A 115,343-nucleotide genomic window follows, 5' to 3' on the forward strand; every position below is an offset into this window, starting at 1 on the left:
TATTTATCGAATCTTAATTTTCTATGTTGGGGCATTAATTATTCTTTTTTCTTTATCTCCTTGGGAAAATATCACAGACAAAAGTAGTCCATTCGTTATGGTTTTTGAGAACTTAAATAGTTTGAACGTTGATCTTTTTGGACAACATATTGCTTTCTCTAAACTAATCGCCAATGCACTTAACCTTATTGTCTTAACAGCTGCCCTATCTGTTTACAACAGTTCTGTCTACAGTAATAGCCGTATGCTATACGGATTAGCGGAACAAGGTAATGCTCCAAAATTCTTGAAAAAGCTCAACAAAAACCATGTTCCTGTAATGGCGATTTTAGTTTCATCTTTTTTTGCTGCAATTTGTATCATTATCAATAAACTTGTGCCGGAATCAGCTTTTGAAATTTTAATGTCTTTGGTTGTTTCAGCATTAATTATAAATTGGATGATGATTTCGATTACACATCTGAAATACCGTAAACAAAAAGCCATCGATCATCAAAAGACTTTATTTCCTTCATTTTTATATCCGGTAAGTAATTATGTCTGTATTGTTTTCTTATTGGGAATTTTAGTGATTATGTGGTTCACAGGACTTAAAATATCGGTAGAATTAATTCCGATTTGGATGTTATTTTTATACATTTCTTATTTATTTGTCAAAGCAAATAAAAAGAACAAAACCTTATAAAATCAAAAAAAATCCGCTCAATGAGCGGATTTTTTAATCGACCTTGGTTGCAATTGCCAACCTATTTTAAATATATTTTTTAACGATCTCAACCAATTGTTCTTTTGGTCTTGCTCCACTTTCTTTCCAAAGTAATTCACCGTTTTTAAAAACAGCAAATGTTGGAACTCCTTGTACCTGATAACGCGCAGCTAAATCCTGGTATTTATCAACATCTACTTTTAAGATTTTGACATCATCTCCTAATTCTTCTTTTACCTGCTGCAATATAGGTCCCATCATCTGACAAGGTCCACACCATGTGGCAAAAAAATCTAAAAGAACTGGTTTATCGGAACTAATTATTTCTTCGAAAGTCATTGTTTTTGATTCTTGAGTTTGAGTTGAGTTTTTTTTATTTCTATTGAATAAATATTTGAACATCTTTATTTTTTCTTCTATAAATATACTTAAAAAAGCACTTCCGAAGAAGTGCTTCATAATTAGTTTTACTAATTATTAACCTAACCTATGAAAAATTTATTCTACTGTTAGTGCTACTAACATTTAGATTTAATCAAAACAAATACCAAGCTTAAAATACTGACAGTCTGATTCTTACATTTAACATAATTTAAGAAATATGTCCACGTAAAATCTTATTTTTTTTAAAAATCGCTATAATTCACAGACAAATTTTGGATTAACTGACTTTATTTCAGCTATCACTGCCATTATTTCTTCTTTTGTCGAATTATCTTCTAATCTTTTCAATTGTTCTGAATTTAACCCAATCATTTGCATAAAAATCACCTTTCCATGTGGTGTATCAATTTCATCTAAATCACCATCTTTGATAAAAGCTAGACCTACAATATCCGTTTTTGCATCTGTACGTATTGGACCTCCTAATGGTAAGAATTGGTATTCATCAAACCATACTTTTGTTTCATTTACAAAACGACCCAGATTATTCATCAATTGTACAACCCAAAACGGATCTTCTCCATTATCATCCTGAACAGGTTTAACTCGAAAAGAAAACTCGAATCCCCATTTACTAAAATCTGCGCCTACACTTTCTTCTGAATAATACAAATGTGACATTCCATAACTTACCAAATGATAATAACCGTTTACATCAAAAACCGCAACACCATCGATTGGATCATCTCCTCCTTGAAAAGACATCACTTGAGGCGAATAAAAACGTGGCTCTAAAGTTCCATAAACCTCTTTTAAACGATTTTCAATCGCAATAGCTCCTACTGCCTGATCCGATTTATATTGCTTTTTATACTCTTCTAAATTCATGACACAAAAATAGTTTATCCAATTCAATTCCTAAAGTTAAGGCATAAAAAAAGAGAGTTTCTAATAAGAAACTCTCTTTGTAGTAGCGAGGACCGGACTCGAACCGATGACCTTCGGGTTATGAGCCCGACGAGCTACCTACTGCTCCACCTCGCGATTTAGTAGCGAGAACAGGACTCGAACCTGTGACCTTCGGGTTATGAGCCCGACGAGCTACCTACTGCTCCATCTCGCGTTATTGGACTGCAAATATACAAACTATTTTTAAAATACAAAATATTTTATACTTTTTTTTCATTCCGGTCTTACATAACCTTTATCGGAGGATGTTTTTCAATAAAATCAATTGCCAAATCAGCACTATCCGTTAAGAACAATAACTCCTTGTACGGACGGCCTGTGGCTAATTGATGCAATACCGAATAAATACCTGTATCCTCTACATATCTCTTTTTACTCAAAAAAATCATTGGGCTATAATATCCTGACGTCCCATAATGATTTTGAGCTGCCTCCTGAAAAATTTCTTGTGTAGTTCCTGCACTTCCCGGCGCATAAACCAACCCAAACAAACTAATAGTCAACAACATATCTTCTCTGATACTATTTGAAAAATACTTTGCTATATTCGTTGCAAATAAATTACTGGGTTCATGCCCATAAAACCAAGTAGGAATTGCCAAACTTTCTGCTCCATTCGGATAAAGTTCTAAAACTTCTTGAGCATTTGTCATGTAATTTCTAGCCAAATATTCAGTTTTATTGTCATCAATAAAATCTAAATCAGCCAAAATATTAATTGCATTGATTAAATCTTGATCAGAATAATTTGCCATATAGGCACCTAAGTTTGCAGCCTCCATAATTCCAGGTCCTCCACCGGAAACGACATAATATCCTTTTTCTGTTGCTAATTTTGCAGCCTTGGCTGTTTCATTATAAAATTCTGAATTTCGGGGAGTAGAATGCCCTCCCATAAAACCAACAACTTTTTTCTTCGTCATTCCATTTTCATCGTATTCCAAAATTCTGCGCAACCCATCATCTATTGACAAATCATGTAATCGTTGTGCCAACGCCTCTGAAACAGAAGGATTATATTTATGTTTTTTGAAATGCTTGTAAATATTCAAATCGATACTTTGATCATTATTCGGGTGATAACCTTGCATCAGTTCTTGCCAAGTATATAGCCTTCCTCGATACGGATTATATGGGATTGCTTCAAATTTTGGATAGATAAAAGCTCCTCGCTCAATTAAATGAATCGCTTCATTTTGTTTAAACTTACATCCCAGAAAGGATGTATTACATAAATTATACTCTTCCCAGTTTGTGTGCTGACGAAGAAAATTAACATCTTGAATAACTTTATTGGTTAAATCATTTGTCTGGTCAACTAATTCATTCCATTCAGTTAGATTATGAATTAAATCTTTGATTGGTTTTATTTTCATTTCTTCAATTTCTTGCTTCATTTAAATTTTGGAAATTGAATTTACACGAATTATTCCAAACCAACGAATTCAGCACAATAAATCTCAAAATTTCATTTTTCTAATCTATATTTGCAGCATGTTCGTACTCAAATTATTGGGGAATCATGTGTAAATCATGAGCTGTCGCGCAACTGTAAGTCATCTTATTTGATAAGTCAGAATGCCAATCTTTGAGTTTTTAATTGTAAATAAGCTTTCGCGAAAAAAGTAAAAAATTATGTTCTATGAAATCATCAAACCACCACAAAAAACATTATCACAAAAAATTAATTGAATAAAAAAGTAACGTGTAAATATATGATAATGGAAGTGGAAAAAACACCAAGAGAAGAATTAATTGAACAACGTATTGTTAATTCTGAAACTCGTATTTTCAAAGCTGTTTTTCCTGGAGATACAAACCACCACAATACCATGTTTGGGGGCTCAGTAATGTATTTAATGGATGAAATTGCTTTTATGACAGCAACTCGTTTTTGTCGCAAACCTATTGTTACAGTAAGTAGTGATAAAATTGATTTTAAACATTCGATTCCTGCAGGAACTATTGTAGAAATGGTAGGAAGGGTTGTACGCGTAGGGCGCACAAGTTTGGATGTTCAAATTGACGTTTACATCGAAAGCATGTACAGAGATGGACGTGATAAGGCTATCTCCGGAACTTTTACGTTAGTTGCTATTAACGAAAATAAAAGACCTGTTCCTGTTATTGATTAACAACGAGCTATAAAAAATAAAAATCCTCTATCAAAAAGACAGGGGATTTTTTTATGAATTTAATTTATGAATTGATAATATCCTAAAGGTTTCTTAGTTTTACATTAAACACAAAAAAAATGGAATTACCTTTTGCCGAACCATTTCGTATAAAGATGGTCGAAGAAATTTACCAATCCACAAAACAAGATCGTGAAAAATGGATTGAAGAAAAAGATTACAACCTATTTAACTTAGAAAGCCATAAAGTATTTATTGATTTATTAACCGATTCCGGAACCGGTGCAATGTCTGACAAGCAGTGGTCAGAAATGATGACCGGAGACGAAAGTTATGCCGGCTCTCAATCGTTCTTAAAACTGAAAGAAACAATTAATACCATTACAGGTTTTAAATTTCTTTTACCTACTCACCAAGGGCGTGCAGCGGAAAATGTGCTATTTTCTGCACTTGTAAAAGAGGGACATGTTGTTCCCGGAAATTCACACTTTGACACAACAAAAGGTCATATCGAATTTAGAAAAGCACATGCGATTGATTGTACAATTGATGAAGCTTTTGACAGTGAGTTGATTCATCCCTTTAAAGGAAATATTGATTTACAAAAATTAGAAAATGTTTATCAACAATATGGAAAAGAAAAAATTCCATTTACTTTAATCACAGTCACTTGTAATTCTTCCGGTGGGCAACCTGTTTCAATTGAAAACATACGTCAAGTCCGTGATTTATCAAATCAATACGAAATTCCTGTATTCTTTGATGGTGCCCGTTTTGCTGAAAATGCATATTTCATCAAAGAAAGAGAAACAGCGTTTAAAGACAAAACTATCAAAGAAATTGTTTTAGAAATGTTTTCATACGGAGACGGAATGACAATGTCTGCGAAGAAAGATGGTTTGGTAAATATTGGTGGCTTCATCGCATTGAATAATGAGGAGCTATATAAAATATGCGGAAATTTCGGAATTATTTATGAAGGTTATTTAAGTTACGGAGGTTTAGCCGGTCGTGATTTAGCTGCTTTAGCACAAGGGCTACAAGAGTCTACAGAATATACGTATTTACAATCCCGCATCAAACAAATTGAATATTTAGGAAATAAATTGATTGAATTCGGAATCCCTATTCAACAACCAATTGGAGGGCATGCTATTTTTGTGGATGCAGTAAAATTTTTACCTCATGTTCCAAGAGAAGAATTTCCGGCACAAACCTTAGGAATAGAATTATATAAAGAAGCCGGAATTCGTGGCGTTGAAATCGGAACTATTTTGGCGGATCGTGATCCGGAAACACGTGAAAATCGTTATCCAAAATTAGAATTATTACGTTTGGCCATTCCAAGGCGAACTTATTTCCAAAGCCATATGGACTATATTGCTGTTGCATTAAAAAATATCTTTGATCGCCGCGATGAAATCAAATCAGGTTATGAGATTTCATGGGAATCCGAAATTTTAAGGCATTTTACCGTAAAATTAAAAAAGAAATAAACAAAAAACCTTCAGAAATTCTGAAGGTTTTTTGTTTTATAATTTACCATCTCCAATCTCCGGAAATTCGAAGCGGAGTTTCTAAATTTCCTTTCATTAAAGCTTCTTTTATTTCTTGTTCCTTCCATCGTTTTGAAGGAATTTCTTTTAAATTACTCAATTGGTACAATAAATATGTTTCTAAAATAACATTGTTTTTTAGTCCCATTTCCTCCACATAATCAAACGTATCACAGTTTGCATGATAACAATTCAACGCTCCTTTTGCGAATTGGCTGTCAGATAAACCAATAATCGGCACACCTTGTAGCATAAATGGCTGATGATCCGAATGTAAATCTACACTTGCAAAAGTTTTCAATTTAAAATCCGGAATTACTTTTTGTACATCTTGTGCATAATCAGTTAAGATTGGCAAATTACTTTCCATTGTTGAATAATAGGATTTTGGATTAGTTGTCATGTCCATATTCGACATTGCTTTTATTTGATCGATTGAACCATCGTTCAACGCCTGGTTCACATAATGTTTAGAACCAACTAATCCCACTTCTTCTCCCATAAACAAAACAAATTCTATTGTTCTTTCATTTGAAAGATTTAGTTTTTTAAACGTACGAGCTATATCAATCACAGAAAAACTTCCTACACCATTGTCAATTGCTCCTGTAGCTAAATCCCAACTGTCTAGGTGTCCTCCCAAAACTATTTTTTCATTTGGAAATTTCGAACCAATTTTTTTCGCAATAATGTTACGACCTTTCATTTGTCCAACATCATTTTTCATGTCAATCTTCGCGACTTCTTTGCCTTTTTTTAATAACTCTTTAATCTTCAATCCATCTTCCAGACTAATATTAAGAGCAGGAATTTTGATGATTTCTCCCGTAACTGATGCTGTTCCTGTTAATAAAATTTCTCCTGCCGGACGATTAAATAAAATAATTCCTTTAGCACCATATTTTTCTGCTAAAGCCGTTTTTTCGGAACGATGTAGATTTTCGGTATCTTTCGGCGTTTCTTCTAACAAACCAAGTGCTGCAAAAACGATTTTACCTTTTACATTAGTTCCAATTCTTTTGTAATCTTCTTCCAAACCATTTCCCAAATCAATCAATTCTCCCGAAAGTTTAACATTTGCAGGTGAATGTGCTAAAGCTACGGCCTTGATAGGCTGATTGTTAATTTTTAAATCTAAACTTTTGCGATTCCATCCGCTAAAAGAGAACGTTTGAAATGAAACATCATAACCATAAGAACGCAATAAACTTGCCGCATATTCTTCTGCTTTCCTTCCATTTTCAGTTCCTGTAGCACGATGACCAATTGTTTCGGTTGCTTTTTTTAATTGCTGGTAAGCCTCAGAATTTTGTTGTACTTCCTGATGAATCAACTCTAAGACTTGTTGATTAGTTTGCGCAGATAAATTCATGGTAGTAGAGATTAAACCAAGTGTTAATAAAAATTTCGATTTCATGTGTGAGTATTTCTTTAAACTTAGGAAGGATTTTGGAAATATGAAATAAAAATAACAGGAAATTTTACTCTAATTAAGAATATTACCAAAAAAGCATAAATAAATAATTACCATAACATTATAATCAGCCTTTTAAATCTTTCCTAGAAAATAACAACTCTTCTGAGTTACAATTAAACGGCAAAATCTATACGGTAATTTTCAGATTTTCCGAATTATTTTATTTCCAGAGCAATTTCAATTCAACCTTATATTTTCCGGCATAAGGTTTTGGATTAGTAGGTTTCTCCGAAATCGAAAATTGATACATTCCCCGAGCTGGCAAATCAAAAATAGTTTCTTTCCCAAAAGGACCTCCTTTTATCGAATCAGCAGGACCTTTGATATGATTAATACGAATATTAGCTGTCGAATCCTCCGCAGAGATTTTAAGCCACACTTTTTTTGCAGAATCGGCATTAAATGTAAACGTATTAGTCTGTCCGGCTACTTTTACAGGCTCTGACTTTGCTTTTGCGTAACTAACTTCTAAATTTTCAGTAGTATTATTGGCACTTAATGGAACAATCTTATCTGAATTTGAAACGACTTTTTGAGGAACTTTTTTGATATCTTTTTTTGTCGAATTTATTGTTTTTCTCTCCTCTTTCATCACATCTTCCGTGATGGGTTGATCTTTTTTAACCAAACTTTTATAAGCTGAGTCCACTCCTATTTTACTTGGGTAGATTGTCGGGGTAGATTTATCCTCGCAACTGTAAAAAGTTAAAAATGTAATAAAAGCAATAAAAGTCCATTTCATAACAGAAAAATTCTGTTGTAAAAGTAGTTATTTTAACTGCAATTTCAATGTATATTTTCCTTCAAATGGATCACCTTGCATCAAACTTTCACCAATTCGGATTTGATACAAACCTTTTTCAGTCAATTCATAATTCAATTCTTTCCCAAATGGACCATCAGTTTCATTATTTGGCGAAATAATTTGGTTAATTCTAACGTTGGTAAGCCTATTCTGAGGAATAATTTGAATCGAAACAGATGTTGAAGAGTCGTTTCGGAAACTGAATGTTTGCTGTTCTTTCGCAAGCTTAACTATTTCAAATTCGCCTTTACCATTGATAAGATTTAGCTCTGAATGAGTACTAATCTTAGGTGAAGAGTCCGCAATTTCACGCATAGGAGAATGATTTACAACAGATTTCTGTCTAACTTCTCCTTCTCCTATTGTAATGGTTTGACTTTTTGTGATACAATAGATGAAGATAGCGCCAATAGCTATTGATAAAATAATAATGGGTCTATATTTTTTCATTATTGTAAATTTGTGTCTTAATGAAATACAAATTCTGAACCAAACTAATATGTTATTTTACAAAAATATTGGAGAAGGAAAGCCTTTGGTCTTTTTACATGGCTTTTTAGAGAATCATAAAATATGGAATCGTATCAAAAATGATTTGAAAGACCGTTTTCAAATTATTACAATCGATTTACCGGGTCACGGAAATTCAACCAATCATCGTGATGTAAATACCATGGAAGAAATGGCGGAAGATGTTATGGTTGTCCTTGACGAATTGAAGGTTGATAAAGCGACTTTTATAGGTCATTCGATGGGAGGCTATGTAACCTGCGCATTAACAGAACTTTTCCCGGATCGGGTAGAAAAAATCGTTTTAATAAACTCATCAACCTTACCCGATGATGAAGCAAAGAAAAATCAACGATTGAAAGCTTGTGAAACTGCCCGTCGAAATTTTAATGCATTGGTAAGTTTCAGTATGCCGACATTATTTGCAGCTCATCACCGTGGTGATTTTAAAGAAGAATTACAATATGTAAAAGAAATCGCCTTAACCACTCCAATTGAAGGTGTTTGTGCAGCATTAAAAGGAATGCGTGAACGCCCGAACCGCTCTTCAATTTTGTATGATTTTAAAGGAGATATTCATATTATTGTTGGACTGAATGATGAAACTGTTAATCCGGAATTATTTTTAACTCTGATTCCGGATTCCCCAAATATTCACCTTCATAAATTCAATAGTGGACATATGGCTTTTATGGAAAACTATGATGAAGTATTGACTATTCTGCAATCGCTTTAACGTTTGCGAAGAAAGAATTCTTTCATCAATTGGCTACATTCATTTTCCATTATTCCTGAAATAATCTCGGTTTTTGGGTGCAGCTCTCCGATTTTAGCTTTGAAACCTCGTTTTTCATCAGAAGCACCGTAAACAACTTTTGATATTTGGCTCCAATACAAAGCACCGCCGCACATTACGCAAGGCTCTAAGGTTACATACAACGTACAATCTTGCAGGTATTTTCCGCCCAAATAGTTTGCGGCAGATGTAATGGCCTGCATTTCAGCATGAGCGGTAACATCAGTTAATGTTTCGGTTAAATTATGTGCTTTCGCAATAATTTTGTTATTACAAACGATGACAGCTCCTACAGGAATTTCATCTCGTTCAAAAGCAGTCACAGCTTCATTGAAAGCTATCCGCATAAAATACTCGTCTGTAAAAAGGTTTTCCATTTCAAAAATTTAAAGCAAAAATAATCATTTCCAAATTGGATATTCGATACATTTGCACAAATTGATGCCTAAAATATGAATCAATCAAGATATATCATCGCGGCTGTTATCACCTACTTCATATGGGGATTCTTTAGTTTCGGACTCAAACCGATTGCAGGTTATCCTCCATTGGATATTTTATTTTTCAGGCTGTATGTTTCTGTTTTCTTTTTGATTGTAATCAATGTTGGCTTTCGACGAAAAAAAATGAAAGCTGATTGGGATTTATTCAACTCTTTTGACAAAAATATACAGAAGAAACTGGGAAGTTTAATTGTTGGTGGCTCATTGATTTTAATGACCAACTGGTTGATGTTTATCATTGTCATGAATCATATTAGCGTACAGGCTGCATCGCTTTCATATTTGGTTTGTCCGATTATAACAACCGTTTTGGCTTTCTTAATTCTAAAAGAACATTTAACCAAAATAAAATGGTTTGCTGTAGGAATTAGTCTTTTAGCATGTTTGGTTCTTTCTATAGGTCATCTCATCGATTTGGTTTACAGCTTGATTGTAGCTTGTTCCTTTGCCTTATATATTATCATTCAAAGAAGTTTAAATGTTTTTGACAGCTTTAATCTTCTGATGACGCAATTATTAATTGTTGCCGTCTTAATGTTGCCTTTGGTTTTTATATTTTCAGGCCCAATTCCAACCGAAACTATTTTTTACCAATGTGTATTGATGATTGTTGTTTTGTTTACAATTATTCCAATGTTCTTAAATAATTTTGCATTAAAGGGAATCGATTCGTCAACTGTTGGAATTTTAATTTATTTGAATCCGATTATGAATTTCATTCTTGCGATTTTTTATTACAAGGAAGCTGTTTCTCCAATGCAAATGATTGGTTATAGTTTGATTCTTTTAGCCATTCTCGTCTTTAATTCAAAAACGATATTTAACTTAAAAAAGTTAAAAAAATCCGAAGTTTAAACTTCGGATTTTTTTTAATAAATAGATATTTTAGATTATTTTTTGACTAAAACTGCATTTGGCCCAATACCTGTTGTGATTGCAGGATATTGAAGAGCTCCTTGTATGTTGTAAATATATAAATTCCCATTTGAAGTAAAATCTACTGCATCCAACACATAGAATTTGTTATCTTCTACATCAAACCCGTATACATTTTTAGCACTTGTGATAAAATCTGCTTTCGTAGGTAATGTCGTTGCATTTAATGCCATTGAATAAACAGAATTATTCAGAACATAAAAAAGTTTGTTATTTTCTTCAACCATAAAGCCAGGATGCTCACCATCCTTAAAGTTTAATTCTAATTTATCCTCTGTTGATAAATTGTAACGAACCAACTTTCCTTTTGTTTCAGCCCCCCAAGAAACTCCTTGTGACAACACATATAAGTTTCCATTTTCTACTGTTAAATCTGTTGGAACATCTCCTACATTGACCGTTTTTTTATCTTTGGTTTTTGTATCAAGAACCGTAACGGTTTTTCCAACACCGTAACCACCTTTTTGAGCTATATACAGTTTTCCATTCTCCAATACCATCTTTTCCGGTCCTTCATCTACTTTATATTTTTCAACGAAAGATAAATCGCTGATTTTATATTTTGCAATAAAATCATCAGTTGTCACATTCGGATTCCCCCAGTTAGAGATATACAAAAAATCGTTATCAGAAACAATATAACGAGGATTATTCATATTTTCACCTGCAGAAATAGTGGCAATTTTTTTGAATGTCGTATTGTCAACAACTTCTACTTTATTCGATGCATTTACCACAACATACAGCTTATTCCCTTTTTCATAAAAACTTTGTGCTACAGAACCCAATTGAGCACCAGCATTCGCCGTCTTGTAAATGTTTTGAATAGGATTTGTTTGACTGATATCTTTCGTCGGATCAAAATAGGTAATATCAGCATTTGCAGAATTAAAATTTCCTTCATTTAAAATAAAAACCCCTTTTGAATAAGTTCCGTTTTCCGGATCATTATTTGGTCCGTCATCATCATTTGAACAAGATTGTAAAAATAATCCTGCCAAAACTACTAAAGCAATTGATTTAAATTTCGTCATCGTTTTAAAATTTTATTTGTATTTGTATCATATAATTTGTTCCGGGTTGCCAACGGTTTTCTTGTGTTTGATATTTCTGATTAAATAAATTATTCACTTTCATAGAAACGCTATAAAGTGGTGAAATCTTATAATTCAATCCTAAATTTGTAAGCCAGAAATCATCTAATTTAGCCGATTCATCTGCTAAGGTAAACACTTTACTTGTATAAATATTTTGTACAAAAGCAGATAAGCGTTTGTAAGTATATTGTATACTCGCCGTCCATTTATGATTTGGAGAATATATCAATTCCTTATTTTTCAATTTATCTTTCGTTTTCGTAAAGCCATAGGTAGTGTTAAAGTTGAACGCATTCCATTTGTAATTTCCAATCACCTCAACACCATACGTTTCCACTTTGTTTACATTTCGCGGAACCCAATAAGAAGAATTCATTGGAATCCATTGAATCATATTTTTGATATTATTGTAAAAAACATTCGTCTGAATTGTTAAATTTTTACAGATAAAATCATTTCCAATTTCGAATTGATCAGCTGACTCCGATTTTAAATCCGGATTTCCTCCTGTTTTCCAAAACAAATCATTGTATGTTGGATTTCGGAAGTTTTTCGAAACATTTCCTCTCAATTGATATGCGTGAGTTGGACGATAATTAAACCCAAAAGAATAAATAAAAGGATTATTGTAAGTATTCGAAAAATCTTGGCGAATACTCGCTTCGTAGTTCAAAACATCCGATAATTTATGCTTCGCAAGCAATGCAAGATTGAATGAGTTTTGATCACTTTTACTCAAATTATTTCCACTTCCTTCATTATAAAAGGCTTCAGATAGAACAGCTAATTCGAAATTTTCTGTGAATTGATGATTCAAATAATATTTCAACACATAATTGTCTACTTTTAAATCATCCGTATAATCAGAATGAATATTGGGATAAAAGCTACTTTCCTCTCTGATATACGCTAACTTTAGTTGTGATTTCCATTTATCATTCGGATTAAAATTCCATTCCGTCAAAACACGGTAATCTTGATTAGCATAACCCGAAGGAGTTGAACCAATATCAGCCAAAGGAAATTCACGATGTCCAAAATTGAACATTGAATAGACTTTCAATTCATTTTTCGGATTAATCTTGTACCCCAAATTGGCATTAAGTGTATTGAAGTAATATTTTCCGTTCAGGTTCCTCTTCATGTAATTCGGTATCTTATAATCGTTATCAGATTGATTTCGCTCATAATCTATCGAAGTACTAAAATTAGCTGCACTATACTTCAATTGGTATTTGCCTATCCATGTATCAAAACTTCCGTAACCTAAATTTATTTTTTGCTGCCACCCTTTGTTATAATCAAATTTGTTCAGTAAATGGATTGTTCCGCCAATTGCTCCTGTTCCGTATGCAATACTTCCTCCTCCGGGTTTTACAAGAATTCCGTCAAAAGAATTGCTTCCAAACAAATTAAAATCAGTTTGTCCCGTTGTTTGAGAATTCACATTGATTCCGTTCCAAACAACTGCCGTATGCGAAGCCAATGTTCCTCGAAACGAAGGAGAAGAAACCATACCACGCCCATTTTCTTTAAAATAAATTGGTGTTTGCGCTTGCAAAACTTGCGTCAGTTGAGCGGGATTTTGTTCCAGAACACTATCATTTAATTTGATAATACTTTGAGATTTGTAATGATTTTGGAGAAATGCATCGTTTAAAACCAAAGGTTCCAAACCTATAGTATCTGTCTGCGCAAAAGCTATTTCTGATATAAAAATAAAGTAAAGAAAACGTTTTTTCATATTAAAATTTGTTCTTCCTCCGAAAACATTTCCTATTTAAATAGTTAATCATGGCAGGTTTTCTGACTTATTCTACTCTTTCTTTCCATTTTTACACAGAAAAGATTATTTGGAATTAACAGTTGCGGGGACAGTTTTGGACTTTAACCAAATTCTCTTTTAACTCACTCTTTGAGCACCATTTTGTGCAAATGTAAAGAAAAGCGTTTTAAATTATAACACATAGACTGTTAAATCGTTAACATTTAATTAATAACAAATTTGTTTTATTTGTACAGTCCTCAAAATCATTATATCTAGTGATTTTTTGCAGAGGAGAGAGAATTAAATTTGTACCAATAAAAAACGATTATCAATAAACTTTAAAAACTATGGAAAATAATCAACCATACAGATCAGAAAAGAAATTAGTTGCCGGAATTTTAGGAATATTAGTTGGATATTTAGGCATTCATAAATTTTATTTAGGCTATACAAAAGAAGGTATTATTCAAATTGTTGCAACATTTATCACATTCGGTTTAGCAGGAATCATAGGTTTCGTAGAAGGAATTATTTACTTAATAAAACCTGATCAAGAATTTGATAAAACATACGTAGAAGGACGCAAAGGTTGGTTCTAAATCAGTTCTTATCTTTTAAAATAGGATGTCTCCCAAAACAGTTTAGTGCCGTTTTGGGATTTTTTTGTACTTAATTCGTATTTAATAATTACCAAGTTTTTTACTACATTTGCTTTTAGGAAAAAATATAATAAAGAACGAAATCGCATAAAATGGCTATAAAAACATTTAGAGAAGTAATCGCGGAGGCAATGAGTGAAGAAATGCGTCGCGATGAATCTATATTTTTAATTGGAGAAGAAGTAGCAGAATACAATGGAGCATACAAAGCTTCGAAAGGAATGTTAGATGAATTTGGTCCGGAACGTGTAATTGATGCACCTATTGCTGAAGCTGGTTTTTCTGGTATTGCTATTGGTTCTACAATGACTGGTTGTCGTCCAATTGTAGAATACATGACATTCAACTTCTCATTAGTGTCTATTGACCAAATTATCAATAACGCTGCAAAAATTTATCAAATGTCAGGAGGACAATTCAATTGTCCAATTGTATTTAGAGGACCAACTGCTTCTGCAGGACAGTTAGGAGCAACTCACTCACAAGCTTTTGAAAACTGGTATGCAAATGTACCTGGCCTTAAAGTAATTGTTCCATCGAATCCTTATGATGCAAAAGGGTTATTAAAATCCGCAATTCGTGATAACGATCCTGTTATTTTCATGGAGTCTGAACAGATGTATGGAGATAAAATGGAAATGCCGGACGAAGAATATACAATCGAAATCGGTAAAGCTGAAATTAAACGTGAAGGAACTGATGTTACATTAGTTTCATTCGGTAAAATTATCAAACAAGCTTACATTGCTGCAGATGAATTAGCAAAAGAAGGAATCAGTGTAGAAGTAATCGATTTACGTACAGTTCGCCCATTAGATTATGATACAATCTTCAAATCTGTGAAGAAAACAAATCGTTTGGTTGTTTTAGAAGAAGCTTGGCCTTTTGCTTCTGTTGCTTCAGAAATTACTTATATGGTTCAACAAAAAGCTTTCGACTATTTAGATGCGCCAATCAAACGTATTACAACGAAAGATACATCAGCACCTTACGCTCCAAACTTATATGAAACTTGGATTCCAAATGCAAAAGATGTAATTGAAGCTGTAAAATCAGTTATGTATAAATAATATAAGATTTATCAACTATATTTGTAAAGTCTAGCACATATTTTGCTAGGCTTTATTTTTTTAACCAAATCTTATTGATGAAAAGTTATATAACAGCTGTTTTTTTAGTTGTTTTGACGTCTTTGCACGCTCAAGTAAAAATTCAGGGAAAAGTGATCGATTCTGAAACATTGAAACCGATTCCTTATGCAGATATACGTTTACCGGAGTTAAAAGTTAGTGCTACATCCAACTCAGATGGAACTTTTTATATCGAATCTGCTTCAAATACAAATAAAATTGTTGTTTCTAAAAGTGGTTATGAGACTGCTGATTATATCATTGAAAATAAAATCGATTATAATTTTATTGCTCAACTATTTCTAGCTGAAAATGATACAGAAACAGACGATGATCAATCTGTAGAATTGAAAGAAGCCGTCGTTTCTGCAAAGAAAAAACGTGTCAAGAAAAAAGAAAATCCTGCTTATGCAATTTTACGTGAAGTTTGGAAACGAAAAAAGAAAAACGGATTGAAACTGACTCCTCATTATCAGTACGACGAATATGAAAAATTGCAATTTGATATCAGTAATATCGATTCCACTTTCATGAAACGTAAGATTTTCAAAGGGATGGAGTTTGTTTTTGAGAAAGTAGATACTTCTTCAATCAACGGGAAAACGTATTTACCCGCTTTCTTAAACGAATCGATCTATAAAATAGCAGGAATCAATAAACCTTCTACAAAAGAGCGCCGTGAATTAATTGCAAACAAAACCTCAGGTTTCGAGAAAAATGAAGTCGTTGCTGCGACAGTAAAAAACTTATTCCGGGATATTGACATTTACGATAATCGTGTTAATATTTTAGACATTAAATTTGTAAGTCCTATCGCTACCGATGGTTTTGCGGTTTATGATTACGAACTAAAAGATACGATTGATGTCGATGGAGTAGAATCTTATCGAATCAAATATTATCCTCGCCGTGAAGGTGAATTAACTTTCAAAGGAGAATTATTTATTTCGAAAGATGCTTATGCTGTGAAAGAAGTTGTAATGGAGACAACGAAAGAAATCAATGTAAATTTTATCCGTAATATTTTTATGAATTTACAATATGATATTCCTAACGATTCTATTTTCTATCCGAAAAAAGAATATGCAATGTTAGATATGTCATTATTGAGTAAAAAAGAAAATTCGAAAGGTATTTTTGCTCATAAAACGGTAAATTATTACAATTACGATTTTGACACAACCCATCCGGAAACTTATTATTATGAAAAATTAGATCCTGCCAAAGCTGCTTTAAATGAAAAAGATAATCAGTTTTGGGCGGAAAACCGTCCCGAAGTTTTAACAAAAGATCAAGAAGGTATTTACGAAACTTTAGAACAATTAAATAAAATCCCAAAGTTCAATAACATTGTAAAAGCAATTGAAATTTTTGGATCAGGTTACTACAATGTAGGAAAGGCAATCGATATCGGTAATTTGTATTCGTCATTTGGATACAACCAAATTGAAGGTATCCGTTTGAGAGCCGGAGCCCGTACTTATTTTTCGCAGAATGACATGTGGCGTGCACAAGGTTTCTTAGCTTATGGTTTTAAAGACAATAAATTCAAATACGGTGCAGATTTCCGTTATATGTTTAATCGCTACAACCGCTTTCAGGTCGGAATTGGAACAAAGCGTGATGTAGAACAATTGGCAGCAACTTTAACGGCTTCAGATGGAATTATGACACGTAGTTTTGCTTCCTCATCCATTATTAATCAAGGCGATAATACTTTTTTAAGTAACAATCATTTGACGAATGTTTACACTTCGATAGAACCTTGGAAAAATGTAACGTTTCGAGTAGATGGAAATTACCAATTAATCAAACCTGCCGATGCAGAACATTTTTCAATTGCCTATGAAAAGGACGGAAAAATAAAAGAAACCTTAACAAATTCTAGTGTAAGTGTATCAATTATAGCTCGTCCCGGAGCCAAATACTCACAATATGGGATTGACCGTTATGAAATGACAACACTTGCTCCAACATTAATGTTACGTTATACAAAAGGATTGAAAGGAGTCATCAATTCAGATTTTGAATACGATAAACTTCAATTCTTATACACTCAGCCAATTTTGATCGGCTCATTCGGAAAAACACTTTTAACTGTAGAAGCAGGAAAAACTTTTCAAGGAGTTCCTTTGTCTTTAATGAGTGCAATACCGGGTAACGAAAGTTATGGACAAGTATACGGGACATTTTCTCAGTTAGATTATTACGAATTTGTAACAGACCAATACGCCACATTAAATTGGGAACACCATTTTAATGGATGGATTTTAAACAAAGTCCCATTCATCAAAAAATTAAAACTAAGAGAAGTTGGTTTCTTAAGAGCCGCTTATGGTGATATTTCTGAAAAAAGTAAAGCGATTAATCATTCGACAATCCAGTATTTCGCTCCTAATCAACAAATCTATTATGAATACGGTTTTGGAATAGAAAACATTGGTTTTGGAAACATTAGACCGATTCGAGTTGATTTTAATTGGCGCGGAAATTATAATAATTTGCCAGATGTTCGTAAATTTGGCGTGACAATCGGATTAGATTGGAATTTTTAAATAAAAAATAAATTAAATACATAGTTAACAATGACTTTTGATGCTATTATCGAAATCCCAAGAGGATCTCGCAACAAATATGAAATGGATCACGAAACAGGAAGAATCCGTTTTGACCGTGTTTTATATTCACCGATGTTCTACCCTGCTGATTACGGTTTTGTAGAAAATACTTTAGCTTTAGACGGAGATCCAATCGACGTTTTAGTGTTCTTAACTGAACCAACAGTTCCTGGATGTGTAATTGAAGTAAAAACAATTGGGGTTTTGAACATGTCTGACGACAAAGGTCGTGATGAAAAATTAATTTGTGTACCTGTTGCTGATCCAACATGGAATCAATTGGAAAGCTTAGAGGACATGAACCCTCATACTTTAAAAGCAGTTGAACATTTCTTCAAAACATACAAAGATTTGGAAAACAAAACGTGTGAAATTGAAGGTTTCGGAGATAAAGCACAAGCTGAAAAATTGTTGCAAGAAGCGAGAGATCGTTTTGTTCCAGCACACTAAACAATAACATATTATCGTTTTATATAAATAGTCTTCATTTCTTTGAAGACTATTTTTTTATGGTCTTTTTAATTGAAATCCTTTTGTTTATTGAATTGAAGTTATTAATTTCAAATCTAATTAATACTTAGTTTCAATTATGAAGAAAACACTTACACTTTCCTTAGCATTGCTAGGGCAGCTTATTTTTGCACAATACACAACGCCAAATGAAGGCAAAACCTATCGTATTGCAGACCTTGATGCTTTAACGGATATCCTTACATTTGATGAAGCATCTAATACTTATTTATTAACGGATGATTTAACCATTTCGGCAAATGATACATTTTTAGCCGATTCTGATTATACCTTAGTTATTTCTGAAGCTAAGCTTATAACAATTGCAGGTAAAATAGACATTAATGCTCCTAAAGAGATTTTATTTACGTCCGATTCTCCAGGTTCAAGTTATTTTAAAGGAATACGATTAGAAGAAGGTGCTATTGCAAGTTTCAATCATTTCAAAATGATTTATGGAGGAGGAATCCGTTCTTTAAATGAAGCTTTTACAATGAATAATTCTGAAATTTCTTATCAATATGGGGGAACTTCTACTGGAGGAGCAATTAATTTTTCACGAGGAAATCCTATTATTAAAAATTCTATTTTCAAATTTAATAAAACTCCAGCTGTTGGTTCAGGAGCCAATCAAGCAGTTGCTTTAACTTTTGAAAATAATCATTTAGAAGGAAATAATCAAGAAAACTCAAATCGCCCTCAAATTAATATGGGGCCAAGTGGAAACAACCCTACTACTATTCGTGGAAATACAATTATCGGAGATCGTACATTGACAAGAGTCGGTGGAATTTCAGTTTCGAGTCTACTGGGTGTTCCCAACGAAGCGATAATAGAAAATAATACGATTCGTGATAACCGTTATGGTATTACAATTTCCGGAAGTAATTCAAAAGGAAAAATAATCGGAAATATTCTTGAAAATAATAACACAGAAACAAATCCTTCGAATGGAGGAAGCGGTATTTCTATTTATCTAGCTTCAAATCCGGCTACAAATTTTATTGATATTTTTGACAATCAAATCCGTGGAAGTCTTTGGGGAATCACCAATATTGAGAAAGGCGCATTTATCAATTTGGGTACTGCAAGTCGTCCCGGAAATAATATTTTCTCAAATAACGGAAACGGAGGGATAGTATATGCCTTATACAATAACTCTGTCAACCCTGTTTCTGCAATAGGAAATTGTTGGATTGAAGATCAAAAATCTTCGGAAGAGCAAGTAGAGAACGTCATCGTTCATCAAAAAGATAATGCAGCTTTAGGTGTAGTCGATTATTCTAACTTCTTGTGCAATAATTTAGAAACATCAGAGGTCAACTCAAAAAGATTTGCTTTGTATCCCAATCCAAATCATGGGACATTTACGGTGGATACAAAAGAAAAATCTTCTTTTCAGATTTTTGATGTTAATGGTCGTTTAGTACACCAAGGAGAATTAAAAGTTGGTCAAAACGCTGTTCAAACCAATCTACCGAAAGGAGTATATATTTTAAAAACTTCTCAATCTTCTTCAAAAATTGTTGTGAAATAAGTTCAGACAATTATATCAAACAATTAAAAAAGGTTATCATTCATTCATGATAACCTTTAGCTTCTCCAAGCTATTTGTAATACAATTTATAATTGATTGAATAATTTTTTAGTATGTTTTGCTTTCGCATTTCCGAATGTATTTCATAATACAAATCAACAGATTGTTTTGTTCGAATCAAATCAAAATAACCATTCTCTTCAGGACAAAAAGGATTTTCATAAGACGTTTCTAAACCAATAAAATAGTTTTTAGCTTCGGCGACTTTTAATTTTAGATGAACCGGAAAAATGTATTTCCCCTGATAATTTTTGTCCACTTCAAACCATTTATCATCGATTAAATTGGTTTTATTAGTTATTGATTTTAGAATAATTGGTTTAAAGTAATAATATTCGTTACAATAATTTTTCTTCTTCACTTTTGATTCAAACAAAATTTCAATCGCAACAATCTCGATTTCTTTTTCATTAGGGAGCAGTAAAGTCGAGAATATTTTCAACCCAAAACTTGTGTTATCGGTCAATCTTTCTACTTGTTTATACTTTGGCCGAAATTGTTTGTAATTGGAATAATTCATTACCTCAACTTGATTGAGATTAATGGTATCCAACTTTTGAGCAAAACTAATCACAGAAAACAGGAAGGGAATCAGAAGTTTCATTGTATAAATATAAAAAGTCTGAACAATAAGTTCAGACTTTTTATATTTATTTTATCTTATCAAGATTAAATCAAGTTCAAAACTTGTTCTAAATCTTCTAATAAATCATCAATATCCTCGATACCAACAGATAGACGAATCAAATCATCTGTAATCCCAATTTCAGCACGTTTTTCAGCTGGAATAGATGCATGTGTCATTGTCGCCGGGTGATTTGCTAACGATTCAACTCCACCTAAAGATTCAGCCAAAGTGAACACTTTTAAATTTTCTAAAATTTTGAACGCATCTTCTTTTTTACCAGAAGTTAATGTAAATGTTACCATTCCTCCGAAATCTTTCATTTGCTTTTTCGCAATTTCGTGTTGTGGATGATTTTCCAAACCTGGATAATAGGTATGAGCAACTTTTGGATGAGCTTCTAAAAATTGTGCGATTTTCATTCCATTTGAACAGTGACGATCCATACGAACAGCCAACGTTTTGATTCCGCGTAAAACTAAATAAGAATCTTGTGGTCCTAAAATTCCTCCTGTTGCAAATAAATTGAAGTGAACATCTGTTGCCAATTGATCAGAGTTAACTATGATAGCTCCTGCAACCAAATCCGAGTGACCTCCTAAATATTTCGTTGCCGAATGCATCACGATATCTGCTCCCAATTCGATTGGACGTTGTAAATATGGCGACGCAAATGTGTTGTCAACCGCGACTAAAATATCAGCTTTTTTTGCTTTTGCCGCATCATTTACTGCTTTGATGTCAACCACTTTCATCAATGGATTTGTAGGTGTTTCAACCCAAACCATTTTTGTATTTTCGTTGATTAAAGCTACAACAGCCTCAACATTTGTCATATCTACGAAATGGAATTTCAATCCAAATTTTTCATAAACACGAGTAAATAAACGGTATGATCCTCCGTACAAATCATCCATCGCAATGATTTCATCACCGGGTTTGAATAATTTTAACACACCATCGATTGCTGCTAATCCAGAACCAAATGCAAAACCTGCAACTCCTCCTTCGATAGATGCTAAAGCATTTTCTAATGCCGAACGCGTTGGATTTGCTCCACGAGAATATTCGTATCCTTTGTAATCTCCTGGCGATTTTTGAGCAAATGTAGATGTTTGGTAAATGGGAGTCATTACTGCTCCTGTAGAAGGGTCGTGATGTTGCCCTCCGTGTATAGCTTTTGTATTGAATTTCATTTTGAATGCTTTAAACTATAGCAAATATATGGAGTTTTATTTATTCTTGGATTTAAAGATTTGTTAGAATTTATTTCGGAATATTTTTGGATTCAATAAGAACATTTTCTACAATGTAAATATTAAAAATAGAAGGTTTAACTTTTATAATTGCATGATTTTTTGTCAAGCTGATTGTTTCAAGTTGCTGATATAAATCCTTATTCAAATCTAACTTTTCGACTTCATCTCTAAAATTAATTTTTAAGTTATAATAATCTCCTCCTCTTCTATATCTACCTTTCTTTATTTCTAAAATTTCACAATTTTCTCTGATTGCTGATTCTGTAGCAAAATCATTAACCAAGTATTTTAGTCCAAAATTACATAGAATTGAAATAAAAAAGGATAAAACAAACGAGACTAGAATATTGACAGTCCAATGATCAAAACTTGCTATTTTTCGTTTAATTATTGGAATGTTTAAAATCAAATAAATCAGAAAACTGATGAATAAATAGATAATTAAGTAATACCACCACTTCACATTCAATAGAATTATCTCATCATTTCTATATAACAGATATAGAACAACAAAATAAATAAGGTAAATTATAGTTGTATATCTATTTATTTTCTTATCCTCTTTTTCATTTCTAGTTCTTTCTTTTTTACCTATAGAATTATTCACCTTTCCTCCCATTAGCTAAACAATTCATGTAAAACTTGTAACGATTTTGGCTTTTTGAAATTATTGGTGTGAATTTGGTAGTATTTCACCAAGATTTCAAGTAATAAAGAACGTTGCGGTTGATTAAATGTATTTTTTGAATTTTCTGTAAAATTGATTTCTAACAATTTTTTGAATAAGGCTGTTTCATCTGCTTTCAGCATATTAATAGATGAATTGGAATTCGTAAAAAAACCATTCTCTAAATCGAACAAGCTCCCATCCATTTCTAAGTTGGGATAAAATCCAAGGAAATGGGATAGTTGAATCAAAAAAATCAAATGAAAATCGGCAAAATCTTCTTTCTTCTGATCAAATTCTTTCAACGAATGTTCAATATAAAAATACAAATCGGAATTATCCGTTTCTTCTTTTAGAACTAAGTTTAAAATCTCTGCCAGGAAAAAAACGATGGCAGATTTAATTGGATGGAAATGCAAGGTTTCGTAATAATAAGAAGTTTGGGCCGATCTAAGAAACACCAACTGCTGTTCATTTGATTTAGGCTGAAAACTTAACTCTAGCTCAGTAAGCGGAAAATACAACGATGTATTTCGTTTCTTTTTAGAGAAAACACCTTTTGCGATAAATGACTTTAATCCAAAATCTTGTGTATAGCAACGAATAATTAAACTCGTTTCACCATATTTTAAACTTGAAAGCACAACTGCTTTGGTTTCTAAAATCTTCATTAACGAACAACTGCAATTTTCAGCGTTTTGGTTTCAGTTCCATCTGCATTTGTCATCAAAACTAAATAAATTCCTGAAGCTACAGGCTTTCCTTTTGCATTATTTGTATTCCATTCTACAACTCCTCCATCAGCTTTTTTCTCAAAAATTAAATTACCAACAACATCTGTAATCTTAACCAACGCTCTATTTGGAAGGTTTTTTATCGTAATGTTTCCTTTATATTCTGGTCTATATGGATTAGGGTATACAATTGCATTATTAAAATTAGTTGACTCTATCGAAACATCTCCATTGTAAGAAACAACTCCTTTTTCAGTAGCAAAATATACTTTCCCTGTCGATTCATCAATCGAAACATCATACACAATATCTGATGGCAAAGGAGAATTCTTTGTTGTAAAATGTAGTTTTGTCTCTTCTCCGTTATCCGAAACATAATACACTCCTGCTCCATTGGTTGTCATCCATTTTCTATTCGCATTATCAACTTTTATCGCATAAATACCTACATCAGTTAACAATGCCTCCGGAATTCCATCTTGAATGATGACAATTGGCTCAGCAGAAAAATTACTATTATCAACAGCAGATTCAATTCCATATGTAACAGCTAAACCTTGGTCCGTTCCTATCCATAAATTTCCATTTTTATCTAAAGCCGTTGACCAAATGTTATTAGTTGGTAATGATTGTTCTCCTGTTCTCACTATATTTCCTAAAACTTCGTATGTGTCTTTTCTCAAAACCGCTACACCTCCAGAACGAGCTTGTGGAATATAAATATATTTATTGTCTATAATTGGAGATAAGGCGTTCGAAGAATTTTGATTTATTCGTTGTTTTGAAACCCAACCTCCATTTTTAGTTTTAACTGCTAATGAGTTTACATTATCTTTTAAAGCCGAATAATTCGGTGTTCCACTTGCCATACATGCTGCATCACAATACCAACTTTGAGAAAGATAAAAATTCCCTAAACCATCAAAACTTCCTCCTCCAAAACGATATATCTGAGGTAAAGGTGATTTGATATGATTGGGTTTATTTACACTATTATTAAATTCGAAAATTCCTATAAAAGATCCTCCCCAATTTGTTACTTCTGCATATGGAATCACCATAAAATGGTTTTCATCTGTTGGATCTACTGCAACTTTAATAATATCTTTTGCGCCTTCTAAATCTTTCTCTGAACTAAAATGATTCCAATTTTTACTGTCAAAATAAGAGAACCCGTCCGCATTAAACATTAGATTATTAAAACTTTCCATTGCTCCCGGAGCAATCCAAACTTTATTCTTTTGAGCTGTAACTGAATACGATTTATTGCTATATGGCCCCTGTGGTTTATAAAAAAGGTTATCCGAGCTTAAATTAATTAATCCATTTTTTGTTGAACCTCCGTAATAAATATTATTAATAAGGATTCCTGTATTAAAATTTATTGCTTGATTTTCTTCGTCTGTTTTAGAGAAATCTTTACCACTTAATGTTGAAATTTTATCATTCTGAGCTATGATCAATTCGTTATTCGTCGCTTTTAAATCTTCTATCAAATTATAGGAACGTAAACTTCCAGAAATAGTGTTCAGATTATTTCCCTCTGAATAATAAATTTCATTGTTAAAAAGCTCAATATTCGAAATGTTTTGACCAGAAGTAATTGCCGTCCATGAGTTAATATTCGGATTATTTAATTTATTTTGGAGTGTGCTTGAATAAATTCCATTTGTGGTCGCAATATATAGGACATTTTCGCTAATTGTTGCATCATTAACAACCATCGAATTTGTACGAGTCGTTTCTTTGAATTCTTCATCTTTCAAATCGTACGAAACAATTCCAAAAGTGCCAGAAATAAATGCGATGCCTTCGTTAATATAAATATGATTTATTTTTTTATCTCCATTGAAACCATTCCATTTAATATCCAACACCATCGTCGATTCTCCAGAGCGCAACAAATCTAATCCTCCATTCTCATAACCTACTAAAAAAGAATCTGAAGCTAAGTCATAAGCCATTGCGGAAATACCAACATGATTCAAAAAATTGGTCTTGTTTAACTTAATCCAATCACTTGTTGGATTTTGAAAATTAAATAAGAAAATTCCGTTTTCAGTTCCACAATAAATCACTCCGTTCACTTCCTCCAACAATTTTACATTATTATAAGAGAAAAGGTCATTCCAACGCGCTTTATCATTTTGAGCGTTTAAACCTGTGAAAATCATGGCTATGATAATGAAAAGTGTTGTCTTCATAATGCACAAAAATACTGTAAATTATAACAAGAAATCTTACTAAAAATTGTATCTATCATTACAATAAATCATAAAACTTACCAGGAAGTGTTGAAATAATCTGTTTCAACTCTAAATCTAGTAACAAAGGCATTAATTCATACGATTTTAAATCTAGGTCAAATGATATTTTATCAATATGCTGTTTTCCATTGATAGTTAGATAATCTACAAGTACTTTTTCTTCTTCCGAAAAGTCTACAAATAAATTCATTTGTTTCGCTTTCTTTTTTGAATTAAAATTGAAATAATCAATAATATCTTTCGAATTTTCGACCAAGTAAGCCTGATGAGATTTAATCAAATAATTACATCCAATACTTAAAATGTCTGTCGATTTTCCTGGCAAAGCAAATACTTCACGATTATATTCATTCGCAAATTTTGCAGTGACTAAACTCCCTCCTTTAAACGCAGACTCCACAACAATTGTAATATCAGACAAACCGGCTATCAGTCTATTGCGTTGTAAGAAAGCTTCTGGTAAAACGCTTTTAAAGCTAGGTTGTTCTGTGATCCAGCCACCTTTATGTAATATTTCCATTGCTATTTTTTTATGGGATGCCGGATAAATTCGTTCTAAATTTGTTCCCATAACTGCCCAAGTTTCAAGTTCTTTTTTCACTGCATGATTGTGCGCTTCGACATCACAACCATAAGCCAAACCACTTACAATTGTCACATCAAAATCAGACAAACCTTCTATCAATTCTGTTATAAAAATTCGTCCGTAATTGGTCATTTTTCTTGTACCGACAATAGCAATCTTTTTATTATTGAATTGATTAAAATTCAAGTTGCCTTTACAAAAAATGACCAAAGGTGCATCTATACATTCTCTTAACAGTAGAGGATAATCTTGGTCATAAAATGTTAGGACATTGATTTGATTATTTTTACAAAATTCAATTTCAGTTAAAGCTAAATCCAACCATTTTTTATTTCCAAAATCTTTGCTCATTTGCCAACCAATTCCCGAAATTTGCATCAAATCTTTTGGTTTACAATTCCAGGCAGTTTCTGCCGAACCAAAAAACTGGATAATTTTTCGAGCTGTAACATCGCCAATTCCTTTCTGAAAAGAAAGTGCTAAGATATAAGGTAAATCGGTTTGCATAATGTTAAATTATTAATATTAAACCAACTAAGCAGAATTTTAAGTATTTATTTTTTGCTAAATCTAAAAAAAATGTTAATTTCGTAATATGAGGTTAGAAGAGCATATTAGTCAATTATTATTTGAGCACGATTGTGTAATCGTTCCCAACTTTGGTGCATTCATTTCAAATACTGCAAATGTGGTGTTTGATGAGCAAACAAACACATTTATTCCACCACGAAAAGAACTTTCTTTCAATTCTACTTTAACAAAAAGTGATGGTGTTTTGGTGAATAAAATTGTGCATGATGAACCCATGTCTTTCGAAAATGCCCAAACATTTTTGAATGAACACGTTTATTTTTGGCAAGAACATTTGAAAAATGGAAAAATTTTAACCTTACACAATATTGGCTCATTACAATTTAATGAAGCCGGAAAAATTGACTTCAAACCAGAAAATGCTCAAAATTATTTCATTGCCGCTTACGGTCTTTCAAATTTACAAGCCAATTACATTTTAGATTCATCTAAAACTAAAACCTCTAGTAAACACATGTCTAAATTTTTAGCCGCAGCCTCATTAATTCCCATTATTGTTGGTGGCTTCTTATATTTTAATACACCGCAACCCGTACAAAAATTTGTAACAGAACAATGGAGCGGTTTAGTTTTGCCAATTATTGGTAACGATAAGACAAAGGAAGCTGAAAAAGCGATACAATATGATGTATATAATATGCCGCAAACGATTGCTGAACCTTCTTTGGTTGAATATCAAATTGCAGAAACAGTAACTAAAACAGATACAATTGAAACACCTAAAAAAGTTGAAATTACAGTTGTAAAAGAAACTAAACTGAATGAAACTGACAAGGAAATAACTGCAATTGTAAAAGAAAAACCTTCAACAAAAGAGATTGTAAAAACAGAAACGAAAAAATTAACAAAAGTAGAAGCTCCTAAAAAGAAAGAGGATACTAAAGTTGTTGATAAAAAAGAAGCAGCTCTTACAAAATCTACGAATAAAAAATACCAAGTAATTGCCGCTTCATTAAAACGTCAAGAAGATGCTGATCGTTTAGTTGGTGAATTGAAAAAACAAGGTTACAAAGATGCCGGAATTTCTTATGTTAAAGGTCGCTATTACTATGTCACATATAGCACTTTCAATAATATGGATGATGCACAAAAATATATGAATGATGTAAATAAAAAATCACCCGGAACTTGGGTTAGAACCGATAATTAATACATCTTTTTAATAGTATAAATCGAAATAAGCTGCCTTTTGGGCAGCTTATTTCTTTGTTAGAATGAATATGAAAACTACTTCCAGCCTCCGCCTAAACTTTTGTAAATAGCGACAACTGTACTTAATTGTTTTTCTTTTGTTTCAATTAATTCCATTTTGGCATCCAATAAATCACGCTGAGTTGTTAAAACCTCCAAATAATCAGCACGATTATTTTTAAACAATTGATTTGCAATATCAATCGATTCTACAAGTGCTTTCGCTTGTTTATCTTTGTAAGAATAACTTTGTTCTAAATTATTAATCTTCGACATTTGATTTGACACTTCTAAATAAGCATTCAAAATCGTTTTATCATATTCGTACAAAGCTTGTATTTGACGAGCATTCGCCGTATTAAATTCTGCTTTAATTGCACTTTTATTAATGATAGGTGCTGCTAATTCACCGGCCAACGAATACAAAATAGACTCAGGCATTTTGATTAAATATGAAGGTTTGAACGCATTTAATCCTAAAGCAGCAGAAATATTAAGTGACGGATAAAATTCTGCACGAGCCACTTTTACATCTAAAGCAGAAGCTTTCAATTCTAATTCTGCTTGTTTGATATCAGGACGATTTGACAACAATTCTGATGGAATTCCAGCATGCATTGTTTGTGGAATCAAATCCATAAAAGATGAACCTTCACGTTTTATCGTTTGTGGGTATCTTCCTAATAACGCATTGATTCTATTTTCTGTCTCCGTAATATCTTGTTTAATATTAAATTCTTCACTCTCTGATTTTAATAATTCAGCATCAAATTTCTTCACTGCTAATTCTGTTTCTCGTGCAGCTTCTTTTTGAATTTTTACAACGCGAAGTGACTCTTTCTGCAACTCAATATTTCGATGAATTAAATCTAATTGACTATCCAATGATAACAATTCGTAATAAGATGAAGCTATTTCAGAAATCAAATTTGTCAAGACAAAATTCTTTCCTTCAACCGTTGATAAATATCGTGCAATCGAAGCATCTTTCGAATTACGCAGTTTCTTCCAAATATCAACTTCCCAATCAGCACTCAACCCAATTGCATAATCCATCAAAGGATCAGGCATTTCTTTCCCAGGTTTTATTTCTGTCGAAGCATCTCCGGCACCCTGACTTGTGTAACGACCAACTTTCTCCACTCCAATTCCAGCAGTTGCTGCAACAGTCGGAGATAATTTTCCATTCTTGTACATCACTTCATTTTTAGAAATCTCAATTTCTTGAAGTGTAATCATCAATTCTTGGTTATTTTTCAACGCTTCTTCAATCAAAACTTCCAAATTAGGATCGGTAAAAAATTGTTTCCAAGGCGTTAATCCAGAACTTGGTAAATCTTCATTTTGAATATTTTGATAAGTCTCCGGAATTTTTGGTGTTTGATGATTTTCTATCTCTTTACTAACTGCAGGAGCTTTACAGCTCCAAACCATTGTTCCAAAAAGACCAATTGTTATTATATTTTTAAAACTATTTTTATTCATCTTCAGTGATTTCTTCAGTTAAAGGGTTCTCGTCTTCGTATTTCACCAATTGCATTTTATCCGCCAAAGCGCCAAAAGCAACATATAAACCGGGTACAATAAACAATCCGAAAATAGTTCCGAACAACATTCCGCCAGCAGCTGCAGTACCAATTGTTCTATTTCCTACAGCTCCAGGTCCCGAAGCAATAACCAAGGGAATAAGTCCTGCAATGAACGCAAAAGACGTCATCAAAATTGGACGAAAACGAACTCCGGCACCTTCAATTGCAGCTTTTACAATAGAATAGCCTTCGTTGTGTTTCTGTACCGCAAATTCAATAATTAACACCGCATTTTTGCCGAGAAGTCCAATCAACATCACCATTGCTACTTGTGCATAGATGTTATTTTCTAATCCTAATAATTTCAAGAAGAAAAATGCTCCAAAAATTCCTGTTGGTAACGAAATGATAACAGGTAAAGGCAAAATAAAACTTTCGTATTGTGCAGCTAAAATCATGTAAACGAATATTAAGCAGATAGCGAAAATAATGACTGCTTCATTTCCTCGAGAAACCTCATCTTTCGATATTCCTGCCCAATCAATTCCAAACCCGCGAGGTAATGTATTTTTAGCCACTTCATTAATCGCCGCAATTGCTTGTCCACTACTGTAACCTTGCGCTGGCGTTCCGCTAATTTCTGCTGCATTGTACATGTTGTGACGAGTAATTTCGGATAACCCATATACTTTTTCAATTTTCATAAAAGCTGCATACGGAACCATTTCACCTTGATCATTTTTGACATACAACTTCAACAAATCCTCTGGTAAAGCACGATATTCTGGCGAAGCCTGAACCATTACTTTATAAGGTCGATCAAATTTGATAAAACTTGTTTCGTAATTAGAACCAACCAAAGTTGATAAATTATCCATCGCATTTTCAATAGAAACCCCTTTTTGTTCGGCAATATCATTGTCAATTTTTAAAACATATTGAGGAAACGAAGCGCTATAAAATGTAAATACAGAACTCAATTCCGGACGACGACTCAATTCTTTTACAAAATCCCGGCTCACTTCTTCCATTTTATGATAATCGCCACTACCTGCTTTATCCAACAATCTCAACTCAAAACCTCCGGCAGCTCCATAGCCTGGAACAGAAGGAGGCTGAAAATATTCAATATTAGCTCCGTTAATATTTCCTGCTTTTTCTTCTAATTCTTTGATAATTTCTTCGGCAGATTTTGATCGGTCTTCCCAACTTTTCAGGTTAATTAAACAAGTTCCTGAATTGGCCCCGGTTCCTTCCGTTAAAATTTCGTAACCAGCCAAAGATGAAACCGATGAAACACCATCTATTCCTTCAGCAATTTTTTGTAATTTTTGAGAGACTTCATTTGTTCTTTCTAATGTTGAACCCGGAGGAGTTTGAATAATCGCATAAAACATTCCTTGGTCTTCATTTGGAATAAATCCTGAAGGCAAATTATTATTCAGAAAGAAAACTCCGGCACAAAACGCTAATAATATCCCGAAAGTAACTGTTCGTTTATTTACTGTTTTAGTTAAAACTTTTTCATATTTAAAAGATCCCTTGTTGAACAAATTATTAAACTTCAATAAAAACCGATTTAATATTGTTTTCTTTCTCGATTGATGATGATTATTCTTCAAAATCATCGCGCATAAAGCAGGAGTTAACGTTAAGGCAACAACACCCGAAAGAATAATAGACGTTGCCATTGTAATCGAGAATTGTCTATAGAAAATTCCTACCGGACCAGACATAAAAGCAACAGGAATAAACACAGCTGCCATTACAAATGTAATCGCAATAATTGCCCCGCTAATTTCGCGCATAGCTTCTTCCGTCGCTCGCAAAGGAGACAGATTTTTCTCTTCCATCTTAGCATGTACTGCTTCAATCACCACAATTGCATCATCAACAACAACTCCAATGGCCATTACAAGCGCGAACAAGGAAATTAGATTCAATGTAATTCCAAAGAAATTCATCAATGCAAATGTTCCTACCAATGAAACAGGAACTGCTAAAGCAGGAATCAACGTAGAACGCCAATCGCCCAAAAATAAAAATACCACAATACCAACTAAAATAAAGGCTTCAAAAAGCGTATGAACAACTTTTTCCATTGAAGCATCTAAGAATTTAGAAACATCATATGAGATCTCATAATCCATTCCTTTAGGTAAATTATTTTCTTTCAAATCTGCCATCAATGATTTGATGTTTTTGATGACTTCACTCGCATTGCTTCCATAGGATTGTTTAATCACAATTGCTGCAGAAGGTTTGCCATTTAACGTAGAGTAAATATCATACATCGAACTTCCAAATTCAATGCCCGCAACATCTTTCAACCGCAAGATTTCACCGTTAGTATTCGCTCTTAAAATGATATTTCCATATTGCTCTTTTGTATTGTACCGACCTGAATATTTCAATACATATTCAAATGCTTCAGAACGTTTTCCTGAGCTTTCACCAGTTTTTCCCGGTGAAGCTTCAATACTTTGTTCGTCTAATGCTTTCATCACATCATCCGCAGAAATATTATACGCTTGCATACGATCAGGTTTCAACCATACACGCATCGCATATTCTCTGTTACCTAAAATATCAGCATCTCCAACTCCATTAATACGTTTTAACTCAGATAAAATATTGATATCTGCATAATTGTATAAAAATTGTTGATCTGCTTTTGGGTCGTTACTGTACAAGTTAATGTACATCAACATATTCGATTCTTCACGCGTAATCTTCACTCCTTCTCGGACAACCAACGGCGGAAGTTTATTCACAACCGAAGAAACACGGTTTTGCACATTTACCGCTGCAATATTGGGATCTGTCCCCAAATCAAAAATAACCTGAATAGAAGCTTCTCCATCGTTCCCTGCATCAGATGTAATATATTTCATCCCGGGAACACCATTTAATGCACGTTCCAATGGAATGACAACTGATTTTATCAATAACTCGTTATTCGCACCAGGATATTCCGCTGTAATATTCACCTTTGGTGGAGAAATCGAAGGAAATTGCGTGACAGGTAATTTGACTAATGACAGAATTCCTAAGAAAACTATAATCAACGAAATGACAATCGAAAGAACGGGTCTTCGAATAAATTTATCAAACATAACTTTGAATTTTTAGATTAGTTTGATTTTAATTTTAACGATGAAAGAACTTTTTTAGGTGCAATAAATTTCGTTTTGATTTTATCATCCTCTTTCACTTTCTGAACACCTTCCAACAAAATATTATCTTTCTCCGAAAGTCCACTTTCTACCACATAAAGATCTGGCATTTCTAGACCAATCGTGATATTTCTCGATTTCACAACACCATTTTTATCTACTATAAAAACATAGGTTTTATCTTGAATTTCGTAGGTTGCTTTTTGTGGAATTAATAGAGCATCATGTAACGGAACTGTCATTTTAACTTTCCCTGTTTCGCCATTTCTTAACAAATGATTCGGGTTGGCAAAACGCGCACGAAACGCAATATTTCCTGTTTCGTTGTTAAATTCTCCTTCTATCGTTTCCACCATCCCTTTCTCAGGCAAAGGTTTATTATTCGCCATAATCAACGAAACTTGTTTGCTTGCTCTATCTTGAATATTGGTTTGATAATCTAAATACTCAGGCTCAGAAACGTTGAAATAAGCAAACATTGATGAATTGTCAGACAAATTTGTCAATAACATTCCTTCATCAATTAAGCTTCCTAATTTCATTGGAATTCTATCAATCACTCCGGAAAATGGCGCACGAATATCTGTAAACGATAAATGTAATTGAGCCAATTGCATTTCTGCTCTCGATTTTTCTAGTCGAGCTTGTGCAATCGCTTTTTCGTTCTTAGAAACGACATTGTTATCTGCCAAAGTTGTTGAGTTTTGTAATTCAATTTGCGCTTCTTTTACCTCAGCTTTCGATTTTAAATATTCAGCTTGATACATCGAAGGCATAATGCGAAACAGCAATTGTCCAGCATGCACATATTGACCTTCATCCACAAAAATCTTTTGCAAATAACCTTTTTCTTGCGCACGAATTTCGATATTTCGTACCGATTGAATTTGGGCTACATAATCCTTATCCACAATTGTATCCATTTTGATTGGCATCGTGATTGGATAATCTTTCACTTCTTCTTTTTCCTGTTTTTTTGACGAACAACTTGTTGTCAACCATACAGTACTCAGAGCAACAAATAATGCGACTCTTTTCATAATTCTTCTAACTATTAAATGTAAAATTTGATTAAATGGATTTCTTGGTAGAAGTAGTTTTACCAAAAAATATTACATACAAAAATTTGCTAATCCTCAGCTATTCATGGACTGAACATTAATTTTTGGTGTCATTTTAAAAATTTAAGAAATCAATCAAATTCTGATTGTACGTAACAGAATGTACTTACAACTGGAAAATTTGATGGTTTTATTGTAGAAGATGCGCTTTTTTCTTAAACCTTGAATAATAAAATTTAAGACCAAAACAACGCTTAATAGTTTGATACAAGTTTCTAAATCGATTTTATTTGACGTCTGAAAATCATCATCAATCGTTTCGATACCTGGATTAAATTCTTGAAATTGGATAGAATTTGAAGTTTGAGAAAATTTAGTTTCAATCACTTTACTTGCGTGATAAACATGTGTATTATCGTTGACAACGGTTTGTGAACTTAAATTTCCTTGAGAATGTTGCGTACCTGCAAATACTTTGGTTTCCGCAAAAAACAGCAGAAACAAAGCCGATAGCAAGTATGTAATAAACATTTTCATAATTCTGTTCAAATGTAAGACTAGAAATAATACAATAATCTATATTAACATTTTTTAACGTCCATTTTTTTCAATACAGATATTGGACTACAAGTCAACTCATTAAAATTTTATTCATCTCTTCCCTTTACTCATTTTAAAAACTCATTTTTTTTATTGAAATTTGCCCTTCAACAAACAAAAGTATATGGCGAAAGCAAAAAAAGCAATCGATTCGTTAGCAATAATGACGAATTTGGTTTTACCAAATGAAACAAATAATTTGGGCAATATGTTTGGAGGTGAACTTCTTGCAGCAATGGATCGAATTTCTTCTATTTCAGCTAAAATGCATGGAGGAAGTTTCTTGGTTGTGACCGCAAGTGTAAATCATGTGGCTTTCAATATCCCAATTCCAATGGGTAGCACAATCAAATTAGAATCTAAAGTAACCCGTGCATTTAATTCTTCGATGGAAGTCTATGTAGATGTGTTTGTTTATGATTACGAAAACTGCGTATACAACCAAACAAATAGTGGTATTTATACGTTTGTTGCAGTAGATAACGACAATAAACCTGTCGCTGTCCCTGAATTGATTCCTGAATCACCTCAAGAAATAGAGCGATTCAATGCAGCCTTAAGACGTAAACAATTAAGTTTGATTTTGGCGGGACGCATGCAACCTTCAGAAGCTCATGAATTGAAATCATTATTTATAGAATAATTTTAAGAACTAAAAAAGTCGAAACAATGTTTCGACTTTTTTAGTTTATCCTTTGTTAATCTTTATTTGCTAAACGATCCACAACATACTCTATTTGAGTTTTCCCGTGTGGCTTTGGTTTTCCATTTTCATCCAGATTAACCATTGTGATTCTATCTACCGTAATAATGGTTTCATGTGTCATTTTATTACGAACTTCACATTGCAGTATCAACGAGGTTGTTCCAAACTTCACCACTTCAATTCCAATCTCAACGATATCTCCTTCACGAGCCGAGGCCATAAAGTTAATCTCAGACATGTGTTTAGTTACAACATGTGAATTTTCAAGTTGTACAATACTATACAAAGCTGCTTCTTCATCAATCCAAGCCAAAAGTTTTCCTCCAAAAAGTGTCTTATTTGGATTTAGATCTTCTGGTTTTACCCATTTACGAGTGTGAAATTTCATAGTTTTCTATTTTAAGTTCTTGTTTATTTTCATTTGCTAAGCGATTCGCTTCTGAAATAAACTTCACTAAATTTACAGCATATTTTCCTTCCAGCAAAGATTCATTATCCCGAATTAATGCCTCCGAAATCTCAGTAATTGCATTTGGATGAAAATTCTTTTGTTCAGTAGACATTTTGTTCGAACAACACACATTTTTCAGATCTGAATAAAGCATCTGGTTAAGGTACTGATCCCCAATTTTTATTGTTCCTTTTTCTGCAATAATGGTGATATTACTTTCAAAATTTTTATTAAAAACAGACGTAGTATAAATCATATGTCCGATTGCTCCATCAACTGTAAAATCAACACAACCCGAATCATCAAATTCCGTGATATCATGATGTGTAAAGTTGAAACTTTTTGAATTTGTACAAACGACTTCATCAAACCAAAAGTTCATAATATCAACAAAATGAGAAAATTGTGTAAATAACACGCCTCCGTCCATCTCCTGATTTCCGTGCCATTCGCGCAATTTATAGTAATTCTTATTACGGTTCCAATAACAATTGATATTCACCATAAAAATTTTACCCAACGAATGATTGTCAATCAAATTTTTTACATACTGTACAACAGGAGAGAAACGAAGTTGCATAGATGTAAAAACTCTTCGTTTTTTCTCTTCCGCTACCTTCAGAATCTCATTTGCATCTTCTACAGTTAATGCAATTGGTTTTTCGATCAAGACATTTTTTCCTGCTTTTAGGCAACGAATGGCGTGTTCACGGTGTAAACCATTAGGAGTTGCAATCACTACAACATCCGTTTCTTGATCTTCGTTCAAAAAACTTTCGAGTGTAGAATATCCTTTAATCGTTAAATCTTCAGGCAAATTGAAATCAATCACCGAAATTAATTGTGCATTTTCAGCTTCTTCTATCGCTTGTTGATGTACACGTCCAATATGTCCATAGCCTAAAATGGAAAAATTCTTCATTGAATTTATTTAATAATTTTCTCTAATATCTTTTGCGTAATCAGATAAGTTGGTTTTACACCTGTTAATCCTAAACCACCAGAAGCCAATGTACTTCCTGTTTCTAAAGGATTATCTGATGCGTAGTATGCATACATTACTTTAACATCTTTGTCGATGTGATGTCTGATTTTTGAAGCAACCTGAATTGCTTTTTGATAATGTGCTCCTTCCATTTCTAATCCAATTGCTTGGAAAGACGAATTTTTGAAATACTCCAAAACGTCTTTGTTTTGTAATGATGTTCCTAAAACCGAAATCATAGGTCCTTCATATACTCCTAATCCTTGGCCTTCGAAATCTGCTGCAGATAATTCGTTATCAAAAACATAGTTATCTGTTGTTCCTTCGAATACATGTGCTGTTGCAATCATAATATCACCTTTCACCCCTTCTAAGATTCCGGCTTTCCCCATAATCGCTACAGATTTTACATTCATTTTAAAACGAACATCCCCCACTTTATATGGTTTTAATAATTCGTCCATTGCTTCAAATGCCTGTTCTCCAAACGCATAGTCCATTACAATAATTACTTCATTGTTCTTATCCTTTGCATAAGAAAATGCCGAATTTGTAATATTTAATTTCTCTAAATCAATAATTTGAACATCGATATTTGTTCCTGACTGATCTTTGATGTAAACTAAACCATTTTGCTGCGTATATTCATTTAACGACTCACGTAGCATTTTGTTATTTGCAGCACTTAAATCTTCATAAATTTCTACACCGTCATTTTTAAATTTTCTTTTCAAACCGTCATATGCATACAACATATTCGATACGCTGTGCATGTTTGCTGAGATGATATGAATATTTTTATCTTGAAGATTCTTTTCGAATAATACGCGTTTGATTTCATTCGCCCACTTTTCTCCAATCATATGATGACCAATCGATTCGCGTAGCGTTGATGTAAATGTAATTTCACGCTTCTTTGTTCCGATACGGTCTTGTTGGCTTGTATATCCCATCCAATAAACAATTCGGAAAAAACGATCTTTATCCTCAGATGAGCCAAAATAATCATGAATTTCTTGTGTTTCCTCGAATGTTCTTCCTAAAACAGTTGATAAATGCATTAAGGCTACTTCACGTTCTTTACGCGAAATCTCAACCTCATTGAACACTACATTTTCGATAAATTCCCACGCTCTACTTTTAGAAAGTGTTTCGTTACTAAATGCTCTATTTCTAATTTTATCTGCTTCGTTGTACAAAAATGTTAAGTGCGTCAAAACATCATAAATATCAGAACGCCCGCGGGAAATCTCAATATTCATTTGATCTTCATCAATCCTATAACAGAAACGACGACGCTTTGCCGGAATAATTGGTGTAAAAATAGAACGATCATATCCTTCGTCAGAAGTGAAAGACACATAAGGTGTTTCTACAATTCCTTCCGGTAAACGATCTAAAACATACATCAATCCACTTAATTCTACTTTATTCGGATCAGTCATTGATCCATAAATTTCCGGATTGATTTCAAATAATAAGTTTCTTAACATTTTTCCAGGTGCACCAGATGGACGGTATACACCTCTATGAAATAAATGACGCATTGAGATGTATAATCTTTCAATAGCGTCAGTAGATCTTCTTGCTCTTGTTATTGACATAATAATTTTTTACTTTTTTTGGTTGTTTAATTCTTGTTGAATGGCCATTAATTCATCGTACCATTCTTGTCCAAATTTGCGGACCAATGAATCCTTTGCGAATGTTGCTACATTTACTTTCAATTCTTTTCCTAAGGTACAAGCATCTGCACAAATATCCCATACGTGATAATTAACAGATGTAAAATTTGAATATTCCTTAACACGAACGGGGTATAAATGACATGAAATAGGTTTCTTATAATCCACTTTTCCTTCTTCGAATGCCTTTTCTATTCCACATTTCGAAAAGCCGTTTTCTTCAAAAACCAAATAGGCACATTCACGATTATTGACTAATGGTGTTACCCAATCGCCGTCAGAATCCATTGTGTATTTACCTTCCTGCTCAATCACCGCAATTCCTTCGGGACGCAAATAAGGCTTTACATCTTCATAAATATCATCTAATACAGTTAATTCGTCTTCATCCAAAGGCGCTCCAGCGTCGCCTTCTACACAACAAATCCCTTTACATTTGTTCAGATTACAAACAAAATCTTCATTTAGCAGTTCTTCAGATACAAGGGTCTTTCCTATTTGGAACATATGTTACATTAAATTTTGTAACATGCAAAGGTACGGATAATTCCTCAGAAAAATGTAATTTTGTAAAAGAATAATGGATAATCTACTTTCAAAAATCAATCATCCTAAGGAACTTAGGTCTATTGAAGTGTCTCAATTAAACCAATTGGCTTATGAGATGCGAGAATTTATTTTGGATACATTGAGTATAAAACCTGGTCATCTAGGTGCGAGTTTAGGTGTTATCGAGTTGACAATTGCCTTGCATTATCATTACAATACACCACAGGATTTATTGATTTGGGATGTTGGTCATCAATGTTATCCACATAAGATTTTGACCGGTCGTCAGAAAATTTTCGATTCTTTGCGTCAAAAGAATGGAATTTCCGGATTCCCTACTCGTATAGAGACCGAGTTTGACACCTTTGGAACCGGACACTCTTCTACATCCATTTCTGCAATTATCGGAATGGCCACTGCGGATAAAATCAATCAAATCAAGCGCAAACATATTGCAATTATTGGTGATGCTTCAATCACATCCGGAATGAGTTTGGAAGCATTGAATCATCTTGGCTCAACAGATTTGGATGTTTTGGTAATTTTGAATGACAATGATATCGGTATTGATCCTTCGGTCGGCGGATTAAAGAAACATTTTAAATCATTAGAAAATCAAGCTGAAAATATCTTTACCAATTTCGGTTTAAATTTTATCGGAACCATTGACGGACACAATTTTGATGAATTACTGAATGCTTTCAATAAAGCTGATTCTATCAAAGGTCCAAAAGTTTTACACATCAAAACAATAAAAGGAAAAGGTTACGAACAAGCCGAAATCGATCAAGTAAAATGGCATGCTCCAGGCTTGTTCGATAGAGAAACTGGCGAAATAAAATCCAAAAGAAAAGAAACTTCGTACCAAGATGTTTTTGGTGAAACCATGCATCAGTTGTTCGAAAATAATTCGCAAATCGTTGCGATAACACCAGCGATGATAACAGGAAGTAATTTAGTGAAATGTTACCAAGATTTCCCCGAACGTGTCTTTGATGTTGGCATTTCGGAACAACATGCGGTAACGTTTGCAGCTGGTTTGGCGACGCAAAATACCATTCCGTATTGTGTGATTTATTCGACATTTTTACAACGTTCCTACGACCAAGTGATACACGATGTCGCACTACAGAATTTGCCTGTTGTGTTTTGTATCGATCGCGCAGGATTTGTAGGAACAGACGGCGCGACGCATCATGGCTATTTTGACATTGCTTATTTACGCGAAATTCCAAATATGATTGTGACTTCGCCACGAAATGAGAAAGATTTCAAAAATCTATTGTACACAGCTCAGTTTACAACTCAACCTTTTGCGATTCGCTATCCAAAAAATAATATCCAAACTAATAATTCTAAAGTCGAAAAAATAGAAATCGGTAAATCTGAAATTATTTTTGAAGGAAATCAATTGGCAATTCTTTCAACTGGATTAATTGGTTCGAGAATTGAAGAGATTATTATTCAACATCATTTACAAGACAAAGTTGCATTAATCGATTTTCCGTTTATCAAACCTATTGATGAATCCCGATTAAAAGCTATATCGTTAAAATATTCTACCATATTAACCTTCGAAGATGGAATCAAAAAAGGAGGTTTTGGAAGCGGAATTTTAGAGTTTTTCAATACTCTTCATTACAAAGGAAATATCACCATCAATGGTTATCCGGATGAATTTATTGAACATGCTTCAATTTCTGAATTAGAACAAATGGTTGGTTTAGATGATTCTTCCATATTGGAAATGATAAAAAGTTATTTGTAATGGAACACGAATATTTTAAGAATGCTTTAGATCTTTTTTTATTTGGTTTAGGAACTTTTATTTTTTCAATCTTATTCCACAATCCATTTAAAAAGAAAAAAATAAACCCGGATTTTCGTTTTGGTTTAGAACAAAAAGAAAAATTAGAATATAGTAATGAACAATTAAGAAGAATAAATGAGACAAGAATTAAAGGATTATATATTATTGGATTTCTCCTTATAATTTCTTCTATTGTCTATTTGATTTTAGGAATTATTGAATATTTTTAAACTCAATAATTTTCGGTACGAGAGTTGTTATAGCTTTCTCTAATTTATAAACACAACAACAATGAAAAAAATAATCGGTTTATCTTTTATAGCAGTATTGTTAACATTGCAATCTTGCGGCACAACAAGCAACATGCAAGAATTCTATACAAAATATGACAATCAATCTACTGTAATTCCTTTACCTTCTTTTGCGTTGAAATTAGCTGGAAAAGCCGGTGGAACAGATTTATTTAATTATTTAAAATCGGCTAAAGTTTTTGTTGTTTTAGATGCTGGACAAGGGAAGCAAAAAAGAATCATGAATGATTTACAATCGTCAATGCGTGGTGAAAAGTACGAAAACTTAGTGAAATTCAAAGCCAAAGACAGCCGTTTGAATATTTCATTACAAGAAGATAGTGGACGTGTTAAGAAAATGATTTTTGGAATTAACGGTTTACGAAATGTATTGGTAATCGATTCGAAATTAGACATTCCACGAGCTGACTTAGACAAAGTTTTAGATAATGTTTCAGCGGAAGACATTGCAGATTTAGCAGATATTTTGAAATAATAATAAAGCCAGCTATTTAGTTGGCTTTATTTCATAAACTACTTTATATCTCTTATCATTCACTAAATATTCTCTATAATAAACTGTTGATGGATTTTGCCACAACCATGTTTTATTCTTTGTGAAATTCTTGTAGTTAAAATCATCATCTCTTATTATATAACATTCATCTTTTATATAGATTGATGATGTAATTTCTTCTCTTTTTACATGAATTTTCTTCGCCAAAAATAAGCTTCGTCATTTTTCATCATAAATAAGATTAGCGTTATACATTAAAGATAGATAAATTTTATCTCAAAACAATTCTTCTTAACTTTGCCACATGAGTGGAAAATTATATTTGGTTCCGACACCAATCGGAAATTTGGGAGATATGACATTTAGAGCAGTTGAAGTGCTAAAAGAATCGGATGTGATTTTGGCAGAAGACACGCGAAATAGTGGTATTTTACTGAAACATTTCGAAATTTCTACTCCAATGCGTAGCTATCATATGCACAATGAGCATCAAGCAACTGAGGATATTATTCGTCAGTTAAAAGATGGTCAAATCATTTCGATTATTACAGATGCCGGAACTCCGGGTATTTCCGATCCGGGTTATTTATTGGCAAAAGAATGTGTCGCAAATGATATTATCATCGAGTGCTTGCCAGGAGCAACAGCTTTTGTTCCTGCTTTAGTGGTTTCTGGATTACCCAATAATGAATTCACTTTTGTCGGATTTTTACCTGTAAAAAAAGGTCGAAAAAGCAAATTAGATTCTTTGGTAGAGGAAAAAAAGACTATGATTTTCTATGAATCACCGCACAAGATTGGGCGTACTTTAAAAGATTTTGCTGAATCTTTCGGAGCTGAAAGAAAGGCTAGTCTATCGCGTGAAATCTCGAAGAAATTCGAAGAAACACTGCGTGGAACTTTAACAGAATTAGCCGAAATTGCTGAAAAACGAAATTTAAAAGGAGAAATGGTTTTAATTGTTGAAGGAGCTCCTCACTAGTCGTTGAAACGAATATCTTTGATATTCAATTGCCAGGTTCCTTTTCCTTGCCAATAGTTCATCCCAATAGTATATACCATATCAAACGATTGTCCTTTCTCTAACTTTGGACCAAACTTTCCAAGTTTGAAACCAATCGAAGGAAATGTAATACGGGTATCACGCTGATGAACATATAAACGTGCATGTTCTTTTCCTACCAAACGAAAATCAGTGGCCAATAAATCCTTCGAAAGAAATACAGGATTCATATTCTCTGGTCCAAACGGTGCCATTCGCATAATAGACTCTAAAAAAGATCGTGTCATATCGTTAAACGAAATCTCTTTATCAATCAGAATAGAAGGTGTAAAATGAGTTCCATTTGACATCTCTTTTACTGTTTGATCAAACCTGATTTTGAACTCCTCAAAATTTTCTTCTTTCATTGCCAAACCAGCGGCGGCCATATGCCCTCCAAACTGTGTTAACAAATCTTTGTTTTTCTCAATAGCTGTATAGATATCAAATTCTTGAATAGAGCGCGCAGAGCCTACAATTTCACCCTCATTATTTTTCGTAAAAACAATGGTTGGTTTATAGTACAGATCAACTAAACGAGAGGCAACGATACCAATTACACCTTTGTTCCAAGATGAATTGTAAACAATTGTTGAATATTTCTCATTCGTATTAATTTGATTTAACTGCTCAAGCGCATCTTGTGTCATATCAATGTCTAATGTCTTGCGCTCATTGTTCAAAGAATTGATGTCATTTAAATATTTACGACATTCTTCTTCATCTGTACTCAACATAAAACGAACAGCTTCCGAACCAAGTTTTATTCGTCCTGCAGCATTAATTTTTGGCGCAATTGAGAAAACAACATTCGAGATATTGACATTATTTTTAATGTTCGTTGGGATCAATTGTTGAAAAGCCAAACGAGGTTCAGAGTTAAGACGTTGCAAACCTTCATAAGCCAACACACGGTTTTCACCTGTAATGGGTACAATATCGGCTGCAATACTCACCGCAACTAAATCTAAAAACGGAAAAAGAGTTTTTTTGGGAAGGTTAAACTTTTCGGTATAAGCCTGTACTAATTTGAATCCCACTCCACAACCGCTTAATTCTTTGTACGGGTAACGACAACCTTTTTGTTTGGGATCTAAAACGGCATAAGCTTTTGGCACAGAATGATCAGGTAAATGGTGGTCACAAATAATATAATCTATCCCCTTTGATTGCGCATAGTTGATTTGTTCGTGTGCTTTTATTCCACAATCTAAAGCTACAACAAGTGTGATATTATTTTGAATGGCAAACTCTATGCTTTGCATAGAAATTCCATAACCTTCATTATTTCGATCGGGGATATAAAAAAAGACTTTCGAGTAGATGGAAGTCAGAAATTCGTAAAATAATGTTACGGCTGTTGTTCCATCTACATCGTAGTCTCCAAATATTAAGATCTTTTCATCATCATCAATTGCATTCTTGATACGGGAAACCGCATCGGACATTCCTTTCATCAAAAAAGGATCATGCAATTCATCCAAAGATGGATTAAAATACGATTTAGCTTGACTAAAATTCGTGATTCCACGTTGGGCTAATAAAATAGCAAGAACCTCAGAAATATTAAGTGACTCTCTTAAATCCTTAACTATTTCAGTACTGGGTTGTTCTTTTATTTCCCATGTTTTTTCCATCTCCTTAATTTACATTTTTTTAATTAGAGAGAAGGGTAAGAGCGAATATTATTTTGATTTATTTGCTTCTTTAACGTATTTGTCTAATGCCATTGTCATTGACGGCGTCTGTGGTGTTGGCACCTCAATATCTACACGTAATCCCATCTCTTTTGCTTGATCAACTGTTGATTTTCCGAAAACCGCAATCCTTGTATTTTCTTGTACAAAATCCGGGAAATTTTCAAATAATGATTTAATTCCGGAAGGTGTAAAGAAAACGAGAATATCATATTTTACATCAGATAAATCTGATAAATCACTTGATACAGTTCTAAACAAAGTTGCTTTTTGCCAAGTTAATCCTAAACTATCTAACAACGTAGGAACATTTGGTTTTAAAACATCAGATGCCGGTAATAAAAAGTTTTCATCTTTGTGCTTCTTGAATAAAGGCACCATGTCGGCAAAAACTTTTTCTCCAATGTAGATTTTACGTTTTCTGTACACAATATACTTTTGCAAATAGAAAGCAATCGCTTCAGATTCACAAAAATATTTCATTGAATCAGGAACAGTAAATCGCATTTCTTCAGCTAAACGAAAAAAATGATCAATCGCGTTTCTGCTTGTAAAAATAACAGCAGTCACTTTACTAAAATCAATCTTTTGTTGTCTAACTTCTTTAGCGTCTATCCCAACAACTTGGATAAATGGTCTAAAATCAATTTTGATTTTATTTCTTTTTTCAATCTCGTAGTATGGCGAGTTTTCTGCCTGAGGCTTAGGTTGTGATACTAATATTGATTTAACTTTCATAGTAATTTTAGATTACTTTACCTACAATTAATAGCTTTGCTAAAACCATTATAGGTAAAATTTCTAGGGTGCAAAGGTACAAAATATTATAATACCAAATCGATTTATGGTCACTTATTTGTTTGGCATAAATATTATAAATTTCAAATATTCTATTCAAAAACAACAAAATAAAACCAACAATCATCAAATAATCTTTGTTAATTTGTGTATAAAAAAATAAAAAACAAATAACTAATAAGAGTAAAACATTCTTCGCATTTACAAAACTCGAACTTTTCATAAAATATGAGACGGAGCTCGATTCGTAAAAAACACGGTAAAATGTCACTTCTATCAACAGCCTGAAAAGCATAATAATACTTATCACTCCGAACGTAATTCCCACACGCGACAGATAATAAAACTTAAAATTAGGAACATGATTATAATTGATGTCAAAGTAAGAAACCAACAATAGACTAATCAACAAAACTGTCACAGCATTGACAATAAAACTAAACAGCGTCGTATTATCATCTGTAAAACTCATGTATTCGGTTTTATTATCGAGTGTCTTAAAATTTTTTGCAAACAGGTACTTGGCTGCACAAACCAATAATAAACACACTGTGAGAGCAATAAGCACCGTATCATTGCCAAGTGTATTTTTTCCTATCGAGATTAAATCGTTTGTTTTCATAATTTTTCCAAAAATACAAAACACTAACAATCTTATAACTATCTTTATGCCCACAAAATTATATTTATGTCGGACAAATTAGTGATCATCCCGACCTACAACGAAAAAGAAAACATAGAAGCCATTATTCGTGCAGCTTTAGCTGTTGACGGAGATTTTAATGTGTTGATTGTTGATGACAGTTCTCCTGACGGAACCAATGCTATTGTACAGCAATTGATTCCTCAATTTCAAGGACGTTTGCATTTGGAAATTCGAACAGTGAAGGATGGCTTGGGACGTGCATATGTACATGGTTTTAAATGGGCTTTGGCGAATCATTACGATTATATTTTTGAAATGGATGCTGACTTCTCCCATAATCCTAATGATTTACCCCGTTTGTACGATGCTTTAGCTGATGGTGCCGATGTAGCTATTGGTTCGCGCTATTCTAACGGTGTAAATGTCGTGAACTGGCCCATGAACAGAGTTTTGTTATCTTATTTTGCTTCAAAATATGTACGCATTATTACACGTCTGCCTGTACACGATGCAACTGCCGGATTTGTTGGTTACCGTTCCGCTGTTTTAAAGACTTTAGATTTAGATAAAATTAAGTTCAAAGGGTATGGATTTCAGATCGAAATGAAATACAAATCATGGATCAAGAAATTCAAACTGAAAGAAGTTCCTATTATTTTTACAGATAGAACTTTAGGCGAATCAAAAATTAGCTCTGATATTATTGGGGAAGCTGTTTTTGGTGTAATTTCGTTACGATTAAGAAATATATTCGGTCAATTATGAAATATGTGTATGTAACAATCGTTTTGTTTTCCGCCATTTTTAGTTGTACACCTAAAAATTATGAAAAACCCGAGGATCTTATCAGTAAATCGGATATGATCGAAATTATAACTGATTTAACGATCAGTCAGCAAGGTTTACAAATGTTTCCTGTTCAAAATGAAGATCAGAGTTTACTTTTGGCCAAAGATGCTGTAGACATTATGAAATCTTATGATGTAACGTTTCACACTTTTGAAGAGAGTTATAAATACTACATGATGCAGCCCGAAAGCTTCAAGAAGATGTTAGATAAAGTGAAAAAAAATCTTGAAGATAAATTATCAGAGGAAGAAAAAGAGCGTCAAAAGAATCAGAAAAATTCCCTCGAAATGAATAAAAATTAAAAAAACGCAAGTCTCAATCGACTTGCGTTTTTTTTATAAATAAATATTTTAACGTACAACTTGAATTTTACACTTTCAAAAGCTTCTCAATACTGATTGTGAGACTTTTTGTTTATATTAAACCAATATTTAATCCTTATCAAAAGTACTATCTGACACAGAATTGAAATCAAATTAATTCGTTTATTTACATACACTTACCATTAATTTAAATAATAAGAGCAAGGCGATTTCTCTAAAGGAATAAAAAAATAACCTTTACAAGAGTATTCTGGTTTTATTGAAAAATTACTATATAAAAAAAGCTCTAATCAAATTGATTAGAGCTTTGAGGTTCCTAGCGGATTCGAACCGCTGTGGACGGTTTTGCAGACCGCTACCTAGCCTCTCGGTCAAGGAACCATTCCCGTTCTTTTGGATTGCAAATATAGCAATAATTTCAGAAAAAAAAACTTTAATAGCTTTTTTCTAAAATTATACTCACTTTTTCTACATGCCCGCCAATAGGAGGATTCAGCTTAGATAATTTCACTTTTGCATACGTAACATTTGTAAGTTCCTGTCCTATACGATCTAAGACTCTTTTACATACATGTTCTAATAATTTTGAACGAATACCAACCTCCTCTTTTACAATTTTATTCAACGAAACATAATCCAAGGCATCAACTAATTCGTCCGAATGGCACGCTTCTGAAAAATCAGCATGCGCTTCCAAATCAACCAGATAATCAGATCCTATACGTGCTTCTTCATCTAAACAACCATGATTTGAATAGATTTTTATATTTTCTAAGATAATTATTCCCATGCATCAAAGATAAAAAAAGACTTGTGTATTTCTACACAAGTCTTCTATAGTTTAATTTTTTAACCTTCTTATTTTGCAGATGCAAATCTTTCTGCTACTTTATCCCAGTTAATTACACTAAAGAAAGCTTCAATGTAATCAGGACGACGGTTTTGGTAATTTAAGTAATAAGCATGTTCCCAAACATCTAATCCTAAAATTGGGAATCCTTGTACATCAGCAACCGGCATTAATGTAGAATCTTGGTTTGGTGTTGATGTCACAACTAATTTACCATCTTTTACAATTAACCAAGCCCATCCAGAACCAAAACGTGTTGCCGCAGCTTTAGAAAACTCATCTTTAAACGCTTCAAAAGATCCAAAAGCAGCATCAATCGCCTCTGCAACTTCTGCAGTTGGCTGGTTGCTTCCTCCCGGAGTTAAAATTTCCCAAAATAAATTGTGGTTATAGAAACCACCTCCATTGTTACGAACAGCCGGTTTATCTGTTCCTTTTGCTAAAATTTCTTCGATTGTTGCATTTGCTAAATCAGTTCCTTCAATTGCAGCATTCAGGTTATTTGTATACGCAGCATGGTGTTTATCATGGTGGATTTCCATTGTTTTTGCGTCAATATGAGGTTCTAATGCATCAAATGCATAAGGTAATTTTGCTAATTCGAAAGCCATAATATTAATTTTTTAGATTTAATTTTATTTGTATAAAGATATACAATAACTCAACAAATATAATTCCGAAACGATAGAATTTTAACATTATTTAATAGTAAAAGCTTATTTTAGTAAAAGATTTTAAATTTTTAAAATGAAAATACTTTGGAAAATAATAAAATGGTTCATTATTATTATTTGCATTTTAATTCTAACCCTTTATGCAACAGGCAATGATTACATTTTTCGTGGTGTAAAATTAACCTATATGAAAGGTGAAAAAACAGCAAACATTGATGATTATAAAGATTTTGATAATAATATAATTTTAGCAAGTTCTCCACGTGTTTGGCTTCAACATTTAGATTACAATCAATTTCCATTGTCAGCTAATTTCGAAAAAGAGATGAAAGATTTCGGAACAGCCGGATTTGTCATCATCAAAGATAATCAACTATTGAGTGAGTATTATTTTAACGGTTACGCTCAGAATGATCTCACAAATTCTTTTTCAATGGCAAAAACATTTACAACCATGCTGCTAGGAAAAGCTATTGAACAAGGATACATCAAAAGTTTAGATCAAAAGATTACCGATTTTATTCCTGAATTTAATGATGATAAATTCGGCACTCAATGTACTGTAGGCGATTTATCTGCCATGACTTCCGGTTATGACTGGGACGAAGATTACTATTTCCCTCTTAATCCTACTGCTAAAGCATATTACGGTGATGATATTGTAAAACAAATGCTGAACAGAAAATTTGTTGCTCAACCCGGAGGACATTTCAAATACCAATCAAGTGATACACAATTATTAGGAATTGTGATTGAACGCGCTTTAAAAAACAAATCATTATCACAATACTTTCAAGAAGAATTCTGGCAGCCAATGGGCATGGAATTGGACGCACAATGGTCGAAAGATAACCCAAAAGGAATGGAAAAAACCTATTGCTGCTTCAATGCAACAGCAAGAGATTTTGCAAAGCTGGGACAATTATTACTGAATAATGGAAATTGGTACGGAAAACAAATCTTAGCGTCGACTTTTGTTCAAAAAATGGTTCTTCCAAATACAAAAGCATTCAATCCGAATGAGCCAAAGATTTATGGCTATTCTGTTTGGATGGATTATGATTATAAAACACCCTTTTATACAATGCTTGGACATTTAGGTCAGCGTGTCATTGTGGTTCCTTCAGAGAAATTGGTTATAGTAAGAACAGGTAAAACACATCATGACCAACCAAACAATCGTCCGATTGCTGACGGAGATGTTTACAGATTGGTTGACGAAGCAATGCGTATTAATGAAAAAGTAAAAGAAAATGATACAACGAATTCCTTACACTAAAATATTGTTTTTAGACATCGAAACGGTTCCACAAACCGATGATTGGAATCTTCTATCAGAGAGAACAAAAGCTTTATGGGAAAAGAAAACTGTTTTTCAACGTAACCATGATGAGGTTTCTCCTGAAGAATTTTATCACGAACGCGCCGGAATAATGGCTGAATTCGGAAAAATCGTTTGTATCTCAGTCGGAATTGTCGTGAAAGATTCTTTTATACACATCAAAAGTTTTTATGGACATGATGAAAAAAAACTGCTCGAGGATTTTAACGCCATGCTTATTGAGAATTTTTTCAAACCTGATCATCTTTTATGCGCACACAACGGTAAAGAATTCGATTTCCCCTACATTGCCCGACGAATGATGATTCATCAGATCGAAATTCCCGCAATTCTACAATTGTTCGGAAAAAAACCATGGGAAGTACAGCATTTAGATACCATGGAATTATGGAAGTTCGGCGATTACAAAAATTTCACTTCACTGGATTTATTAGCGAATGTATTCGAAATACCTACACCAAAGGATGATATCGATGGTTCACAAGTTGCGCGCGTATATTATGACGAAAATAATATTGAACGCATCAAAGATTACTGCGAAAAAGATGTTGTTACCTTAATCAACGTTTTCAGAAAAATGAGGTACGATGAGCCTTTGCATAGAAAAGAAGACTTATAATATTTTATACAGCTTGCCCGAAAGTAAGTAGATTATGATCCGGGTCAAGAATAGAAAATTCTATTTGTCCCCACGGTTTTACTTGCAACTTTCCATTGGGATGAATTTGGATTTTATTTTTTACAAATGTTTCGTAAAGCAATTCAATGTCAGCAACACGGATATAAACTTGTCCATAATTTTCTTCCGGAACCAACTCTTCAAACTTGAAAAAATGAATTTCTATTCCATCTTTTCTCACCATAAAATAATCTTCCAAATCATTTAAAAATGGGACAAACCCTAAGTGGTCAACATAATATTTAAATGTAATTTCTTTACTTCTCATAGGAAGTTTGGGATGAATTTCTAAGAACATACTACACGAATTTGCATTAAAAATAAAAAAATCCGCCTAATAAGCGGATCTTTTTATCTCTCTATTTTAAAGATTAATTTTCATCGTCTTCTGCCGAATCTGGTTCATCGCGAAAGTTTTCAATCAATTCTTCTTTTACTTTCAATTGAACTTGCTCTACCGAATTTCGGTACATTTTTATAATTGTACCTGTGTATTCTTCTAAGTCAACCAAATCTCCTTCTGCCAATTCTTTATCGGGATAACATTCCGAAATCAATCCGGCCAAAGTATCATAATGTTCGCTTTCCTCAAATCGAAACGGAACCAAACGATTAATATCACTTATCGCATTATGTGCATTGACATTATAAACTCCTTCCGATACACGAGAAACAATAGGATCTTCATTATCATATTCATCCTGAATTTCTCCTACCAATTCTTCCAGAATATCTTCCATCGATACAATTCCGGCAACTTCTCCAACTTCATTCGTTACGATAGCAATCTGCATATGCTTTTTCTGAAATTGTTTCATTACATTTTTAATCAATGCATTCTCTGAAATAAAGATTGGTTCGCGCAATAAACCTTCAATCTCAGTCTGATTAGGATTTTCTAACAATTGTTTGATTAAATCTTTTGCGTAAATAATCCCTTTAATATTATCAAATTCTTCTTCGTAAACCGGGTAACGCGAATATCCTTCATTGATCGCATAATCCAACGCATCTTTAACAGATGTATTAATATTAATGGCAGAAACATTTTTACGTAATGTTTGAATATTCATCACTCGACGGTCATCAAATTCAAAAACATTCTGAATCAAATTTCTCTCTGATTCTTCAATTGCTCCTCCTTCAGTACTTTCAGAAATAATCATTTTCAACTCTTCTTCAGTATGAATTTCACCTCCATGAATAGGGTGAATTCCAACCGCTCGAAGTATCACATTTGCCAATCCATTCATTAATACAATAAGTGGTTTGAACACAAAATAAAATGCGCGAAGTGGCCAAGCAACCGTAAAAGTTGTTTTTGTCGGATACTGAATTGCAATAGATTTCGGTGCTAATTCACCAAAAACAATGTGTAAAATTGTAATGATCACAAAAGCTGCCGGAAATGCAACATTATGTGCAATTGTCGTCCAAGATGGTGATGTTAAACCTAAAACTTCAAATAATTTCACAATAACCGGCGTCAGAGAACTCTCTCCTACCCAACCCAAACCAAGTGAAGCTAAAGTAATCCCTAATTGTGTCGCTGCAAGATAAGAATCTAAATGTGTAACAATTCGCTTTGCAGCGTTAGAAGTTCTTTCATTAATATCCTGATTAACTTCAATTTGAGACGAACGTACTTTTACAATTGCAAACTCAGCCGCAACGAAAAAACCATTTAATAAAACAAGGAAAATTGTAAGCAAAAGTTTTGCTATAGAAATTTCATCGGTGACATTGTGATTAGCAACTAAAAACAATGTCGAAATCTGGGAGTATGTATCCATTCTTCGAATTTAAAAAACTGACTTGTGATAAGTTTTTATAAGTCAGTAAATCAATACATCTAAATTAATAAAAAAAATTAAAAATCGCAACGCTTTGATTCGTAGCAAAACTACAAAATTTATAAATACAAAATCTTAGAATTTGTAGATATGAAAAAATGACAAAAAAATCACTAAATTTCCACTTCATTTACTAAGCAACTGATTGCAATGCAAAAGCAAGATTTACATTATATCATTGAGGTCAAAAATTTATCGATTTCCTTTGGAAACAAACAAGTTTTGAATAATATTAATTTCAAAGTGGAACAAGGTGATACCTTGGGAATCGTTGGAGAATCAGGCTCTGGAAAATCTTTAACTTCATTGGCAATTATGGGATTGTTATCTCCGGCAGCAACTATTCATCCTGAAAGCGAAATTCTTTTTGCTCAAAATGGTGAAATGATCGACTTGCTACAATTTTCACCTAAAGAATTAGAAAAAATAAGAGGAAATGAGATAGGGATGATTTTTCAAGAACCTATGACCTCACTTAATCCGAGCTTACGTTGTGGAGAACAAGTGGAAGAAGCTATTCGTTTGCATCAAAATGTATCAAAAGAAGAAGCGAAGAACAAAGTTCTTCACCTGTTTCAACAAGTGAAGTTACCTAATCCAGAACGCATCTATAAAGCTTATCCACACGAATTATCTGGAGGACAAAAACAACGTGTAATGATTGCAATGGCAATTTCATGCGAGCCTAAATTATTGATTGCTGATGAACCGACAACAGCTTTGGATGTAACAGTACAAAAAGCAACATTAGATTTATTAAAGGAATTACAAGAGATAAATAACATGAGTATGTTATTTATTTCGCATGATTTGGGAGTGATTTCAAATGTATGCGAAGAAGTTTTAGTCATGTTTCGTGGTAATGTTGTAGAACAAGGTAATGTCGAAACCATTTTTCATCATCCAAAAGAAAATTATACAAAAGGATTAATCGCTTGTCGTCCTCGATTGGAGGAACGCGCAAAGCGCTTGCCTACAGTAAAAGATTTTTTAGAAAATCCTGAATTTAAAACAGAAACGTATACGGAAAGTGAACGTGAAAATTTTCACGAAAAGATTTATGCCAATCCTCCTATTTTAGAAGTTAAAAACCTGAAGAAATATTTTTATCCTTCTACTCTATTTGGGAATGCTAAAATTCCGAATGTAAAAGCGGTTGATGATATTTCTTTTAAAGTATATCCTGGAGAAACCATGGGATTGGTTGGAGAATCCGGCTCCGGAAAAACGACATTAAGTAGAACAGTCTTATTATTAGAAAAACCAACAGAAGGTGAAATCTATTTCAATGGAGTTGACATTACAAAACTTAAAAAGGAAGAAATTAGAAAATTAAGGCGAGAAATTCAGATTATTTTTCAAGATCCTTACTCAAGTTTAAACCCTCGTCAAACAGTTGCGCAAATTATTACCGAGCCTATGCAAGTTCATAAAATCGGTCTTCATAGAACAGAGCGACTGCAAACAGCTTCTTCTCTTTTACAAAAAGTTGGTCTATCCGAACAAGACTTGAATAAGTATCCACATGAATTTTCAGGTGGTCAACGCCAACGCATCGGAATTGCACGAGCATTAGCGCTTAATCCGAAATTTATCATTTGTGATGAATCCGTTTCTGCTTTAGATGTCTCGGTACAAGCACAGGTGTTGAATTTATTAAATGATTTAAAAACAGAATTTGGTTTTACGTATATTTTTATTTCTCACGATTTGGCAGTTGTAAAGTACATGAGCGATCAATTGCTGGTTATGCAACATGGAGAGATGAAAGAATTGGATGATGCTGATAAAGTATATACACATCCTACAACAAACTATACGAAAGAATTGATCGCAGCTATCCCGAAGTTATAAAATGATTGCATAAAAAGTTATAAAAGCGTTTGAGGTTTATTTCCTCAAACGCTTTTTTTTGATCATAGTATCATTTGAAATATTCAAAATAAAGTATTTTATATACTCAGCAAACAACGCAATAATTCGTATGCCATATAACATTTTCTACTTGGCACCATTCTTGTAAAATTAAACAGATTAATAATAAAAATCAATTCTTTTTACTAAAAACTACCATCTTCCACTAAATAAAACTACCATTTTATCACCTAAATCAAAAATTAAACTAATGAAAACAAAAAATAACTTTTGTAATGCATTTTTATTGAAGTTTAAAGAAATTAATCTTTTAACATTTATACTAGCTTTATCCTCTTCAACATACGCACAAGTAGGCATAAACACTCAATCTCCACAAGCTATGTTCCATCTCAAAAATACAGAAACCAATGTTCAGAGTTCTGCATTAAAAGTTGAAGGAGAAATTAAAAAAAATATATCTGATGTCACTTCTAGTGACAGGGAGATATATTTAGACAACCAAGGAAACTTATTTTCTACACCCCCAAAGCAGCTTGCTTTGAACCTAGTCGTAAGTTTAAGCCCTTCTACAGATGCAGGTACAACTTGTCTAAGCGGAGACTTAGGAGCAAACATTCGTAGAGTCATATATAACCGCATCGTATATAGCTCTGTTAACCCATCTGCAACTATTTTTAATACAACAACAGGAGTATTCACGGCTCCAAAAACAGGGTATTATCAAATAGACTTAAATTTAGGATTAGTAAACAATAGAACAACCTCTAATAATAATGGTGTAAATGCTGAACCCGGGCAGGTAATGTTAAGACTTGGCGCTTCTGTTGGAAACCAAGAAAACTTTACTTCCGGCAATGCCAGTTTTAGTTTTTTAAATCAAAAATTAAATGCCAGCGGAACCTTTAATGGCGTTAGACACCCAGAAATTTTAACAGCGAAAGGTGTTATCTATCTTACAGAAGGACAAAAAATGTCAGCCGGAACGCGTTTTATTACTCCAGAAAACTCTTCAAACGGTTTTACTTGTAATGTTGAAACATTGAATTACAGACGAGAGAACGTAAGTACGATGATTATTACATATTTATCAGAGTAAAAATAAAATTTACCTATAACTTATATACTTTAAAAATAGGAATGATGGTATCATAAAGTATAATAAGATTAAAAGCTTGGATAAATAATCCGAGCTTTTTTATTTGACGAGAAATATTATTTAATCTTCAAATAAACATTTACTCGTGATTAATTACGATAACTAATAGCTTTTAAACCCTTCAAAATTCTTGACACAAAAAAATAATTGCGTATTAATATGAAGTTTATTACTTATTCAATTAATAGAATTCCGAAGCAAATGAAATAATCACTCTTTTAATTTTTTTGATCATCATTCGCATTAATAAATAAAAGTGAAATTAGTCAAACACTTCTTATGCCTGACTTATACTTTATCGAATACTTACCGATATCTAATCAAGGAAAAGCGAATGAAGTAAATTAAAATTTAATCGTAAAGGTAACCCAACCTTTAAACCAACTATTTTATCAGAAAAATAATGGAACCATCTAAAATAAAAAAAGCATCCAAAATTGGATGCTTTTTTGTAGTCCCTAGGGGAATCGAACCCCTCTTTCTAGAATGAAAATCTAGTGTCCTAACCGATAGACGAAGGGACCTCCTTTCGTATTATTGTGGTGCAAAAATAAACGTTTATTTTTTATTACCAAACAATTTTCGAAAAAATTTATTTTTTAAAAAAGTTAAGTCAAATTTGTAGTCCCTAGGGGAATCGAACCCCTCTTTCTAGAATGAAAATCTAGTGTCCTAACCGATAGACGAAGGGACCACTTTAATATGAATTAACTAATTCGAATATTCTTTTTTAATGAACGTCAATTTGTGTTGGGATGTGTAGAAAAGTCGATGTATAATTCTAATAATTTGAACCAAGTTGAATTATACAGCGACATTTTCATTCCCGATTAATCATCTAAACAATATGATTAACCTTTACAAACAAAACACAAAAAACAATTTCCTTTACACAGTATTCTACTGGTTGTTTAATAAAACATCAACAACTATGAACAAGGAAAAAAAAGATTGCAATAATGCAATCCATCTATTAATTTGTAGTCCCTAGGGGAATCGAACCCCTCTTTCTAGAATGAAAATCTAGTGTCCTAACCGATAGACGAAGGGACCACTTTATTTTTTTAAGCTAATCCCGCGATATGTTTCGCTAACTTTGATTTTAAGTTTGAAGCTTTATTCTTGTGAATAATGTTTCTTTTTGCTAACTTATCAATCATTGAAGAAACTTTTGGAAAAACAGTTTCTGCTTCATTTTTATCCGTTTCAGTTCTTAAAGCTTTAATCGCTGTACGAGCTGATTTGTGATAGTATTTATTGCGATCGCGTCTTACCGCTGATTGTCTAATTCTTTTTAATGCTGACTTATGATTTGCCATAACTTAAATCTCTTTCTATTTTAGTTCGGCAAAGATATAAACAAAAATTCTATCTCGCCAAATTAATTTAATAATTTTCTAAAACACTTTTATGTAGCCCATAGGAGAATCGAACTCCTGTTTCCAGGATGAAAACCTGATGTCCTAACCACTAGACGAATGGGCCGCATGACGGCTTAAACACTTCTTGTGAAAAGCGAGTGCAAATGTAGAACTATTTTTTTTACTTCCAAATTTATTTAAAAGTTTTTTTGAAAATATTTATGTTAAAAAATGTTAAGGAAGTTAATTTTTTGTCAAAACAACTCTTATATATAATGAGTTATATTTTTAACAATTACTTTAGCGGTGCTATTAAAAAATTATACAACGAAAACTCAACATATGAAGGCATCAATATTAGGTGTAGCTGCAGTGGTTTGTACGATGTTTATCACATCGTGTTCATCTTTGACCCCTGTGAATGAAGCTACAGAATATTCTTCGAGAAGTTTCATTCTGAAACCAAGAGCTGTAGAAGCTCAAGCTAAAATAATCAACAAGCATGCCAATTTGGATGTTACACCAATAGAAATTAACGACGAAGCGAAATCTATGGTTGTATTAAACAGTGTTTTAGAAGAGACGAACGAATTGTTTTCTGGATTTTTATTAAAAGAAGCTGAAACATATATTGGTACTCCATACCGATACGGAGGCACAACAAGAAATGGAATTGATTGTTCTGCCTTTGTTAGAAATGTTTTCGAAACTTTCAATAAAAATTTACCTCGCGTATCAGCAGATCAGGCAAGAGAAGGATTTACGGTTAGTACCGCTGAAGCAAAAGAAGGGGATTTAGTTTTCTTTGCAACAAGAGGTCGTGGTAGAGTTTCACATGTCGGAATTGTACACGGAAGAAATAAAGATGGTGTATTAGAGTTTATCCATTCATCTACTTCCCAAGGTGTAATTGTTTCTTCCTTAAACGACAGATACTGGGGACCAAAATTCTTATACGTTAAAAGAGTATTATAATTCGATATAATCATTTCATTATCATAAAAAAAGCTTCAAATTAAATTTGAAGCTTTTTTTATACAATTTATTCCTAGTTATTTTCGATGTTCTTTCAAAATCATTACAAATAAAACCACTAACGGAAGTATCATTCCTAAAATATAATAGGTGTTAATTTGTAAAATGGTTGGATAAAATATTACCGCAGATAACATCCCGACAATTGCTCCTCCTAAATGGGCTGAATGTCCTATATTACCCAGATTCGTTTTCATTCCATAAACCGAATATCCTAAATATAGAATGGCAAAAATCCATGCCGGAATAGGAATGGCAAAAAACAATCTCAACTCCATCTCCGGAAATGCTGCAATTGCTGCAAATAAAATTCCTGTCACCCCTCCTGAAGCTCCTACAGCAGAATACCAATTTTCTTTTTTGTGAATCAACAACGACAAAAGATTTCCACCGACAACAGCCGCTAAAAATATCAACAAGAACATGCCGTAGCCAATATTTAATTTAGCATTGGAAAAATCACCAAATAAAAATCCTTCAGGACTGGCAAAGAATCCAATAACAGGGTTCGCAAAAAAGTACAAGGTTAACATATTAAATAACAAGTGTGTGAAATCTACATGTAAAAAACCCGAACTTAAAATTCTGTAGTATTCTTTATGATGTGTGATTGATCCAACCTGAAATTTATACTTATCAAAAAAAGTATAATCATTAAATCCTTTCCAACTTACCAAAACATTTAGTCCAATTACGGCCAATGCTACAAGTGAGATTCCTCCCATTATTCCTCTATATTTTTTTCTTGATTATTACTCTCTTCAATTGTATCAAACAACGTTGGTTGTTGCTCTTCTTCCATCATCTCTTCCTCTTCTTCAGGTTCTTCAAATGGAAGTGGCGTTAAAACATTAATTTGCTTCAGTTTATATGCTGTCAACTGATTTCCTTGCGCTTTAATTCCTTTAACTGCAATAAATTCTTCTAAATTAATGACTTCTGATTCTTTTTCTATTCCTTTCACTTTTGGAAAAACCAATTCGATAACAGGTAAATAATCCGTCGAAACCACTTTGATTGAAGACTTATTATCTTCCAAAGAATAAAAAATTTGAGGTGAAAAAGTATCTTCTAAGGTAAATCGTTTGACAAAATAACGGTCTTTTTCTGCATCAAAATACACACAAGAAATCGGTTTGTTCGGTTTCCATTTCTCAATAATTTCTAAATCTTCATCAAAACGATTACTTAAATCGAACGAAACTAATTTAGCTTCTCCTTTTTTATTAATTGTTAAAATCTTATCATCTCCTTTGAAAGAACCAAGTAAAATACCCAATCCATCAGCGTTTAAACGTTTTGTATCCGTATCAAACCAAATTTGACGAGGTGCCAAAGTCGAAACACCTTCTTCTTTCAATTCTACTTTTTTAATCGGATACTTTGTAACTAAATTCCCTTTCGATGCGCGTCCTTTAATCGCTAAATCTGCAAAATTAATATCAAATTTCAGTTTTTTAATGCGCTGGTGTGTTTTCAAGATGATTGAAACGACTTCTGCTTCACCGTTAGGATTCGCAGAAAAATACAACACTTCCGAGCCTTTATTTCCTGCCGTCAAATCGTACGCTTTATCACGTGTAATCCCTGTAACTGCAAATCTTTTTTGATAAGCCGGTCCATTTTTCCCATCACGGTAAATTAAATTATAAATGGTGCGTTTATCGTTTTTATGCCAAATTCCGACATGAATAATTCCTTTTCCCACAAAAGTTTTTGCATCAACTTTCGTTACAATCATCGAACCATCCTGTTTGAATACAACAATATCATCAATATCTGAACACTCAAATAAATATTCGTCTTTTTTCAATGAGGTTCCAATAAAACCTTCGGTTCTATCTACATAAAAACGAGTATTTGCAACGGCAACTTTTGTCGCATCAATTGTATCAAATGTTCTGATTTCAGTTTTACGCTCCTTGTCTTTTCCGTATTTCGTTTTTAAATTTTTAAAATAATCAATTGCATAATCAATCAAATTAGCTAAATGATATTTTACATTTTCGATTTTTTCTTCTAAAGATTCAATAAATTGCTGTGCTTTATCCAAATCGAATTTTGAAATACGTTTGATTCGTATTTCAGTCAAGCGCGTTATATCTTCTTCTGTAACTGAACGAATCAAATGCGAAATATATGGTTTCAATCCTTTATCAATAGCCCCAATAACTCCTTCCCATGTTTCTTCTTCTTCAATGTCATGGTAAATTCTATTTTCGATAAAAATTCGCTCCAACGAAGAAAAATGCCATTGTTCTTGTAATTCATCCAACTCAATTTCCAACTCTTTTTTCAACAACTCAACGGTATTGTTTGTGTTATGAATAAGAATTTCAGAGACCGTTAGAAACTCAGGTGTTTGCTCATTAATCACACATGCATTTGGCGAAATGGAAATTTCACAATCTGTAAATGCATACAGCGCATCTATTGTTTTATCCGGGCTACTTCCAGGAACAAGATGAATCAGGATTTCGACTTCGGCAGCTGTATTGTCTTCAATTTTCTTGATTTTGATTTTACCTTTATCGTTGGCTTTCAAAACCGAATCAATCAAAGAACCTGTTGTTGTTCCGTAAGGAATTTCTGTAATTTTAAGTGTTGTTTTATCCTCTTGTATAATTTTTGCACGAATACGGACTTTACCTCCACGTAATCCATCATTATAATCAGAAACATCAATCAAGCCTGATGTTAAAAAATCAGGAAAAACTTGGAATTTCTTTCCCTTAAGATGTAAAATTGAAGCATCGATTAATTCATTAAAATTATGTGGTAAGATCTTGGTAGACAATCCCACTGCAATACCTTCCACTCCTTGTGCCAAAAGCAACGGAAACTTAATTGGAAGATCGATTGGTTCTTTATTTCGACCATCGTAAGAAGGCTGCCATTTTGTAGTTTTTGGATTATAAACAACTTCTAAAGCAAATTTCGTCAATCTCGCTTCAATATAACGAGAAGCTGCAGCTCGGTCACCAGTATAGACATTCCCCCAGTTTCCCTGCATATCGATCAATAATTCTTTTTGACCAATCTGCACCATTGCATCGGAAATCGCCATATCACCATGTGGGTGATATTTCATTGTATTTCCTACAATATTTGCGACTTTATTATATCGTCCATCTTCCAATTCACGCATGGAATGTAAAATTCTACGCTGAACCGGCTTCAATCCATCGTAGATAGACGGAATTGCTCGTTCTAAAATTACATAAGAAGCATAATCAAGAAACCATTCCTGGTACATACCAGAAACCTTCTTGATGCTCTCTTGATTGTCTTGCATCATGTTATATAGCTACTTCTACATTGTTCCTGACCTCATCATTAGACTTTACTATTTTGTCTAATTCGGTCAAAATACTATTAATATTTCGATTAGAAATAAATGCTAAACGAAATTTTACTTTTGTTAAATTGTTTGGATTCTTCTTACTATTAATATAAAGAACAAGATTTTTAGATAGAATGCCATTGTGGAACTCATACTTGATCAATTTATATTTTGGTAAATCTATTTTGTTAATTTTTGAATCTATAAAGGATAAAAATCCAACATTTTTAGTCTCAAAAGTTATCGTTTCACCTTTTGTATCCATTACAAAAAATTGATTTCCACTTTTATAACTAATATAAATTAACAAACAAATAAAAATGGTTACAACATAAGGTGACACAATATGATACTTGTGTGGTAAAACACCTGTATACATTATAAGGTTTAGAATGATTAAAATAACGATTGCGATATTCAGTACTTTGAATAACTGAATCACATTTTTATTATTTTTTTTCATAATTAAAATAGGTATTTGGTTAGGTAGGAAGTAAGTTTTGTGGTATATAAATTAGTTTTTTATGGCTTCTATCGCCAAATTGTTAATAATAAATTCTTGTCTTGTCGGAGTATTTTTTCCCATATAAAATTCTAAAAGACTATCAATTGTTTGATCTTTTCCAATCATAACCGGTTCCAATCGAATATCTTTCCCTATAAAGTGCTTAAACTCGTCCGGAGAAATTTCTCCTAATCCTTTGAATCGTGTAATTTCAGGATTTTTGATTTCTTCCAATGCTTTTATTCTTTCAGCTTCAGAATAACAATAACGTGTCTCCTTTTTGTTTCTTACACGGAAAAGTGGTGTTTGCAAAATATACAAATGCCCTTCTTTTATCAATTCCGGAAAAAATTGTAAGAAAAACGTAATAATCAATAAACGAATGTGCATCCCGTCTACATCGGCATCAGTTGCAATCACCACATTATTGTAACGCAAATCCTCCAATCCTTCTTCAATATTTAGAGCCGCCTGCAAAAGGTTAAATTCTTCATTTTCGTACACGATTTTCTTTGTTAAACCATACGAATTCAAAGGCTTTCCTCTCAAACTAAATACCGCTTGCGTTTCGACACTTCTACTTTTTGTGATCGATCCACTGGCAGAATCTCCCTCGGTAATAAAAATTGTAGTATCCAAGCGCAATTCAGCTTTTGGATCATTGTAATGTTGACGACAATCACGCAGCTTCTTATTGTGTAAACTCACTTTTTTCGCACGATCACGTGCTAATTTTCGTATCCCGGAAAGCTCTTTCCTTTCTGTTTCAGATTGCTTTATCTTACGTTCCAGAGCTTGTGCAACCTCTGTATTTTTATGTAAAAAGTTATCGAGGTTGGTTTTGATAAAATCGTTTACAAACGTACGAACCGTTGTCATCCCCGGTCCAATTTCGTTGGAACCAAGTTTTGTTTTTGTTTGAGATTCGAAAACAGGTTCAATCACTTTAATTGAAATTGCACCAATGATTGATTTTCTAATATCCGCAGGATCATAATTTTTATTATAAAATTCGCGAACAGTTTTCACTACTGCCTCTTTAAAAGCTGTTAAATGTGTCCCTCCCTGCGTTGTATTTTGTCCATTCACAAAAGAATAATAGGTTTCCGAATAGGATTTAGAACTATGTGTCATCGCAATTTCGATGTCCTCTCCTTTCAAATGGATAATGTCGTAAATCGTTTCTTCCTCTATATTATCTTTCAATAAATCTTTTAATCCGTCTTTTGAAAAGAATTCTTCTCCATTGAAAATGATTTTTAATCCCGGATTTAAGTAAACATAGTTTTTCAACATTTTGTCTACATATTCTTTTCTGAATTTAAAATTTAAGAAAATTGATTTATCCGGAACAAATGTAATTTTAGTTCCTTTTCTCAAAGAAGTTTCTTTTTCATCTTCTTGGGCTTTTAAAATTCCTTGCTCAAATTCAGCTATACGCGTTTTTCCATCTCGGATTGATTGCACCCGAAAAGAAGTTGACAATGCGTTCACTGCTTTGGTACCAACCCCATTCAGTCCAACTGATTTTTTGAACGCCTGTGAATCGTATTTACCCCCCGTATTCATCTTAGAAACAGCGTCTACCATTTTCCCTAGTGGAATACCACGACCATAATCGCGAACCGTCACTTCATCTTCGCGCAGATTTATTTCGATTGTTTTCCCTGCACCCATTACAAATTCATCGATACAGTTATCCACAATCTCTTTCAACAAAATATAAATCCCATCATCCTGAGACGAACCATCTCCCAGCTTCCCAATATACATCCCTGGTCGCATGCGAATATGTTCGCGCCAATCAAGTGTTTTGATATTGTCTTCTGTATAATTTACCTGTTGATCTATTTCTGACATTTGAGTTGTTGAGTGTTAAACGAGTTTTACAAAAATAAGAAAAAAATTCATAAAAATATGAAGGTTCATTGTTTTGATTTTGAGTAAAATCAACCTAATTTACGGCTATGATTAAATCAAAATTACCACATGTTTCGACGACCATTTTTTCGGTAATGAGTCAACTGGCAACTGAACATCAAGCAATAAATTTAGCGCAAGGTTTTCCTGATTTTGATGCAGATCCTGAATTGATTAACCGTTTAAATTTTTATTCTTCTCAAAATTACAATCAATACGCGCCAATGTCCGGCGTCGAAAAATTACGTGTACTACTTTCAGAAAAATATTCTCATTTGTATCAGTCTGAGTACGATTTTCAGCATGAAATTAATATAACCAGCGGTGCAAGCCAAGCCATTTTTAATGTCATTTCTACATTAATTCATCCAAATGATGAAGTCATCATTTTTGAACCTGCTTACGATTTGTATCAACCAACAGTTGAGTTATTTGGCGGAAAAATAGTTCCGATTCAATTAACATACCCTGATTATTCAATTGATTTTACAATATTAAAACAAAAAATAACGGATAAAACAAAACTAATCATCGTCAACAATCCGAATAATCCAACAGGACGAATTTTAGCTGAAGATGATTTAAAACAATTTGAACAAATTTTAAAAGACACCAATTGTTATTTACTGGCGGATGAAGTGTACGAACACATTACATTTGACGGAAAACCCCACCATAGTTTTGCTCTACTGAATGCAGTGAAAGATAAAATTTTTATCGTCGGTTCTTTTGGAAAATTGTTTCATATTACCGGCTGGAAAATTGGTTACATTTTAGCTGAAAAGGAATTGATGAAAGAATTTAGAAAATGTCATCAATTCAATACGTTTTCTACACACACTCCTTCCCAATATGCCATTGCCGATTATTTAGAATACCCTGAACATTACTTACAGCTAAATGATTTTTTCCAGCAAAAAAGAGATTTTTTTATACATGGTTTAAAGTCGACAAGTTTTGATGTTTTACCTTGTGAAGGAACGTATTTTATCAGTGCAAATTATGCTAAAATAAGTGATCTGCCAGACAATGAATTTGCGAAACAATTGACTGAACAACATAAAGTAGCGACCATCCCGATTTCGGCATTTTATCACAATAAAAAAGATGACCATGTGATTCGGTTTTGTTTCGCTAAAAAAGATGAAACCTTATTAAACGCATTGGATAATTTGAATAAAGTTTAAAAAGAGTTGCATTTCTACAACTCTTTTTTCTTGCGCTTATTTTTTTACAATTTTTCTTGAAACAACATGATCGCCTGTATAAAAATTAACGATATAAATTCCTTTTGGCAAAGAAGAAATATTGGCTTCTGATTGGTGAACTTCCATTACAAATTTTCCCGTTACATCGAAAATCTTCATTCTTTTTACATCTGTTAAACCTGAAACTTTTACCAATCCGTTTTTTTCATCTTGGTAAACTACAACTTTTAATTTGTTAACATCTGAAATAGATAATTTCGTTTCTTCTAAAACCTGAACATTGTCCATAATTAAAACCATGACATTCGAAGAATTATAATGTCTAAAAATGAATTGCACATCTTGTCCTGCATATTCACTAACATCAATATCGATATGTTTAGCTTCTGTTGCATAACCTTTATCCAAAGTTTCTTCGAAAACAGCCTCTTCCGAACCTATAAATTCAACATTAGCAGGAATAACATAGACAGCATAATGTTCTTCAAATAATTCTTCATCATCCATCGTACCTACATCAAATTTCAAGCTTAGTTTTTTATCTGAATTCTTTGGTAGAGAGATTACAGGACTTATTAATAAATTATCAGGAGTCAAAGCTTCCAGAAACCAAGACCAAGATGTTACCGTATAACCAGTAAAAGCATCTAATGGAGAATTGTCATACTCCCAACTTGTACCATCACCATCTCTGTCAATCAATGTCCAAAGATCTCTACGTTCCTTAGATTCGAAATCTTCATTAAAAATAACGGTTTGAGAAAAACCTTCTAGGCTTACAAAAAATAAAGCTATAAAAAATAAATTTTTAATCATATGTGTTAATTTTACAATGAATTTAATAAAAAAAAGATATTAATACTAATTTTCAACCACTTCCTTGATGCATTTACATTTTAATAGTATAATAAATTCTCTAAGTATATAATCTAAATACTTTAAAACAAAAAAAGAGTTCAATCAAAATGATTGAACTCTTTTTTATATGGAATAGCTATTTATCTAAACATTAAATAAGAAATGCATAATATCACCATCTTGTACGATATATGCTTTTCCTTCTACATTTAATTTTCCTGCCTCACGACATTTAGATTCAGAACCATACGTAATGAAATCTTCAAATTTAATTACCTCAGCACGGATAAATCCTTTCTCAAAATCGGTATGAATTACTCCTGCTGCTTGTGGCCCTGTTGATCCTTTTTTGATTGTCCAAGCACGGACCTCTTTAACACCTGCAGTAAAGTATGTTTCTAAATCCAATAATGAATAGGCAGAACGAATCAAACGATTAACACCCGGCTCCTCTAATCCTAATTCCTCCAAGAAAATCTGGCGCTCGTCATAAGTCTCTAACTCGTTAATATCTGCTTCAATTTGCGCAGCTAAAATCAAGACTTCAGCATGCTCATCTTTTACAGCCTCTTTTACTTGTGCGACAAATTCGTTTCCATCTTTTGCAGCAGACTCATCAACATTACATAAATATAGAACCGGTTTTGCCGTAATCAATTGCAAAGAATCTACAATTTCTTGCTCTTTTTCATCCAATTCCATTTCACGAACATTTTTCAACTCTTCTAAATGAGCTGTAACGGCAGTTAAAACTTCTACTACCTTTTGTTCATCTTTATTTCCTGCTTTTGCTGCTTTCTTCGATTTATCAATACGTTTTGAAACCGTATCCAAATCTTTTAATTGCAACTCTATATCAATTGTTTCTTTATCACGGATAGGATTAATTGTTCCATCAACGTGTGTAATATTTTCATTTTCGAAACAACGTAAAACGTGAATAATTGCATTACATTCACGAATATTACCCAAAAATTGATTTCCTAACCCCTCTCCTTTACTTGCTCCTTTTACTAAACCTGCAATATCTACAATCTCTACCACTGCAGGCACAACACGCTCAGGATTTACAATTTCTTCCAATTGATTTAATCGAGTATCCGGAACAGAAACAGTTCCTACATTCGGTTCAATTGTACAGAAAGGATAATTCGCCGATTGCGCTTTGGCATTCGACAAACAGTTAAATAAAGTAGATTTACCAACATTAGGCAATCCAACAATTCCACATTTCATATATGTTGTCTCTTTTTTTAATGATTGAAGATTAGAACGATATTCTAATAAATTTGTGCAAAGATAATGATTTCCATTAAATTTATTTAACCGAAGAAAGCCTGTTGAATTTTATTGTTAAGACATTACCGGAATACGATTTTATTTCTCCTAAAAAACAATCACAGGCTGATGCATAATTCAAATCATAATAGTTGGATGTTTTATCCAGGTTGATCTTTCTAAATTTGAGTTGAGGAAAATTAAACATCACCGAATCTGTTAAATCTTTATCATCTCCATCTTGAAAATCAAATTCGATGTTCAGTTTTGATTGATTCGTCGAAATATCCATGATCACTTCACTTTGTGAAAGAGGAACATCTAGTTTCTTCACTTTATAATCCACGAACTCTTGTTGCCATTTTCCTGTTATCGTTTTCAACTTATTGGAGGCACAACTTGTAAGAAAAATCAAAAATCCAATTCCTAAAAAGTATTTCATCTGTGTTAATTTTGATTGAAAATACAATTATTTTTTTACATTTACTTAAATACTTATTGTAATGAAATTAAAAGTCTTAATCGTTAGTTTTATGATTACCTTAACGGGAATTGTAAACGCGCAAACTGCGACAGAAATATTAACAAAAGCTCAAAACCAAGCAAAAGTCGAAAACAAAAATGTCTTTTTGATTTTCCACGCGTCATGGTGCGGTTGGTGTAAAAAAATGGAAAAAAACATGGACGATCCTGCTGTAAAATCATATTTTGATGCCAATTATGTCAAAACTTTTATCACTGTACAGGAACGTGCGGAAAAGAAAAATTTAGAAACTCCCGGCGGTGATATTGTTAACGAAAAATTAGGTGGAAAGGACCAAGGATTGCCTTTTTGGGTAATTTTAGATGCGAATGGAAAAGTACTGGAAGATTCCCGTGTAAATGGGCAAAACATTGGTGGTCCGGCTTCGGAAGAGGAAGTCAATAACCTAATTGCTAAATTGGAAACGACTTCTCAAAACGAAAAAGTAAATGCTGAAAAAATAAAAGAAGTTTTTATTTTAAAAAAGAAATAGAGTCATAAAAAGTCCGCTCAGTGAGCGGACTTTTTATTTTGTCAAAACATGAAAAGCTTCCTCCAGGCTTTTATATTGTCCTTTAAATTCTTCTATTGATTGATCAGCAACAATCTTTCCTTTATTCAAAAGAATGACACGCGAACAAAGTGCTTCGACCTCCTGCATAATATGCGTCGAAAGAATCACCGTTTTTTGTTTTCCAATTTCACGAATAACCTCTCTTATTTCAATAATTTGATTCGGATCCAGACCGTTTGTAGGTTCATCCAAAATCAATATTTCCGGACTAGATATGATGGCTTGTGCCAAGCCAACACGTTGTTTATAACCTTTTGATAATTGATGAATTTTCTTGTGTTTTTCGGGTGTTAATCCTACTTTTTCAATTACTTCTTCAATTTTAGAGGGAGGTACATTTCGAATATTTGTCACAAATTCTAAATATTCTTTCACATACATGTCCATATACAATGGATTATTCTCTTGCAAAAAACCAATCATTTTTTTTGACGCAATAGGTTGTGTCGAAACATTCAACTCATTCACCAAAATTTCACCGGAATCGGTATGTATAGCATTGGTAATACTTTTCATCAAAGTTGATTTTCCTGCTCCGTTTGGACCTAATAACCCAACAACTTCCCCATTATTTATAGAAAATGAAACGTTGTTTAAAGCCAACTGTTCACCGTATTTTTTTACTAAATCTTTAATAATTATTCCCATTTGATGAAAAAATTTCGATAAAATTAGCAAAAAAGATTTGCATAACTGGAAATTTATTTTTTAGATTTGTACCATAATTCGAGAACAAGAATGACAACATTCAATTATTTTAACGCATTTTTCTTTTACTTTTTTGGGTATTATCCAGAAGAGCAGGGACTGCGTTGTCATAATTGATTGTAACATCATAATTAAGATAATATAAAGTCCCGCATTTTGTGGGACTTTTTTTGTGGAAAAAAATGAAAGAGAGAGTTGCAATACAAGGTTATATTGGTTCATATCATCACGAAGCAGCCAATAATTATTTAGGAAATGAGATCGAAATTGTGGAATGTGATACATTCAAAACTTTAGCAAAGTCTCTTGCAAAGGGGAAAGTTGACAAAGCAATTATGGCAATAGAAAATACAATTGCAGGAGCTATTTTACCAAATTATGCTTTGTTAACAAAATATAATTTAAAAGTTGTCGGTGAAATCTATTTATCCATTCAACATCAATTGATGGTCAAAAAAGGACAAATTTTAGAGGACATAAAAGAAGTTCGTTCGCATCAAATGGCCTTATTGCAATGTGATAAGTTCCTTGAAAAACATCCGGCTTGGCGAGTGGTAAATGATATAGATACAGCATTAACCGCAAAAGATATTGTTGAACAAGAGTTGAATGGCGTCGCTGCAATTGCTTCGAGAAAAGCAGCAGAAGTTTATGGATTGGACATTTTAGCGGCAAGCATTCAAACATTTCAGGATAATTTTACTCGCTTTTTTGTATTGCAACGCGAACACAATGATTACGAAAATTTCAACAAAGTTTCGATGCGATTTTCAGTTCCACATAAATCAGGCGCTTTGGTTGATGTATTGAATCAAATTGCGGAGTGCAGAATTAATATGGATAAAATTCAATCTGTTCCGATTATTGAAAAACCTTGGGAATACTCTTTTCACATAGATATTACCTTCGAGCAAAAAGAACAATATTATGAATTGCTTGGGAAAATTGCACGAAAATTAACTGATTTAGAAATATTAGGCGAATATAAACTGGGAAAAAAATGATAGCAGAGGCCCAACGATTACAAAGTGTTCAGGAATACTATTTCTCTAAAAAATTACAAGAAATAGCGAACATGAAAACAGATATTCCAATTATTTCACTCGGAATTGGAAGTCCGGATTTACAACCTCATCCGGAAGTGATACAGGAATTAATCAAAAATTCACAAAGTGGAATAAATGGTTATCAAAGTTATCGTGGAATTCCGGAAATGCGAGAAGCAATGGCTATTTTTTACAAAAATAAATTTGGAGTAGAAGTCAATGCAGCGACAGAAGTTTTGCCGTTAATGGGTTCTAAAGAAGGAATTATGCACATCTCGATGGCTTTTTTGAATGAAGGAGATAAAGTTTTGATTCCGGACCCTGGTTATCCTACCTATACATCTGTAACAGAACTGGTTCAGGCAGAACCTTTGTTCTATGATTTAAAAGATGAAAACGATTGGCTTCCTGATTTTGAACAATTAGAAAAGCTCGCTGAACAAAAACCAAAAATAATGTGGATAAACTATCCGCATATGCCAACCGGAGCAAAAGCTCCGAAAGATGTTCTTAGAAAATTAGTCGCATTTGCAACTCGTCATAATATTTTAATTGTAAATGATAATCCATACAGTTTCATCTTAAATGATGACCCTACAAGTATATTAGCAATTGAAGGCGCCAAAGAAGTTTGTATCGAACTGAATTCTTTGAGCAAAACATTTAATATTGCAGGTTGGCGAATAGGAATGGTAATAGGAAAAGAACAATTCATTAATTCCATTCTGAAAATAAAATCGAACATGGATTCGGGAATGAATTTTGCGATACAAAAAGCTGCTACGAAAGCACTTTTGGCAGAGGATTCCTGGTACAACGAATTAACAAAAATCTATCTTGAACGAAGAAAAATAATTTGGGAAATAGCAGATATCCTAAAAGTGAACTATAATCCGAATGCAGCAGGAATGTTTATTTGGGCAAAACTTCCGGAAGGAAAAGATGATAAAGAGTTTATAGATGATATTTTATACAACAAAAAAATATTTATCACTCCCGGAAGTATATTCGGGAGCAATGGTGAAGGATTTATTCGGTTCTCACTTTGCGCACCCGTTGAGAAGTTAATTGAAGTCAAAAAAAGATTAGAAGCATGAAAACAATTTCTGTCATTGGATTAGGACTAATCGGAGGTTCGTTTGCTTTAGCTTTAAAAAAAGTTGGTATTGCTGAAAAAATCATCGGTGTTGATAAAAATGTTCAACATCAAATAGAAGCAATCGAATTGGGAATTGTGGATGAAGTTGCCGAATTAGATAAAGCGCTTTCTCAATCGGATTTAGTTGTACTTGCTGTTCCTATTAACTCTATTCAGAACGTTTTGCCTGAGATTTTAGATCAAATTAATGATAAAACAATCGTGATGGATATGGGGTCGACAAAAGCGGGTATTTGTAAGAAAGTTTTGAATCATCCCAAAAGAACGCAATTTGTAGCAACGCACCCCATTGCAGGAACTGAAAACTCTGGTCCGAAAGCCGCTTTTCCTGAGTTGTTCTTAAACAAAGTGGCCATTTTATGTGATGTTGAGGAAAGCGAAAAAGAAGCCGTAAAAAAAGTGAGAAAGATGTATCAGTCACTTTGGATGAATGTCAAAACAATGACTTCAGAGGCTCATGATGCTCATATTGCTTATGTTTCTCACCTTTCTCATATTACATCTTTTGCTTTAGGACAAACGGTTTTGGAGGAAGAAAAAAACGAAGAAGCAATTTTTGATATGGCAGGTTCCGGTTTCGAATCGACAGTGCGTTTAGCAAAAAGTTCACCGGATATGTGGACGCCTATCCTGATTCAAAACCGGGAAAATTTACTCGATGCAATTGATGCTTATCAAACACAAATTTCAAAAATCAGGAAAATGATTGAAGAAAAAAATACGGAAGATATTCGTCAATATCTAAAAAACACAAACGACATACGTCGAATATTAAATAAATAAGTAATAAATAATTTACTCTCAAATAAAATAAATATTAAACCTTAAATTTGTAAGCGTTATGGAAAATAATAACTGGATTAAAGAATACGATAAACCAATGATCATCGCTGGACCTTGTAGTGCAGAAAGTGAAAAACAAATGATGACAATTGCCGAAGATCTGGACAAAGATTATGTGCAGGTATTTCGTGCAGGAATTTGGAAACCTCGTACAAAACCAAACTGTTTTGAAGGAGTTGGAGCAATCGGATTAAACTGGTTAAAAAAAGTAAAAGATGAGTTCGGAATGAAAATTGCGACTGAAATTGCCAATGCAAATCATGCAAAATTAGCATTGGAATATGATGTTGACGTTCTATGGATTGGAGCTCGTTCTACAGTAAACCCTTTTACAGTACAGGAAATTGCAGAAGCTCTACGCGGTACAGACAAAACTGTTTTGGTTAAAAACCCTGTAAATCCAGATTTAGATTTATGGATTGGTGCTTTGGAACGTTTAGAAGGTCAAGGAATCAAAAATTTAGGTGCTATTCACCGTGGATTTTCAACTTACAAAAAAACAAAATACCGTAATAATCCACAATGGCAAATCGCTTTAGATTTCAAAAATAAATTGCCTAATGTTCCTATTATTTGTGACCCTTCACATATTTGTGGTAACAGAACCGGTTTATTTGATGTCGCGCAGCAAGCCTTCAACTTCGAATACAATGGATTAATGATTGAAACTCATAACAATCCTGACGAAGCATGGTCCGATGCAGCTCAACAAATTACACCGGCACGTTTATTGGAGATTTTGAAAGATTTAGAAATTCGTCAATCGGATGATCCGGATGCAATTTACAAAACCGGAATCGAAAATTTACGTCATCAAATTGATGAACTGGACAATTCTATTTTAGATACAATTGCACAACGCATGAAAGTTGCAAATTCTATTGGAGAATTAAAAAAAGAACACAATGTTGCTGTTTTTCAACCGGATCGTTGGAAACAAATCAAAGATAATTCTGTAAAAGCAGGAATTTCTTTAGGTTTATCTGAGGATTTTATTGATAAATTATTGCAAGCAATTCACCAGGAATCTGTTGCTCAACAAAACCAAATTATGGTTAAAAAAGAAGAAAAAATTTAAACAATATTGAAAGGAATTGTCATAAAATCTACTGGTAGTTGGTACCATCTTCTTACGGAAGATGGTACTACTTATCAGGCTAGAATCAGAGGGAAATTTAGAATAGCGAACATCAAGCACACCAATCCAATTGCGGTTGGAGATGAGGTTGATTTTGAGATTGATAAAGATGGTACCGCGGTCATTACAACTATTCATGATCGGAAAAATTATATCATCAGAAAATCTGTTAATCTCTCTAAAAAAACACATATTATTGCCTCAAACATTGATGTTGCTTTTTTGGTTGTTACACTTTCTAATCCTAAGACTTCTTTTGGTTTTATTGACCGTTTTTTAATTACTGCCGAAGCTTATCATATTCCTGTGGTTATTCTATTCAACAAAATGGATTCGTACACTGAAGAGGAAAAAGCTGAGTTGGAAATCTACAAATCGATTTACAACTCTATTGGATATGAAAGTTTAGATATTTCTGCTGAAACAGGCTTGAATCTGAATTTGGTAAAAGAACAGATGAAGGACAAAGTAAGTTTGGTTTCGGGGCATTCGGGAGTTGGTAAGTCTACATTATTAAATGCTTTAAACCCTGATTTAAACTTAAAAACACACGAAATTTCAGATTTCAATAGTAAAGGACAGCATACCACAACTTTTGCCCAGATGTACGAATGGCCTTTTGGAGGTTTCATTATCGATACTCCGGGAATCAAAGAATTTGGTTTAGTACACATTGATAAATCTGAATTGCAAGGTTACTTTCCTGAAATTTTAGAATTGAAACACAATTGCAAATTCGATAATTGTATTCATGTCAACGAACCAAAATGTGCCGTTCGAGATGCTGTTGAAAACGGAGATATTGCAATTTCTCGTTATGAAAATTATCTCACGTTCTTAGAAGAAGATATTTATACTGATAAATAAATTGGCTTGTTTCCAACTTATTTTATATAAAATAACATAATTATTAAAAAGCCATTTCAATTGAAATGGCTTTTTATTTTTTAAAATTACGGTTTCACGTAAAAAAAAATCATCAGCTCATTTTATTTTTGTTAAAACTAATCGGATGAACAACTTATCTATACAAATTGCATTTGATTTTGTAGAATGTACAAAAGAACAAAAAGAAAAATTCCTAACACATTTAGAGGATTTAAATTGGAAACCCTTGAACCCGAATAAATTGTGGATTGCAGAGTTTGTAGATGTTGAAAACAAAGAAGATAAATTAATCAATATTGAACAAGAGTTAATTTTCGCAAAAGAAATCTCTAATTTATATGAATTAGATTACGCTATCATTGCTGATGACGAAATCTATTTTAATCAATTAACTTAAACACAAAGCGATTGCTTGCTTAACCTAAACTACAACAAGGCGTTACAACACATACATTATGAGCTGTAACGCTTTTTCTTTCAATAAAATCCCTTTCAAAATAATTCATAATTTTTTCTTAAATTTCTAGTGATTTTTAAATCATATTAAACAATACATATGCGAGTGATTTTACAGCGTGTTAAACATGCTTCTGTAATGATTGATGGGGAAATATCCGGTAAAATTGAAAACGGAATTTTAGCTTTAGTTGGTTTTGAGCCCGAAGACACAAAAGAAGACTTTGAATGGATGGCAAAAAAAATCATTCAATTGCGAATCTTTAATGATGAAAATGGTGTGATGAATTTAGATGTACAACAAATTGATGGTGATATTTTAGTTGTCTCACAATTCACTTTACATGCTTCTACCAAAAAAGGAAACCGCCCTTCTTACATCAAAGCTTCAAAACCTAATTTAGCTACCGAACAATATCACTCGTTTTTGAATGTTATAGAACGTAATTTCAAGCCTGTAGAAAAAGGTATCTTTGGAGCAGACATGAAAGTTGAATTATTAAACGATGGTCCAGTCACTATCTTTATTGATTCAAAAAATAAAGAATAATCTAATGAATAACTTATATTGAATGAAACACACTCTACTTTTTACAACTTTTTTAATTGGTTCATTTTCTTTTGCTCAAAATTATGCCGTAGATCAAATTCCTGCTGATTTGCTAAAAGATGCTTATGCTGTTGTTCGAAAAAATGACGAAAAAATTGAATTACTGAAAGTTGATGAACTCAAATACACCGAAGATGCTGTCGTTACCGTTTTGAGTAAAGCCGGTGATAATTACGTCGGTACACAAGTACATTATAATCCGAATATCAAAATTGATGTACTTGAAGCAACTTTATATGATGCAAATGGAAAAGAATTAAAAAAATTCAAATCAAAAGATTTCAGTGATCAAAGTTATGTCAGTAATGGACAAATGTATACAGATGACCGTATAAAATACCTCAATTTTACACCTACACAATATCCGTATACAATTCATTATAAGATTGCGAAGACGAGTAAAAATACAATTGGAATTCCGAAATGGTTTCCTGTTAAAGCCTCAAATTTATCTGTAGAAAAATCATCTTATATTTTTACAAATAAAACCAATTCCGTTATTCGTCTGAAAGAAAATAATTTTACAGGATTTAATATTCAGAAAGAAGGAGACACAAATAACCTGAAATATACATTCGATAACATTCCTGCTTTCAATGAAGAAGAGAGGATGATTAGCCCAAAAAATATTTTCCCGAATGCAATTCTAGCTTCTAATCAAATCAGTATTGACGGTGTAAAAGGGACATTCGACAATTGGAATGATTATGGAAAATGGACATTTGAAAGCTTAGTCGGAGGAAAACAGGATTTTAGTCCGACTCAAAAAGAGTTCTTCCGAAATTTAGTAAAAGATGCAAAATCGGATCGGGAAAAAGTTCAAATTCTTTACAAACATTTACAACATAAAGTCCGTTACATTGGTGTACAACTTGGTATCGGAGGACTTTCTCCTTTTCCTGCTTCTTATGTTGAAAGTAAAAGTTATGGCGATTGTAAAGCACTGACAAACTATACCATGTCCATGTTAGATGCTGTAGGCATCAAATCCTATTATACAGAAGTTCATTCCGGTTCTTCTCCTCAGGACATGACAGAAGATATGATGTACTTACAAGGTGATCATGTTATCTTATATGTTCCGTTAAAAGACGAAGATATTTGGCTGGAAACAACAAGTCAAACTTCTGCTTTCAATTATTTAGGTGATTTTACCGCGAATAGAAAAGTTTTTATTCTGGATGAAAATGGAGGAAAAATTATTTCTTCTCAAAAATTTCTTCCGGAAGACAATCAATTACTGGTTCATGGAGCAGCTACAATCGCTCCTGACGGAACGTTGAGTTTACAGTTCACTGAAACCTCAAAAGGATTGATATACGAAAACTTCGCAAGATTTAATCAACTGAATGATAAGGAGCTTGATTTACGATTAAAAAATCGTTTTTCTTCGTTACAAGGTATTCATTTCAAGAAAAAAGAATTTGAAAATGATTGGGAAAATGCCATTTTCACTTCAAATTTTGATTTTACCGTTCCTAATTATGCAAAAGTTCAGGGAAATAATATCATCATCAATATGATTCCCATCAACCGAGAAGAAACGTCATTAAAAAAAGTAAAAGAGCGAAAATTTGATTTTAAAATTGAATCGGGATACGTAGACGAAGTATCATATACACTTACGCTTCCTGTGGGGTATAAATTGCCTCAAAAATTTGATGCTGTGACAGCTAAATCTTCCTTTGGTGAATATCTTTTAGAAATTACCCCAAAAGACCAATCCAATTTAGAAATCAAACGTATCTACAAACAATTTCCTGGCAATTTTCCAAAAGAAAAGTTCAACGACTACGTTGAATTTCGCAGACAAATTGCCGGATATGATAACACGAAACTACTTTTAGAAAAATTATAACACACTAATTACTCATATGAAGACCTTATTTACAATCGTAGCATCTGTTGCTACAATTTCCGGTTTTGCTCAAGAAGTCAAATTTGGAAAGATTTCGAAAAAAGATTTCGAAAAAACAACAAGTACCATTCAAGCAGATGCTCCGGCTGAAGTTTTATATGCAGATGGTAATTACAAAATTAATTTTAATACATCTCAAGGAGGTATTGAACAAACAAAAAAAGTTTTTTATCGAATTATTGTTTTCGATAAAGATAAAACACCAGACGATGTTTTGAAAGTTGAAATTCCTTTGTATAAAAGTTCAGGATCAGATCAAGATAAATTATTATCCCTAAAAGCTATTACTTACAACCTTGACGGAGGAAAAATAACGGAACAAAAAGTTGAGAAAAAAGATATTTTCTTAGACAAAGTGCATCGCTTTATGGATAAGCAAACTTTTACATTCCCTAATGTAAAGAACGGATCAATCTTAGAATACTCTTATGAAATCGTCTCTCCTTTTTATGGACAAACTGATACATGGTATTTCCAGCAGTCTGTTCCTGTTGTTGCAAGTAACTTCACGTTACAAAACCAAGAATATTTTAACTATCAACAAGATTTAAGAGGTGGATTTGCTCCTAAAATAACTAATAACAGTAAAAAAGAAACCGGAACATATAAACAAGGTGGATTTAATATCAACGAATTTCACCATAAACAGCTGTCCCAAGGTTCTTATGAGTTAACCATTAATGAAAAAAAGTATTCTTTGTCAGATCTTCCTTCCTATTCTCGTGAAGCATATGTTCTTAATCCAAGAAACATGTTGGCAAGTATTCAGTTTGAATTAGCTTCTTATCAAGCTCCTGGTCGTACTATCGAAAATTTTTCAACAACTTGGGAACGCATTGGTAAAGATTTGATGGATCACGAGAATTTTGGTCGTCAGTTAAATGGAAACGGTTTTTTAGATGAAACGGTAAATTCTACAATTACAGGGAAAACAACGAATATTCAAAAAACGCAAGCTATATTTGATTATGTCAAAACAGCGGTTACCTGGAATGATTATCTAGGCGAATATACAGACAAAGGAATTCGAAAAACATTCAATGAAAAATCCGGAAATTCTGCAGATATTAACCTGATGCTAACTGCTATGTTGCGCAAAGCCGGAATTGATGCAAATCCTATCGTACTAAGCACTTTACAGAATGGACTTATTAATTATTCGTTTCCTTCTCGCAGTAAATTAAATTATGTCATTGTAGGTGCTGCTGTGGACGGTGAATTTTATTTAATGGATGCAACAGATAAAAATGCACAAATTAATTTATTACCAATTCGAGCAATTAATGATCGAGGATTTCTGGTTAATGATAAAGGAATTAAAGAAATTCCTTTGCGAAATTCTATCATGACCAACAATAAAATATCTATCACTGCTGATCTGATTGCCGATGGCACATTAAAAGGTACTTTCTCCAATGTTCGTGACAATTATTTTTACATGTTCGACAAAAGTGAAATTGCAAATGATCCAAAAGCATTTGAAAAAGAATATATAGAGGATTATAATTTTGAGATTTCCGATTTCAAAACGCAAGACAATCAACAAAACGTTATTCGCCATCAATTCAAATTTGATGATGTAAAAGCTGATGTAGCCGGAAATAAAATATTATTCAATCCGTTTCTTTTTGTTGCAAATACTAAACATCATCTGAACTTAGAACAACGCAATTATAATATAGAATTCGGGGCGCCTACAACAAACACAAACACAGTGAAAATTAAAATCCCGGAAGGTTATAAAGTGGAATCATTGCCAACAGAAAAGCAATTTACAATGCCTGATCAAGCCGGAGGATATGTCTGTAAAGTGATTGAAAAAGACGGTTTCATTATTGCTCAAGCACAAAAAGTGATCCCTTACAGTACTTTACCTGCTCAATACTATAAACCTTTGAAAGATTTTTTAACAAATATCATTCATGCAGAAAGTCAGCAAGTGATTTTAGTGAAACAATAAAAAATATTCTAAACGATTAATAAAGCCAACACCAACCTCGTGTTGGCTTTTTATTTTTGTACCTTTATCTTTTTAAAATTTTAAATAAATGAGCCTTAAACAAGCACAATTAGATGTCGATAACTGGATTAAAGAGCATGGTGTTCGCTATTTTAACGAATTAACAAACATGGCACAACTTACGGAAGAAGTTGGAGAGGTTGCTCGTATTATTGCTCGTCGTTACGGTGAACAATCAGAAAAAGAATCAGATAAAAATAAGGATCTTGGAGAAGAATTGGCAGACGTTATTTTTGTTGCACTTTGTTTAGCCAATCAGACTGGCGTAGACTTAGAATCTGCTTTCTACAAAAAATTAGATTACAAAACAAAACGAGACCACAACCGCCATCAAAACAACGACAAACTAAAATAAATATGATTGAAATTTCAGCACTCCAATCTCCCATACATTCTCAATTAGCAATAACAGGTTCTAAAAGTGAAAGTAATCGTTTGTTATTATTGAATCAATTATTTGAAAATGCTTTAACATTAGAAAACGTTTCGAATTCTGAAGATTCACAATTAATGCAAAAAGCTTTAGCAAATAAAACGGATGTAATTGACATTCATCATGCCGGAACTGCAATGCGTTTCTTAACAGCTTATTTTTCTATTCAAGAAGGAAGAAAGGTTACGTTAACAGGTTCTGAGAGAATGAAACAACGACCGATTAAAATTTTGGTGGACGCATTGAATGAATTGGGTGCAGAAATTTCGTATCAGGAAAATGAAGGTTATCCACCTTTGACAATCATTGGAACCAAATTAAAGAAAAATTCCATTACCATTCCCTCTAATATTAGTTCGCAATACATTACTGCGTTGTGCTTAATTGGGACGAAATTAGAGAATGGATTAACAATAAATCTTGATGGGAAAGTCATTTCAGTTCCTTACATCCAAATGACAATCCAATTGTTAAATAAAGTTGGAATTAAAGCCGCTTTTAAAGGAAATACTATTCAGATTCCTTTTACAGAAGTTATTCAACCTCAAACTTTACAAGTAGAATCTGATTGGAGTTCAGCTTCTTATTACTATAGTTTAATCGCTTTATCAAAAAATTCTGAAATTAAAATTTCAACTTATTTCGAAAATTCCTTACAAGGGGATTCAGCTCTACAAGTTATTTATGCTGAAAACTTTGGTGTAATTTCAACTTTTGAGAATGGCGTTTTAAGTCTAAAACACAATCCCGAATTTCAATTGCAACAAGCTATTGAATTAAACTTAATCAATACTCCGGATATTGCACAAACTATTGCAGCTACTTGTGTAGGTCTAAAAGTAAATTGTGTTTTAACCGGTTTGGAGACTTTAAAAATTAAAGAAACAGATCGCTTGGTTGCACTCAAAACTGAATTGGAAAAATTTGGTGCAATTATTACTATAACAGAGGATTCCTTATCGATTGATGGCTATCAAGATGATAACGAAATTCCTACTTTGGAGACGTATAATGATCATAGAATGGCGATGTGTATGGCGCCTTTGGCTCAACTACAACCAATTCGTATTAACAATGAAATGGTGGTTGAAAAATCATATCCAACTTTCTGGGAAGATTGGAAAAAATTAGGATTCGAAATCAAATCAATATAAAATAGATGAATAAAAAAAGCTTCACATTTGAAGCTTTTTTTAGTTTAGTCTGAAATGAAAACATTATTCACTAAAGCTCTGCATATTCACTAAATTCGCATAAACGCCTTTTTTCTCGATAAGCGATTGATGATTTCCTTCTTCAATTATTTTTCCGGCTTCCATCACAACAATCTTATCAGCATTCTGAATCGTTGACAAACGATGTGCAATAACCAAAGAAGTTCTGTTTTGCATCATATTATTTAAGGCTTCTTGTACCAGTTTTTCAGATCTCGTGTCCAATGCTGATGTTGCTTCATCCAAAACCATTATTGGTGGATTTTTATAAACCGCACGCGCAATACTTAATCGTTGTTTCTGTCCTCCTGAAAGTTTATTTCCTCCTTCACCTACTGATTCTTGGTATTTCTCTGGCATTTTAACAATAAATTCTTCCGCATTTGCAACTTTAGCAGCGTGCTCTACTCTTTCTTGATTAGGCAATTTATCTCCCAAAGAAATATTATTAAAAATTGAATCATTAAATAGAATTGAATCTTGCGTTACTAATCCAAACAACATGCGATAATCTTGCAATTTTATATGTTTAATATCGATTCCGTCAATTAAGATTTGTCCTGATTTTACATCCCAAAACCGTGTAATCAAATTTGCCAAAGTCGATTTTCCTGAACCTGATTGCCCCACCAAAGCTACCGTTTCTCCTTTCTTAATGGTGAGATTAAAATCTTTAATGACATCATGTTTACCATATGCAAATGTTACATTCTTAAATTCGATTTTGTCCTCAAATACCTCAATGCTTTTCGCATCAGGCAAATCCTGAATTGAAACTTCTGCATCTAAAATTTCAAAAATACGTTGAGCAGAAACCTCTCCTTTCTGAACATCTGATAAAGCTTTTGAAAAACGTTTAATAGGATCCAATAAAGTGTAAAAAGTCGCTATATAAAATATGAATTGAGAACCTGTCAATCCATTTCCTTCTAAAGATAATTTTCCTCCAAAAAATACGATCAGTCCAATCGTAATTGCTCCTAAAAATTCGCTTGTAGGCGATGCTAAAGCTCTTTTCTTCATTACTTTTTGAAGATATTTTCTGTACCGGTTAATTGATTTATCAAAACGGCCTTTTACTTGATTTTCAGCATTGAAAATCTTAATAATCTTTAACGAAGTCAAGGTTTCATCAACATACGTTATTATGTTTGACAATTCATCTTGTGCATGTTCTGCTGCTTTCTTAAGACTCTTTCCTATCAAAGAAATGATTGTTCCCATTATTGGGAAAACCAAAATTGCAAAAATTGTCAATTGATAACTTACGGTAAATAATACGCCTACAAAAACAATAATCATAATTGGTGAACGTACAATCTCTACAATAGAATTTAAAATATTCGACTCTACTTCATTTACATCACTCGAAATACGGTTAATCATATCCCCTTTTCGTTTTTCAGTAAAATATGCAACAGGCAAATCGATAATTTTATTGTGAATATCAACTCGCAAATCGCGTGTAACCCCTGAACGTAAATCAACTAAACAGGTTTCTGAAAGAAAACTAAAAATATTTCGAAACAAAAATGCTGCAATAAAAATTACACAAGAAATCGCCAATACATAAACGGGACCCTCAGTTTGCGAAACTTCGTTCATGTAGTAAGCCGAATAATCTGAAAAAAACTGTTTCAAGTCACCTAAACTTCCTGAATATATTGGTTTAGAAATAACAGCTGTATTTTTTTCGCCAAAAAGAACACCTAAAATAGGCATCATAAAGGCCAAAGCAATTACATTAAAAAGTGCGTAAAGTAAATTGAATATAATCGCTGTTACAAACGAAGATCTATATGGTTTGGCGTAAGCAAACGCTCTTTTAGTTAAACTCATTCAAATATTTTAGTCGTTTCAAAAAATAAATTTTGAAACCACAAATTTACACAAAAAAATAATGACTATTCTTTTTTAAGAAATAGTCATTATAGAGTAAAATTTTGTGGGTTTGATTACTCAGAGTAACCTTTTCGTTTTTGTTTTGATTTTTATTTAACTCTGTGCCAAGTTTGCGTTCTTCCAACAAGTGAAATTCCAATAAAACCTCTGACATCAAGTTTGTCATTGCCATTTAATGACATTTTTGCTTTGTATTCTTTTCCGTTATTAGGATCTAGGATTCTTCCTCCTGTCCATTCTTTTCCATCTTTTTTAAGACCGGAAAGAATTTGCATTCCTAAAATTGGTTTATTTTTTAATGCCCCTGAACAATCTGTACATTTAGCATCTTCTTTTCCTTTTGTCAAAATCTTAGTGACTTTACCATAAAGTTTCCCATCCTTCTCGAAGATTTCTACGTAAGACTTCGCCTGTTTCGTTTCGTCATCAATTGTTTTCCAAGTTCCAATTGGCGATTGCGCATACATTAAAGATGTCAACATAAAGAATAATCCAAATAAAATTGATTTTTTCATATTTTTATCCTTTAAAATTTATTTTACTAAAATAACTCTTTTTTAGTGTAAATAAAACACTATGCTTTATTTTTTATAAAATTAATCCTATTTCAACAACATAAAAGTCGCAAAAAACTTATAATCAACACATTAATTCATTTATTATTTTTAAATAAATCACATTTATTTTTATTAATAAAAGTCAAAACAGTGTGTTATTATGCCAACATAATAATATTTTGAATGTATACTTTTTCCTAAAAAAATAGATTTTCAGCTTAATTTATTAGGCGAAATAAAAAAAAACAATATATTTGTCTACTAATCCAGTAGAGTTTTATAAATTAAAAATGAGCCAACAATCAAAATACAGTTTGCCTTTTAAAAAACAGGAATTAGAACCTTTAATTGATTCCATTATTTATGATGAGATTTTTCAGCAACCAAATCCTTCTTATAAGAAAGAAAATTTGTTGAATCGGTTCAATTCTATTTTATTAAAAATTGTGCCTGAAGAAAAATCAAATAAAATTAGTCTTTATTTCTTTGAACAATTTGCAAAACTTAAACAAGAATTGGAAGAATTGATTTTCGTATTTTATTCTAATGACCCTGCTTCTAAATCGGAAATTGAAATCATTTTAGCTTATCCAGGTTTTTTTGCAATTGCCATTCATCGTTTGGCGAATATTCTATATAAACTTGAAACGCCTATTCTTCCCCGATTTTTTTCTGAATATGCTCATTCAAAAACCGGAATCGATATTCATCCAGGCGCAACAATTGGTAAAAATTTTTATATCGATCATGGAACTGGGATTGTGATTGGAGAGACAACAATTATTGGAGATCATGTTAAAATATACCAAGGCGTTACATTAGGTGCATTTTATGTTTCCAAAAATTTGGCAGACAAGAAGCGTCATCCAACCATCGAAAATAATGTGACAATCTATGCGGGGGCAACTATCCTAGGAGGCACGACTATTATTGGAGAAAACTCTGTTATCGGTGGAAATGTTTGGATAACTGAAAGTATTGAAAAAAATTCTATTGTTTACCAAGAACATCAACTGCAAATCAAAAAACAAAAAGTAGAACAACATCACAATTATATCATCTAAAAACCTATTCACAATGATTTATAACAATGTATTAGAAACCATCGGAAATACACCAATTATTAAACTAAATAAATTATTTCCTAATCATAATGTTTACATTAAAGTAGAAAAACAAAACCCGGGCGGATCAATAAAGGATCGTATTGCTTTGGCAATGATTGAAGATGCTGAAAAAGCAGGAATCTTAAAACCTGGAGGAACAATAATAGAACCTACTTCTGGAAATACAGGTATTGGATTATCATTTGTAGCTGCTGTAAAAGGATACAAAATGATTATTACAATGCCCGAGTCCATGTCAATAGAACGTCGTAAAATAATGGAAGCTTATGGAGCTGAATTTGTTTTGACTCCAAAAGAACTAGGAATGAAAGGTGCCATTGCAAAAGCACAAGAATTAGCTGATACAATAGAAGGAGCTTGGGTTCCCCAACAATTCGAGAATAACTCAAATCCAGCTGTCCATTATAATACAACTGCAAAAGAAATTCTTCTCGATTTTCCACAAGGAGTTGATTACCTTATTACAGGAGTTGGAACCGGAGGACATCTTTCGGGAATTGGAAAAGCTTTAAAAGAAATTAACGCAACGACAAATGTTATTGCTGTTGAACCGGCAGATTCTCCTGTTATTTCGGGAGGAAATCCCGGACCACATGCCATTCAAGGAATTGGTGCAGGGTTTATTCCAGCAAATTTAGATACAACAATTGTTGATTCCTCTATTCAAATTACAAAAGAAGAAGCTTTTGAATTCGCCAAGAAAGTAGCAAAAGAAGAAGGATTGTTTGTTGGAATTTCAACAGGTGCTTCATTAGCTGCTGTTGCTAAGAAACTAAATGAAATCGAAAAAAACGCAAAAATATTAACGGTAAACTATGATACAGGTGAACGTTACTTATCTGTAGAAGGTTTATTTTAACTTTCCATACGCATAAAATAAAAAAAGGAGATATTGTCAAAATGTCTCCTTTTTTTATTCAACAAAGCCAAAAAGTCAGTTTTTTAGTTCCAATCTTACTTTGGAATTTTTTTTGATGAAATAAGAGCGTACAAAACCAATATAAAAAACTAAGAACCAATGGATTTTAATCAATTTACAATAAAGGGTCGCGAAGCGATCCAGTCTGCACAACAGATTGCTGTTGAGCATAAAAATCAAGCCATAGAACCGGCCCATCTTTTAGGAGGAATGATAGATGTAGATGAGAATGTTTTATCGTTAATCCTCGAAAAACAAGGTGTAAAAATGGATTTATTGAAACCTGAACTGGATTTAGAAATCAACAAATATCCAAAAATAGAGGGGCAACAAGGAAATCATCTTTCCAATTCATCTAATCAAATTTTGCAATCTGCAAAAGAGATTGCAAAGGACATGAACGATGATTTTATCACCTTAGAACATTTACTATTAGCAATCATTAAAAATGTATCACCTGTAAGCCAATTATTAAAAAATAGGGGTGTAACATTTGAAAACACAAAAAAATTAGTAACAGAATTGAGAAACGGAGAAAGAGTAACTTCTGAAAATGCAGAAGGAACATATAATTCATTAAATAAATACGCTAAAAATTTAACAGATTTAGCAAAAGAAGGGAAATTAGATCCTGTAATCGGGCGAGATGAAGAAATTCGTCGTGTCTTGCAAATTCTATCACGCCGCACCAAAAACAATCCTATCTTGATTGGTGAACCCGGTGTAGGTAAAACTGCTATTGCAGAAGGTTTAGCACACCGTATCATCAACGGAGACGTTCCTGAAAATCTTTTGAATAAACAGATTTTTTCATTGGACATGGGAGCCTTGGTTGCCGGAGCAAAATACAAAGGTGAATTTGAAGAACGTTTGAAAGCAGTTGTAAAAGAAGTAACAGCCTCTAACGGGGAAATTATCTTATTTATTGACGAAATTCACACATTAGTAGGTGCTGGTGGTGGTGGCGAAGGAGCAATGGATGCAGCCAATATTTTGAAACCGGCTTTAGCTCGCGGAGAACTTCGTTCAATTGGAGCAACTACGCTGAATGAATATCAAAAATATTTTGAAAAAGATAAAGCTTTAGAACGTCGTTTTCAGAAAGTAATGGTGGAAGAACCGGATGAAGAATCTGCCATTTCCATCTTACGCGGTATTAAAGATAAATATGAGCAACACCATAAAATTGGTATAAAAGATGAGGCCATTATTGCTGCGGTTAAATTATCAACACGGTATATTACAGATCGTTTTTTACCGGACAAAGCGATTGACTTGATGGATGAAGCTGCTTCTAAATTGAGAATGGAGATGAATTCAAAACCTGAAGATTTGGATAAATTAGACCGTAAAATCATTCAGTTGGAAATCGAAATTGAAGCTATAAAACGTGAAAATGACGAAAAGAAATTGAATCTTTTGAAAGAAGAACTATCGAATCTTCAAGACGAAAGAAATCAATTGAATTCGAAATGGGAAGCGGAAAGAAATCGAGCAGATGAAGTACAAGATTTAAGAAAAAGTATCGAAAATATAAAATTCGAAATTGAACGTGCAAAGCGTGATTACGATTATGCAAAAGCTTCAAAATTAGAATTTGAAGATTTAGTAAATGCAAAGAGAGATTTGGAAGATGCTGAAAAAAATCTGGAAGAAAATAAACAAAATAAACTGGTAAAAGAGTTTGTTGACGCGGATGATATTGCTGAAGTTGTATCAAAATGGACTGGTGTTCCTGCACAAAAAATGATGCAATCTGATCGCGAAAAGTTATTGAATTTAGAAAGTGAATTACACAAACGTGTCTTAGGACAAGAAGAAGCAATTACAGCTGTTTCTGATGCTATTCGTCGTTCTCGTGCGGGCCTAAGTGACGAAGGAAAGCCAATCGGTTCATTCTTGTTCTTAGGTTCTACAGGAGTTGGTAAAACAGAATTAGCAAAAGCGTTGGCTGAATTTTTATTCGATGATGAGAATGCAATGACACGTATCGATATGTCTGAATATCAAGAACGTCACGCCGTTTCTCGCTTGGTTGGGGCACCTCCGGGCTATGTTGGCTATGATGAAGGAGGACAATTGACAGAGGCTGTTCGCCGCCGTCCTTATTCTGTCATCTTGTTAGATGAGATTGAGAAAGCTCATCCGGACGTTTTCAATATTTTGTTACAAGTTTTAGACGATGGTCGTTTGACAGATAACAAAGGTCGTGTGGTGAATTTTAAAAATACGATTATCATCATGACATCGAATTTTGGTTCACATACAATTTTGGATAAGTTCTCTGATATTGACGAAAATAATGTCGCACAAATTTACAACGAAACAAAAGATGTTGTTTTTGAAGAGTTGAAACAAAATTTCAGGCCAGAGTTTTTGAATCGTATTGATGAAATTATCTTATTCCGTCCATTGAGCGAAAATCAAATTTCCGGAATTGTAAATATCTATCTGAATGGTGTTTCTAAAAAACTAGCGCAACGCGATATTACATTAGATATCACACCGGAAGCTGTTGATTATTTGGCTAGAAAAGGCTATGATCCTCAGTTTGGAGCAAGACCATTAAAACGAGTTATTCAACAAGATGTATTGAATGAACTTTCGAAAGAAATTTTGAAAGGTACGATCAATGATAATGATGCGGTTTTAATCGATTATTTCGAAGAAAAACCTGGAGATAATAAATTAGTTTTCAGAACAAATCAATAATATTATGACGATTTATTAATGTGCAAAAAAATCCGCTCATGGAGCGGATTTTTTTATTTCTTCTTTTTATACAAAGGTACCGTACTACATGCTTCTCCAAACATTAAGGAACTGGCAATTGGCTGTAATCGTTCGATTAATTGAATATATGCCGAATCCGGGACAGGTTTATGTGAACATCCTTTGACAATTATTTTTCCATCAACATATTCATCATATGGCAAATGATCTACAATTTCTGTATACAAAATAGTATCTAAATCTTGTAAACTTCCATGCACAACACGCTTTGCAACCGGCGACAAATAAGTCGCAACCAGTAAATAAGCCCAAGACGGTACAATAGCATCCGCTGTGCATGTAATTCCTACATACTTATCTTGGTATTGTGTCCAATCATGATTTTTCAGATTTTCTCTGAAATCCTTTTCCTTAAGAATCAATTCTTCATATAACCAATCCTTCAAGTCAAAAACTAAACGTTCCCCATCCGGATAATAATCTTGCAAGTCTATTGTAACTAAACTACTATTGGCAACTTTATTTATAATTTCGTCTGACATTTTTCTTTGTTTGAACGAGTAAATTTACGGAATAAAAAACATTGAAATCCCATCCGCTTATAGATTTCTCCTATCTTTGTAAGAAGAAAAATTATTTCCATTGAAATACTATATCATTGCAGGTGAAGCTTCAGGCGATTTACACGCCTCGAACTTAATGAAAGAATTAAAAAAGAAAGATCCACAGGCTGAATTCAGGTTTTGGGGAGGTGATTTGATGCAAACACAAGGTGGAACATTGGTAAAACATTACAGAGATTTAGCCTTTATGGGGTTTGCGGAGGTTCTCATGAATTTGAGAACAATTTTAGGAAATATTTCTGTTGCAAAAAATGATATAGAAGCTTATCAACCAGATGCTGTAATTTTGGTTGATTATCCTGGATTCAATTTAAGAATTGCTGAATTTGTAAAAAATCTCGGCATAAAAGTTTATTATTATATTTCGCCTCAAATATGGGCTTGGAAAACAGGCCGCGTTCATAAAATCAAAAAAGTTGTCGATAAAATGTTTGTTATTCTTCCATTTGAGGAAGAATTTTATCAGCGCTATGATTACAAGGTTGACTTTGTTGGAAATCCTTTGTTAGATTCTTTAAATCATCTACCTCCAATTGATGAACAACAATTCAGAAAAGATCATAATTTAGACGAAAGGCCCATTATTGCAGTACTTCCCGGAAGTAGAACACAAGAAATAAAAGTCAAATTACCTTTGATGCTTTCTGTTGAAAGAGATTTTCCGGATTATCAATTTGTTGTTGCAGGTGCTCCATCTCAACCCGTTGAAAATTATAAAAAAATTATAGGAAATCAACTGAAAATTGTGGAGAACAAAACATATGATTTATTACGTATTTCCTACGCAGCCTTGGTTACATCCGGTACCGCAACGTTAGAAACTGCTTTATTAAAAGTTCCGGAAGTTGTTTGTTACAAAGGAAATCCCATTTCTTATGAGATAGGAAAACGCGTGGTCAAAAATATACGGTTCATTTCATTAGTTAACTTAATTATGGATGAAGAAGTCGTAAAAGAACTGATTCAATACGATTTAACCTATGAAAATATTAAGCGCGAATTAAATTTAATCCTGAACTCTCCAAAACGGGAAAAGATTCTCCAAGACTATGAAAAATTATACCACAAACTTGGAGGAATAGGAGCTTCCGAAAGAACTGCAAATCTAATTGTTGAGGATTTAAAAAAATAAACTAAAAAAAGATAGAAGCTTAACGCAACCTTTTATTGGTTTTAAACTCTAGTAAAGAATAGATGTCATTCAGATTCTAATTATTAAAATGTTTCGGATTAATCTGACTAAAGTTTACAACCTTTTCTAACAAATAAATCCTCCTGATAATCAGGAGGATTTTTATTTTTTATGTTAAATTTTAAATTTTCACGCAACCTTTCCTAAAATCTAAATCTTACTTTTATAACAAATTAAAACTCATACCATGAAATTAATGAAACGATTAAGCCTGTTTGCTTTAACAGGATTTTTAGGATTAACAGCATTTAGCTGTTTAAATGACGATAATTCAGATTTCACAAACTATGGTTACTTTGCAACAAAAGGAGTAATTGTCAACCAAGATTCTATTCAACCTGTAAATCAAACGACAAATATTAAAGTTAGTTTTTCTAAAACAAATTCTTGTCAAGAATTTGCTCAATTTAGCTTGTTACAAGGTAGTAATGATTCTGTTCATTATATCGGAGTGTTAGGTATTCAAAAAAATGGTCAAAATTGTTTACCTTCAACAAGTATTGAATCTAAAACTTTAAAGTTTACACCTAAGAGAGTAGGAAAATATAAATTGAAGTTTTGGACAGGAAAAGATGAAAATAACAAAGACACATTTAACGATTCTATCGTTTTAGATATCAAAAAATAGCTTCTAAAATAATTATATAATATGGAAATAATCAAACGATTAAGCACTTTAGCTTTTGTAGGAATGTTAGGTTTTACAGCATTTAGTTGTTTAAATACTGATGATAGCGATAATTCATACACAATCGATGGTTTCTTTGTTGGAACCAAAATAGATGTCAATCAAGATTCTATTCAACCGGTTGGGCAACAAACAAATGTTCACGTTACTTTTACAACAAATAATTCTTGTCAAAAATTTGTTACTTTCCAAACCTTGAAAGGTGGTAATGATTCTATACAAAACATTGGCGCATATGGGACACAATCTAGTGGAAGTACATGTGTTGATGAAAAGAAATCAGTAACCAAAACATACAAGTTCACACCTAAAAAAGCAGGAAGAAACACCATCAGAGTTTGGGCAGGTAAAGACGCAATCGATCCAACAAAAGATATTTATATTGAAGAAGTTCTAGAAATTAAAGCGAACTAAAATAAAGTCTAATAAATTTGAATAACGACTCTCTTGAATACTTAATCAAGCAATGTCAAGAACAAAACAGAAAAGCTCAAGAAGAAATTTACGCTGAGTTTTCCTCTGTTTTATTCTCGATATGTCTTCGTTATGCTGAAAATTACGAAGATGCTCAGGATGTTTTTCAAGAGGGTTTCATTCTTATTTTCAATAAAATAAATCAATTCAAATTTGAAGGTTCTTTTGAAGGATGGATGAAACGGATTATGGTAAATCTCAACTTAGAGAAACTTAAAAAGAAAAATCCTCTCCCATTTGAAAATTACGAAAACCTCATTGCAACACATGAAGACGACGATGAACTTGAACAAGATTTTGATTATCAACAATTGCTAGAAGCTGTTCATAATCTTCCTCCACAATACAGGCAAGTTTTTAACCTCTACGTTTTTGAAGAATACTCCCACCAAGAAATTGCAGAAATGCTAACCATTTCAGTAGGCACTTCAAAATCAAACTTATCAAGAGCTAGAAATTTATTAAAACAAAAACTTAATTTTTTAAAAACTGTCACAGAAGATGAAGAAATTTGATCAACATATTAAAGAGAAACTATCTCAACCTCAACTTCCTCCGATGGATGCTTGGAAAAATATCCAAGAAAAATTGGATGAAAAGGAAAAGAAAAAACGACTCCTTCCTATTTTTTATTGGATTGGCTCTACAGCTGCATGTTTAGTTGCCGGAATTGGTATTTATTATTTTAATCAGAATAAATCTATCGACATCAACAACATTCCCTCGAATGAAGTTGTAAACAATAAGACAACTTCTTCTGAAAACCCTTTGCCTTCTATAAAAAATAGTGAAGAACAAAACTCTGTTGAAAACGTCAATAAGCCTGTTCATCAGCAAATTAATCATTCCAAAAAATTAGGCAACAATTCATTTCAATATTTAAATCATCGTATTGAACAAGCCCATTTATTTTCCACAAATAAGGAGAATGAACAAAAGGAAAGTTTAACCCCTGGTTTAGCTTTAAATAATTCTATTCAGCATGAATTATCTATTCAAACAAAGAATTCGGCATTACAAAATAATGAAACTGAGAAAAAAGAATTTAGTACAAATGCTAAAGACGAAAAACCTTTAGAATTAGTTCTTGAAGAAGAAAAAAAGAAACAAGACGAAAAAATTGAGATCAAAAAGATGTCTCCTATTTTAGCTGTTTCTTCTTATATAAACCCTACAATGATGTTAGAATCAAAGTCTATTTTAGCCAATGAATTTAATGATCATACCATTAAAAATAATATGACTGTAGCTTATGGAGCAAAAGTTTCTGTACGTTTGAATGATAAATTGAATATACGCTCCGGAATTGCCAAAGTTGAATTAGAGCAGCAGACGAATAATATAAATTCTGGGATTAATACTGGTGTTTATGCTATTTCTTCAAATAATATAAATCTCAATTCTTCAACTAACATTACTTACAATAGCAATATTAGGGTAATTGCCAACACGCCTGGTCATCAAAACCCTGCAACAACTATGTTGACTTCTCAATCGAGTAATATGGAGCAAAAAATTCATTATATCGAAGTCCCGTTAGAGATGGAATATAGATTAGCTAGTTTTGATAAGTTTAACCTTTTGGCTACTGCAGGAGGAAGTTATTATGTCGTGACTAAAAATTCCATTTCATTGACAGATGCCAATTCAAGATCTCAGTATACATTAGGTAAAGCAAACAACTTAAACACTATGAGTTATAGTGCGAATGCCGGTGTAAAATTAGAGTACATATTATCCAACAAATCGAGTTTAAATCTTGAACCGAATTACCGATATATGTTAAATCCTCTTCAAAATGTAGATGCTAAAAATCCTTCATTGTTAGGACTAAATATAGGTTTTTCAATTAAGTTTTAGCAAAAAAGACGAAGTTATTCTTCGCCTTTATTGTTATTTAATTTAATCAAAATTGTATTATTTTCTTCTGTCATTTCCACTTTTGCTTCTTCAAAAGTAGGTTCACGCAAAATAGGATCTAGATTTTTAGAAAACCCATAAGGTTCTTTCCGGACTCCCAAGAAGCTTTTATCCAGTTTTTTATTGTTGTTCGTATCCAAAAATACTTTCACCGCATAAAATGTTGGTTCAATATCTTTGAAAACCGTCTCATACTTGTCTATATCAGCAACAGGAACATATAATTTTTTGAACGCATTTTGACCTTTTGTATAATTTTCTACATTTCTATAAAATTCTATTGCCAAATTCCCTTTCATTTTCTTAAGATTTGTGATAGACAATTTTACATCAATCTGTGCCATGACTATTTGAGTAAAAAATAACACAACTATTATAAAAATTTTCTTCATTTCTTAATTTTTTAATCAACTTATTTACAAATACTTAAAACCTACTATCTGTAAATATTATTCTAAATTATTAGGATGAAAAAGTACCTCTTTTTTACCTTAACAATCTGTTTCTCAATTGGAATAATTATTTCTGAATTATTAATTCCTGCAACAAATTTACGAATTATATTTTTCCTATTAATTATTCTACTTTTTATCTCTTTGTTAAAAAATAATAATCGTCAAAATATCATTCCTTTTTTAGGTATTTCCATTATTTTAGGCTACTATATTCATCAAAACTATAATCAACATCAGAATATTGACTTAAATACAGATTCCGAAATTCATTTCTTAAAAATCATTTATAAGTTTGATTCTTCTGAAAAATATGTAAAATATGCCGCGAAAGATATCGAAACACACCAACAAATTTTACTCTATTTACAACCTCAACAGCCAATAGTATATCCTAATGATGAGATTATTGTTCATGGAAAGATGAATGAAATTGAACAACCTCTGAATCCATATCAATTTAATTACAAACGTTTCTTAAATAGAAAAAGAATTTATTCACAAATATTTTCAAACGAAATTATTTCTATCCACAAAGAAGGAAATGGTTTTGGGAATTGGGCAGCAAAATCGAAAGTAAAAATACGAAATACGCTTTTAAAACAAGGTTACACACTTGAAAGCAGGGCTATTATTTCTTCGATACTTCTAGGAGATAGAACAGAGCTTCCAAATGAATTAAATGAAAGTTACATTACCGCCGGAGTCGTTCACATCCTATGCATTTCCGGACTACATGTCATGATGATTTATATGATTTTACAAGTTGTTTTACAACCTTTATTCACACTAAAAAATGGTAGAAAAATAAGAATTATTATCAGTTTACTCTGTATCTGGCTTTTTGCCTATTATGTTGACTTACAACCTCCTGTTTTTCGTTCTGCTTTGATGATTTCGATTTATTATATCAGTGAGTTGCTCCATCGTCCTAAAAATATTTTCCATACACTCTCCCTTTCTGCCTTTATCATTCTGATTTTTCAACCAAACTTCTTGTTTGACGTTGGATTTCAGCTGAGTTTTTCGGCTGTATTTTTCATTGTTTGGCTCAACCCGATATTAGAGTATTACTGGAAAATAAAAAACAGTTTTTTCAGAAAAATAAAAGTGATGATTGAAACAAGTATTTCAGCTCAATTAGGAACTCTACCTGTTTCACTCTATTATTTTAATCAATTTTCAGGCTTATTCTTATTCGGAAATTTAGTCTTAATCCCTGCTTCTTTTTTGATGATTTGTGGTGGAATTATAAGTATTATTCTGGTTATTTTTGATTTTAACATTCCGGTTTATACCTGGACCTTCAATCAACTTATTTATTGTTCTAATCAATATATTTACTGGTTGTCCAGTTTTAAATTTGTTTCTAAAGATGTTCACATCAGCTTGTTTACATCTGTTTTGATTGGTGTAATACTGTATTCTTTAAAGCCTCTATTACTTAAAAAATCTAAAAAGGCGCTATTTGTTTGTGTTATAAGTTTATTCCTTTTGGAAGTTGATCGGTTTTATCAGGTTTTTCACTTAAATAATTCAAATGAATTAATCATTTTTAATCAGTACAAAAATAGCATCATTGGAATCAGAAATCAACGAAATTTATCCATTCTAAGTAGAGAGCCACTTGATCAAATAACCTATGATTATACGATTAAACCTTATAAAATTCATCAACGAATCAAGAACATTACATTTTATTCTTATGACTCAAGTTTTACTCATCCGAATTTTATCAAACATCCAAATTCTATCGAAACTGATTCTTTTAAATTATTAATCAATGAAGAGCCAACTGATACTCCTTTTTATGTATTAATCCATCAATCGAGAATGTATAATTTTGGAAACACGGACAAATTAAAAAGGGTAATTGCTGATGCCAGCAATTACCCTTCAATTGTTACAGAACTCGAAAAAACGTCTGATTCTGTTTTATGGAAAACCTCAGAAAGAGGTTATTTCTTGATTAAATTTTGATATCATTTATGAAATCAGAAGAACTTCGAAAACCTAAAACGACTTTATTAACATCTCCTTTTCCATTCATCAGAACAGTCGCAGGATAGCTTAATTGCCCGTTCGTAAAGGCGTAGGCCATGTAATTCGCTTTCGCCGGTGCAATGTACGTATACTGGATTCCTAAAAATTTTACCATATCCTTCGTTTCAGCATCAAATTTTACCGGAATGTAATTTTTATTTACATATTCCGTCACCTTCTTATCTGTAAAAGTTTCTTTGTCCAAACGCTTACAGAATCCACACCAAGTTGTATAAAAATTAATCAATACAGGTTTTTCCGGATGTGCCTTTATTTCTTTTGTTGCTTCTTCTAATGACAACCATTTAATTTCTTGTCCGAAAAGAAATGATGATAAAATTAGGGCAGCGATTGCTAAGCTTGATTTCATAAATTTCAATCTATATTATTTAACTCCATGCATCAATTTCTTCATCACCGGATTTAATGCAATAACAATTAAACCGGCCACAATTGGTACAATTGTAAAAATTAAGAAGAAAGTTGATAATGAATATTCTTTTGTAATATTTTCGATTTGGCCTCCTAAAATGGCTGCCAATTTATTTCCAATTGCAATTGCAAGGTACCACATTCCGAACATAAATGCAATCATACGAGCTGGAACTAATTTCGAAACATACGAAAGCCCTACCGGCGACAAGCAAAGTTCTCCTAATGTATGGAACAGATAAGCTAAAACTAACCAAATAATTGAAACACGAACTCCTTCTGAAATTCCGTAAGAACCAAAAGCTAAGAATCCGAATCCAACTGCCATAATGATTAATCCTAATCCATATTTAACAGAAGCTGAAGGATTGTATTTAGAATCCCAAACGCGAGATACTAATGATGCTAATGCAATAATAAAGAAAGAGTTTAATGTAGAAAACCATGAAACTGTAATTTCTACCTGACTATCTTTAATTTCTGCAACTCTAGCAGGCACTACTTCTGAAGGTTTGTTTTGATTTTTATATTCAGCATCTAATTTCACTAAGCTTTCCGGAGAAACCAATACAAATTTGTCTCCTTCTTTGTGAATGTTAATTTCAGATCCTTTTGGCAAAGCATCTTGAGAGGCTAAATTAATGACATTATCAACAATAACATCTGTAGGTTTTGCAACATAAGAAGCTGTTACAGGTTCTAAATTAAATGTAGGTAATCCTTTGTCATCTAAAACCGGTTTCCCTGCTTCATCTACTTTAGCAGTTTTCACTGCTTTATAAGAAATATCATATGAATGAGAAGACCAGTTATAATTTAACATCCAAATTGCAGCAGCCCAAATACCTAAAAACGTAAAGGCTAATACAATATTCGATAATGCAGCCTTTTTGAACGTTTGTTTTGCCAATAAAATCAATACATAAGAGATAAACAATAACGGAACTACTGTCAGCAATGTATTGAATATATTAAATGCCATTGCAGCACCACCAATTAAATTACGCTCTGTATTGTCTCTCGCAAAAATAACCAGCGATGTTGCTCCTTGTTCAAAAGACATCCAGAAGAAGATCACGAAGAAAGCAAAGATGATCACTGCAATCATACGATCACGAACAATTTTTGTATAATTGGCCAAACGGCGAATTACAACAACTAAGAACAAGAAAAGAGCAACTAAAATCACAATATTTTGTCCTGATAATCCCCCGATAGAGAACGGGAATAAGTTAATTCCTCCGATTGCATTTAATGGATCATTGAACGCATATCCTAAACCTAAAAGGGTCATGATTACAATCAAGATTTGATCTAAAACTGTAAAAGGATTTGGTTTTTCTCCCGGTTCATATTTAGGAGTCTCATCATCTGCCGTCAATTGATTTCCGGATTTTGAAGGGACTTCTCCAATATGTCCAAATAATGGTTTTGCCAACCAGAATTGTAATGTACCCAATAACATAAAGATTCCGGCTAATCCGAATCCCCAATGCCATCCTACTTTTTCTGCTAAGAATCCACATAGCATCATTCCGAAAAATGCACCGGCGTTTACTCCCATGTAGAAGATGGTATAAGCTCCATCTTTTTTCTCTGGGAAATCTTTGTACATTTCTGATAAGATAGAAGTCATGTTTGGTTTAAAGAAACCTGTTCCAATTACTAAACACGCTAATCCTAAATATAAAAATAAAGGTGTATCAAAGGCCATAAATGCATGTCCTAATGTCATAATAATTGCACCTATTACAACTGCCCAGCGATAACCTATAAACTTATCGGCAATAATACCTCCGAAAATAGGCGTAATGTATAATAACATTGCGTATGTTCCATACAAAGCCGTTGCTTTTTCTATGGACCATTCCCAACCTGGATTTAATCCAATAACTGCAGCTGTTAAAAACTGAATTAATAAAACGCGCATTCCGTAAAACGAGAATCGCTCCCACATTTCTGTAAAGAAAAGTACAAATAATCCCGAAGGATGTCCTAGCACTTTTGAATCAAAGAAATTTTCCGATTTTGAACTCATGTTTGTTTGTTAAAAAGTATATATCTTAAAAGTTATTTTACGTCTTGCATTAGTTTACGAATCAATGGTGAAACTAATATTAAAATCACACCTGCAACTACAGCGTACAATGCAATTTCTTTGTACCCCTGAGCATAAGAAAAAAGACGTTCTAAATTAGTTGCATTTTCATTTGTAGAATTCGACATTCCTGCACCTATCATTCCTGCTACATACTGCCCATAAGCTGACGCTAAGAACCACATTCCCATCATCATTCCTTGTAAGTTATGTGTAGAAAGTTTTGTCATAATAGATAAACCTATTGGTGATAAACACAGTTCTCCAAATGTAATGACCAATAAAGCTAATGTAAAGAAGTTTAATGAAGTAATTCCCTCTGCATTCGCAAAGAATTTAGTGGCAAATAGAACATAATATCCTAATCCTAAAAGAATAAATCCTAAACCAAATTTTACAACTGTATTGGGTTCGATCTTTCTTTTTGCTAACCATAACCATAATAATCCTAATAACGGTGCAATCAAAATAATGAAAAATGCTCCACCTGAATTATTTACTCCATTTGGATCTAAATGAACGCCTAATAAATTTGAATCAAGGTTTTTGGCAGCGTAAATACTTAATGATCCTCCAGCTTGCTCATATATCCCCCAAAATAAGATAGAGAATAAAATAAAAATCAAGGCTGCATACAATTTTTTTCGTTCATTCGCTGTCACTTTTGTCATTTCATAAAATAGATATAACAACGTAATTGGCCCAACTGTATACATAAAGTAGTCTGTATAATCCGTATTTTTTACCATTGCCATGATTAATGGAATAGATAAAAGTGTACATACATAAACTGCTATTTCTTTCCATAATGGCATTCTCTGACTTTCACCAGAAGGCAAAATTTTGCGAGGTTGCAAGCCTATTGGCCCTAAGTGTTTTTCTGTAAAAAAGAAGTTAATTAAACTGACTAACATGACAAAAGCAGCCAAACCAAAAGCCACATTCCATCTGTGTGCCGCATCGATAAAGTCTGTGAATAAGTGCCCTTTCCCAATTGCAATACAAAGATATCCTCCAAGAAAAGCTCCTAAATTAATTCCTGCATAGAAAAGTGAAAAACCTGCATCTGTTCTCTCGTCCCCTTTTTTATACAATTCTCCTACCATTGTAGAGATATTTGGTTTAAAGAAACCTGTTCCTACAACAGTGAAAGACATTCCCAAGAAAAATAATGAGTGTGGATCTGAAGCCAATAAAATACTTCCTAAAATCATTAAGGATCCTCCCCAAAACAATGATTTCCTGAATCCTAAAATTTTATCTGCAAATAAACCACCTACAAATGTAAAAGCATAAACAAAGGCCTGTATTGCAGCATATTGTAATTGCGACTGTGCTTCTTCAAACTTCAATTGATCAATCATGAAGAATACTAACATTCCTCTCATTCCGTAGAAGCAGAACCTCTCCCACATTTCAGAAAAGAAAAGACTCCAGATCTGTTTTGGATACTTTCCTTTAAAATTCTGAATTTCCTCTAAAGTTAATTCTTTACTCATAATTTCTTTAACTAAGTGCTAATATATCTTTTAGATTTTATTAGCAATCAACGAAAATAAAAAAAACCTCTGACAATGCAGAGGTTTTTTTTATTTAATGTATGATTTTTGTCAAATTGAATTATGAATCAGCCTATTCTTTGGCTTATTATAATAAATACAGATTGTTTATTATAAATTCTTCTTGATAAAATTCGTCATCTTACGATAAAGCTGAATTCTGGTATTACCACCATATATTCCGTGATCTTTATCTGTATAAATGGCCATATCAAAATCTTTGTTTGCTTGTACCAAAGCTTCTGATAATTCGAATGTATTTTGCGGATGAACATTGTCATCTGCTGAGCCAGAAATTAATAAGAAATTACCTTTCAAATCTCCTGCATAGTTAATTGGTGAGTTATCATCATATCCCGAAGCATTTTCTTCAGGTGTGCGCATAAAACGTTCAGTATAAACAGAATCATAATAACGCCAATTTGTTACCGGAGCAACGGCAATCGCTGCTTTGAAGATATCATTTCCTTTAAATAATACGTTCGAAGCCATAAAACCTCCATAAGACCATCCCCAAATTCCAATACGAGATTTATCTACATAAGGTAATTTCCCAATTTCTTTTGCTGCTGCAATCTGATCTTCCACTTCATATTTACCCAATTGTAAATACGTTTGTTTTTTGAAGGCTTCTCCTTTATATCCCGTTCCACGACCATCAACACAGAAAACAATATAACCTTCTTGTGCCAACATCATGTGCCAATAATCATTTGAGTTGAAATAAGCATTGTTCACATTTTGAGAACCCGGTCCTGAATATTGATACATCAATACAGGATATTTTTTAGTTGGGTCAAAGTTTTTTGGCTTGATGACGTAAGCATTCAATTCATTGCCTGCAGCTGTTTTTAAAACAAATAATTCTTTTGTTCCGATGTTATCCGCATTTAATTTTTCCTTTAATTGAGTATTTTCTACAATCACACCCAAATCTTTTCCAGATTTAGATTCAACTAAACTAATTGTTTTTGGCGTTGAAATTGACGAAAAAGTATTAATGAAATAGGTGAAATTCTTACTGAAAGCAGCCGAATTCGTTCCATTATTCTTTGTCAGCATTGTGGTCTTCTTACCATCTAAGCTAACCGATGAAATCTGTCTTTCTGTAGAAATACGTTTTCCGTTGTTAGAATTTGATTGATAATAAACCGTTTTATTTGCCGGGTTATATCCATAATAATTTGTTACCTCCCAATCTCCTATCGTCACTTGATTGATTAGTTTTCCGTTATCTGCATAGTGATAAATATGATTGTTTCCATCTCGTTCAGAGGTCCATAAGAACGAATTATCCGCTAAAAATTCTACTGTTAAATTGTCTGTTTCAATCCATGCTTTATTCGTTTCTGTAAATAATTTATTTACTTTTTTAGAGCTGATATCATAAAATGATACATCCACATTATTTTGATGACGATTAGACGTCACAACTGTTAATAAATTCGTTTTTTTAGAAAACTTAATTTTCGGAATGTAATAATTTTGTACACCACTTAAGTCAACATTTGTCGTCGAATTATTTTTTGTATCAAAAACATGCAGCGTCACCACTGAATTATCTTGCCCTGCTTTTGGATACTTATATCTTAGCTCTTTTGGATAAAGATTGTTATGGTAAATCGGAATATTAATTTCTTTCACCTTTGATTCGTCGAAACGTACATAAGCCAAAGAAGTTCCATCTGCATTCCAATCAAAATTTCTTACAAAGCCAAATTCTTCTTCATATACCCAGTCATTAATTCCATTGATGATACTATTCTTTTTACCGTCAGTCGTAACTTGTGTTACTTTATTTGTTTTTAAGTCTTGAATATAGATGTTATTCTCAAACGAAAAAGCTACTTTTGAAGCATCAGGAGAGAATAAAGGCTCTTGAATGCCTTTCCCTTCAAATACCAATACTTTAGATTTCGTCTGCGTATCGTAAACTTCAAATTTTGCAGTAAAAGAGTGACGATAAATTTGGTCAGAGTCTGTTTGCAACAAGACATAACGTTCATCAGAGCTAAATTCATATCCTTCGAATTTTCCGGGAACTACCACTACATCCGACGATTGTCCTTTCTTTAAAGTTGACTCGTAAGAACGTTTTACCAGTCCGTCTCTTGTCAAAATAGTATAATTTTCACCATCGTTCAATGAATTTACACCATATAAGGATGTATCACGATATTTTCCGCCGTAGATTCCTTCAAGTGTAATCTGCTGCGCATACGAATATACACCCGTCACCAAAACAGCTAAACTTAAAATAAATTTCTTCATAGTTTTCTTAAAATGTGAGTTCAAACTCTCAAATATAATCAATTCTGTTTTATACTTAAAACAATTATCAGCTGATTATAATTCATCATTTTATCAAAAACATATATTATTCAATAAAAACAAGGTGAATTCATCAAACAATTGTAATATAACTATTTAAACAATACAACTGATACTTCTTACAATATGTGTCCATAAATATTCAGTTTTGTCCACATTTGTCCTCTTCTGTCCTTAAAATTTTTGTAAATAAATAGATTAAAAAAATTCAACCTCCTCTATAGACCTTTGTTTATATAGGTTTCCATGCTGATCGAAGAACAATCAAAGAAAACACAAATAAACCCTGAAAAAATTTATAAAAAAATAAAAACGTTGTAGTAAAAAATCAGCATCCAATTTTAAACTAAATCAATATGAAAGAGAAATAATTTTGTCTGATATGAATATCTATATTTAACTCAAAAATGTTATCTACAACGTGTTTTTTTACTTAAATACGTTATTCAAAGCGGTACTTGCTTAAATTCAATACTTTAAATTAAAATTCATTGGTAGATAGTAACAATTATCTTAAGTAGCTTTTTTTAGAGAATAAATAATATTTAATTAGAGACAACCTATCCGTTAAGACATCTAAAACCATAATATTGTTTAATATAGCAATATTAAGGTTTTAGATCGAATAGCTTATTTTATTAAATTAATACCTCTTTTATCTTTTTTAATATTTATTTTTTTTCTTTTAATATTTATTGATTAATATTGAATCTTATATTCATCTTTTAACAAAAAAACAATATTAAATGAAAAAAACGAGCATATAAATAGATATCATAGTAAATATTCTGCTGATGTTATTTTAAAATACTACAGCTCTAGAAGTAAAATGCCTGTGATAGCTTCTCCTTATATAAGCATAGGTTTAACAAAAAATAAATTCAAACCAGGAAGACCAAATGTTTTACTCTCATCTGAAAATATTATTAAACAAAATACATTATTTCAAACGGCTACTTTAATAGAAAAACAAACTATTTTAAGAGAAAGCACATCAAAATCAGGTAGTTATTTCATTGAATACAAGTTAATACCTGATGATAAATTTAATTATATCCCTTTAAATTAATTATGAGAAAGTTATTATTAATACTTAGTTTATTCATTATCTTTTCGTGCAATAATGATGACGATTCAGCACCAATAAACCCAAATCCTGAACCTAATAAGGAAGAATTTTATAAATTCTCTACTAATTATACAATCCTTGATCAAAAGTATTATAAAGGTCCTGGTGGAAACGAATATGCACTGGAGGCTGATGCTTTTTTCAAAAAACAATGGTCTTTTTATAATGATCCATCTATAAAAACCATTCAGCTAAAAAAAGATTCAGTTATTATTAACGAGAATCTTTCTATTCAAAAATATAAGTTTACAAAAGATGGAAATAATATTCTGATAGAAGAAGGTGGTAAAAAAATTATTTTAGGTTCTGTAGATCAAATAAATAAATCCCTAAGTGTATACAAAAATTATCAAACATCCTTAATTATTAAGAATAAAGAAACCAACGAAACTTTATATAATAAGGGAAGTAAATATGGGAAGATTACATATAATGATATTTTTCCCTCAGTAGTATCATCTCCAAAACAGTTAACATCTAAAAATGAATTTGTTTTTTGGAGTAATATTGAATACACTTTCAATCAATAATCTATTAGAAAAAAAAACTATAACACCTTTTATGTAATATACAAACCTCCAATTGGAGGTTTTTTTATGATTAAAAAACCTCTATTTTAGACATGATTAGTTTTTTTGTAATCTTCTAACCTATTTTATTTTTTTATAAATTATTACAATACAATTCTTTTCTCAAAGAAAGGTCGAAAAAAACTAATCGTAAGAAGAGGTAATTGGTACACAAAAAAGGTAATAATGCAATTAATAGCACCCTATTCATTGTATTTAGATAAATCTATTGTTCTACTAAATCGTTAAAAATTAATCAAAAAACAGAAGAAGTATCTTAAAACATTCAAAACGTTTGTACTTTTGTCTTATAAAAAATATCCAATATGAAGCATCAAGCAGTAGAAGGTTTTTCGAAATTGTCGAAAGAAGGAAAAATTGAATGGGTCGTAAACGAATATTTGAATGGCGATGATTCTGCCATCAAAATATTAAAACAATATTGGAACGACGATGCAGAGTTGCAAAAACTGCACGACGAATTTTCAGAAAATACAATTTCTAATTTCTATATGCCGTTTGGCTTAGCTCCAAATTTTTTGATCAACAACGAATTGTACGCCATTCCAATGGCTGTTGAAGAATCTTCTGTTGTTGCGGCCGCTTCTAAAGCTGCTAAATTTTGGCAAACTCGTGGAGGATTCAAAACAACGATTCTATCCACAACAAAACTTGGTCACGTGCATTTTATGTACGAAGGTGACAAAGAAAAGTTGAAAACAGCGTTTGATTCAACAATTAAAAACCAATTGATTGAAACAACAAATGACATCACAAAAAATATGCGAGCTCGTGGTGGTGGTATTTTAAATCTAGAATTAATCGATAAAACGGCTGATTTGGATCACTATTTCCAAATCAAAGCTTCTTTCGAAACAATGGATTCGATGGGAGCCAACTTCATCAACTCTTGTTTAGAACAATTTGCAAAAACTTTAAAAGCTGCAATCGAAACTGATACAAATTTTACAGATCCGGAAAAAGATTCTGTTCAAATTGTGATGTGTATTTTATCCAATTATACACCGGATTGTATTGTTCGCGCTGAAGTTTCATGTCCTATAGAACAACTGGCAGAAGGAAATGTAACGTCAGCGGAATTTATAGAGAAATTTTCTCGTGCTGTTCGCATCGCTGAAATAGAGCCTTACCGTGCAACCACACATAATAAAGGAATTATGAATGGTATTGATGCTGTTGTAATTGCAACAGGAAACGATTTTCGTGCTGTTGAAGCTTGTGCACACACTTATGCCGCAAAAGATGGTCAGTATTCATCGTTAACCCATTGCGAAGTAAAAGATGGTATTTTCCGTTTCTGGATTGATTTACCTACTGCACTTGGAACAATTGGCGGTTTAACGGCTTTACATCCATTGGTAAAATTAGCATTAGGAATTCTTGGAAAACCAAATGCAAAAGAATTGATGGGATTTGTTGCTGTAGCAGGATTAGCTCAGAACTTTGGAGCTTTACGTTCTTTGGTTACAACAGGAATTCAGAAAGGTCATATGAAAATGCACTTGATGAATATCTTGAATCAATTGGAAGCGACGGAAGAAGAGAAAAAATATTTTGTCAATTATTTCAAAGATAAAACCGTTTCACATCACAATGTAATCGAAGAATTTTGCAAAGTACGTGGTGTAAAGAATGTAGAAGAAATCAAAAAAGAGAAATAAATCTTTTGTAACAATCCAACTGAATTCAGAATTCATCCATTTATAAAAGAAGTTAGCACAACGAGATTCTGAACAATTGAAATAATTGATTGCGTTAGAATCTTTGTCGTAAAAGAAGGAGAAGTAGAAAAATGGGAGATCATTTCTTAGAAGAATATTTTGCAAAAGCAAAGCAAAAGCAGCAAGAGCATAAAAAGTTTTTGGATAAGTTAAAGAAAAAACCACCCAAAAATCTGGATCAGAAAATGGAAGAAATTCATGAAGATGTGTTCAATCGTGTGGATTGTCTTTCATGTGCAAATTGCTGCAAAACAACCGGTCCTCTTTTTACACAAAAAGACATTGAGCGATTGGCGCATGTTTTTCGCATAAAACCAAGTCAGTTTATCGATAAATATTTGCGCATTGACGAGGACAATGATTATGTTTTACAGCAATTACCTTGTCCGTTTTTAGACAACGAAAACTATTGTTTAGTGTACGAAGATCGCCCGAAGGCATGTCGTGAATACCCGCATACAGATCGGAAAAAGTTTTATCAAATCAATCATTTAACCTTAAAAAATACATTGATTTGTCCGGCAACTTATGAAGTTGTGGAACAAATGCAGAAAGAAATAAAAATATAAATGGATACACTTTTAAAAATAATTGCATTTATCATGTTGATTTTTCCAACTATTTATCAAGGAATTGCTGGTTTTAGAACAAAAGATTCCACTGTCGTTAAAAAGATTGCGTGGCGCGCTGTTATCATGCAGGTAATGGGAACTCTGCTCGCTTATTTTATTTTTATTAAAATCGGGCAAGACAAACAGGTTGCCATTTATGTTGGCTTTATGTTTTTTACATCACTTGCAATTTTAGTTTTGATACAAAATATTCTAATTTATTTAAAAAACAATAGTAATAACTAAAAAAAGCCGCTTATTGAGCGGCCTTTTTTATAACAGATTTTTGATAAAAATATTAAATTTACTATTATTCTAGCCAAATTCATTAAGCCAATAAATTGACATATTGTTCTGCTTTTTCAGTCAATTTTGATTTGACCTTATCGTAATTTGAATCAAAGAAACTGCGTAATCTAAATTTTGATTTTTTGGTTTGTATCGTTAAGATTTGGTTTCGATTGAGGCGCAAAATATCTTCTTCTTCGTACAAATAATAAATCGCCCGATAAGGAATTTCGTCTTTCTTGAAAATTGTTCGAATTTCAAAGGTTTCTTCTTTTAATGTAAATAAGGTCAAATTAAATGTCAAATCGTATAAAATTGACATCGATGCAAGTAAGGAAATCATGAAAATACCTATTTGCAGGAAAGGTTCTTTGATCCAAAAACTTCCTCCAAACCAAAATGTTTTCACAAACATAAAGTTCATCACCATTAAACATAGAAAAATGACAGTAGGAATAAGGGTTTGCCAACTAAGTTTCGATTTTACCATTGTTTTTTTGGTTTTTACTAATTTACACTTTTTTGAGATTTGATCTAGAAAATTTTTCTACTAATAAAAAACCCCAGAAAAATCCGGGGTTGATTATATTAAAAATGTGATGTTATAAAATTTCAATGATAAAACTATGATTGAGATATAGATTATAATCCAAGATTTATGCCAAATTGAATCATTTTGCGATTATCAAACGTATTATCTTTAAAATACGTATTAAAATCCTTTCGGACAAATACATCTATCAATCCTAAACCTATCGTAACTTCAGCACCATAAATAAAATTATTCACATTATAGTTTCCGCGTTGTTTATTACGAACTCCGTCTCCTTTGTAAATATTATTTGAAGATAATAATGTCCCTCCATATACATAAGCTGCGATATAATGTTTTGCTTGTGGGCGATAAGCAAAATCTTCTGTTATATTTTTCACCTTAGAGAAATTGTATTTAAACCCAACCGGAACCATAAAGTAAGCCGAACGCAACTTCGATTTATCCAATGATTTTTCACTTTTTATGACGCCTATGTTCCCGTTTTCATCCCGATTAAAACGCATATCATCATCTAAACGATAAGTTCTCCATGAAAACAAAGCTCCTGTTAAGAAATTTAAAGGACTTGTCAACGACAATTGCCTTTCATAGATCATCCCGGCAGTAAGGTTACTCGAAAATTTTTCATGCTGATTCAATTCTTCGTTTTTTTTCCCTGTAAACGCCATGTAACCGAATGATCCATATCCGTTGATTTGATTAACAATTCTGTAACGCTTTGTCACATCTTGTTTTGTTTTTGGCGTTACCGGATCTCCATTCATAATAGAAAAAGCAACCTGTTGTTTGATGATGTCATCAAGATTAAAATTTACTTCCTGAATTCGATCATTTATCGTTTCTGAATACACATTTGCAATTTCTTCTTTCCTAGCAGTTGCTTCTGAAGCCGTTAATTTTCCCTCTGCCAATTCTTTATCAACCGCTATAATCTTCTTCTCCATTGCTCCTTTTTCTTCTTGAACAATTTGACGAATTACCAAAGTGAATTCGCTGATGCGATCCCGAACAATCGGACTGATCTTTTCATCGTTTTTATCATTCAAATCAAATGTAAATTTTTGAGCGTATAGAGATGTAGCGGACAGACATACTAATCCTGCCACGATAAGTTTTTTTATCATAATCTTATTTTTAATAGATGGGGTATTATTTGAAGCCTATAGAAACCACGCGCGATTGGTTAGACTCTTTCAGGTTCTCTTTATTTTCGATAGAATACAGCAACATATTCGGATCTACAAAGTACTTCTTCTTTTTATTCTTTTTTATAGAATCTTGTGCTATGTTCGCGACAAGGTTTTTCTTTTGTTGCAATTCCGTTTTTAGTTCGTCCTTCTTCTCAGGCAATATTTCTTTTTTAATGGGCAATGAAATCTCCACTTGCTGAGATTCTTCATTTATAGCAATTTGTACTTTTCCTTTTTGTATTGCCTTTTTTTCTTCTTTTATCGGAATCTCAACTTCTTCTTTGGACGAATCTATTGTTTCATTATCTGCTAGAACAGACTCGGATGAACTAGAATTGGAAATAGAATTCATCTCAATACCAGTTCCCTTACTTTGCTCTTTGTGATTGACCAATTCTTCGTGGTTATTTTCTATTTCAGTTTGATTTATATAAAAGTAAATTGATATTGAAACTGTAAATAAAGCTACTACCGCAACAGAAAGCCACCATTTAAAATTTGATTTTCGTGCAATAGGAGCTACATCCATACGAGCCTGAATCCTATCCCATGCATCATGCGAAGGTTTCAATTCACGATTTTCTAAATCGTTTTTTATATAGTTTGATATTTTATCGTTATTTTTCATTTGTCATTTTCTTTTTACTCAGTACAATCTCTTTCAGTTTTGCTTTTGCTCTAAACAATTGCGTTTTACTCGTCGATACCGAAATATTTAACATTTCAGCAATTTCCTGGTGTGAATAATCTTCGAGAATATGAAGATTAAAAACCAAGCGATAAGGTTCGGAAAGCTGATCTAAAACTTCTTGTACATTAAAGTTTAACCATGTATCTTCTATATCATCATCTATTTCATCATAATTCGCTACTCTTACATCATCCACATAAATTAGTGTTTTATTTGCCCTCAAAAAAGTTAAACATTCATTGACCATTATTCTGCGCATCCATCCCTCGAAACTTCCTTTGCCTTGAAATTTTTGAATATGATTGAAAACTTTACAAAAACCGTTAATCATACAATCTTCTGCATAATGCATATCTTCGATGTAACTCCTGCAGATACTCAACATTTTCTTTGAGCTTTGTTCGTAGAGTTCTTTTTGCGCCAAAGTATCATTCTTTTTTAGTCGTTCGACTAAAATTTCCTCTTTGCTTTTTCGATTTAGTACAAATAAATTCACGTGTGTTAATTGCTTTCTTATTTAATAGACTCAAGGTTTGTAAAAAGGTTACAAAATTTAGAAACTTTTTATAATTTTTTGTTGAAAAATCGTTACTAATAGTATAAAAAACAATAATGGAACTTAAAAAACTAGATTTTTATCTGATACTACTTACCCTTTCTCTTATAATCTTCATCCCCTTTCTTTTATCAAACGGAGGTATTGGTGGAGATTTTATGGCATATGTGAAAGTCGCAAACAAACTTCCTATATTTGACGATAATTTATTTCCTATCGGTTTTCCACTATTTTTAAGACTGATAAAAACCTTTACCGGAGAATATTATTACAGCTCAATACTTTTAAAGAGTATTTGCTATTTATTTATCATTTGCTTTTCATACAAATATAAATTCTATTTCAGAGAAACTTTACTTGCAATGTGTTTTAAGTCTGTTATATGGATTTTTGTCTATCAAAGTTCAGAGTACATTGGTTTACCTTTTTTGTATATGTTTTTGTATTATTCTTATCTGCTTTTTAATGATAGGATAAACTTTAAGAAATATTTTATTACGTGTACAATATTAGGTTTCATACTTTGTACAATACGATATGCCAATGTATTTATTTTTATTTCCTCTCTTGTATTTATATTCTTTATTAAAAATAATTCAAGAAAAATAAAGCTTACATTGTTCAGTACAATTGTATCAATCGGTTTCTTCCTTTTTCTATATTTATTATTTAATTACTTCACAATCGGCTCATTTGCTTCGGAAAATAATAGGATAAATGATGAGACTGATTCTTTTTGGCTTGATACTTATATTGATTTTATTGGGTTAATTAATCTTTCTAACCCTTTCTTTTATCTCAAAACATTTGATTATTCATCTAAAATAAAGCTCATTGTTTCGATTATTCTCATCTCTATTGATATTATTTTTTGGTATTTTAGTATTCGTATTTTAAAAAACAATAAAAATATATTTGTAAAATTTTTAGTTGTAGTTGCCATTCTAAATGGAATTATCACTTTTTTTTCGGCTATGGCTCAAGGTATTGAACCTCTGGGTATACGACTTCTTTTTAATTCTTCTTATTTCTTTTGTTTTGCATTATTAATCAGTATTCGAGAAAATAATTTTATCTCTGATAAATGTTTATATGTAATCTGTTTTATAAGTCTGTTATATAACGCATGCTTTATTATAAAGATTCCAACAAATTTTATTTTTTACAAAAATGCTGTAGAAAATCTTGTAAAAAATAAAAAAGAACTCCCTGTATATTATTATGATGATGAGAAAAAAATTGTGCCTACGGAATATCAAATTCCTTTTACCAATAAATCATTCAATTACATCCATGAGAATAAGCAACCTGATTATATCTACAAATCAATCTTAAGATTAAATAATCCTTCAATCGAATTTTTAGATAAAAAACCAACAGAGAATACTCAACTGATTATTTATAGTTCAGAGATAAACCATTTTATTGAAAAACAAAAAATCCGCTAATTAGCGGATTTTTTGTTTTATTTCTCAAAAGAATCTTTATTTAATTCATATAGAATTTTCAACCCTTTTATCGTGTGTAAGCGATCATCAACATGTACTTTATTTGTCAATGTCTTATATACTCCGCCCACTCCGCCTGTCGAAATAACAAAAGATTCTTCTCCGACTTCTGCATTTATACGATCAATCATTCCTTCGACCATACTCAAGAATCCATAAACCATCCCCGATTGCATACAAGCTTCCGTATTTGTTCCAAGAATACTTTCCGGAGTTCGTAACTCTACTGTTGGTAGTTGAGACGTTTCACCGACCAAGGAATTGAGTGCTGTTATAATCCCTGGAGCTATTACAACTCCACGCACTTTACCATCTTCATTAATCCCTAAAAAGGTTAGAGCAGTTCCAAAATCAATGACAATTTTTTTCCCTTTGTAATCTTGATAATGTGCCGCAACGGCATTGGCATACAAATCTGTTCCCATTTGATTCGATGTATGGACAATTCCCGAAGGTGTATTGCGGTCCACAACCATTGGTTTGAACTTATGTATGCGTTGCAATGCAATTTTAACACTAGTTGTAAGTGGTGGAACGACTGAGCCGATAACGATATCCGTAATATCATCTTTCGAAATTCCAAAAGGCTCGTACATATTCGAGAATTTAGCAAAAAACTCATATTCTGTACGATAAGGCTTAGAATTTATTGTCCATGTAATAATCTCCGTTTCACTTTTGAAAACGGCAAAACGGAGATTTGTATTTCCAATATTTACTGCTAATAACATTATTTTGTAAATACATTATTTGTATAATCTACATCAGCTAAACGCTTTGTCGGATCAATTGTAATTTGTTTAACCTCTTTTGAAGTTTTCACTTCATAAACTGGATTTGTCCAAAAAGCATCTGTCAAAACAGTACGTTTTACGCCTTTGTATTCAATTAAATTTTCTGCCGGTTTTTCTCCACGCATTTCTCTCAGCGGAATGTAAAATAACTCTTTCGTCCCATCTGTATATTCGACTAAGACATCCAGTGGCATTGCAAAATCAGATTTGTTTGCAACTGCAAAAGAATTTGATTGCACATTTTCCACCGCATAATCAATTTTACGCGTTGTATTGATGAATAAATTGAAATACCATTTTAAGTTGATTCCGGAAACTTCTTCAGCTACACGCTTAAAGTCATTTGGTGTTGGATGTTTAAATTTCCATTGTTTATAAAACTCTAAAAATGTTTTATCTAAATTATCTTGTCCAATAATATATCCCAATTGAATTGCCAATACTTGACCTTTGTAATAAGCTTCTAAAGAATAAGCATAGTTCGTATTGTAATAATCAGCTAACAAGCTTGCCGGCTCTTCTTTCCCTGATAAGGCTAAATTGATATATCCTTTAGATGCATCCAAATTAGGATTAGAAGGTAAAGTTGTTTGTTTTTCGAAAACCTGTAACGAAGCTAAATTCTCTATATAAGATGTAAAACCTTCATCAAACCATTCATCAACAGTTTCATTAATTCCAAATAAATGTTGGTACCAAGAGTGAGCCGCTTCATGATAGATAACACCAACTAGAGACGCCAAGTTTCTTTCTCCTGTAATCAGTGTTGCGGTTCCGTATTCCATCCCTCCGTCACCTCCTTGTACTACTGTATAAGTTGGCCATGGGTAAGCACCGAATTTTTGAGCTGCATAATCAAAAAAAGCTGTTGTATAAGGCATTGCTTCTTTCCAGACTTTTGTTGTTTTTTCTCCTGGCTTATAAACCAGATAAACTTTTACACCTCCTTTTGATGTCCCTTCGTCTACTACAAAATCTTTGTCCGCTGCCCAAGCAAAATCATGAATATTTGTCGCTTTGAAATTCCAAGAAACACGTCCGTTCTTCTCTACAATTTTCGCATTTTTATCATATCCTTTTACATCTTTTGGATTCTGTAAAACACCTGAAGAACCGATTACATAATCTTTTCCGATATTGATTGTGACATCAAAATTACCGAAAGGAGCAATAAATTCACGTCCGACATATTCGTCTAAATGCCATCCAAAATCATCAAATTGAGCCATTTTAGGATACCATTGCGTCATCGAATAGGCCACTCCTTCTTTTGAGTTACGTCCAGATCGACGAATTTGTTCAGGAACTTGTGCTTCCCACACCATCTCAAAAGTTGTTGATTTTCCTGGTTTTATAGGTGTTGCTAATGTCACCTCTAAGATCGTTCCATCAACTTTATAAGACGTAGATTTTCCGTTCTGAGTTAGCGCTATAATCTTTTGATACCCTATATTATCATTTCCTAAAGTTGCGATACGTGATTGCATTTTAGGATTTTCTTTTGTGCCAATGTTACTCACCATTCGTTTATCCGGATCTGCAATATTTGCTAAACGATAATCCATCATCGATTTTGGTTGAAAAGCATTGAAATATAAGTGGAAATAAACTTTATTCAGACTTTGACCTGAATTATTTGTATACTTTAATTTCATTTTTCCATCGTATTGATATAAATCGTCTTTTATATCAATTGTCATTTTATAATCTACCTTTTGTTGCCAATAACCTTTACGTTGAGCAAAAGCCAATTGCACTAAAAAAAGGCAAATTAATAATGTAAATTTTCTCATTTCTAACTAATCATTAAACTTTAATCTCTCAAAAATACAAAAAAGCTTGAAACAACGGGATTTTGTTTCAAGCATTTGATGGTTTGTATAATTTACAAATATTACTTTATCGTTAAATCAACATATTCATTATCTAATTATAAGTACAGCCAACCGTTGTTACTATTCAACTATAATTTTTCTTTTTAATACTGTCAACAATATACAAAAAGCTCGTATCAACTAATTTGACACGAGCTTTTTAAATAATAAATAATAAAAAACTATATGATCATCATTTTGCAATTACCACATTGGTGTTTGCAAAAATGAAGATAATATTCCCGGAAAAATTCCCATCACAATCAAGATAACCATTCCTATAATTAATAGGAAACTCGTCAATCCGTCTTGTGTTTTTAATTTGTTCTTTCCTTTTTTGAAATACATGTAGTTGATCACTTTGAAGTAATAATACATACTCAAAACGGCCATCACTAATGCTATGACAATCAAAAATAAATTTTTATCGTTTGTCCCTCCAATGCTTAACGCCATAAATTTCGCGAAGAATCCTCCCGTTAATGGAATACCTGCTAATGAAATCAAAGAGATTGTCATTGCTGCAGCCAATACAGGATTTGCTTTTCCTAAACCAATGAAACTATCAAATTTTGGATTTTTGAATTGATCAATTGTATAGAAAATAATGAAATTCGCAATCGAATAAGCAATTGTATAGAACATCAATGCTTCTTTCGACGCTGAATTGATGTTGAACAAAACAAATAACATAAAACCTGCTTGTGCAATTGATGAATAAGCCATCAAACGTTTGACAGATTTTTGAGAAACGGCACCAAAATTCCCCACGAATAATGTCAAAATAATGATTGACGCGAATAATAAACGGTAATATTCGGCATATGCTACATTCGTTGGAAATGATTTTAAGATTAAAATAAATCCTAAAAATGATCCTCCTTTGATAATTGTAGACATAAACGATGTAAACACTGTTGGTGTTCCGTCGTAAACATCCGGTGTCCATGCATGAAATGGAGCTGCTGAAACTTTGAAACAAAATGCGAAGATGATTAAACACCATCCTAAATAATAAATTGTTTCGAAGTCTTTGTTATAGTTCACCAACTGGTCTACCATAAATGTTCCTGTTGCACCGTACAAAAATGTAACACCTAGCATCAAAATTCCTGTTGAAAAAGCTCCCATTAAGAAATACTTTACAGAAGCTTCTGTGCTCTTTAGGCTTTCTTTATTTGTACCTGCTATAATGTACATTGGAATTGACATTAATTCGATCCCTAAGAACATAATAACCAAGTTGTGGAACTGTGCTAAAACAGCAATCCCGGTAAAAGAGAAGAAGATTAAGGCATAATATTCTGCCACATGCTTTCCTACTTTTCCAAACGAATCTTTGTTCAACAATAAGTAAAAAATTGCCAATCCCGCCAAAGCGATAAAGAAGGAAACGCCGTATAGCGATTGTCCAATCATATTATCGAATTTTCCGGCGAACATTGAGCAACCCTTCAAATCAAAAATTCCTCCTACAATCATTCCGAAAAACAGAACAACAGAAAGTATATTTAAGGCACGATTATTTTTGATGTAGAATCCACTAAACATCAAAATAATACCTGAAAGTGCTGATAAAATAATCGTATTCATATCTATTTATTCAAAAATGATTAATGTGCTAATAAATTAAAAATTGGTGTTGGATAAACGCCTAAAATGATAATTAAGATGGCAATAACAGATAAAACTGCAATTGGTCCAAAACCTCCTTTTTGAGCATCTTTTCGTTTGATATTTTTAACTTCACCAAACAACAATGCACTTGACAATCTTAACGTGTAAACGGCTGATAAAATTACCCCCAAACAAGCTATTACACACAAAACCGGGTTATGTGTAAACAATGCTGAAAGCATCATAAATTCTCCGATGAAAGCACTTGTTAATGGTAATGCAACGTTTGCCAAACCAAATACCATAAATAAAATAGACAACGTCGGGTCTATTTTCGCTAAACCTCCAATCGATTTGATGTCTGTCAAATCATATTTTCTTTCCATCACATCAATACATAACCATAAGCCTAACACAACTAAACCATGTGAAAACATTTGGAAATAAGCACCTGTTACACCATTTGCTAATTCAGAAAATATTGAAACGAAAATTAAAGCCAAATGCGCAATCGAGCTATAAGCGATAATTTTCTTTACATTTTTTGCACTCAGTGCTATTAACGATGCGTAAACCAATCCGAAAATTGCGATGTACGTAATGTAACTGAACAATTCGGAAATTGTTGGGAACATCCCTAAATACCATGTAACCACTGCAAATAATCCCATTTTTGCCATCAAAGCAGAAAGAACAACTGTTAATGGCGTTGGAGATGTTTTGTAGATTGTTGGTTGCCATGTATGGAAAGGAAAGATTGGAATTTTAATCACAAAAGCGATTAAGAACAACAATGCCAATGCTGTGTTTGTTGAATAATGCGGTCCTGTAACCTGTACAATATCTGTTAATAAAAATGATGATGGTTGTAAGAAAAATCCAATGTAAACGATTCCTCCCAGCATAAA

106 protein-coding genes, 7 tRNA genes and 2 riboswitches (2 of these 115 only partly in view) are annotated in these 115,343 nt (G+C 32.6%); of the genes, 51 read left to right on the plus strand and 62 right to left on the minus strand.

All coding sequences use genetic code 11. The annotated features are described in order from the left end of the window. Nucleotides 1-685 carry the 3' end of an amino acid permease gene (locus tag H277_RS0106355; protein WP_019974751.1) on the plus strand. It extends 752 nt beyond the left edge of the window, so only the last 685 of its 1,437 coding nucleotides appear in the window; its start codon lies beyond the left edge, outside the window; the stop codon is at nucleotides 683-685. Between the two features lie 66 nt (nucleotides 686-751). On the opposite strand, the gene trxA is transcribed toward H277_RS0106355, so the two are convergent. The 5 genes from trxA to H277_RS0106380 all read right to left on the minus strand — a co-directional run bounded on the left by trxA (nucleotide 752) and on the right by H277_RS0106380 (nucleotide 3,456). Further along, nucleotides 752-1,165, minus strand: coding sequence for a thioredoxin (gene trxA, locus H277_RS0106360; RefSeq protein WP_019974752.1), 414 nt, complete (start codon nucleotides 1,163-1,165; stop codon nucleotides 752-754). Between the two features lie 177 nt (nucleotides 1,166-1,342). Further along, entirely contained in the window at nucleotides 1,343-1,978 is a 636-nt protein-coding gene (locus tag H277_RS0106365) for a suppressor of fused domain protein (protein WP_019974753.1), read from the minus strand. Nucleotides 1,979-2,061: 83 nt separating this feature from the next. Continuing rightward, nucleotides 2,062-2,134: transfer RNA gene (locus H277_RS0106370), tRNA-Met, on the minus strand. Nucleotides 2,135-2,140: 6 nt separating this feature from the next. Then, nucleotides 2,141-2,213, minus strand: a tRNA-Met gene (locus tag H277_RS0106375). Between the two features lie 70 nt (nucleotides 2,214-2,283). Beyond that, the gene (locus H277_RS0106380) at nucleotides 2,284-3,456 is read right to left on the minus strand and encodes an LOG family protein (protein WP_019974754.1); all 1,173 of its coding nucleotides are present in this window, start codon (nucleotides 3,454-3,456) and stop codon (nucleotides 2,284-2,286) included. 107 nt (nucleotides 3,457-3,563) lie between these two features. Further along, a riboswitch (adenosylcobalamin-variant (AdoCbl-variant) riboswitch) is annotated at nucleotides 3,564-3,651 on the plus strand. A gap of 129 nt (nucleotides 3,652-3,780) precedes the next feature. Between H277_RS0106380 and H277_RS0106385 the strand changes: the two genes are divergently transcribed. Further along, the gene (locus H277_RS0106385; RefSeq protein ID WP_019974755.1) at nucleotides 3,781-4,194 is read left to right on the plus strand and encodes an acyl-CoA thioesterase; all 414 of its coding nucleotides are present in this window, start codon (nucleotides 3,781-3,783) and stop codon (nucleotides 4,192-4,194) included. Between the two features lie 119 nt (nucleotides 4,195-4,313). After that, on the plus strand, nucleotides 4,314-5,690 hold the full coding sequence (locus tag H277_RS0106390) for a tryptophanase TnaA (RefSeq protein ID WP_019974756.1): 1,377 nt from the start codon (nucleotides 4,314-4,316) through the stop codon (nucleotides 5,688-5,690). Between the two features lie 43 nt (nucleotides 5,691-5,733). Here H277_RS0106390 and H277_RS0106395 read toward each other — a convergent pair whose 3' ends face one another. The 3 genes from H277_RS0106395 to H277_RS19680 form a co-directional block, all read right to left on the minus strand. Beyond that, nucleotides 5,734-7,167 carry a M28 family peptidase gene (locus H277_RS0106395; RefSeq protein WP_033422592.1) on the minus strand — a complete coding sequence of 478 codons (1,434 nt, stop codon included), beginning with the start codon at nucleotides 7,165-7,167 and terminating at the stop codon, nucleotides 5,734-5,736. A 220-nt stretch (nucleotides 7,168-7,387) separates the two neighbouring features. Beyond that, nucleotides 7,388-7,969, minus strand: a complete 582-nt coding sequence (locus H277_RS0106400; protein ID WP_019974758.1) for a hypothetical protein — start codon at nucleotides 7,967-7,969, stop codon at nucleotides 7,388-7,390. A gap of 27 nt (nucleotides 7,970-7,996) precedes the next feature. Then, nucleotides 7,997-8,482 carry a hypothetical protein gene (locus tag H277_RS19680; RefSeq protein ID WP_019974759.1) on the minus strand — a complete coding sequence of 162 codons (486 nt, stop codon included), beginning with the start codon at nucleotides 8,480-8,482 and terminating at the stop codon, nucleotides 7,997-7,999. Between the two features lie 49 nt (nucleotides 8,483-8,531). Here H277_RS19680 and H277_RS18740 point away from each other — a divergent pair, with 49 nt between their 5' ends. Continuing rightward, the gene (locus H277_RS18740) at nucleotides 8,532-9,278 is read left to right on the plus strand and encodes an alpha/beta fold hydrolase (RefSeq protein WP_051094532.1); all 747 of its coding nucleotides are present in this window, start codon (nucleotides 8,532-8,534) and stop codon (nucleotides 9,276-9,278) included. On the opposite strand, the gene H277_RS0106415 is transcribed toward H277_RS18740, so the two are convergent. After that, the gene (locus tag H277_RS0106415) at nucleotides 9,275-9,715 is read right to left on the minus strand and encodes a nucleoside deaminase (RefSeq protein ID WP_019974761.1); all 441 of its coding nucleotides are present in this window, start codon (nucleotides 9,713-9,715) and stop codon (nucleotides 9,275-9,277) included. The two genes, H277_RS18740 and H277_RS0106415, sit on opposite strands and share 4 nt — an antisense overlap. Nucleotides 9,716-9,790: 75 nt before the next feature. Between H277_RS0106415 and H277_RS0106420 the strand changes: the two genes are divergently transcribed. Further along, nucleotides 9,791-10,696, plus strand: a complete 906-nt coding sequence (locus tag H277_RS0106420) for an EamA family transporter (RefSeq protein WP_019974762.1) — start codon at nucleotides 9,791-9,793, stop codon at nucleotides 10,694-10,696. Between the two features lie 35 nt (nucleotides 10,697-10,731). Here H277_RS0106420 and H277_RS0106425 read toward each other — a convergent pair whose 3' ends face one another. Next, nucleotides 10,732-11,811 carry a DUF5074 domain-containing protein gene (locus H277_RS0106425; RefSeq protein ID WP_019974763.1) on the minus strand — a complete coding sequence of 360 codons (1,080 nt, stop codon included), beginning with the start codon at nucleotides 11,809-11,811 and terminating at the stop codon, nucleotides 10,732-10,734. A gap of 4 nt (nucleotides 11,812-11,815) precedes the next feature. Next, the gene (locus H277_RS0106430) at nucleotides 11,816-13,618 is read right to left on the minus strand and encodes a TonB-dependent receptor plug domain-containing protein (protein WP_019974764.1); all 1,803 of its coding nucleotides are present in this window, start codon (nucleotides 13,616-13,618) and stop codon (nucleotides 11,816-11,818) included. A gap of 35 nt (nucleotides 13,619-13,653) precedes the next feature. Continuing rightward, a riboswitch (cobalamin riboswitch) is annotated at nucleotides 13,654-13,816 on the minus strand. A gap of 173 nt (nucleotides 13,817-13,989) precedes the next feature. Here H277_RS0106430 and H277_RS0106435 point away from each other — a divergent pair. The 5 genes from H277_RS0106435 to H277_RS0106455 all read left to right on the plus strand — a co-directional run bounded on the left by H277_RS0106435 (nucleotide 13,990) and on the right by H277_RS0106455 (nucleotide 20,096). Then, on the plus strand, nucleotides 13,990-14,241 hold the full coding sequence (locus tag H277_RS0106435) for a TM2 domain-containing protein (protein ID WP_019974765.1): 252 nt from the start codon (nucleotides 13,990-13,992) through the stop codon (nucleotides 14,239-14,241). 152 nt (nucleotides 14,242-14,393) lie between these two features. Then, nucleotides 14,394-15,371, plus strand: coding sequence for a pyruvate dehydrogenase complex E1 component subunit beta (locus H277_RS0106440; RefSeq protein ID WP_019974766.1), 978 nt, complete (start codon nucleotides 14,394-14,396; stop codon nucleotides 15,369-15,371). A 77-nt stretch (nucleotides 15,372-15,448) separates the two neighbouring features. Beyond that, nucleotides 15,449-17,986, plus strand: a complete 2,538-nt coding sequence (locus tag H277_RS0106445) for a DUF5686 family protein (RefSeq protein WP_019974767.1) — start codon at nucleotides 15,449-15,451, stop codon at nucleotides 17,984-17,986. A gap of 30 nt (nucleotides 17,987-18,016) precedes the next feature. After that, on the plus strand, nucleotides 18,017-18,499 hold the full coding sequence (locus H277_RS0106450) for an inorganic diphosphatase (protein WP_019974768.1): 483 nt from the start codon (nucleotides 18,017-18,019) through the stop codon (nucleotides 18,497-18,499). 139 nt (nucleotides 18,500-18,638) lie between these two features. Further along, nucleotides 18,639-20,096, plus strand: coding sequence for a T9SS type A sorting domain-containing protein (locus tag H277_RS0106455; protein WP_019974769.1), 1,458 nt, complete (start codon nucleotides 18,639-18,641; stop codon nucleotides 20,094-20,096). A 70-nt stretch (nucleotides 20,097-20,166) separates the two neighbouring features. Here H277_RS0106455 and H277_RS0106460 read toward each other — a convergent pair whose 3' ends face one another. From H277_RS0106460 to dprA, 6 genes are all read right to left on the minus strand, one after another. After that, nucleotides 20,167-20,760, minus strand: a complete 594-nt coding sequence (locus H277_RS0106460; protein ID WP_019974770.1) for a hypothetical protein — start codon at nucleotides 20,758-20,760, stop codon at nucleotides 20,167-20,169. 65 nt (nucleotides 20,761-20,825) lie between these two features. Continuing rightward, complete coding sequence (locus tag H277_RS0106465) at nucleotides 20,826-21,977, minus strand: cystathionine gamma-synthase (protein ID WP_019974771.1); 1,152 nt, start codon at nucleotides 21,975-21,977, stop codon at nucleotides 20,826-20,828. Nucleotides 21,978-22,047: 70 nt separating this feature from the next. Continuing rightward, nucleotides 22,048-22,659: a hypothetical protein gene (locus tag H277_RS0106470; protein ID WP_019974772.1), complete on the minus strand. Its 612-nt coding sequence runs from the start codon at nucleotides 22,657-22,659 to the stop codon at nucleotides 22,048-22,050. Continuing rightward, on the minus strand, nucleotides 22,659-23,378 hold the full coding sequence (gene recO / locus H277_RS0106475) for a DNA repair protein RecO (protein ID WP_019974773.1): 720 nt from the start codon (nucleotides 23,376-23,378) through the stop codon (nucleotides 22,659-22,661). Before recO ends, H277_RS0106470 begins: the two co-directional genes overlap by 1 nt. Then, nucleotides 23,378-25,645 (minus strand): type IX secretion system anionic LPS delivery protein PorZ, encoded by a 2,268-nt coding sequence (gene porZ / locus H277_RS0106480; RefSeq protein WP_019974774.1) that lies wholly within the window; start codon nucleotides 25,643-25,645, stop codon nucleotides 23,378-23,380. The genes recO and porZ overlap by 1 nt, the downstream gene beginning before the upstream one ends. A gap of 58 nt (nucleotides 25,646-25,703) precedes the next feature. Beyond that, nucleotides 25,704-26,801, minus strand: coding sequence for a DNA-processing protein DprA (gene dprA, locus H277_RS0106485; RefSeq protein ID WP_019974775.1), 1,098 nt, complete (start codon nucleotides 26,799-26,801; stop codon nucleotides 25,704-25,706). Between the two features lie 88 nt (nucleotides 26,802-26,889). Here dprA and H277_RS18745 point away from each other — a divergent pair, with 88 nt between their 5' ends. Next, nucleotides 26,890-28,035 (plus strand): HU domain-containing protein, encoded by a 1,146-nt coding sequence (locus H277_RS18745; RefSeq protein ID WP_019974776.1) that lies wholly within the window; start codon nucleotides 26,890-26,892, stop codon nucleotides 28,033-28,035. A gap of 77 nt (nucleotides 28,036-28,112) precedes the next feature. Here the strand turns inward: H277_RS18745 and H277_RS0106495 are convergent, their stop codons facing one another. The 4 genes from H277_RS0106495 to H277_RS0106510 form a co-directional block, all read right to left on the minus strand. Further along, nucleotides 28,113-29,561, minus strand: coding sequence for a TolC family protein (locus H277_RS0106495; RefSeq protein WP_019974777.1), 1,449 nt, complete (start codon nucleotides 29,559-29,561; stop codon nucleotides 28,113-28,115). Further along, nucleotides 29,554-32,721, minus strand: coding sequence for an efflux RND transporter permease subunit (locus H277_RS0106500; RefSeq protein ID WP_019974778.1), 3,168 nt, complete (start codon nucleotides 32,719-32,721; stop codon nucleotides 29,554-29,556). The genes H277_RS0106495 and H277_RS0106500 overlap by 8 nt, the downstream gene beginning before the upstream one ends. 17 nt (nucleotides 32,722-32,738) lie before the next feature. Next, entirely contained in the window at nucleotides 32,739-33,821 is a 1,083-nt protein-coding gene (locus H277_RS0106505; protein ID WP_019974779.1) for an efflux RND transporter periplasmic adaptor subunit, read from the minus strand. A 156-nt stretch (nucleotides 33,822-33,977) separates the two neighbouring features. After that, nucleotides 33,978-34,373: a hypothetical protein gene (locus H277_RS0106510; RefSeq protein WP_019974780.1), complete on the minus strand. Its 396-nt coding sequence runs from the start codon at nucleotides 34,371-34,373 to the stop codon at nucleotides 33,978-33,980. Nucleotides 34,374-34,566: 193 nt separating this feature from the next. On the opposite strand from H277_RS0106510, the gene H277_RS0106515 reads away from it, so the two are divergent. Next, the gene (locus H277_RS0106515) at nucleotides 34,567-35,085 is read left to right on the plus strand and encodes an acyl-CoA thioesterase (RefSeq protein WP_019974781.1); all 519 of its coding nucleotides are present in this window, start codon (nucleotides 34,567-34,569) and stop codon (nucleotides 35,083-35,085) included. A 55-nt stretch (nucleotides 35,086-35,140) separates the two neighbouring features. Here H277_RS0106515 and H277_RS0106520 read toward each other — a convergent pair whose 3' ends face one another. Genes H277_RS0106520 through H277_RS0106535 form a run of 4 tightly spaced genes read right to left on the minus strand, consistent with a single transcriptional unit; the run spans nucleotide 35,141 to nucleotide 38,776 of the window. Continuing rightward, complete coding sequence (locus tag H277_RS0106520; RefSeq protein ID WP_019974782.1) at nucleotides 35,141-35,536, minus strand: acyl-CoA thioesterase; 396 nt, start codon at nucleotides 35,534-35,536, stop codon at nucleotides 35,141-35,143. Continuing rightward, the gene (locus H277_RS0106525; RefSeq protein WP_019974783.1) at nucleotides 35,517-36,521 is read right to left on the minus strand and encodes a Gfo/Idh/MocA family protein; all 1,005 of its coding nucleotides are present in this window, start codon (nucleotides 36,519-36,521) and stop codon (nucleotides 35,517-35,519) included. The genes H277_RS0106520 and H277_RS0106525 overlap by 20 nt, the downstream gene beginning before the upstream one ends. Before the next feature lie 5 nt (nucleotides 36,522-36,526). Continuing rightward, on the minus strand, nucleotides 36,527-38,188 hold the full coding sequence (locus H277_RS0106530) for a DUF6909 family protein (protein ID WP_033422594.1): 1,662 nt from the start codon (nucleotides 38,186-38,188) through the stop codon (nucleotides 36,527-36,529). Between the two features lie 9 nt (nucleotides 38,189-38,197). Continuing rightward, nucleotides 38,198-38,776 carry a DUF3109 family protein gene (locus H277_RS0106535; protein WP_019974785.1) on the minus strand — a complete coding sequence of 193 codons (579 nt, stop codon included), beginning with the start codon at nucleotides 38,774-38,776 and terminating at the stop codon, nucleotides 38,198-38,200. Between the two features lie 73 nt (nucleotides 38,777-38,849). Between H277_RS0106535 and H277_RS0106540 the strand changes: the two genes are divergently transcribed. The 4 genes from H277_RS0106540 (at nucleotide 38,850) to rsmI (ending at nucleotide 42,417) form a co-directional block, all read left to right on the plus strand. Further along, on the plus strand, nucleotides 38,850-40,586 hold the full coding sequence (locus tag H277_RS0106540) for a 1-deoxy-D-xylulose-5-phosphate synthase (protein ID WP_019974786.1): 1,737 nt from the start codon (nucleotides 38,850-38,852) through the stop codon (nucleotides 40,584-40,586). After that, a complete protein-coding gene (locus tag H277_RS0106545; protein ID WP_019974787.1) occupies nucleotides 40,586-40,858 on the plus strand; it encodes a hypothetical protein in 273 nt (90 codons plus the stop codon). Before H277_RS0106540 ends, H277_RS0106545 begins: the two co-directional genes overlap by 1 nt. Nucleotides 40,859-40,919: 61 nt before the next feature. After that, nucleotides 40,920-41,414: a DUF4252 domain-containing protein gene (locus tag H277_RS0106550; protein ID WP_019974788.1), complete on the plus strand. Its 495-nt coding sequence runs from the start codon at nucleotides 40,920-40,922 to the stop codon at nucleotides 41,412-41,414. A gap of 325 nt (nucleotides 41,415-41,739) precedes the next feature. Next, nucleotides 41,740-42,417, plus strand: a complete 678-nt coding sequence (gene rsmI, locus H277_RS0106560) for a 16S rRNA (cytidine(1402)-2'-O)-methyltransferase (protein WP_019974790.1) — start codon at nucleotides 41,740-41,742, stop codon at nucleotides 42,415-42,417. Here rsmI and recJ read toward each other — a convergent pair. Genes recJ through H277_RS0106575 form a run of 3 tightly spaced genes read right to left on the minus strand, consistent with a single transcriptional unit; the run spans nucleotide 42,414 to nucleotide 45,594 of the window. Next, nucleotides 42,414-44,114 carry a single-stranded-DNA-specific exonuclease RecJ gene (recJ, locus tag H277_RS0106565; protein WP_019974791.1) on the minus strand — a complete coding sequence of 567 codons (1,701 nt, stop codon included), beginning with the start codon at nucleotides 44,112-44,114 and terminating at the stop codon, nucleotides 42,414-42,416. The genes rsmI and recJ overlap by 4 nt on opposite strands. Before the next feature lie 48 nt (nucleotides 44,115-44,162). Beyond that, on the minus strand, nucleotides 44,163-44,912 hold the full coding sequence (locus tag H277_RS0106570; RefSeq protein WP_019974792.1) for a uroporphyrinogen-III synthase: 750 nt from the start codon (nucleotides 44,910-44,912) through the stop codon (nucleotides 44,163-44,165). Nucleotides 44,913-44,919: 7 nt separating this feature from the next. After that, nucleotides 44,920-45,594: a DUF4271 domain-containing protein gene (locus H277_RS0106575; RefSeq protein WP_019974793.1), complete on the minus strand. Its 675-nt coding sequence runs from the start codon at nucleotides 45,592-45,594 to the stop codon at nucleotides 44,920-44,922. Nucleotides 45,595-45,660: 66 nt separating this feature from the next. Between H277_RS0106575 and H277_RS0106580 the strand changes: the two genes are divergently transcribed. Then, nucleotides 45,661-46,383: a polyprenol monophosphomannose synthase gene (locus H277_RS0106580; protein ID WP_019974794.1), complete on the plus strand. Its 723-nt coding sequence runs from the start codon at nucleotides 45,661-45,663 to the stop codon at nucleotides 46,381-46,383. Beyond that, on the plus strand, nucleotides 46,380-46,769 hold the full coding sequence (locus tag H277_RS0106585; protein ID WP_019974795.1) for a DUF4296 domain-containing protein: 390 nt from the start codon (nucleotides 46,380-46,382) through the stop codon (nucleotides 46,767-46,769). Before H277_RS0106580 ends, H277_RS0106585 begins: the two co-directional genes overlap by 4 nt. Nucleotides 46,770-47,100: 331 nt before the next feature. Here H277_RS0106585 and H277_RS0106590 read toward each other — a convergent pair. The 3 genes from H277_RS0106590 to H277_RS0106600 form a co-directional block, all read right to left on the minus strand. After that, a tRNA-Cys gene (locus H277_RS0106590) sits at nucleotides 47,101-47,171 on the minus strand. A gap of 52 nt (nucleotides 47,172-47,223) precedes the next feature. Then, nucleotides 47,224-47,580: a dihydroneopterin aldolase gene (folB, locus tag H277_RS0106595; protein ID WP_019974796.1), complete on the minus strand. Its 357-nt coding sequence runs from the start codon at nucleotides 47,578-47,580 to the stop codon at nucleotides 47,224-47,226. 68 nt (nucleotides 47,581-47,648) lie between these two features. Next, nucleotides 47,649-48,251 carry a superoxide dismutase gene (locus tag H277_RS0106600; RefSeq protein ID WP_019974797.1) on the minus strand — a complete coding sequence of 201 codons (603 nt, stop codon included), beginning with the start codon at nucleotides 48,249-48,251 and terminating at the stop codon, nucleotides 47,649-47,651. Nucleotides 48,252-48,387: 136 nt separating this feature from the next. Here H277_RS0106600 and H277_RS0106605 point away from each other — a divergent pair, with 136 nt between their 5' ends. Both H277_RS0106605 and H277_RS0106610 read left to right on the plus strand, forming a co-directional pair. Next, on the plus strand, nucleotides 48,388-49,593 hold the full coding sequence (locus H277_RS0106605; RefSeq protein ID WP_019974798.1) for a serine hydrolase domain-containing protein: 1,206 nt from the start codon (nucleotides 48,388-48,390) through the stop codon (nucleotides 49,591-49,593). Continuing rightward, nucleotides 49,568-50,275, plus strand: coding sequence for a 3'-5' exonuclease (locus H277_RS0106610; protein WP_019974799.1), 708 nt, complete (start codon nucleotides 49,568-49,570; stop codon nucleotides 50,273-50,275). The genes H277_RS0106605 and H277_RS0106610 overlap by 26 nt, the downstream gene beginning before the upstream one ends. Before the next feature lie 4 nt (nucleotides 50,276-50,279). On the opposite strand, the gene H277_RS0106615 is transcribed toward H277_RS0106610, so the two are convergent. Then, on the minus strand, nucleotides 50,280-50,633 hold the full coding sequence (locus H277_RS0106615; protein WP_019974800.1) for a bleomycin resistance protein: 354 nt from the start codon (nucleotides 50,631-50,633) through the stop codon (nucleotides 50,280-50,282). A 73-nt stretch (nucleotides 50,634-50,706) separates the two neighbouring features. Continuing rightward, nucleotides 50,707-52,128, minus strand: a complete 1,422-nt coding sequence (locus H277_RS0106620) for a hemolysin family protein (protein ID WP_019974801.1) — start codon at nucleotides 52,126-52,128, stop codon at nucleotides 50,707-50,709. Between the two features lie 210 nt (nucleotides 52,129-52,338). Between H277_RS0106620 and H277_RS0106625 the strand changes: the two genes are divergently transcribed. Together H277_RS0106625 and H277_RS0106630 are read left to right on the plus strand one after the other, a co-directional pair. Further along, the gene (locus H277_RS0106625) at nucleotides 52,339-54,042 is read left to right on the plus strand and encodes an ABC transporter ATP-binding protein (protein WP_019974802.1); all 1,704 of its coding nucleotides are present in this window, start codon (nucleotides 52,339-52,341) and stop codon (nucleotides 54,040-54,042) included. 271 nt (nucleotides 54,043-54,313) lie between these two features. Further along, on the plus strand, nucleotides 54,314-55,162 hold the full coding sequence (locus H277_RS0106630) for a hypothetical protein (RefSeq protein WP_019974803.1): 849 nt from the start codon (nucleotides 54,314-54,316) through the stop codon (nucleotides 55,160-55,162). Nucleotides 55,163-55,674: 512 nt separating this feature from the next. On the opposite strand, the gene H277_RS0106635 is transcribed toward H277_RS0106630, so the two are convergent. The 5 genes from H277_RS0106635 to H277_RS0106655 all read right to left on the minus strand — a co-directional run bounded on the left by H277_RS0106635 (nucleotide 55,675) and on the right by H277_RS0106655 (nucleotide 56,707). Further along, nucleotides 55,675-55,746 (minus strand) — tRNA-Glu (locus tag H277_RS0106635). Between the two features lie 98 nt (nucleotides 55,747-55,844). After that, nucleotides 55,845-55,916 (minus strand) — tRNA-Glu (locus H277_RS0106640). Nucleotides 55,917-56,203: 287 nt separating this feature from the next. Next, nucleotides 56,204-56,275: transfer RNA gene (locus H277_RS0106645), tRNA-Glu, on the minus strand. Between the two features lie 11 nt (nucleotides 56,276-56,286). Further along, entirely contained in the window at nucleotides 56,287-56,541 is a 255-nt protein-coding gene (rpsT, locus tag H277_RS0106650) for a 30S ribosomal protein S20 (protein ID WP_019974804.1), read from the minus strand. 94 nt (nucleotides 56,542-56,635) lie between these two features. Next, nucleotides 56,636-56,707: transfer RNA gene (locus H277_RS0106655), tRNA-Glu, on the minus strand. 218 nt (nucleotides 56,708-56,925) lie between these two features. Between H277_RS0106655 and H277_RS0106660 the strand changes: the two genes are divergently transcribed. Then, entirely contained in the window at nucleotides 56,926-57,558 is a 633-nt protein-coding gene (locus H277_RS0106660) for a C40 family peptidase (RefSeq protein WP_026357453.1), read from the plus strand. 77 nt (nucleotides 57,559-57,635) lie between these two features. Here H277_RS0106660 and H277_RS0106665 read toward each other — a convergent pair whose 3' ends face one another. Genes H277_RS0106665 through H277_RS0106680 form a run of 4 tightly spaced genes read right to left on the minus strand, consistent with a single transcriptional unit; the run spans nucleotide 57,636 to nucleotide 63,326 of the window. Next, entirely contained in the window at nucleotides 57,636-58,343 is a 708-nt protein-coding gene (locus H277_RS0106665; protein ID WP_019974806.1) for a rhomboid family intramembrane serine protease, read from the minus strand. Continuing rightward, nucleotides 58,343-60,913: a DNA gyrase/topoisomerase IV subunit A gene (locus H277_RS0106670; protein WP_019974807.1), complete on the minus strand. Its 2,571-nt coding sequence runs from the start codon at nucleotides 60,911-60,913 to the stop codon at nucleotides 58,343-58,345. Before H277_RS0106670 ends, H277_RS0106665 begins: the two co-directional genes overlap by 1 nt. A 4-nt stretch (nucleotides 60,914-60,917) precedes the next feature. After that, nucleotides 60,918-61,424: a hypothetical protein gene (locus H277_RS0106675; protein ID WP_019974808.1), complete on the minus strand. Its 507-nt coding sequence runs from the start codon at nucleotides 61,422-61,424 to the stop codon at nucleotides 60,918-60,920. 51 nt (nucleotides 61,425-61,475) lie between these two features. Further along, complete coding sequence (locus H277_RS0106680; protein WP_019974809.1) at nucleotides 61,476-63,326, minus strand: DNA topoisomerase IV subunit B; 1,851 nt, start codon at nucleotides 63,324-63,326, stop codon at nucleotides 61,476-61,478. 107 nt (nucleotides 63,327-63,433) lie between these two features. On the opposite strand from H277_RS0106680, the gene H277_RS0106685 reads away from it, so the two are divergent. Next, nucleotides 63,434-64,573, plus strand: coding sequence for a methionine aminotransferase (locus tag H277_RS0106685; protein ID WP_019974810.1), 1,140 nt, complete (start codon nucleotides 63,434-63,436; stop codon nucleotides 64,571-64,573). Nucleotides 64,574-64,609: 36 nt separating this feature from the next. Here the strand turns inward: H277_RS0106685 and H277_RS0106690 are convergent, their stop codons facing one another. The 3 genes from H277_RS0106690 to H277_RS0106700 all read right to left on the minus strand — a co-directional run bounded on the left by H277_RS0106690 (nucleotide 64,610) and on the right by H277_RS0106700 (nucleotide 67,172). Further along, the gene (locus H277_RS0106690; protein ID WP_019974811.1) at nucleotides 64,610-65,410 is read right to left on the minus strand and encodes a T9SS-dependent choice-of-anchor J family protein; all 801 of its coding nucleotides are present in this window, start codon (nucleotides 65,408-65,410) and stop codon (nucleotides 64,610-64,612) included. 186 nt (nucleotides 65,411-65,596) lie between these two features. Continuing rightward, on the minus strand, nucleotides 65,597-66,688 hold the full coding sequence (gene ychF / locus H277_RS0106695; RefSeq protein ID WP_019974812.1) for a redox-regulated ATPase YchF: 1,092 nt from the start codon (nucleotides 66,686-66,688) through the stop codon (nucleotides 65,597-65,599). A gap of 82 nt (nucleotides 66,689-66,770) precedes the next feature. Then, nucleotides 66,771-67,172 (minus strand): hypothetical protein, encoded by a 402-nt coding sequence (locus H277_RS0106700; protein ID WP_019974813.1) that lies wholly within the window; start codon nucleotides 67,170-67,172, stop codon nucleotides 66,771-66,773. 61 nt (nucleotides 67,173-67,233) lie between these two features. On the opposite strand from H277_RS0106700, the gene H277_RS0106705 reads away from it, so the two are divergent. Further along, nucleotides 67,234-67,746, plus strand: a complete 513-nt coding sequence (locus H277_RS0106705) for a thioredoxin family protein (RefSeq protein WP_019974814.1) — start codon at nucleotides 67,234-67,236, stop codon at nucleotides 67,744-67,746. 33 nt (nucleotides 67,747-67,779) lie between these two features. Here the strand turns inward: H277_RS0106705 and H277_RS0106710 are convergent, their stop codons facing one another. Continuing rightward, nucleotides 67,780-68,475 carry an ABC transporter ATP-binding protein gene (locus tag H277_RS0106710; protein ID WP_019974815.1) on the minus strand — a complete coding sequence of 232 codons (696 nt, stop codon included), beginning with the start codon at nucleotides 68,473-68,475 and terminating at the stop codon, nucleotides 67,780-67,782. Between the two features lie 242 nt (nucleotides 68,476-68,717). On the opposite strand from H277_RS0106710, the gene H277_RS0106715 reads away from it, so the two are divergent. The 11 genes from H277_RS0106715 (at nucleotide 68,718) to H277_RS0106765 (ending at nucleotide 80,200) form a co-directional block, all read left to right on the plus strand. Continuing rightward, nucleotides 68,718-69,539, plus strand: a complete 822-nt coding sequence (locus tag H277_RS0106715; protein WP_019974816.1) for a prephenate dehydratase — start codon at nucleotides 68,718-68,720, stop codon at nucleotides 69,537-69,539. Beyond that, nucleotides 69,536-70,678 (plus strand): pyridoxal phosphate-dependent aminotransferase, encoded by a 1,143-nt coding sequence (locus H277_RS0106720; protein ID WP_019974817.1) that lies wholly within the window; start codon nucleotides 69,536-69,538, stop codon nucleotides 70,676-70,678. Before H277_RS0106715 ends, H277_RS0106720 begins: the two co-directional genes overlap by 4 nt. After that, entirely contained in the window at nucleotides 70,675-71,523 is an 849-nt protein-coding gene (locus H277_RS0106725; RefSeq protein WP_019974818.1) for a prephenate dehydrogenase, read from the plus strand. Before H277_RS0106720 ends, H277_RS0106725 begins: the two co-directional genes overlap by 4 nt. A 58-nt stretch (nucleotides 71,524-71,581) precedes the next feature. Then, nucleotides 71,582-72,661 (plus strand): bifunctional 3-deoxy-7-phosphoheptulonate synthase/chorismate mutase type II, encoded by a 1,080-nt coding sequence (locus H277_RS0106730; RefSeq protein WP_019974819.1) that lies wholly within the window; start codon nucleotides 71,582-71,584, stop codon nucleotides 72,659-72,661. A gap of 6 nt (nucleotides 72,662-72,667) precedes the next feature. Further along, nucleotides 72,668-73,588, plus strand: a complete 921-nt coding sequence (rsgA, locus tag H277_RS0106735) for a ribosome small subunit-dependent GTPase A (protein ID WP_019974820.1) — start codon at nucleotides 72,668-72,670, stop codon at nucleotides 73,586-73,588. 145 nt (nucleotides 73,589-73,733) lie between these two features. After that, a complete protein-coding gene (locus tag H277_RS0106740; protein ID WP_019974821.1) occupies nucleotides 73,734-74,006 on the plus strand; it encodes a hypothetical protein in 273 nt (90 codons plus the stop codon). A 159-nt stretch (nucleotides 74,007-74,165) separates the two neighbouring features. Next, on the plus strand, nucleotides 74,166-74,615 hold the full coding sequence (dtd, locus tag H277_RS0106745) for a D-aminoacyl-tRNA deacylase (RefSeq protein WP_019974822.1): 450 nt from the start codon (nucleotides 74,166-74,168) through the stop codon (nucleotides 74,613-74,615). Nucleotides 74,616-74,637: 22 nt separating this feature from the next. Continuing rightward, entirely contained in the window at nucleotides 74,638-76,533 is a 1,896-nt protein-coding gene (locus H277_RS0106750; RefSeq protein WP_019974823.1) for a DUF3857 domain-containing protein, read from the plus strand. A gap of 16 nt (nucleotides 76,534-76,549) precedes the next feature. Beyond that, nucleotides 76,550-78,553: a transglutaminase family protein gene (locus H277_RS0106755; RefSeq protein ID WP_019974824.1), complete on the plus strand. Its 2,004-nt coding sequence runs from the start codon at nucleotides 76,550-76,552 to the stop codon at nucleotides 78,551-78,553. A gap of 88 nt (nucleotides 78,554-78,641) precedes the next feature. Then, nucleotides 78,642-78,968 (plus strand): nucleotide pyrophosphohydrolase, encoded by a 327-nt coding sequence (locus H277_RS0106760; RefSeq protein WP_019974825.1) that lies wholly within the window; start codon nucleotides 78,642-78,644, stop codon nucleotides 78,966-78,968. A 2-nt stretch (nucleotides 78,969-78,970) separates the two neighbouring features. Continuing rightward, entirely contained in the window at nucleotides 78,971-80,200 is a 1,230-nt protein-coding gene (locus tag H277_RS0106765) for a 3-phosphoshikimate 1-carboxyvinyltransferase (protein ID WP_019974826.1), read from the plus strand. A gap of 63 nt (nucleotides 80,201-80,263) precedes the next feature. Here the strand turns inward: H277_RS0106765 and H277_RS0106770 are convergent, their stop codons facing one another. Together H277_RS0106770 and H277_RS0106775 are read right to left on the minus strand one after the other, a co-directional pair. Continuing rightward, on the minus strand, nucleotides 80,264-82,099 hold the full coding sequence (locus H277_RS0106770; RefSeq protein ID WP_019974827.1) for an ABC transporter ATP-binding protein: 1,836 nt from the start codon (nucleotides 82,097-82,099) through the stop codon (nucleotides 80,264-80,266). Nucleotides 82,100-82,251: 152 nt separating this feature from the next. Beyond that, entirely contained in the window at nucleotides 82,252-82,677 is a 426-nt protein-coding gene (locus tag H277_RS0106775; RefSeq protein ID WP_019974828.1) for a DUF2147 domain-containing protein, read from the minus strand. 332 nt (nucleotides 82,678-83,009) lie between these two features. Between H277_RS0106775 and epsC the strand changes: the two genes are divergently transcribed. The 3 genes from epsC to clpB all read left to right on the plus strand — a co-directional run bounded on the left by epsC (nucleotide 83,010) and on the right by clpB (nucleotide 87,477). Further along, nucleotides 83,010-83,783, plus strand: coding sequence for a serine O-acetyltransferase EpsC (gene epsC / locus H277_RS0106780; RefSeq protein WP_019974829.1), 774 nt, complete (start codon nucleotides 83,010-83,012; stop codon nucleotides 83,781-83,783). A 13-nt stretch (nucleotides 83,784-83,796) separates the two neighbouring features. Further along, the gene (cysK, locus tag H277_RS0106785; RefSeq protein WP_019974830.1) at nucleotides 83,797-84,705 is read left to right on the plus strand and encodes a cysteine synthase A; all 909 of its coding nucleotides are present in this window, start codon (nucleotides 83,797-83,799) and stop codon (nucleotides 84,703-84,705) included. Nucleotides 84,706-84,864: 159 nt separating this feature from the next. Further along, nucleotides 84,865-87,477, plus strand: a complete 2,613-nt coding sequence (gene clpB, locus H277_RS0106790; protein ID WP_019974831.1) for an ATP-dependent chaperone ClpB — start codon at nucleotides 84,865-84,867, stop codon at nucleotides 87,475-87,477. Nucleotides 87,478-87,530: 53 nt separating this feature from the next. Here the strand turns inward: clpB and H277_RS0106795 are convergent, their stop codons facing one another. Beyond that, on the minus strand, nucleotides 87,531-88,040 hold the full coding sequence (locus tag H277_RS0106795) for a DUF2480 family protein (RefSeq protein WP_019974832.1): 510 nt from the start codon (nucleotides 88,038-88,040) through the stop codon (nucleotides 87,531-87,533). 100 nt (nucleotides 88,041-88,140) lie between these two features. Here H277_RS0106795 and lpxB point away from each other — a divergent pair, with 100 nt between their 5' ends. The 5 genes from lpxB (at nucleotide 88,141) to H277_RS0106820 (ending at nucleotide 92,335) form a co-directional block, all read left to right on the plus strand. Then, entirely contained in the window at nucleotides 88,141-89,253 is a 1,113-nt protein-coding gene (gene lpxB / locus H277_RS0106800; protein ID WP_019974833.1) for a lipid-A-disaccharide synthase, read from the plus strand. 247 nt (nucleotides 89,254-89,500) lie between these two features. Continuing rightward, a complete protein-coding gene (locus tag H277_RS0106805) occupies nucleotides 89,501-89,941 on the plus strand; it encodes a hypothetical protein (RefSeq protein WP_019974834.1) in 441 nt (146 codons plus the stop codon). Between the two features lie 21 nt (nucleotides 89,942-89,962). Beyond that, a complete protein-coding gene (locus H277_RS0106810; protein WP_019974835.1) occupies nucleotides 89,963-90,415 on the plus strand; it encodes a hypothetical protein in 453 nt (150 codons plus the stop codon). Between the two features lie 17 nt (nucleotides 90,416-90,432). Next, nucleotides 90,433-90,990 carry an RNA polymerase sigma factor gene (locus H277_RS0106815; protein WP_019974836.1) on the plus strand — a complete coding sequence of 186 codons (558 nt, stop codon included), beginning with the start codon at nucleotides 90,433-90,435 and terminating at the stop codon, nucleotides 90,988-90,990. After that, nucleotides 90,977-92,335 (plus strand): outer membrane beta-barrel protein, encoded by a 1,359-nt coding sequence (locus tag H277_RS0106820; RefSeq protein WP_019974837.1) that lies wholly within the window; start codon nucleotides 90,977-90,979, stop codon nucleotides 92,333-92,335. The genes H277_RS0106815 and H277_RS0106820 overlap by 14 nt, the downstream gene beginning before the upstream one ends. A gap of 14 nt (nucleotides 92,336-92,349) precedes the next feature. Here H277_RS0106820 and H277_RS0106825 read toward each other — a convergent pair whose 3' ends face one another. Then, nucleotides 92,350-92,787, minus strand: a complete 438-nt coding sequence (locus H277_RS0106825; protein ID WP_033422595.1) for a DUF2141 domain-containing protein — start codon at nucleotides 92,785-92,787, stop codon at nucleotides 92,350-92,352. Between the two features lie 75 nt (nucleotides 92,788-92,862). Between H277_RS0106825 and H277_RS0106830 the strand changes: the two genes are divergently transcribed. Further along, on the plus strand, nucleotides 92,863-94,827 hold the full coding sequence (locus H277_RS0106830; RefSeq protein WP_019974839.1) for a ComEC/Rec2 family competence protein: 1,965 nt from the start codon (nucleotides 92,863-92,865) through the stop codon (nucleotides 94,825-94,827). On the opposite strand, the gene H277_RS0106835 is transcribed toward H277_RS0106830, so the two are convergent. The 4 genes from H277_RS0106835 to H277_RS0106850 form a co-directional block, all read right to left on the minus strand. Next, the gene (locus H277_RS0106835; protein ID WP_019974840.1) at nucleotides 94,817-95,260 is read right to left on the minus strand and encodes a thioredoxin family protein; all 444 of its coding nucleotides are present in this window, start codon (nucleotides 95,258-95,260) and stop codon (nucleotides 94,817-94,819) included. The two genes, H277_RS0106830 and H277_RS0106835, sit on opposite strands and share 11 nt — an antisense overlap. 15 nt (nucleotides 95,261-95,275) lie before the next feature. Continuing rightward, complete coding sequence (locus tag H277_RS0106840; RefSeq protein ID WP_019974841.1) at nucleotides 95,276-97,360, minus strand: peptide MFS transporter; 2,085 nt, start codon at nucleotides 97,358-97,360, stop codon at nucleotides 95,276-95,278. A 32-nt stretch (nucleotides 97,361-97,392) separates the two neighbouring features. Continuing rightward, complete coding sequence (locus H277_RS0106845; RefSeq protein WP_019974842.1) at nucleotides 97,393-98,919, minus strand: peptide MFS transporter; 1,527 nt, start codon at nucleotides 98,917-98,919, stop codon at nucleotides 97,393-97,395. 171 nt (nucleotides 98,920-99,090) lie between these two features. Then, a complete protein-coding gene (locus H277_RS0106850) occupies nucleotides 99,091-101,250 on the minus strand; it encodes a S9 family peptidase (protein ID WP_019974843.1) in 2,160 nt (719 codons plus the stop codon). An 889-nt stretch (nucleotides 101,251-102,139) separates the two neighbouring features. Between H277_RS0106850 and H277_RS0106855 the strand changes: the two genes are divergently transcribed. The 5 genes from H277_RS0106855 to H277_RS0106875 all read left to right on the plus strand — a co-directional run bounded on the left by H277_RS0106855 (nucleotide 102,140) and on the right by H277_RS0106875 (nucleotide 105,607). Continuing rightward, complete coding sequence (locus H277_RS0106855; protein ID WP_019974844.1) at nucleotides 102,140-102,379, plus strand: hypothetical protein; 240 nt, start codon at nucleotides 102,140-102,142, stop codon at nucleotides 102,377-102,379. Nucleotides 102,380-102,381: 2 nt separating this feature from the next. Next, nucleotides 102,382-102,969, plus strand: a complete 588-nt coding sequence (locus H277_RS0106860; RefSeq protein ID WP_019974845.1) for a hypothetical protein — start codon at nucleotides 102,382-102,384, stop codon at nucleotides 102,967-102,969. Nucleotides 102,970-103,334: 365 nt separating this feature from the next. Continuing rightward, nucleotides 103,335-104,690, plus strand: a complete 1,356-nt coding sequence (locus H277_RS18750; protein ID WP_019974846.1) for a hydroxymethylglutaryl-CoA reductase, degradative — start codon at nucleotides 103,335-103,337, stop codon at nucleotides 104,688-104,690. A gap of 131 nt (nucleotides 104,691-104,821) precedes the next feature. Next, complete coding sequence (locus H277_RS0106870; RefSeq protein WP_019974847.1) at nucleotides 104,822-105,319, plus strand: YkgJ family cysteine cluster protein; 498 nt, start codon at nucleotides 104,822-104,824, stop codon at nucleotides 105,317-105,319. Further along, complete coding sequence (locus H277_RS0106875) at nucleotides 105,320-105,607, plus strand: hypothetical protein (RefSeq protein WP_019974848.1); 288 nt, start codon at nucleotides 105,320-105,322, stop codon at nucleotides 105,605-105,607. A gap of 82 nt (nucleotides 105,608-105,689) precedes the next feature. Here the strand turns inward: H277_RS0106875 and H277_RS0106880 are convergent, their stop codons facing one another. The 4 genes from H277_RS0106880 to H277_RS0106895 form a co-directional block, all read right to left on the minus strand. Further along, nucleotides 105,690-106,139, minus strand: coding sequence for a hypothetical protein (locus H277_RS0106880; protein WP_146810736.1), 450 nt, complete (start codon nucleotides 106,137-106,139; stop codon nucleotides 105,690-105,692). Between the two features lie 152 nt (nucleotides 106,140-106,291). Beyond that, nucleotides 106,292-107,329 carry a porin family protein gene (locus H277_RS0106885; protein WP_019974850.1) on the minus strand — a complete coding sequence of 346 codons (1,038 nt, stop codon included), beginning with the start codon at nucleotides 107,327-107,329 and terminating at the stop codon, nucleotides 106,292-106,294. A 25-nt stretch (nucleotides 107,330-107,354) separates the two neighbouring features. After that, on the minus strand, nucleotides 107,355-108,023 hold the full coding sequence (locus H277_RS0106890; protein ID WP_019974851.1) for a hypothetical protein: 669 nt from the start codon (nucleotides 108,021-108,023) through the stop codon (nucleotides 107,355-107,357). Further along, complete coding sequence (locus tag H277_RS0106895; RefSeq protein WP_019974852.1) at nucleotides 108,013-108,582, minus strand: RNA polymerase sigma factor; 570 nt, start codon at nucleotides 108,580-108,582, stop codon at nucleotides 108,013-108,015. The genes H277_RS0106890 and H277_RS0106895 overlap by 11 nt, the downstream gene beginning before the upstream one ends. 116 nt (nucleotides 108,583-108,698) lie before the next feature. On the opposite strand from H277_RS0106895, the gene H277_RS20165 reads away from it, so the two are divergent. Further along, nucleotides 108,699-110,090: a hypothetical protein gene (locus H277_RS20165; protein WP_146810734.1), complete on the plus strand. Its 1,392-nt coding sequence runs from the start codon at nucleotides 108,699-108,701 to the stop codon at nucleotides 110,088-110,090. Nucleotides 110,091-110,107: 17 nt separating this feature from the next. On the opposite strand, the gene H277_RS0106905 is transcribed toward H277_RS20165, so the two are convergent. The 4 genes from H277_RS0106905 to H277_RS0106920 form a co-directional block, all read right to left on the minus strand. Next, nucleotides 110,108-110,881 (minus strand): type III pantothenate kinase, encoded by a 774-nt coding sequence (locus H277_RS0106905; protein WP_019974854.1) that lies wholly within the window; start codon nucleotides 110,879-110,881, stop codon nucleotides 110,108-110,110. After that, a complete protein-coding gene (locus H277_RS0106910) occupies nucleotides 110,881-112,737 on the minus strand; it encodes a M1 family metallopeptidase (protein WP_019974855.1) in 1,857 nt (618 codons plus the stop codon). The genes H277_RS0106905 and H277_RS0106910 overlap by 1 nt, the downstream gene beginning before the upstream one ends. Nucleotides 112,738-113,022: 285 nt before the next feature. After that, nucleotides 113,023-114,411: an NADH-quinone oxidoreductase subunit N gene (locus H277_RS0106915; protein ID WP_019974856.1), complete on the minus strand. Its 1,389-nt coding sequence runs from the start codon at nucleotides 114,409-114,411 to the stop codon at nucleotides 113,023-113,025. Between the two features lie 20 nt (nucleotides 114,412-114,431). Next, nucleotides 114,432-115,343, minus strand: partial view of a complex I subunit 4 family protein gene (locus H277_RS0106920; protein ID WP_019974857.1) — the 3' portion only. Its footprint extends 507 nt past the window's final position; only the last 912 of its 1,419 coding nucleotides appear in the window; its start codon lies off the right edge, out of view — the gene reads right to left on this strand; it ends in the stop codon at nucleotides 114,432-114,434.

The sequence above is a fragment of the Empedobacter brevis NBRC 14943 = ATCC 43319 genome, from assembly GCF_000382425.1.
Taxonomy (GTDB): Bacteria; Bacteroidota; Bacteroidia; order Flavobacteriales; family Weeksellaceae; genus Empedobacter; species Empedobacter brevis.

Excerpts from the sequence above, each read along its gene's own strand:
- H277_RS0106420 (WP_019974762.1), top strand. The coding sequence starts at position 9,791 with ATGAATCAATCAAGATATATCATCGCGGCTGTTATCACCTACTTCATA.
- dprA (WP_019974775.1), bottom strand. The coding sequence starts at position 26,801 with ATGCAAACCGATTTACCTTATATCTTAGCACTTTCTTTTCAGAAAGGA.
- H277_RS0106840 (WP_019974841.1), bottom strand. The coding sequence starts at position 97,360 with ATGAGTTCAAAATCGGAAAATTTCTTTGATTCAAAAGTGCTAGGACAT.
- H277_RS0106660 (WP_026357453.1), top strand. The coding sequence starts at position 56,926 with ATGAAGGCATCAATATTAGGTGTAGCTGCAGTGGTTTGTACGATGTTT.
- H277_RS0106610 (WP_019974799.1), top strand. The coding sequence starts at position 49,568 with ATGATACAACGAATTCCTTACACTAAAATATTGTTTTTAGACATCGAA.
- H277_RS0106520 (WP_019974782.1), bottom strand. The coding sequence starts at position 35,536 with ATGAAATTTCACACTCGTAAATGGGTAAAACCAGAAGATCTAAATCCA.
- H277_RS0106910 (WP_019974855.1), bottom strand. The coding sequence starts at position 112,737 with ATGAGAAAATTTACATTATTAATTTGCCTTTTTTTAGTGCAATTGGCT.
- H277_RS0106740 (WP_019974821.1), top strand. The coding sequence starts at position 73,734 with ATGAACAACTTATCTATACAAATTGCATTTGATTTTGTAGAATGTACA.
- H277_RS0106545 (WP_019974787.1), top strand. The coding sequence starts at position 40,586 with ATGGAACACGAATATTTTAAGAATGCTTTAGATCTTTTTTTATTTGGT.
- H277_RS0106460 (WP_019974770.1), bottom strand. The coding sequence starts at position 20,760 with ATGAAACTTCTGATTCCCTTCCTGTTTTCTGTGATTAGTTTTGCTCAA.
- H277_RS0106830 (WP_019974839.1), top strand. The coding sequence starts at position 92,863 with ATGAAAAAGTACCTCTTTTTTACCTTAACAATCTGTTTCTCAATTGGA.
- H277_RS0106860 (WP_019974845.1), top strand. The coding sequence starts at position 102,382 with ATGAGAAAGTTATTATTAATACTTAGTTTATTCATTATCTTTTCGTGC.
- H277_RS0106390 (WP_019974756.1), top strand. The coding sequence starts at position 4,314 with ATGGAATTACCTTTTGCCGAACCATTTCGTATAAAGATGGTCGAAGAA.
- H277_RS0106570 (WP_019974792.1), bottom strand. The coding sequence starts at position 44,912 with ATGAAAGTTAAATCAATATTAGTATCACAACCTAAGCCTCAGGCAGAA.
- H277_RS0106760 (WP_019974825.1), top strand. The coding sequence starts at position 78,642 with ATGAGCCTTAAACAAGCACAATTAGATGTCGATAACTGGATTAAAGAG.
- H277_RS0106890 (WP_019974851.1), bottom strand. The coding sequence starts at position 108,023 with ATGAAAAATAACGATAAAATATCAAACTATATAAAAAACGATTTAGAA.
- H277_RS0106365 (WP_019974753.1), bottom strand. The coding sequence starts at position 1,978 with ATGAATTTAGAAGAGTATAAAAAGCAATATAAATCGGATCAGGCAGTA.
- H277_RS18745 (WP_019974776.1), top strand. The coding sequence starts at position 26,890 with ATGAGGTTAGAAGAGCATATTAGTCAATTATTATTTGAGCACGATTGT.
- H277_RS0106685 (WP_019974810.1), top strand. The coding sequence starts at position 63,434 with ATGATTAAATCAAAATTACCACATGTTTCGACGACCATTTTTTCGGTA.
- H277_RS20165 (WP_146810734.1), top strand. The coding sequence starts at position 108,699 with ATGGAACTTAAAAAACTAGATTTTTATCTGATACTACTTACCCTTTCT.
- H277_RS0106720 (WP_019974817.1), top strand. The coding sequence starts at position 69,536 with ATGATAGCAGAGGCCCAACGATTACAAAGTGTTCAGGAATACTATTTC.
- H277_RS0106835 (WP_019974840.1), bottom strand. The coding sequence starts at position 95,260 with ATGAAATCAAGCTTAGCAATCGCTGCCCTAATTTTATCATCATTTCTT.
- H277_RS0106470 (WP_019974772.1), bottom strand. The coding sequence starts at position 22,659 with ATGGGAGGAAAGGTGAATAATTCTATAGGTAAAAAAGAAAGAACTAGA.
- H277_RS0106380 (WP_019974754.1), bottom strand. The coding sequence starts at position 3,456 with ATGAAGCAAGAAATTGAAGAAATGAAAATAAAACCAATCAAAGATTTA.
- H277_RS0106875 (WP_019974848.1), top strand. The coding sequence starts at position 105,320 with ATGGATACACTTTTAAAAATAATTGCATTTATCATGTTGATTTTTCCA.
- H277_RS0106510 (WP_019974780.1), bottom strand. The coding sequence starts at position 34,373 with ATGTTTATTACATACTTGCTATCGGCTTTGTTTCTGCTGTTTTTTGCG.
- cysK (WP_019974830.1), top strand. The coding sequence starts at position 83,797 with ATGATTTATAACAATGTATTAGAAACCATCGGAAATACACCAATTATT.
- H277_RS0106465 (WP_019974771.1), bottom strand. The coding sequence starts at position 21,977 with ATGAAATTCAATACAAAAGCTATACACGGAGGGCAACATCACGACCCT.
- H277_RS0106540 (WP_019974786.1), top strand. The coding sequence starts at position 38,850 with ATGGATAATCTACTTTCAAAAATCAATCATCCTAAGGAACTTAGGTCT.
- trxA (WP_019974752.1), bottom strand. The coding sequence starts at position 1,165 with ATGAAGCACTTCTTCGGAAGTGCTTTTTTAAGTATATTTATAGAAGAA.
- H277_RS0106905 (WP_019974854.1), bottom strand. The coding sequence starts at position 110,881 with ATGTTATTAGCAGTAAATATTGGAAATACAAATCTCCGTTTTGCCGTT.
- H277_RS0106525 (WP_019974783.1), bottom strand. The coding sequence starts at position 36,521 with ATGAAGAATTTTTCCATTTTAGGCTATGGACATATTGGACGTGTACAT.
- H277_RS0106495 (WP_019974777.1), bottom strand. The coding sequence starts at position 29,561 with ATGAATAAAAATAGTTTTAAAAATATAATAACAATTGGTCTTTTTGGA.
- H277_RS0106515 (WP_019974781.1), top strand. The coding sequence starts at position 34,567 with ATGGCGAAAGCAAAAAAAGCAATCGATTCGTTAGCAATAATGACGAAT.
- H277_RS0106625 (WP_019974802.1), top strand. The coding sequence starts at position 52,339 with ATGCAAAAGCAAGATTTACATTATATCATTGAGGTCAAAAATTTATCG.
- H277_RS0106450 (WP_019974768.1), top strand. The coding sequence starts at position 18,017 with ATGACTTTTGATGCTATTATCGAAATCCCAAGAGGATCTCGCAACAAA.
- H277_RS0106675 (WP_019974808.1), bottom strand. The coding sequence starts at position 61,424 with ATGAAAAAAAATAATAAAAATGTGATTCAGTTATTCAAAGTACTGAAT.
- H277_RS0106845 (WP_019974842.1), bottom strand. The coding sequence starts at position 98,919 with ATGAGTAAAGAATTAACTTTAGAGGAAATTCAGAATTTTAAAGGAAAG.
- folB (WP_019974796.1), bottom strand. The coding sequence starts at position 47,580 with ATGGGAATAATTATCTTAGAAAATATAAAAATCTATTCAAATCATGGT.
- H277_RS0106730 (WP_019974819.1), top strand. The coding sequence starts at position 71,582 with ATGGAAAATAATAACTGGATTAAAGAATACGATAAACCAATGATCATC.
- H277_RS0106415 (WP_019974761.1), bottom strand. The coding sequence starts at position 9,715 with ATGGAAAACCTTTTTACAGACGAGTATTTTATGCGGATAGCTTTCAAT.
- H277_RS0106630 (WP_019974803.1), top strand. The coding sequence starts at position 54,314 with ATGAAAACAAAAAATAACTTTTGTAATGCATTTTTATTGAAGTTTAAA.
- H277_RS0106435 (WP_019974765.1), top strand. The coding sequence starts at position 13,990 with ATGGAAAATAATCAACCATACAGATCAGAAAAGAAATTAGTTGCCGGA.
- rpsT (WP_019974804.1), bottom strand. The coding sequence starts at position 56,541 with ATGGCAAATCATAAGTCAGCATTAAAAAGAATTAGACAATCAGCGGTA.
- H277_RS0106585 (WP_019974795.1), top strand. The coding sequence starts at position 46,380 with ATGAAATATGTGTATGTAACAATCGTTTTGTTTTCCGCCATTTTTAGT.
- H277_RS0106705 (WP_019974814.1), top strand. The coding sequence starts at position 67,234 with ATGAAATTAAAAGTCTTAATCGTTAGTTTTATGATTACCTTAACGGGA.
- recJ (WP_019974791.1), bottom strand. The coding sequence starts at position 44,114 with ATGGAAAAAACATGGGAAATAAAAGAACAACCCAGTACTGAAATAGTT.
- H277_RS0106915 (WP_019974856.1), bottom strand. The coding sequence starts at position 114,411 with ATGAATACGATTATTTTATCAGCACTTTCAGGTATTATTTTGATGTTT.
- H277_RS0106805 (WP_019974834.1), top strand. The coding sequence starts at position 89,501 with ATGAAATTAATGAAACGATTAAGCCTGTTTGCTTTAACAGGATTTTTA.
- H277_RS0106665 (WP_019974806.1), bottom strand. The coding sequence starts at position 58,343 with ATGGGAGGAATCTCACTTGTAGCATTGGCCGTAATTGGACTAAATGTT.
- H277_RS0106580 (WP_019974794.1), top strand. The coding sequence starts at position 45,661 with ATGTCGGACAAATTAGTGATCATCCCGACCTACAACGAAAAAGAAAAC.
- H277_RS0106680 (WP_019974809.1), bottom strand. The coding sequence starts at position 63,326 with ATGTCAGAAATAGATCAACAGGTAAATTATACAGAAGACAATATCAAA.
- H277_RS0106500 (WP_019974778.1), bottom strand. The coding sequence starts at position 32,721 with ATGTTTGATAAATTTATTCGAAGACCCGTTCTTTCGATTGTCATTTCG.
- H277_RS0106820 (WP_019974837.1), top strand. The coding sequence starts at position 90,977 with ATGAAGAAATTTGATCAACATATTAAAGAGAAACTATCTCAACCTCAA.
- H277_RS0106615 (WP_019974800.1), bottom strand. The coding sequence starts at position 50,633 with ATGTTCTTAGAAATTCATCCCAAACTTCCTATGAGAAGTAAAGAAATT.
- H277_RS0106505 (WP_019974779.1), bottom strand. The coding sequence starts at position 33,821 with ATGAAAAGAGTCGCATTATTTGTTGCTCTGAGTACTGTATGGTTGACA.
- H277_RS0106440 (WP_019974766.1), top strand. The coding sequence starts at position 14,394 with ATGGCTATAAAAACATTTAGAGAAGTAATCGCGGAGGCAATGAGTGAA.
- H277_RS19680 (WP_019974759.1), bottom strand. The coding sequence starts at position 8,482 with ATGAAAAAATATAGACCCATTATTATTTTATCAATAGCTATTGGCGCT.
- H277_RS0106670 (WP_019974807.1), bottom strand. The coding sequence starts at position 60,913 with ATGCAAGACAATCAAGAGAGCATCAAGAAGGTTTCTGGTATGTACCAG.
- H277_RS0106550 (WP_019974788.1), top strand. The coding sequence starts at position 40,920 with ATGAAAAAAATAATCGGTTTATCTTTTATAGCAGTATTGTTAACATTG.
- porZ (WP_019974774.1), bottom strand. The coding sequence starts at position 25,645 with ATGAAGACAACACTTTTCATTATCATAGCCATGATTTTCACAGGTTTA.
- H277_RS0106690 (WP_019974811.1), bottom strand. The coding sequence starts at position 65,410 with ATGATTAAAAATTTATTTTTTATAGCTTTATTTTTTGTAAGCCTAGAA.
- H277_RS0106850 (WP_019974843.1), bottom strand. The coding sequence starts at position 101,250 with ATGAAGAAATTTATTTTAAGTTTAGCTGTTTTGGTGACGGGTGTATAT.
- H277_RS0106455 (WP_019974769.1), top strand. The coding sequence starts at position 18,639 with ATGAAGAAAACACTTACACTTTCCTTAGCATTGCTAGGGCAGCTTATT.
- H277_RS0106400 (WP_019974758.1), bottom strand. The coding sequence starts at position 7,969 with ATGAAATGGACTTTTATTGCTTTTATTACATTTTTAACTTTTTACAGT.
- epsC (WP_019974829.1), top strand. The coding sequence starts at position 83,010 with ATGAGCCAACAATCAAAATACAGTTTGCCTTTTAAAAAACAGGAATTA.
- rsmI (WP_019974790.1), top strand. The coding sequence starts at position 41,740 with ATGAGTGGAAAATTATATTTGGTTCCGACACCAATCGGAAATTTGGGA.
- H277_RS0106750 (WP_019974823.1), top strand. The coding sequence starts at position 74,638 with ATGAAACACACTCTACTTTTTACAACTTTTTTAATTGGTTCATTTTCT.
- H277_RS0106810 (WP_019974835.1), top strand. The coding sequence starts at position 89,963 with ATGGAAATAATCAAACGATTAAGCACTTTAGCTTTTGTAGGAATGTTA.
- H277_RS0106880 (WP_146810736.1), bottom strand. The coding sequence starts at position 106,139 with ATGGTAAAATCGAAACTTAGTTGGCAAACCCTTATTCCTACTGTCATT.
- H277_RS0106530 (WP_033422594.1), bottom strand. The coding sequence starts at position 38,188 with ATGTCAATAACAAGAGCAAGAAGATCTACTGACGCTATTGAAAGATTA.
- H277_RS0106605 (WP_019974798.1), top strand. The coding sequence starts at position 48,388 with ATGAAAATACTTTGGAAAATAATAAAATGGTTCATTATTATTATTTGC.
- H277_RS0106765 (WP_019974826.1), top strand. The coding sequence starts at position 78,971 with ATGATTGAAATTTCAGCACTCCAATCTCCCATACATTCTCAATTAGCA.
- H277_RS0106445 (WP_019974767.1), top strand. The coding sequence starts at position 15,449 with ATGAAAAGTTATATAACAGCTGTTTTTTTAGTTGTTTTGACGTCTTTG.
- H277_RS0106885 (WP_019974850.1), bottom strand. The coding sequence starts at position 107,329 with ATGATAAAAAAACTTATCGTGGCAGGATTAGTATGTCTGTCCGCTACA.
- ychF (WP_019974812.1), bottom strand. The coding sequence starts at position 66,688 with ATGAAATGTGGAATTGTTGGATTGCCTAATGTTGGTAAATCTACTTTA.
- recO (WP_019974773.1), bottom strand. The coding sequence starts at position 23,378 with ATGAAGATTTTAGAAACCAAAGCAGTTGTGCTTTCAAGTTTAAAATAT.
- H277_RS0106535 (WP_019974785.1), bottom strand. The coding sequence starts at position 38,776 with ATGTTCCAAATAGGAAAGACCCTTGTATCTGAAGAACTGCTAAATGAA.
- H277_RS0106770 (WP_019974827.1), bottom strand. The coding sequence starts at position 82,099 with ATGAGTTTAACTAAAAGAGCGTTTGCTTACGCCAAACCATATAGATCT.
- dtd (WP_019974822.1), top strand. The coding sequence starts at position 74,166 with ATGCGAGTGATTTTACAGCGTGTTAAACATGCTTCTGTAATGATTGAT.
- H277_RS0106575 (WP_019974793.1), bottom strand. The coding sequence starts at position 45,594 with ATGAAAACAAACGATTTAATCTCGATAGGAAAAAATACACTTGGCAAT.
- H277_RS0106710 (WP_019974815.1), bottom strand. The coding sequence starts at position 68,475 with ATGGGAATAATTATTAAAGATTTAGTAAAAAAATACGGTGAACAGTTG.
- H277_RS18740 (WP_051094532.1), top strand. The coding sequence starts at position 8,532 with ATGTTATTTTACAAAAATATTGGAGAAGGAAAGCCTTTGGTCTTTTTA.
- H277_RS0106715 (WP_019974816.1), top strand. The coding sequence starts at position 68,718 with ATGAAAGAGAGAGTTGCAATACAAGGTTATATTGGTTCATATCATCAC.
- H277_RS0106775 (WP_019974828.1), bottom strand. The coding sequence starts at position 82,677 with ATGAAAAAATCAATTTTATTTGGATTATTCTTTATGTTGACATCTTTA.
- H277_RS18750 (WP_019974846.1), top strand. The coding sequence starts at position 103,335 with ATGAAGCATCAAGCAGTAGAAGGTTTTTCGAAATTGTCGAAAGAAGGA.
- H277_RS0106600 (WP_019974797.1), bottom strand. The coding sequence starts at position 48,251 with ATGGCTTTCGAATTAGCAAAATTACCTTATGCATTTGATGCATTAGAA.
- H277_RS0106755 (WP_019974824.1), top strand. The coding sequence starts at position 76,550 with ATGAAGACCTTATTTACAATCGTAGCATCTGTTGCTACAATTTCCGGT.
- H277_RS0106795 (WP_019974832.1), bottom strand. The coding sequence starts at position 88,040 with ATGTCAGACGAAATTATAAATAAAGTTGCCAATAGTAGTTTAGTTACA.
- H277_RS0106825 (WP_033422595.1), bottom strand. The coding sequence starts at position 92,787 with ATGAAGAAAATTTTTATAATAGTTGTGTTATTTTTTACTCAAATAGTC.
- H277_RS0106395 (WP_033422592.1), bottom strand. The coding sequence starts at position 7,167 with ATGAAATCGAAATTTTTATTAACACTTGGTTTAATCTCTACTACCATG.
- H277_RS0106725 (WP_019974818.1), top strand. The coding sequence starts at position 70,675 with ATGAAAACAATTTCTGTCATTGGATTAGGACTAATCGGAGGTTCGTTT.
- H277_RS0106620 (WP_019974801.1), bottom strand. The coding sequence starts at position 52,128 with ATGGATACATACTCCCAGATTTCGACATTGTTTTTAGTTGCTAATCAC.
- H277_RS0106870 (WP_019974847.1), top strand. The coding sequence starts at position 104,822 with ATGGGAGATCATTTCTTAGAAGAATATTTTGCAAAAGCAAAGCAAAAG.
- H277_RS0106425 (WP_019974763.1), bottom strand. The coding sequence starts at position 11,811 with ATGACGAAATTTAAATCAATTGCTTTAGTAGTTTTGGCAGGATTATTT.
- H277_RS0106855 (WP_019974844.1), top strand. The coding sequence starts at position 102,140 with ATGCCTGTGATAGCTTCTCCTTATATAAGCATAGGTTTAACAAAAAAT.
- H277_RS0106385 (WP_019974755.1), top strand. The coding sequence starts at position 3,781 with ATGGAAGTGGAAAAAACACCAAGAGAAGAATTAATTGAACAACGTATT.
- H277_RS0106700 (WP_019974813.1), bottom strand. The coding sequence starts at position 67,172 with ATGAAATACTTTTTAGGAATTGGATTTTTGATTTTTCTTACAAGTTGT.
- clpB (WP_019974831.1), top strand. The coding sequence starts at position 84,865 with ATGGATTTTAATCAATTTACAATAAAGGGTCGCGAAGCGATCCAGTCT.
- H277_RS0106430 (WP_019974764.1), bottom strand. The coding sequence starts at position 13,618 with ATGAAAAAACGTTTTCTTTACTTTATTTTTATATCAGAAATAGCTTTT.